This is a genomic window from Myxococcus eversor, from assembly GCF_010894455.1.
GTDB lineage: Bacteria > Myxococcota > Myxococcia > Myxococcales > Myxococcaceae > Myxococcus > Myxococcus eversor.
This window is the reverse complement of record NZ_JAAIXY010000007.1, coordinates 341,338-456,158: the sequence shown is the minus strand read 5'-3', so window position 1 is coordinate 456,158 and position 114,821 is coordinate 341,338. Positions and strand designations below refer to the sequence as shown.

General features: G+C 69.1%; 96 protein-coding genes and 1 tRNA gene (2 of these 97 only partly in view). 36 read left to right on the top strand and 61 right to left on the bottom strand.

Features of this window, described 5'->3' with window-relative positions:
• From G4D83_RS17310 to G4D83_RS17240, 15 genes are all read right to left on the bottom strand, one after another.
• Positions 1-1,511: the beginning of a type VI secretion IcmF C-terminal domain-containing protein gene (locus G4D83_RS17310; RefSeq protein ID WP_163865858.1), read on the bottom strand. Its footprint begins 2,374 nt before the window's first position; only the first 1,511 of its 3,885 coding nucleotides appear in the window; the start codon lies at positions 1,509-1,511; the stop codon falls past the left edge of the window.
• 3 nt (positions 1,512-1,514) lie between these two features.
• The gene (locus G4D83_RS17305) at positions 1,515-1,826 is read right to left on the bottom strand and encodes a hypothetical protein (RefSeq protein WP_240356374.1); all 312 of its coding nucleotides are present in this window, start codon (positions 1,824-1,826) and stop codon (positions 1,515-1,517) included.
• 10 nt (positions 1,827-1,836) lie between these two features.
• On the bottom strand, positions 1,837-2,475 hold the full coding sequence (locus G4D83_RS17300) for a DotU family type IV/VI secretion system protein (protein ID WP_163865857.1): 639 nt from the start codon (positions 2,473-2,475) through the stop codon (positions 1,837-1,839).
• A gap of 1 nt (position 2,476) precedes the next feature.
• A complete protein-coding gene (locus tag G4D83_RS17295; protein ID WP_163865856.1) occupies positions 2,477-4,123 on the bottom strand; it encodes a type VI secretion system baseplate subunit TssF in 1,647 nt (548 codons plus the stop codon).
• A 13-nt stretch (positions 4,124-4,136) separates the two neighbouring features.
• A complete protein-coding gene (locus G4D83_RS17290; RefSeq protein WP_163865855.1) occupies positions 4,137-4,739 on the bottom strand; it encodes a hypothetical protein in 603 nt (200 codons plus the stop codon).
• A 26-nt stretch (positions 4,740-4,765) separates the two neighbouring features.
• Complete coding sequence (locus G4D83_RS17285) at positions 4,766-6,415, bottom strand: hypothetical protein (RefSeq protein ID WP_163865854.1); 1,650 nt, start codon at positions 6,413-6,415, stop codon at positions 4,766-4,768.
• A complete protein-coding gene (locus G4D83_RS17280) occupies positions 6,412-6,810 on the bottom strand; it encodes a GPW/gp25 family protein (protein WP_163865853.1) in 399 nt (132 codons plus the stop codon). The genes G4D83_RS17285 and G4D83_RS17280 overlap by 4 nt, the downstream gene beginning before the upstream one ends.
• A 1-nt stretch (position 6,811) precedes the next feature.
• Positions 6,812-8,062 carry a type VI secretion system baseplate subunit TssK gene (tssK, locus tag G4D83_RS17275; RefSeq protein WP_163865852.1) on the bottom strand — a complete coding sequence of 417 codons (1,251 nt, stop codon included), beginning with the start codon at positions 8,060-8,062 and terminating at the stop codon, positions 6,812-6,814.
• A gap of 25 nt (positions 8,063-8,087) precedes the next feature.
• On the bottom strand, positions 8,088-8,666 hold the full coding sequence (locus tag G4D83_RS17270) for a hypothetical protein (protein WP_163865851.1): 579 nt from the start codon (positions 8,664-8,666) through the stop codon (positions 8,088-8,090).
• A 46-nt stretch (positions 8,667-8,712) separates the two neighbouring features.
• Positions 8,713-10,203 (bottom strand): type VI secretion system contractile sheath large subunit, encoded by a 1,491-nt coding sequence (gene tssC / locus G4D83_RS17265; RefSeq protein ID WP_163865850.1) that lies wholly within the window; start codon positions 10,201-10,203, stop codon positions 8,713-8,715.
• A gap of 40 nt (positions 10,204-10,243) precedes the next feature.
• Positions 10,244-10,855: a type VI secretion system contractile sheath small subunit gene (gene tssB / locus G4D83_RS17260; protein ID WP_163865849.1), complete on the bottom strand. Its 612-nt coding sequence runs from the start codon at positions 10,853-10,855 to the stop codon at positions 10,244-10,246.
• A 65-nt stretch (positions 10,856-10,920) separates the two neighbouring features.
• Positions 10,921-11,823 carry a type VI secretion system baseplate subunit TssG gene (locus G4D83_RS17255; protein WP_163865848.1) on the bottom strand — a complete coding sequence of 301 codons (903 nt, stop codon included), beginning with the start codon at positions 11,821-11,823 and terminating at the stop codon, positions 10,921-10,923.
• Between the two features lie 4 nt (positions 11,824-11,827).
• Positions 11,828-12,850, bottom strand: a complete 1,023-nt coding sequence (locus G4D83_RS17250; protein ID WP_163865847.1) for a type VI secretion system protein IglI family protein — start codon at positions 12,848-12,850, stop codon at positions 11,828-11,830.
• On the bottom strand, positions 12,843-13,229 hold the full coding sequence (locus G4D83_RS17245) for a DUF4280 domain-containing protein (protein ID WP_163865846.1): 387 nt from the start codon (positions 13,227-13,229) through the stop codon (positions 12,843-12,845). Before G4D83_RS17245 ends, G4D83_RS17250 begins: the two co-directional genes overlap by 8 nt.
• A 182-nt stretch (positions 13,230-13,411) precedes the next feature.
• Positions 13,412-15,133 (bottom strand): AMP-binding protein, encoded by a 1,722-nt coding sequence (locus G4D83_RS17240; RefSeq protein WP_163865845.1) that lies wholly within the window; start codon positions 15,131-15,133, stop codon positions 13,412-13,414.
• Between the two features lie 283 nt (positions 15,134-15,416).
• On the opposite strand from G4D83_RS17240, the gene G4D83_RS17235 reads away from it, so the two are divergent.
• From G4D83_RS17235 to G4D83_RS17210, 6 genes are all read left to right on the top strand, one after another.
• On the top strand, positions 15,417-16,583 hold the full coding sequence (locus G4D83_RS17235; protein WP_240356373.1) for a Re/Si-specific NAD(P)(+) transhydrogenase subunit alpha: 1,167 nt from the start codon (positions 15,417-15,419) through the stop codon (positions 16,581-16,583).
• Between the two features lies 1 nt (position 16,584).
• Complete coding sequence (locus G4D83_RS17230; protein ID WP_141646315.1) at positions 16,585-16,878, top strand: NAD(P) transhydrogenase subunit alpha part 2; 294 nt, start codon at positions 16,585-16,587, stop codon at positions 16,876-16,878.
• On the top strand, positions 16,875-18,290 hold the full coding sequence (locus G4D83_RS17225) for an NAD(P)(+) transhydrogenase (Re/Si-specific) subunit beta (protein ID WP_163865844.1): 1,416 nt from the start codon (positions 16,875-16,877) through the stop codon (positions 18,288-18,290). Before G4D83_RS17230 ends, G4D83_RS17225 begins: the two co-directional genes overlap by 4 nt.
• A gap of 231 nt (positions 18,291-18,521) precedes the next feature.
• Complete coding sequence (locus tag G4D83_RS17220; protein ID WP_163865843.1) at positions 18,522-20,216, top strand: GYF domain-containing protein; 1,695 nt, start codon at positions 18,522-18,524, stop codon at positions 20,214-20,216.
• A 19-nt stretch (positions 20,217-20,235) separates the two neighbouring features.
• A complete protein-coding gene (locus tag G4D83_RS17215) occupies positions 20,236-20,583 on the top strand; it encodes a DUF1330 domain-containing protein (protein ID WP_163865842.1) in 348 nt (115 codons plus the stop codon).
• 127 nt (positions 20,584-20,710) lie between these two features.
• A complete protein-coding gene (locus G4D83_RS17210; RefSeq protein WP_163865841.1) occupies positions 20,711-22,123 on the top strand; it encodes a S28 family serine protease in 1,413 nt (470 codons plus the stop codon).
• Here G4D83_RS17210 and G4D83_RS17205 read toward each other — a convergent pair.
• From G4D83_RS17205 to polX, 5 genes are all read right to left on the bottom strand, one after another.
• A complete protein-coding gene (locus G4D83_RS17205) occupies positions 22,120-24,225 on the bottom strand; it encodes a M4 family metallopeptidase (RefSeq protein WP_163865840.1) in 2,106 nt (701 codons plus the stop codon). The two genes, G4D83_RS17210 and G4D83_RS17205, sit on opposite strands and share 4 nt — an antisense overlap.
• Before the next feature lie 308 nt (positions 24,226-24,533).
• Positions 24,534-25,172 (bottom strand): RDD family protein, encoded by a 639-nt coding sequence (locus tag G4D83_RS17200; protein ID WP_205522651.1) that lies wholly within the window; start codon positions 25,170-25,172, stop codon positions 24,534-24,536.
• An 18-nt stretch (positions 25,173-25,190) separates the two neighbouring features.
• Positions 25,191-25,916, bottom strand: coding sequence for a myxosortase MrtX (mrtX, locus tag G4D83_RS17195; protein WP_163865839.1), 726 nt, complete (start codon positions 25,914-25,916; stop codon positions 25,191-25,193).
• A complete protein-coding gene (locus tag G4D83_RS17190) occupies positions 25,913-26,536 on the bottom strand; it encodes an MXAN_2756 family trypsin-like serine endoprotease (protein ID WP_163865838.1) in 624 nt (207 codons plus the stop codon). The genes mrtX and G4D83_RS17190 overlap by 4 nt, the downstream gene beginning before the upstream one ends.
• A 19-nt stretch (positions 26,537-26,555) precedes the next feature.
• Positions 26,556-28,298: a DNA polymerase/3'-5' exonuclease PolX gene (gene polX, locus G4D83_RS17185; RefSeq protein WP_163865837.1), complete on the bottom strand. Its 1,743-nt coding sequence runs from the start codon at positions 28,296-28,298 to the stop codon at positions 26,556-26,558.
• A 78-nt stretch (positions 28,299-28,376) separates the two neighbouring features.
• On the opposite strand from polX, the gene G4D83_RS17180 reads away from it, so the two are divergent.
• The 7 genes from G4D83_RS17180 (at position 28,377) to eutB (ending at position 38,429) form a co-directional block, all read left to right on the top strand.
• A complete protein-coding gene (locus tag G4D83_RS17180; protein ID WP_163865836.1) occupies positions 28,377-28,694 on the top strand; it encodes a Rieske (2Fe-2S) protein in 318 nt (105 codons plus the stop codon).
• Positions 28,695-29,161: 467 nt separating this feature from the next.
• Positions 29,162-29,608, top strand: coding sequence for a MogA/MoaB family molybdenum cofactor biosynthesis protein (locus G4D83_RS17175; protein WP_163865835.1), 447 nt, complete (start codon positions 29,162-29,164; stop codon positions 29,606-29,608).
• 177 nt (positions 29,609-29,785) lie between these two features.
• Complete coding sequence (locus G4D83_RS17170) at positions 29,786-31,798, top strand: M20/M25/M40 family metallo-hydrolase (protein WP_163865834.1); 2,013 nt, start codon at positions 29,786-29,788, stop codon at positions 31,796-31,798.
• Positions 31,799-31,918: 120 nt separating this feature from the next.
• Complete coding sequence (locus G4D83_RS17165; protein ID WP_240356372.1) at positions 31,919-32,899, top strand: TIGR02757 family protein; 981 nt, start codon at positions 31,919-31,921, stop codon at positions 32,897-32,899.
• Between the two features lie 94 nt (positions 32,900-32,993).
• Complete coding sequence (locus tag G4D83_RS17160; RefSeq protein ID WP_205522650.1) at positions 32,994-34,886, top strand: hybrid sensor histidine kinase/response regulator; 1,893 nt, start codon at positions 32,994-32,996, stop codon at positions 34,884-34,886.
• Positions 34,883-36,037: a dienelactone hydrolase family protein gene (locus tag G4D83_RS17155; protein ID WP_163865833.1), complete on the top strand. Its 1,155-nt coding sequence runs from the start codon at positions 34,883-34,885 to the stop codon at positions 36,035-36,037. The genes G4D83_RS17160 and G4D83_RS17155 overlap by 4 nt, the downstream gene beginning before the upstream one ends.
• 112 nt (positions 36,038-36,149) lie before the next feature.
• Positions 36,150-38,429, top strand: a complete 2,280-nt coding sequence (gene eutB, locus G4D83_RS17150; protein WP_163865832.1) for an ethanolamine ammonia-lyase subunit EutB — start codon at positions 36,150-36,152, stop codon at positions 38,427-38,429.
• An 81-nt stretch (positions 38,430-38,510) separates the two neighbouring features.
• Here eutB and G4D83_RS17145 read toward each other — a convergent pair whose 3' ends face one another.
• Positions 38,511-39,998, bottom strand: coding sequence for a phytoene desaturase family protein (locus tag G4D83_RS17145; RefSeq protein ID WP_163865831.1), 1,488 nt, complete (start codon positions 39,996-39,998; stop codon positions 38,511-38,513).
• 181 nt (positions 39,999-40,179) lie between these two features.
• Complete coding sequence (locus G4D83_RS17140; protein ID WP_240356371.1) at positions 40,180-41,019, bottom strand: zinc metalloprotease; 840 nt, start codon at positions 41,017-41,019, stop codon at positions 40,180-40,182.
• 207 nt (positions 41,020-41,226) lie between these two features.
• Between G4D83_RS17140 and G4D83_RS17135 the strand changes: the two genes are divergently transcribed.
• Positions 41,227-42,345, top strand: a complete 1,119-nt coding sequence (locus G4D83_RS17135) for a tetratricopeptide repeat protein (RefSeq protein ID WP_163865829.1) — start codon at positions 41,227-41,229, stop codon at positions 42,343-42,345.
• Positions 42,346-42,366: 21 nt separating this feature from the next.
• On the opposite strand, the gene G4D83_RS17130 is transcribed toward G4D83_RS17135, so the two are convergent.
• From G4D83_RS17130 to G4D83_RS17120, 3 genes are all read right to left on the bottom strand, one after another.
• The gene (locus G4D83_RS17130; protein WP_163865828.1) at positions 42,367-43,116 is read right to left on the bottom strand and encodes an energy transducer TonB; all 750 of its coding nucleotides are present in this window, start codon (positions 43,114-43,116) and stop codon (positions 42,367-42,369) included.
• 165 nt (positions 43,117-43,281) lie between these two features.
• Positions 43,282-43,998 carry a response regulator transcription factor gene (locus G4D83_RS17125; protein ID WP_163865827.1) on the bottom strand — a complete coding sequence of 239 codons (717 nt, stop codon included), beginning with the start codon at positions 43,996-43,998 and terminating at the stop codon, positions 43,282-43,284.
• A complete protein-coding gene (locus G4D83_RS17120; protein ID WP_163865826.1) occupies positions 43,995-45,824 on the bottom strand; it encodes a sensor histidine kinase in 1,830 nt (609 codons plus the stop codon). Before G4D83_RS17120 ends, G4D83_RS17125 begins: the two co-directional genes overlap by 4 nt.
• A gap of 223 nt (positions 45,825-46,047) precedes the next feature.
• Between G4D83_RS17120 and G4D83_RS17115 the strand changes: the two genes are divergently transcribed.
• Both G4D83_RS17115 and G4D83_RS17110 read left to right on the top strand, forming a co-directional pair.
• Positions 46,048-46,788: a hypothetical protein gene (locus G4D83_RS17115; protein ID WP_205522649.1), complete on the top strand. Its 741-nt coding sequence runs from the start codon at positions 46,048-46,050 to the stop codon at positions 46,786-46,788.
• A 223-nt stretch (positions 46,789-47,011) separates the two neighbouring features.
• A complete protein-coding gene (locus G4D83_RS17110; RefSeq protein WP_163865824.1) occupies positions 47,012-51,949 on the top strand; it encodes a myxosortase-dependent M36 family metallopeptidase in 4,938 nt (1,645 codons plus the stop codon).
• A 933-nt stretch (positions 51,950-52,882) separates the two neighbouring features.
• On the opposite strand, the gene G4D83_RS17105 is transcribed toward G4D83_RS17110, so the two are convergent.
• The 5 genes from G4D83_RS17105 to G4D83_RS17085 form a co-directional block, all read right to left on the bottom strand.
• On the bottom strand, positions 52,883-53,020 hold the full coding sequence (locus G4D83_RS17105; protein WP_163865823.1) for a hypothetical protein: 138 nt from the start codon (positions 53,018-53,020) through the stop codon (positions 52,883-52,885).
• Positions 53,021-53,633: 613 nt separating this feature from the next.
• Positions 53,634-54,191 carry a hypothetical protein gene (locus G4D83_RS17100; protein WP_163865822.1) on the bottom strand — a complete coding sequence of 186 codons (558 nt, stop codon included), beginning with the start codon at positions 54,189-54,191 and terminating at the stop codon, positions 53,634-53,636.
• 63 nt (positions 54,192-54,254) lie between these two features.
• A complete protein-coding gene (locus tag G4D83_RS17095; protein ID WP_163865821.1) occupies positions 54,255-55,010 on the bottom strand; it encodes a hypothetical protein in 756 nt (251 codons plus the stop codon).
• Between the two features lie 133 nt (positions 55,011-55,143).
• Complete coding sequence (locus tag G4D83_RS17090) at positions 55,144-55,347, bottom strand: hypothetical protein (protein ID WP_163865820.1); 204 nt, start codon at positions 55,345-55,347, stop codon at positions 55,144-55,146.
• An 85-nt stretch (positions 55,348-55,432) separates the two neighbouring features.
• Positions 55,433-56,875 carry a C39 family peptidase gene (locus G4D83_RS17085; RefSeq protein ID WP_163865819.1) on the bottom strand — a complete coding sequence of 481 codons (1,443 nt, stop codon included), beginning with the start codon at positions 56,873-56,875 and terminating at the stop codon, positions 55,433-55,435.
• Between the two features lie 165 nt (positions 56,876-57,040).
• On the opposite strand from G4D83_RS17085, the gene G4D83_RS17080 reads away from it, so the two are divergent.
• Positions 57,041-58,033, top strand: a complete 993-nt coding sequence (locus G4D83_RS17080; protein ID WP_163865818.1) for a hypothetical protein — start codon at positions 57,041-57,043, stop codon at positions 58,031-58,033.
• A gap of 53 nt (positions 58,034-58,086) precedes the next feature.
• On the opposite strand, the gene nadE is transcribed toward G4D83_RS17080, so the two are convergent.
• From nadE to G4D83_RS17030, 10 genes are all read right to left on the bottom strand, one after another.
• Positions 58,087-59,082, bottom strand: a complete 996-nt coding sequence (nadE, locus tag G4D83_RS17075) for an NAD(+) synthase (protein WP_163865817.1) — start codon at positions 59,080-59,082, stop codon at positions 58,087-58,089.
• A gap of 22 nt (positions 59,083-59,104) precedes the next feature.
• The gene (locus tag G4D83_RS17070; RefSeq protein ID WP_163865816.1) at positions 59,105-60,679 is read right to left on the bottom strand and encodes a class I adenylate-forming enzyme family protein; all 1,575 of its coding nucleotides are present in this window, start codon (positions 60,677-60,679) and stop codon (positions 59,105-59,107) included.
• Complete coding sequence (gene asnB, locus G4D83_RS17065; protein ID WP_163865815.1) at positions 60,676-62,652, bottom strand: asparagine synthase (glutamine-hydrolyzing); 1,977 nt, start codon at positions 62,650-62,652, stop codon at positions 60,676-60,678. The genes G4D83_RS17070 and asnB overlap by 4 nt, the downstream gene beginning before the upstream one ends.
• 13 nt (positions 62,653-62,665) lie before the next feature.
• The gene (locus G4D83_RS17060) at positions 62,666-62,920 is read right to left on the bottom strand and encodes an acyl carrier protein (protein WP_163865814.1); all 255 of its coding nucleotides are present in this window, start codon (positions 62,918-62,920) and stop codon (positions 62,666-62,668) included.
• 90 nt (positions 62,921-63,010) lie between these two features.
• Positions 63,011-63,601, bottom strand: coding sequence for an acyltransferase (locus tag G4D83_RS17055; protein ID WP_163865813.1), 591 nt, complete (start codon positions 63,599-63,601; stop codon positions 63,011-63,013).
• Entirely contained in the window at positions 63,598-64,146 is a 549-nt protein-coding gene (locus G4D83_RS17050; RefSeq protein ID WP_163865812.1) for an acyltransferase, read from the bottom strand. The genes G4D83_RS17055 and G4D83_RS17050 overlap by 4 nt, the downstream gene beginning before the upstream one ends.
• Position 64,147: 1 nt before the next feature.
• A complete protein-coding gene (locus G4D83_RS17045; protein WP_163865811.1) occupies positions 64,148-65,011 on the bottom strand; it encodes a hypothetical protein in 864 nt (287 codons plus the stop codon).
• Between the two features lie 204 nt (positions 65,012-65,215).
• Positions 65,216-67,618, bottom strand: a complete 2,403-nt coding sequence (locus G4D83_RS17040) for an ABC transporter permease (RefSeq protein ID WP_176434880.1) — start codon at positions 67,616-67,618, stop codon at positions 65,216-65,218.
• A 171-nt stretch (positions 67,619-67,789) separates the two neighbouring features.
• Entirely contained in the window at positions 67,790-68,470 is a 681-nt protein-coding gene (locus G4D83_RS17035; RefSeq protein WP_163865809.1) for a hypothetical protein, read from the bottom strand.
• 167 nt (positions 68,471-68,637) lie between these two features.
• Positions 68,638-70,131, bottom strand: a complete 1,494-nt coding sequence (locus G4D83_RS17030) for a mechanosensitive ion channel family protein (RefSeq protein WP_240356370.1) — start codon at positions 70,129-70,131, stop codon at positions 68,638-68,640.
• An 82-nt stretch (positions 70,132-70,213) separates the two neighbouring features.
• On the opposite strand from G4D83_RS17030, the gene holB reads away from it, so the two are divergent.
• The 4 genes from holB (at position 70,214) to G4D83_RS17010 (ending at position 73,761) form a co-directional block, all read left to right on the top strand.
• Positions 70,214-71,248, top strand: a complete 1,035-nt coding sequence (gene holB / locus G4D83_RS17025) for a DNA polymerase III subunit delta' (protein WP_163865807.1) — start codon at positions 70,214-70,216, stop codon at positions 71,246-71,248.
• Positions 71,245-72,564, top strand: coding sequence for a DNA polymerase III subunit delta (gene holA / locus G4D83_RS17020; protein WP_163865806.1), 1,320 nt, complete (start codon positions 71,245-71,247; stop codon positions 72,562-72,564). The genes holB and holA overlap by 4 nt, the downstream gene beginning before the upstream one ends.
• Positions 72,565-72,624: 60 nt before the next feature.
• Positions 72,625-73,089: a hypothetical protein gene (locus G4D83_RS17015; protein WP_163865805.1), complete on the top strand. Its 465-nt coding sequence runs from the start codon at positions 72,625-72,627 to the stop codon at positions 73,087-73,089.
• A 114-nt stretch (positions 73,090-73,203) separates the two neighbouring features.
• The gene (locus G4D83_RS17010; protein ID WP_163865804.1) at positions 73,204-73,761 is read left to right on the top strand and encodes an AraC family ligand binding domain-containing protein; all 558 of its coding nucleotides are present in this window, start codon (positions 73,204-73,206) and stop codon (positions 73,759-73,761) included.
• Here G4D83_RS17010 and G4D83_RS17005 read toward each other — a convergent pair.
• The gene (locus G4D83_RS17005) at positions 73,724-74,530 is read right to left on the bottom strand and encodes an NRDE family protein (RefSeq protein WP_163865803.1); all 807 of its coding nucleotides are present in this window, start codon (positions 74,528-74,530) and stop codon (positions 73,724-73,726) included. The genes G4D83_RS17010 and G4D83_RS17005 overlap by 38 nt on opposite strands.
• Positions 74,531-74,645: 115 nt before the next feature.
• Between G4D83_RS17005 and metG the strand changes: the two genes are divergently transcribed.
• The 3 genes from metG to G4D83_RS16990 all read left to right on the top strand — a co-directional run bounded on the left by metG (position 74,646) and on the right by G4D83_RS16990 (position 78,632).
• A complete protein-coding gene (metG, locus tag G4D83_RS17000) occupies positions 74,646-76,778 on the top strand; it encodes a methionine--tRNA ligase (RefSeq protein WP_163865802.1) in 2,133 nt (710 codons plus the stop codon).
• A gap of 106 nt (positions 76,779-76,884) precedes the next feature.
• Positions 76,885-77,859 (top strand): HEAT repeat domain-containing protein, encoded by a 975-nt coding sequence (locus tag G4D83_RS16995; protein WP_163865801.1) that lies wholly within the window; start codon positions 76,885-76,887, stop codon positions 77,857-77,859.
• Entirely contained in the window at positions 77,856-78,632 is a 777-nt protein-coding gene (locus tag G4D83_RS16990; protein ID WP_163865800.1) for a TatD family hydrolase, read from the top strand. Before G4D83_RS16995 ends, G4D83_RS16990 begins: the two co-directional genes overlap by 4 nt.
• On the opposite strand, the gene G4D83_RS16985 is transcribed toward G4D83_RS16990, so the two are convergent.
• From G4D83_RS16985 to G4D83_RS16965, 5 genes are all read right to left on the bottom strand, one after another.
• Positions 78,619-80,571 (bottom strand): HD domain-containing phosphohydrolase, encoded by a 1,953-nt coding sequence (locus G4D83_RS16985; RefSeq protein WP_163865799.1) that lies wholly within the window; start codon positions 80,569-80,571, stop codon positions 78,619-78,621. The two genes, G4D83_RS16990 and G4D83_RS16985, sit on opposite strands and share 14 nt — an antisense overlap.
• A 6-nt stretch (positions 80,572-80,577) precedes the next feature.
• Positions 80,578-82,128, bottom strand: coding sequence for a 3'-5' exoribonuclease YhaM family protein (locus G4D83_RS16980; RefSeq protein ID WP_205522648.1), 1,551 nt, complete (start codon positions 82,126-82,128; stop codon positions 80,578-80,580).
• Positions 82,129-82,176: 48 nt separating this feature from the next.
• Complete coding sequence (locus tag G4D83_RS16975; RefSeq protein WP_176435348.1) at positions 82,177-83,316, bottom strand: class I SAM-dependent rRNA methyltransferase; 1,140 nt, start codon at positions 83,314-83,316, stop codon at positions 82,177-82,179.
• A gap of 137 nt (positions 83,317-83,453) precedes the next feature.
• Complete coding sequence (locus G4D83_RS16970; protein WP_163865796.1) at positions 83,454-83,822, bottom strand: hypothetical protein; 369 nt, start codon at positions 83,820-83,822, stop codon at positions 83,454-83,456.
• A 34-nt stretch (positions 83,823-83,856) separates the two neighbouring features.
• The gene (locus G4D83_RS16965) at positions 83,857-85,452 is read right to left on the bottom strand and encodes an NAD(P)/FAD-dependent oxidoreductase (RefSeq protein WP_163865795.1); all 1,596 of its coding nucleotides are present in this window, start codon (positions 85,450-85,452) and stop codon (positions 83,857-83,859) included.
• Between the two features lie 326 nt (positions 85,453-85,778).
• On the opposite strand from G4D83_RS16965, the gene G4D83_RS16960 reads away from it, so the two are divergent.
• Positions 85,779-85,985 (top strand): hypothetical protein, encoded by a 207-nt coding sequence (locus G4D83_RS16960; RefSeq protein ID WP_240356369.1) that lies wholly within the window; start codon positions 85,779-85,781, stop codon positions 85,983-85,985.
• Positions 85,986-86,092: 107 nt separating this feature from the next.
• Here G4D83_RS16960 and G4D83_RS16955 read toward each other — a convergent pair whose 3' ends face one another.
• Entirely contained in the window at positions 86,093-86,776 is a 684-nt protein-coding gene (locus tag G4D83_RS16955; protein ID WP_163865793.1) for a diacylglycerol kinase family protein, read from the bottom strand.
• A 78-nt stretch (positions 86,777-86,854) separates the two neighbouring features.
• Here G4D83_RS16955 and G4D83_RS16950 point away from each other — a divergent pair, with 78 nt between their 5' ends.
• The 8 genes from G4D83_RS16950 (at position 86,855) to G4D83_RS16915 (ending at position 95,568) form a co-directional block, all read left to right on the top strand.
• The gene (locus G4D83_RS16950; protein WP_163865792.1) at positions 86,855-89,725 is read left to right on the top strand and encodes a golvesin C-terminal-like domain-containing protein; all 2,871 of its coding nucleotides are present in this window, start codon (positions 86,855-86,857) and stop codon (positions 89,723-89,725) included.
• A gap of 99 nt (positions 89,726-89,824) precedes the next feature.
• The gene (gene gap / locus G4D83_RS16945; RefSeq protein ID WP_163865791.1) at positions 89,825-90,835 is read left to right on the top strand and encodes a type I glyceraldehyde-3-phosphate dehydrogenase; all 1,011 of its coding nucleotides are present in this window, start codon (positions 89,825-89,827) and stop codon (positions 90,833-90,835) included.
• Between the two features lie 27 nt (positions 90,836-90,862).
• Positions 90,863-92,050, top strand: coding sequence for a phosphoglycerate kinase (locus G4D83_RS16940; RefSeq protein WP_163865790.1), 1,188 nt, complete (start codon positions 90,863-90,865; stop codon positions 92,048-92,050).
• 48 nt (positions 92,051-92,098) lie between these two features.
• Positions 92,099-92,872, top strand: coding sequence for a triose-phosphate isomerase (gene tpiA, locus G4D83_RS16935; protein WP_163865789.1), 774 nt, complete (start codon positions 92,099-92,101; stop codon positions 92,870-92,872).
• 93 nt (positions 92,873-92,965) lie between these two features.
• Entirely contained in the window at positions 92,966-93,391 is a 426-nt protein-coding gene (gene secG, locus G4D83_RS16930; RefSeq protein WP_163865788.1) for a preprotein translocase subunit SecG, read from the top strand.
• A gap of 87 nt (positions 93,392-93,478) precedes the next feature.
• A tRNA-Leu gene (locus tag G4D83_RS16925) sits at positions 93,479-93,560 on the top strand.
• 793 nt (positions 93,561-94,353) lie between these two features.
• Positions 94,354-95,055 carry a DUF6585 family protein gene (locus G4D83_RS16920; protein WP_240356368.1) on the top strand — a complete coding sequence of 234 codons (702 nt, stop codon included), beginning with the start codon at positions 94,354-94,356 and terminating at the stop codon, positions 95,053-95,055.
• Between the two features lie 33 nt (positions 95,056-95,088).
• On the top strand, positions 95,089-95,568 hold the full coding sequence (locus G4D83_RS16915; protein WP_163865787.1) for a hypothetical protein: 480 nt from the start codon (positions 95,089-95,091) through the stop codon (positions 95,566-95,568).
• A gap of 298 nt (positions 95,569-95,866) precedes the next feature.
• Here G4D83_RS16915 and G4D83_RS16910 read toward each other — a convergent pair whose 3' ends face one another.
• A complete protein-coding gene (locus tag G4D83_RS16910) occupies positions 95,867-97,624 on the bottom strand; it encodes an FG-GAP-like repeat-containing protein (protein ID WP_205522647.1) in 1,758 nt (585 codons plus the stop codon).
• 232 nt (positions 97,625-97,856) lie between these two features.
• On the opposite strand from G4D83_RS16910, the gene G4D83_RS16905 reads away from it, so the two are divergent.
• From G4D83_RS16905 to G4D83_RS16895, 3 genes are read left to right on the top strand one after another with little or no spacing between them, the layout of a single operon-like run.
• Positions 97,857-98,480 carry a TetR/AcrR family transcriptional regulator gene (locus G4D83_RS16905; RefSeq protein WP_163865785.1) on the top strand — a complete coding sequence of 208 codons (624 nt, stop codon included), beginning with the start codon at positions 97,857-97,859 and terminating at the stop codon, positions 98,478-98,480.
• A gap of 5 nt (positions 98,481-98,485) precedes the next feature.
• A complete protein-coding gene (locus G4D83_RS16900; RefSeq protein WP_163865784.1) occupies positions 98,486-100,084 on the top strand; it encodes a DHA2 family efflux MFS transporter permease subunit in 1,599 nt (532 codons plus the stop codon).
• 3 nt (positions 100,085-100,087) lie between these two features.
• Positions 100,088-101,320: an HlyD family secretion protein gene (locus tag G4D83_RS16895; RefSeq protein ID WP_163865783.1), complete on the top strand. Its 1,233-nt coding sequence runs from the start codon at positions 100,088-100,090 to the stop codon at positions 101,318-101,320.
• An 82-nt stretch (positions 101,321-101,402) separates the two neighbouring features.
• On the opposite strand, the gene G4D83_RS16890 is transcribed toward G4D83_RS16895, so the two are convergent.
• The 13 genes from G4D83_RS16890 to G4D83_RS16830 form a co-directional block, all read right to left on the bottom strand.
• Positions 101,403-103,178 carry a serine/threonine-protein kinase gene (locus G4D83_RS16890; RefSeq protein ID WP_163865782.1) on the bottom strand — a complete coding sequence of 592 codons (1,776 nt, stop codon included), beginning with the start codon at positions 103,176-103,178 and terminating at the stop codon, positions 101,403-101,405.
• 179 nt (positions 103,179-103,357) lie between these two features.
• Positions 103,358-103,801: an excinuclease ATPase subunit gene (locus tag G4D83_RS16885; RefSeq protein ID WP_163865781.1), complete on the bottom strand. Its 444-nt coding sequence runs from the start codon at positions 103,799-103,801 to the stop codon at positions 103,358-103,360.
• Positions 103,802-103,812: 11 nt separating this feature from the next.
• Positions 103,813-105,051 (bottom strand): beta-ketoacyl-ACP synthase, encoded by a 1,239-nt coding sequence (locus G4D83_RS16880; protein WP_163865780.1) that lies wholly within the window; start codon positions 105,049-105,051, stop codon positions 103,813-103,815.
• Positions 105,048-105,779: a 3-oxoacyl-ACP reductase FabG gene (fabG, locus tag G4D83_RS16875; protein ID WP_163865779.1), complete on the bottom strand. Its 732-nt coding sequence runs from the start codon at positions 105,777-105,779 to the stop codon at positions 105,048-105,050. Before fabG ends, G4D83_RS16880 begins: the two co-directional genes overlap by 4 nt.
• Positions 105,772-106,236, bottom strand: coding sequence for a hotdog family protein (locus G4D83_RS16870; protein ID WP_163865778.1), 465 nt, complete (start codon positions 106,234-106,236; stop codon positions 105,772-105,774). Before G4D83_RS16870 ends, fabG begins: the two co-directional genes overlap by 8 nt.
• Positions 106,236-107,417: a beta-ketoacyl-ACP synthase gene (locus G4D83_RS16865; protein ID WP_163865777.1), complete on the bottom strand. Its 1,182-nt coding sequence runs from the start codon at positions 107,415-107,417 to the stop codon at positions 106,236-106,238. Before G4D83_RS16865 ends, G4D83_RS16870 begins: the two co-directional genes overlap by 1 nt.
• Positions 107,418-107,421: 4 nt before the next feature.
• Positions 107,422-107,988: a DUF3261 domain-containing protein gene (locus tag G4D83_RS16860; RefSeq protein ID WP_163865776.1), complete on the bottom strand. Its 567-nt coding sequence runs from the start codon at positions 107,986-107,988 to the stop codon at positions 107,422-107,424.
• Positions 107,976-109,208: an NAD(P)/FAD-dependent oxidoreductase gene (locus tag G4D83_RS16855; protein ID WP_163865775.1), complete on the bottom strand. Its 1,233-nt coding sequence runs from the start codon at positions 109,206-109,208 to the stop codon at positions 107,976-107,978. Before G4D83_RS16855 ends, G4D83_RS16860 begins: the two co-directional genes overlap by 13 nt.
• On the bottom strand, positions 109,205-111,502 hold the full coding sequence (locus G4D83_RS16850; protein ID WP_163865774.1) for an MMPL family transporter: 2,298 nt from the start codon (positions 111,500-111,502) through the stop codon (positions 109,205-109,207). The genes G4D83_RS16855 and G4D83_RS16850 overlap by 4 nt, the downstream gene beginning before the upstream one ends.
• Positions 111,492-112,103 carry a LolA family protein gene (locus G4D83_RS16845; RefSeq protein ID WP_163865773.1) on the bottom strand — a complete coding sequence of 204 codons (612 nt, stop codon included), beginning with the start codon at positions 112,101-112,103 and terminating at the stop codon, positions 111,492-111,494. The genes G4D83_RS16850 and G4D83_RS16845 overlap by 11 nt, the downstream gene beginning before the upstream one ends.
• Positions 112,100-112,519, bottom strand: a complete 420-nt coding sequence (locus G4D83_RS16840; protein WP_163865772.1) for an acyl-CoA thioesterase — start codon at positions 112,517-112,519, stop codon at positions 112,100-112,102. Before G4D83_RS16840 ends, G4D83_RS16845 begins: the two co-directional genes overlap by 4 nt.
• On the bottom strand, positions 112,509-114,065 hold the full coding sequence (locus G4D83_RS16835; RefSeq protein WP_163865771.1) for an HAL/PAL/TAL family ammonia-lyase: 1,557 nt from the start codon (positions 114,063-114,065) through the stop codon (positions 112,509-112,511). Before G4D83_RS16835 ends, G4D83_RS16840 begins: the two co-directional genes overlap by 11 nt.
• A protein-coding gene (locus G4D83_RS16830; RefSeq protein ID WP_163865770.1) for an LpxL/LpxP family acyltransferase crosses the window boundary here: on the bottom strand, positions 114,040-114,821 show its 3' portion. Its footprint extends 163 nt past the window's final position; 782 of the gene's 945 nt are visible here — the last part of the coding sequence; the start codon falls outside the window, past its right edge; its stop codon occupies positions 114,040-114,042. Before G4D83_RS16830 ends, G4D83_RS16835 begins: the two co-directional genes overlap by 26 nt.

The window sequence follows — 114,821 nt, the reverse complement described above, 5'->3', positions numbered from 1 at the left end:
CGCTCGCAGCGCTCGTCCGCGTGCGTCGGCGCCCAGCGCGAGCGGTTGCCCACCAGCTCCGCCGGCGCGCAGCCAGGGATGAGCGTGCCGCAGCGCTGGCACTGCTCCTGGCAGCTCTCCAGGAGCGGCTTGAGGTACGACAGCCGGACGGTGTTGGCGAGCTGGTTCCTGAGCACCTCCTGCTCGTCGAGGAAGCTGTGGCTCAAGAGCGGGAAGTAGCGCGCCGCGGCCAGCAGCGTGTCCATGGACTGCATCGCGCCCTGGCCCTTGTCCACCACCACTTCGCCCGAGGCCGTCAGGTGCTGCTGCCCCAGCCGCTGCACCGTCGCGTCGAAGTCCGCCATGTGCCGCTGGGCTTCTTCGAGCTTCTTGTAGAAGTTCCCGTAGGCCGCGAGGACGGGCAGACAGCCCACCGCGAGCAGCAGCGCGCAGCGGCTCAGGTGCTTGCCCCGGTAGCGCGCGCGCAGCTCGATGTTCCGCTTCTCCGGGGCGATGGCGAACACGCCCGTGGAGCGCGCCTCCGGCATGGGCGACGACAGGTATACCCGCGACAGCTCCGGGCGGTACGACAGCGTGCCGCCTTCCCACAGCCCGGTGACGAAGCGCGAGAGCGCCGCGAAGGACTCGCCACCGCGCGCGTAGAACTCCTCCAGCCGGCTGAAGGCCTCCACCGACAGCGACACGAGGCCGAGCGCGAAGTACTGCTCCATCGGCTGGAGCCCCGCGGCCAGCTTCGCCTCCTCACCCGGCGGCGGCACGTCCCAGTGCAGCGGGATGCCGTGGTCTCTCAGGAGCTTGGCGAAGTCCGGGAAGCCCACCATCGCGTCCATGTGCGTCAGGCACAGCCGCGTCTCCACGGAGCCCTTGCACACCTCGGAGAGCAGGTTGATCTTCCCGCGAATCAACTGGATGACCCGGCGCACTTCGTCCGGCGGCGTCTCCGCCAGCCAGCGTGCGTCGAGCGCGATGGCCACCCGGCCCTTCTGCCTCCGGAAGCTCGACTCCCACAGGCGGCGCAGCGCGCGGCGCGCCTCCTGGGTGTCATCCTCCAGCAGGGACGCGGACACCTCCTGCACGATTTTGTCGGGCCCGAGGAAGATCTGGAGCAGCGGGTCCGAGGTGAAGCTGGGCATGAACTGCCGCTCCTGCCTCCGCCAGTCCACCTCCAGGTCGATGAGCGTCGTCTTGCCAGCGCCCGCCGGGCCGAACACCACCACCGTGGGGAAGTCCATCACCGCCACGCGGTAGCGCCACGGCAGCGCGCTCAGGAACTGCTTGCGGATGCGCACCAGCGCGTTCGCGTCCAGCTTCCTGCGCGGCTCCACCTGCGGCGCGGCGCGGCGCCGCTTGCGCCACCACCACACCAGGCCCACGACGAGGGCCACGGCGAGCAGCACCGCCAGCCCTATCAACACCCATGTCAGATAGGGCTTCGCTGCTTCCACTGTCGCTGGACTCGCGTTCGCGGCCGCGCTCGCGGCCGTTGCGACAGGGGTCTTCTCGCCCGCCATGACTCAATCCCTCTTCCCGCCCGCTTTCGCGCGGGCCGCGAGCTGGAGTCCTTCGAGGACATCCTCCAGTCGCTCCAATGTCGCCTCCAGTTGCACACCCCATGCCTCCCGCTCCTTCGGGGAGAGCCGGGCGCCGCCGGGACCGGGTTCCAGGGCTTTTGCCCCCTCACGAAGCACGTCCAGCAGGGGGCGGGTGCCCTCCGCGAGGCTTCCCAGGGACGAGGTGACGACCTGCTCCAGCCGCTCCACCAACTCGGCCATGGCCTTCCGGGACGCGCTCGCGTCCATTCGCGACGCGGGGGGCGGCGGATTCACGGGGCGGGCCTCAGTTGGACAGGTGCCACAGCAGCACGGGGACCACGACGATGATGGACATCGTCACGGCATAGTAGCGCCAGGGGAAGTCGTAGAGGGTGGGCGGGGGGCCCAGGTCCTCGGCGGTGACCTCCGGCGCCACGGCCTCCGGCCGGGGAATGCGGGCCACCAGCTGCTCGCGGTAGTCGCGCAGCCGGGCGGGGTGCCCCACGTGCCGGCCCACGAAGCCCGCGGTGAGGCAGAAGTGCAGCATCTCGAAGAGCAGGGACGGCGTGTCCTGCTTGCGCAGGCCCGCGTCGGCCAGGTCGAAGAAGAGGTCGCCGCCGGAGTCCACGCCGAAGGCCTTGAGCTGCAACAGCGGCCAGTGCTGCGCGTCATCGTTCGCCAGCCTGCCGAGCACCTTCTCGTCCACGAGGAAGGCGAAGGGCTGGAGCACCTGCTCCACGTCGTCGGAGCGCAGCGCCTCTCCCAGGTGGATGCGCAACTGCTCCAACTCGAAGAGCAGGCCGCGCGACATGGAATCCATGGCGCCCGGGGACAGCCGCTCGCGCAGCGCGGAGTCCAGGCCCGGCGAGCCCAGCTCGCGCTCGAGCAGCTCTTCCACGTGTCGATAGGCCAGGAGGATGGCTTTCCAGTGCGACATCTTCATGTCAGGAGGCTCCCGGAAGGACGAGGGGACCGGCTCCGGCGATGGTCGCTCGCAGCTCCACCGTCGCTTCGTTGTTCCACACGTCCAGCAATTCCCGTACCCGCGTCAGGAAGCACACCACCAGGGGCTCGTAGCCTTCCTCGAAGGGCTCCAGCACCACCTCGTACACGTGGCGCAGGCCCGAGCCCTGCCGGGCGCTGTCCGGCACGCGCGACACGCTCAGCTCCCGGAGGAGCGGCAGGACGCGGCGGAAGGGGCCCTCGCCCGGCGTGCCCAGGTGCTCCAGCACCGCGCGCAGCTCCTCCAGCCCCAGCGTGGGCTGGGCCTTCCAGGCCAACAGCTGGGTGAGGGCGGTCAGGTCATCGCGCAGCGGGCTTTCCTTGTCCGGCTGGAGCTGGCCCACCAGCCGCCAGTCCAGGCCTTCGATATGGCGCCCCGGGATGCCCACGGTGAGCCGGCCCAGGGCCTCCGAGGCGAAGCGCGGCTGATGCCACAGCGCCTCCACCAGCAGCTTGCGGGGCGAGGAGAAGGCCTCCGGCATGCGCAGCACCAGGTGCGGCGAGGGCCCGTGCTGGGTGGGGACCTCCTCCACCTCGTAGCCGGGCCCCTTGCCGGGCAGGTGGGCGGGCCTGAGCGGGGCCAGGCCCGACTTCGTCATCTCGTACACGCCCGTCACCGAGTGCAGCGCCAGCTCCCGCGCCGCGCTCATGTTGCGGATGGGGTGCTCGGAGCGCGTCCCGTCCGTGGTGATGACCTGGGCGGGCTCCGCGCGCAGGTTCTCCACCGGCACCGCGAAGGGAATCAGGAAGTCCGGCCGCAGCGAGCGGCCCACGGTCCACTCCTGGGCCAGGTCGAAGCAGAGGCTGAAGCGCCGCCAGGCGCCGCGCGTGGGGGGCACCGCGACGTGGAGGAACAGCTCCGTCTCCGGGAAGAGGAAGAACGAGCGCAGCCGCTGGAGCGGGTGGGCGAAGGTCGCCGAGTCATCCGGCGCCGGCGGCTCCCGGTCGAACGACACCTCGCACTTCGCGCCCGTGGAGTGCTCGTCCGCCAGCTCGCCATACACCACGCTGACGTCGCGCAGGTGCTTGCGCAGCGAGTGGAACACCGCCAGGGACGGCAGGTACTCGTCCAGGTGGCGCACGTGCAGGCTCAACGTCTCCACCGCGTCCGCGCGCTCGTGGCGCGACTCGAAGTGGAGGATGAGCCGGTGGCCGCCGCGCACCAGGGGGCGCACCTGCGTGGACTCCAGGGTGACGGGCAGCACGCGCAAGTCGCGCTGAAGCCGGAAGACGCCGGGCTCTCCCTCGGTGGGCGACAGGCGCAGCTCCGTGCCGCGCGGCAGGAGCACCGGCTCGCCCATCTTCCCCGCGGGCATCGCCTGGACGACGGCGCGCGTGGGCAGCGGCTCCAGCAGGAAGTCGAAGAAGCCCGCGAACAGGCGCCGCCACGTGGAGCGCAGGTTGTGCAGCGTCGCCTGCCGCGTCTGCACGGAGAAGAACGCCATCGCCTCGATGAGGCGGCGCACGTCCGGGTCCTCGCGCTCCAGCGGGGCGGCGGGGTAGCGCTCGTGGAAGCGCTGACGGAAGCGCTCCAGCGAGGCCATCTCCTCGAGGAAGTCCTGGTGCAGCCGGTCCTTGGTGCCGCTCATCGGGTGTACTCCCTCAACCCAGCTTCACCAGCGCGCCGGACACGCTGGTGATTCCGGAGGCCTTGAGGTTGGCCATGCCCTGGGCTTCCAGGTCAAGCGCGGCCTGGCCCGACACCTTCACGTTCAGCCCGCTCATGGACGCGTCCGTCGCCCCCGACAGCTTCAGCGTGAGGCCGTCCACCTTGGCCTCGCCGCCGGTCGCCTGCATGGACGCCGTCATGCCCTTCATCGCCAGCGCCTGCGTGGCCTCCACGTTGATCTTCGCGGAGGAGGACAGGCTGGCGTCCTGCGTGGCGCTCTGCGTGAGCTTCGCCGACGAGGTGAAGGTCATGTCCTTCGTGCTCTCCACCGTCAACGTGTCCTGGCTCTTCCAGTCGGACGTCTTGGAGGACAGGAGGGTGATGGTCTCCGCGTCCACCTTGAAGTCCTTGACGGTGACGACGATGCTGTCCGCCTTCTGGACGATGGTGCTGGTGTCCGTCTGGCCCGCCACCTTGAGGGTGATGCTGGTGCCGTCCATGGTCACCGTCTGGACGATCTGCCCTTCGGCATTGTCCACCGTGACGGTGATGCCCTTCTGCTTGTCCAGCTCGATGGTGCAGACCAGCGTTCCCATGGTTCCTTCACGCCTCCGAAGCGCGCCTACGCGGGCTCTTCCTTCACCCGGATGGTCAGCGTCCCCTCCTTGATTTCGATGCGGGCCGTGTCCTTGGCGTTGGTCCTCTGCAAGAGGAAGACCGGCTTGCCCTCCGCATAGGAGTGCCGCATGGAGGTGCCGTTTTCGGGCGTCTTGCCCACCAGCAGATGCGTGCCCTGGCCGTCCGCGGGCATACGCGCCGTGTCACGCCAGTCCAGGAAGCGCTTGAGCCAGGCCTTCTGGAAGTCCAACCCCACCAGCACCCGCTCCCCCTTGTAGGCCGGGAAGTAGAAGTGCCCGGGCAGGAGGTTCGGGTTGAAGGGGAGGGTGACGATTTGATTCGCCCAGAGGGGAATCTTGACCTTGTAGCCGTCCTGCGACGTGGCCGAGTCGGTGTACGCCTGCCACGTCTCGTGCGGCTCGTCGCCCGCTTCGCTGACGATGAGGCCCTCCACGTAGCGGGGCCAGGTGGGCGGGGCGTACGCGGGCAGCTCCACCCAGGTCTCCGCCTGGGGCTCCAGCACGGTGTGCATGGAGAAGTCGAAGCCGGTGTTCTTGGCCAGGTGCTCCGCGTCCGGTGAGGACGCGAGCGCGTCCCCTCGCAACGCGATGGAGCGCACCCGGAACGTCTGCCCCGCGCCCAGCCCCGCCGCGGCCCAGGCCTGCGTCGTGGGCAGCTTCACCAGCATCCCCGGCGTCAGCGCGGTGGCGGGGAAGCGCTTCCACGTCAGGTCGACCTCCATGCCGCGAAGCTTGAGCCGGGCGGTCTCCAGCGTCACCCGCGCGTCCACATCCGTGGTGATGGGCGTGCGCACGAGCACGTCCTGGCGGATGCCGGTGACGGCGCGCTCCTGGGTGATGGGCCTCGTGGCGGGCCCTTCCGCCACCGCGTTGAGCACATTCACGTCGTGGCGCGCCACCTCGGGGAAGCGCAGCGCCACCCGGTCCATCTCCGGACCCACCAGTTGCACGGGCGTGCCCGTCGCCGCCTTGGCCGCGGACAGCGCGTACTTCGCCGCCGCGTAGTCGTACGCCAGCACGCCGTTGCGCGTGTCCACGTACCAGACGAGGAAGTCGTAGAAGCTGACGCCCTCCTCCGGCGTGAGGCCCAGGAACAGCTGCGGGCACGCGGTGTCCAGGCCCGCGCTCCAGTCGTAGTTGAAGGTGATGTGCGAGCCCTTGTGGGCGTCCAGCACGTCCTTCATCGACTTCTGCGTGTACAGGATGCAGGGGAAGTGCTGGCTCCAGAGAAGCTGCGCGGCGTCCTGGAACGTCACCCCGTAGCGGCGGTGGAGCAGGGGCGAGCCGGGCTCGGGCGCGGAGGCCATCTCCACCAGGGAGCGGTCGGAGACCAGGCCCTTCACCTTGAGAGACGTGAGCGCCGGCTGCTTCGCCGTATCGGTGTACGTGCCCTTGATTTCGAGCTGGACCTCCATCAGGTCCTGCTCCAGGAACGCGGCCTTGAGCGGGTCCGTCTCCAGGCCTCCCGCGGACGTGTTGTCCGCGAGGTCGAACTCCACGCGGCCCTCGAAGCCCCAGGGCCGCAGCTCCAGCGCGAAGGACTTCACGTCGCCCGCGGGGATGGCGTGCGCGGTGCCACCCGCCGTCAGGGTGACGGACACCACCAGCCTGTCGTTGAAGCCGCTGGACTTCATGGCTCCTCCTCCACGCGCACATGGGCACTGAGGGTGTCGAAGCGCAGCTTCAGCTTGCGGCGCTCGCCGGCCACGATTCCCGTGAGGCCGAAGTGCAGCCACAGCCCCGCGTCGCGCCCGCGCAGCGTCAACTCCACGTCCGACAGGCGCGGCTCGTACCGGGCAATCTCGTCGCGCAGCTCGCCGGTGAGCGACTCCACCAGCTCGCGCGTGCCGTACTTCTCCGTGTACTCGCCCAGGCCGAAGTCGCGGCGGAAGAATCCATACCCGGCCTTGGTGTTCAGCACGGCCTCCAGGTTGCGCAGCACGTGCTCCAGCTCATTGGAGCCCTTGCGGCTCGGGGCGCGGCTGTCGCCACGGACGGCGAACTTGTCCAGGAACGATGCGCGGCCCATGTCAGGACCTGCGCCAGAAGAGGGACACCTGGGCGCCCTGGAGCGCCGGGGTGGCGTAGAAGGCCAGGCCGTCCTCGCGCAGCGCGAACTGCCACTCCTCGCCCTGGGCCAGCTTGTACCAGTCAATCTCCGGGCCCAGCGCGTGCGGGAAGGACGGGTGGGCCACGTACTCGAAGGTGATGCCCTTGAGGGCCATGCGGCGCACCGTGGCCAGGCGCGAGGGCCCCGCCAGCTTCACGCCGTCCATCGGCAGCGGCTCGCCGGCCAGGCGGCGCTGGACGAGCAGGTACAATTCGCCGCTCTCCCGGACCTCGGGCGGCAGCGGGGTGAAGATGAACTGGCCATCGCGCGCATCGAAGGCGCGGTGCGTGGCGCGGGTGGCCTCCGGCTGGAGCGCGCGCGTGAGCAGCTCCACCCAGCGGCCGAACCCCTTGCCCGGGGCCTCGTGCTGGTAGGTGGGCAGCGACTTGTCGGGCATCAGCTCAAGATAGCAGCACGCCTCGAAGTACAGGCGGCGCAGCGAATCGAAGAAGACATACGGGTGCGGGGAGACATGGCGGTGCATGTCCTCCAACAGGGCTTGCAGCCGCTGCACCTCGCACAGCGCGCGCCGGGCATTGCTGAGCCGGTCCGTGCGCAGGTAGCTGTCGGAGAGCCGGGCGATGAGCTGCAGCCGCGACTGCTCCAGGAGCGCCTCCAGCCGCTCCAAGAGGGCCCCGAGGAACGGGTGGGGGCCGACCAGCAGCAGCGGAGGAACCAGGTCCTCCGCCAGCCGCCACACGCCCTCGGTGTCCCTTCGGAAGACGGCCAGGGGGAGCGTGTCCTTCGCTCCGTCCAGGACCGGCTCCGCGGAGAGGCGAAGCCGACGCATCACCCGCTCCACCACCGGCGGGTCCTCCGCGTACAGCCTCACGCTCTGCGCGTTCGTCGTGTCCCCCATGACGTGCAGGTAGACGGTGGCCTCCGCGCGGCCCGTGCCCTCCAGCGAGAAGGGCGGCAGGACCGCGTTGCCGGGCACGTCCACCACGAAGCCAGCCGGGGTCACCGCCGTCATCGTCGAGACGGACAGGCTTCCACCGGCCAGCAACGGCTCGCTCCAGGCCATGGCCGCCACGCCGTAACCCGGCGTGCCAGACAGCGAGGCATGGAGGCGGACCTGTGCCTCCAGCGACTCATCCTGGGCCTCGAAATGCTCCGGAAGCAGCGTCTGGCCGACGTGCCACCGGACCCGTGCGAGCTTGAAGGGGGGCATGTTGTGCTCGTGTGGCGGCGGGGGCCTACGCCGTCTCCGTGACGCCCCACTTCTTGACGATGTTCTTCGAGGACGCCGCCGCGACGTTGATGGACTGCTCAATCGTCTTGGGCTTCACGCCAATCTGGAACGTGAAGTTCTTGGGAGACTGCACCTCGCGCGACTCGTTGTCAGCCACCGCGATGTTCAGCCGGTCCCCGTTCTTCTCCAGGAGGCCGTTGAGGTCCGCGTCCACGAAGTTGGACTTGAAGTACTTCTTCGCGATGGGGTCGTACTCGTAGATGACGTACTTCATCACCACTTCGATGTTGGAGAAAGTCCCCAGGAGCATCGAGGCGATGGACTGCTTGTTCGTCGTGGAGATCTGCGCGGAGAGGTACAGCGCGTCGGTGGCGCCCGTCTCCCACAGGTAGCTGCTCAGCACGCCCACGCACTTGGAGGCCAGGACCTTGTCCGGCTGCTCCGGGTCATAGATGGTCTCCTGGTCCGCCGCCAGGGCGATGCCGCCCACGGTGATGGAGGTGATGAAGCCCACGGGGGTCTGCTTGTCCTTCTTGAAGTTGAAGCCCTGGTAGACGTCCAGGTCACGTGCGAATGAAGGCATGACTCACTCCTGAGATGGTTGGGGGTTTGAGTACAGCGAAGCGGAACTAGCCGAGCCGGGACTCGAGCATCAGCTCCACGTTGAGGCCTTCGAACTGGATGTGCGGCAGGACGGCGACCTTGCAGTCGTACCAGCCGATTTCCCCAGTGCGCTGCTCCACCACCACGCTGGTGGCCTTGAACGGGAACCGGCGGACCGTGAGGTCATCCGGGCTGGCCACCGTCGTGACGTAGCCCGCCAGCCACGCGTCGAGCTGACGCTGGATGTAGGGCGCATCGGCGGTGCTGCCGATGTTGTCGCGCATGATGCACTTCACGTAGTGCGCCAGGCGGGTGATGGAGAACGTGTAGGCCAGGTTGGTGACGAGCTGCGAGTTCTCGGAGTCCTTCGGGTCCTTGAAGCGCTTGGCGACCTTCGCGGACTGGGTGCTGAAGAACGTCGCCTCGCTGGAGCCCTTCTTGTACACGAGCGGCATGAAGCCGCACCGGGCGAACTCGTACTCGCGGAAGTCCGGGATGGCGATCTCCACGGGCGCCTTGAGCTCCTCCTGGCCGCGCAGGAAGAACGTGTCCACCGGCAGGCCGGTGAGCAGACCGCCGCCCTTGGGGCCGCGGATGGACTGGCACCAGCCGGAGTTCTCGAACGCCTTCACCATGTTGCGGGCGAAGAGGATGGACGAGTTGCCCCAGAGGTACTTGTTGGAGTCACCCTGCGAATCCTCCGTGAAGTGGAGGTCGTCGCACGGGTTCTTGTCCGGATGCCAGGGCAGGCGCAGCACGTAGCGCGGGAACGTCAGGCCCAGGTACGCGGCCTCCTCGCTGTTGCGCAGCTCGTTCCACTTGCCGTAGCGCGGGTGGGCGAGCGCGCCCTCCAGGTCCTTGATGGCCTCCATCTCCTCGACCTTGTCGCAGCCGAAGAACTTGGGGCTGACGGCGGCGATGAAGGGGCAGTGCGACGCGTTGGCCACCTTGCCCATCTGCGTCAGCCACTTGATGTCGCCCGGCGTGGAGGAGAAGTCGTACAGGCCAATCATGGCGCCGAAGGGCTGGCCGCCGTACTGGTCGTACTCCTGGATGTAGACCTTGTTGAACAGCGACCCGGCGAACACGTCCGCGGAGTTGTTCTCGAAGTCCTGGGCCAGCTCGTCCTGCGCGGCGTCCAGCAGGTCGATGGCGATGTTCGCCTTGAAGTTGGTGTTGGAGACCAGGTCCTCCAGGCCCCGCCACGCCGACTCCATCTTCTGGAAGCGCTCGTGGTGGAGGATTTCGTTCATCTGGTCGTTGATCATCGCGTCGATGCGGTCGACGACGGCCAGCACCTGGCCCTTGTCGAAGCGCAGCGCGTCGCCCGAGTCCGTCGTCGCCGGCGGCACGTTCTGAACGAGCGCGGCGAGCGAGGACATGAAGCGCGCCTCGATGGTGACTTCCTTCTCATCGAGGGCGGGGACGAACTTCTCGGAGATCATCGGCTTGGCGTCCACGGGACGCTCCAGCCGCACGCTCTTGAACAACCCGGGCAGAATAGAGGTTTCAGCCATGACGGTTACCTTTGTGGAAATGGTGTGGACGAAAGCGGGCTTATGAGGTCACGGTCGCGTTCGCGGGGACGGTGGCCGGCGCGGTGGCGGGAGCGGTGGTCGCCGCGGCGCCCGGAGTCGCGGGCGAGGCGTTCGCGGGAATCGCCTTGGGCAGCTTCAGCGACTCGTAGTCCTTGAGCTCCGCGAGGACGGCCTTGAGGGCCTCCTTGTTGGAGAACAGCTCGTAGACCATGTTGCGCAGCGCCTTCTGGTTGTCGATGCTGGACTGCATCTCCAGCAGCAGCTTCTTGAGCAGCCGCAGCGCCTTGAGCTTGGGGACGTGGTTGACGATTTCGTCCGGGTGGAACGACTTCATCTTGGTGATGGGCAGCTCGACGTTGAGGTCGGCTTCCACGTCCGGGTTGATGCGGTTGGGCACCTGGAAGTTCACGGACATCTTCATGTCCGCCATCAGCTCGTTCAGGTTGCGGCCGTTGACCGAGCGCAGCTTGCGCGCGTCGAGGTCCACCTTCCGGTCCTCGGAGGAGCCGAGCGAGAAGTCTCCCAGCATCAGCATGCGCAGCGGCAGGTCGACCGCCTCCTGCTCGCCATTGATGGTGGTCCGGTACGTGAGCGTGATGCGCGACTTGGGCAGTTGTTCCTGGATTGACATGGCTACGTTACTCCCTCGGGTGGAAGGCCTTTCTGCGACCCGGCGGGACGCGCCGGGGTCCTGCGTCACTGCGGAGGCGGTGAGGTCGGCGTGGTGTCACCGGAGAACAGGACCACCTGCCGCGACTGCTCGGGTCCGCCGATGATGGGCTCGTAGCCCAGGTGACTGGAGTCCTCGACGCGGGCGTGGCCGTGCTGGTCCCTGATGACCAGCACCACGGTGAGGAACACCGGTGTATCGATGAGGTGGGGCAACACGCGCGAGCGCAGCCGGCGTCGCGCTTCAATGGCCCATGCAGTGCCGGTGCCACTGAAGGACTCGCTCATGTGCAGCCAGGCCTCCAGGCCGCCGGTGGGCACGGTGGCGAAGCCGCCCATGGAGGTGCCGTCGCCCAGGGCCGCGCCGCCCAGTTGGATTCCGCGCGTGTCGATGCGCTGGCGGCGGGTGGCGCGACGCACGCGGACCTCCGCCTCCGGGTACGCGTGGGAGAACAGCCAGTGCAGCGTGGAGGGGCAGGCGGGGCGCAAGAGGCGCAGGCGGTGCGCGGCGGAGCCCTCCCAGCCCGGCAACAGCGAGCCGTCGCGCTCCGGGAAGAGGCCGGCGAAGCGGGCGCGCAGGAGCAGGTGGTCGAAGTAGCCCAGGAAGCTCTCCATCGTGTCGTGGTCCAGCGACTCCATCGCCTTGAGGAAGAAGGAGGGCAGGGGCGACTGGACGCTGAGCAGTCCCAGGTTGACGGTGATGATGGCGCGGCGCGGGTCGCGGGCGAACTCGACGGAGTGGACGAGCTGGGGGGCGTGGACGGTGCCCCGGTGGCTGCGCAGCTCCAGGTCATCCGGGCCGTAGCCCTCCTTGGAGAGCAGCTCCAGCAGCGCGGGGATGTCGAACTCGTGGGCGCGCTCGGCGATGCGCGCTTCGATGGAGGGCGCTCCGAGGGCCGGGGTGGAGGAGGTGGGCGTGAGGTCGTGCATGGCGTCAGTCCTCCTCTCCGGAGTTCAGCGGGGGCTGGCCGAGGAACGCGTCCAGGTCCACCCGGTAGAGCTGCTCCAGCGCGCGCATGGGCAGCGAGTCAGCCTCTTGCAGGAATGGCTCCAGGCCGCGCGCGTGTCCGCTCAGGCCGGCGTAGAAGCGGGTGAAGAGCGAGGGCAGGTACACGCGCGGGTCGAACCGCTCCACCGTGGCCAGCACGTCCGCGGCAATCACGCCCGCCTTGGTCATCTCTCCTTGCGCGAGCAGCGCGTCGAAGGCCTCCAGCTTGCGCAGCAGCAGCGCGAGCGGCGGGGAGACGGGCACGACGGGCCCCACGGGCGCGGCCGGCTCGGCGCGGGGCGCGGGCTTGTGCGCGGGCGCGTTGTCGCGAGCGGGCGCGGTCTCCGCCACCGGCTCGGGCGCGAGCGCGAGCGCGGGCGGCGCGGGCGGGGGAAGGACATCCAGGTGACGCCTCAGCCAGAGGCCGAGGTTGCGCATGGGCTCCTCGCAGCCGTTCTTGGGCAGGGAGGGCAGCGCGGTGAGGATGGGCTCGGAGAGCAGCAGGGCTTCTTCGATGGGCGCGCGGTTGTCGGCCTCGCACCAGCGCCGCCACGTGGCGTCCTGCTTCTTCTCGTTGTGCGCCAGGTGCTTGTTCATCGAGCGGAGCAACCAACGCAGCCCGCTCTCCAGGAAGATGTCGCGCTTGGCCTCCGGGCCGAACGCGGCGCGGCTGGTGGTGAGGACCAGGAGGATGGAGCGGAAGAGGCCCGGCATCGCGAGCAGGCCCTGCTCCTGGAAGGCACCGAAGAGGTAGGCGCCGACGAGCCGCGTGTCGCGCTGGCCCTCGCGCAGCAGGACCTCCGCGCCGCGAGCCGCGGTGGCGTAGTCGCCGCTGGCGACGGCCTCCGTGACGGCCTCCACGCGGGTGTCGGGCTCTTCGGCTGTCGCCGGGAGGGGAGGCTCGCCCTCGAGGGGCTTCTCCAGGAAGGTGCCGTCGAAGGGCGGCAGGTTGAGGGCCGCGTCAGCCATCGATGACCTTCATCTGTCCGGGGGAGACGATCTGGATGACGCCGCCGTACGAGCACATCAGCTTGGAGTTGCTCTCCAGCGCGGGCGCGTTGCCGAGCATCAGCTTGGGGCAGCCGGGCACCCAGGGCGCCGCGGTGGCGGGGATGCAGGGCATGGGGGTGAGGACACCGAGCGCCGCCGCCGTGGCCGCGGCCACCATGGGGTTGGAGAGCGACTGGCACATCCCGAAGGGGGGGATGTTCACCAGGGGCTTGTTGTCGAGGACGTTCGCCGCGGGCGTCGGGCCCATCACCTTGTTGGTGGGCAGCACGACCAGCGACGAGGGGGCGACGCCGAAACTGCACTGCAGCATCGCTCCCATGACGACCTGGGCTCCCATGCGAGCACCTCGTGGGCGTCGTGGGTTCCGGGATGGAACGTCTGACGCTGGACCCGGCCATTGCGTGGCGCGTGCCAGCGTTCAATTCCACCCGCTTCCCCCTGGAGCGGGTCGAGGGAGGGGGGCCGGGTCGGCCAGGACGCGTCGCCAGGGAACGCGGGCGCGTCCGCCGCGTACGCGGGCTAACGCGAGCCCGAGCGCTCGTCGTCGCCGGGGCCCCGGACGCTCTCGCGGGCGCGGCCTCTCAGCGCGGTAAGCGCCTGGAACACCGGATCCGAGGACTTCTGGTGAAGCGCGCCGGTGAGGTACTGGGAGCGGCACCAGGCCTCATTGACCTGTCCGTCCTTCGTCCGGTGGGGAAGGAGCGGGAACAGTTCGATTCGGTCCGGGAGGTGCTCGGCGCCCAGGCGCAGTTCCAGCCGGCGGCGTATCTCCAGGCGACGGTTGCCCGCTTCCTGGGTGAAGCGCTCCGCGTCCTCGGCTCCGGTGAAGACGAGCAGGACGTGAGGTGTGTGCTGCGCGCTGCCGCCCGACGCGGCGGTGCTGATGCAGGCTCCCTGGCAGAAGGGCAGGTCGGCGAGCGCGTCGACGACTTCGGCCGCGGGGTAGATGCGGCCGTCGCGGCGCACGTCGCGCGTTCCCGCATACAGGAATTGCTCGCGCTGGCGCGTGAGGATGATGTGGCCGGGGGGCCGGTCCTTGTCCGGCAGTTGCGTGAAGACGCCCACGTCGCCCGCGGCCTCCTGCCCGCTCAGGTTGAGGTCCTTCAGCGTCCAGGCGCGTCCCGGCGCGGGGGCGATGGCCGCGTTCAGCTCGCCGACGCGGCGGGGCGACGCGAGCACCACGCCGCCCTCCGAGGCGTCGATGAGCACCAGGGAGTGGGGCACCTTGGTCAGCTCCGACTGCCGCACCCACTCCCGCCAGGCCTCCCAGTCATGGAGGGCATCGACGGAGCGGAACCAGTGCCCCACGCTCTTGAGCGACCCGCCGCGGACGCGCGTCAGCACTTCACGGAGGGCGGGAGAGACGCCGAGCGCTCGTGGAGGATGCTCGAGGAGCAGGCCGGGGGCGCGCTCCAGGTCCGCGGGCTCCAGGTGGACGAAGGTGGCGCCCCGCAGCAGCGACGCGAAGAGGAGCGCGGGCTGGTGCTGGAGGAAGTGGAGGCCGGGCGCGGCGAGCACGTCGCCCGAGGCCAGGCCGTAGGCGAGCAGTCCGTCGCACAGCGCGCCGGTCCACGCGCGCTCGGCGCTGAGGGGCACGGGAGAATCCGGCGGGTCGACGCGCGGCGAGAAGAGCAGGGCCACCGTGTCGGCGGGGCGGTACGTGTGGGAGGCGAACGACGGCGCCGCGTCTCCCCGGGAGCGCAGCAGGAGCGGCTCGAAGCCCTTGATGAGCGGCGCCTGGTGGGCCTCCGCGGAGATGTGCTGGGGCTCCAGCTTGGAGAGCCTGCGCGACAGGAAGAGGGGCCCGGTGGGCGGCAGGACGCTGATGCACGCGCCCAGCTTCAGCGAGGCCATGAGCGAGACGAGCAGCTCCTGCCCCAGCGGATGGACGAGAGCGACCTTCGCGCCCGGCTTGACGCCCTGGGCGGCCCACTCCGTGGCGCGGCGTGACGCACGGTCGGCCAGCTCGCGGTAGCCCAGGGCCTGCCAGCCTCGCGTGGCGTCCCAGGCGCGGAAGGCGGGCGCGGTGGAGTCGGCGTGGCGGACGACCAGATCATGGAAGAAGTCGTGGTGCTGGCCCAGGCGGCTCTTCGGCGCGGGGCCGCCGCGTCCCGCGTGGTGGGTGGCGAGCGCGGCGATGAAGCCCTCGGAGTCACTCCAGCTCTCCCGCAGCCAGGTGGGGAGCCCTCCGTCGGAGGTGGCGTCGGTGGGGCGGAGGATTTCCCGGAGGTCGAAGGGCATGGTGGCTTTCTCCCGCTGAGTCTATCCGACGGGGGGACGGGTGCGTCCGCCTCCGACAGCAAGAGTCGGGCCGGTAGGAGCCCGGACGCTCGTGGGCCAGCCGGGTGGGACGATGTCGGGGCTCCGGGCTCAAGGCTCAAAAACCCCGGGCTCGAGGCTCGGGGATAACCACTACGTCGACGCCAATCCCTTGCACGGTCAACACTCATGACGCGGGTGTGCTTGACACGGATTGCAAAGGCTTTCGTTGGCTGGGATTGAATTGAGTGAAGGGGATGGGCCTATGCTGCCCCGCATGATCATCGCCATTCCCCGTGAAACGGTGCCGGGCGAAAGGCGGATCGCGCTCGTGGCGGAGAGCGTGAAACGCCTCGTCGGCAAGAAGCACGAAGTGGTGGTCGAAAGCGGTGCGGGCCAGGGCGCGGAGTGTTCCGACGACGAGCTGCGGGCAGCGGGTGCCCGCGTCGAGTCGAGCGTCGAGGCCCTCTACGCCGCCGCCGACCTGCTGCTCAAGATTCAGCCGCCGGACGAGGCGGAGCTGGGTCGGCTCAAGGCGGACTCGGTGCTGGTGAGCCTGGCGTATCCGCTGGCGAATCCGGCGCTGGCGCGAGAGCTGGCGAAGCGGCGGGTGACGCTCCTGGCCACGGACATGATTCCGCGCACGACGCTGGCGCAGATGATGGATGTGCTCAGCTCGCAGGCGACGATTGCCGGCTATCGCGCGGTGTTGCTGGCGGCGGAGGCGCTGCCCCGACTGTTCCCGATGTTGATGACGGCGGCTGGCACCATTCCTCCCGCGAAGGTGCTGGTGCTGGGCGCGGGCGTGGCGGGCCTGCAGGCCATCGCCACGGCGCGGCGGCTGGGCGCGGTGGTGGAGGCGTACGACGTGCGCAAGGTGGTGAAGGAACAGGTGGAGAGCCTGGGCGCGCGCTTCGTCAACATCGACATCGCGGACGCGGCGGGCTCCGGCGGCTACGCGAAGGAGCTGGGCGAGGAGGCCAGGCGCAAGCAGGCGGAGGTGCTGGCGACGCACGTGGCGAAGTCGGACGTCGTCATCACCACGGCGCTGGTGCCGGGGCGACGCGCGCCGGTGCTCCTGCCCGCGGAGATGGTGCGGCGGATGAAGAGCGGCTCGGTGGTGGTGGACATCGCGGCGGAGCAGGGCGGCAACTGCGAGCTGACGCGCGCGGGGGAGCGCTACCGCACGGAGACGGGGGTCACCGTCATCGGCGAGCGCAACCTGCCCAGTCAAGTGTCGGTGCACGCCAGCGCCATGTACTCCCGCAACATGGAGAAGCTGCTCGCGCACGTCACCGACAAGGACGGCGTGCTCAAGCTGGATGTCGCGGATGAAATCGTGAAGGGGATGCTCATCACCCGGGGCGGGGATGTGGTGCACCCGGCCGTCGCGGACATGGCCATGGCGGACCTGGCCAGGAGAGAGGGCTGACATGTCACTGACGCTCATTTTCGGCCTCTACGTCTTCTTCCTGGCGGCCTTCACGGGCTACCAGGTCATCTCCAAGGTGCCGCACCTCTTGCACACGCCGCTGATGGCCTTCACCAACGCCATCTCTGGAATCTCCCTGGTGGGCTCGCTGCTCGCGGCGGGTGGGCACTACGGGACAGTGTCCACGATGCTCGGCGCGGTGGCGGTGCTGGCGGCCACCATCAACGTCGTGGGCGGCTTCCTCATCACCGACCGCATGCTTCGGATGTTCAAGAAGAAGGGCGGCGCGCGATGACCCTCTCCCTCACCGAGACGTTCGTCCAGTTGCTGTACCTGGGCGCCTCCATCCTCTTCGTGCTCGGCCTGAAGGATTTGGGCGACGCGCAGACGGCCCGGCGGGGCGTGCTGCTCGCGGAGATCGGCATGGTGGCCGCCGTCGCGGGCACGCTGCTGTACGGCGTGGGCGTGACGCAGGTCATCGTGCGGTGGGAGTGGATTGTCGTCGCGCTGCTCATCGGCTCCGCGGTGGGCACGGGCATGGGCTTGTGGATTCCCATGACGAAGATGCCCGAGCGCATCGCGCTCTCGCATGCCTTCGGTGGCCTGGCGGTGGGGCTCGTCGGCGTCGTCGAGTACCTGCAGCACGGCGGCCCCCACATGACGACGCTGCAGATCACCGCCACGGGCCTGGAGGTCGCGCTCGGCGCGTTGACCTTCACCGGAAGCATCATGGCCTTCGGCAAGCTCCAGGGCTTCATCACCGGCCGGCCCGTCACGTACCCGGGGCAGAACCTCTCCAACATGCTGATGATTGTCGGCACGCTGGGGTTGATTGGGCTGCTCGTCTATTCGCCCGACGCGTCGTGGGCCTTCTATTCCGTCGCGGCGCTGGGCGTGCTGCTCGGGGTGTTGCTGGTGCTGCCCATCGGCGGCGCGGACATGCCGGTGGTCATCTGTCTGCTCAACTCGTATGCGGGCCTGGCGGCGGCGGCCACGGGCTTCGCGCTGGGCAACAACGTCCTCATCATCTGCGGCGCGCTGGACGGCTTCTCCGGCTTCCTCCTGGGCATGATGATGTCCAAGGCGATGAACCGCTCGTTCGCCAACGTGCTCTTCGGCGCGTTCGGCGCGGCGCCGGAGGCCAAGGCCGTCACGGAGGGCGCGGCGCCTTCGGGTCCCGCTCCCAACGTGGGCAGCGTGGAGGAGGCCGCCGAGGTGCTGCGCGCGGCCCGCTCCGTCATCGTCGTTCCGGGCTACGGCATGGCCGTGTCGCAGGCGCAGCACGCGGTGCGGGATTTGGCCAATGTCCTCCAGGCCAACGGCTGCGACGTGCGCTACGCCATCCATCCGGTGGCCGGACGGATGCCGGGGCACATGAACGTGCTGCTGGCCGAAGCGAACGTCCCGTATGACCACCTGTTTGATTTGGACGTCATCAACGACGACTTCACCGCCACGGACGTCGCGCTGGTGGTGGGCGCCAACGACGTCGTCAATCCGGCGGCGCGCTCCAACCAGAGCAGCCCCATCTACGGCATGCCCATCCTCTCCGCGGACATGGCGAAGACGTGCGTGGTGCTCAAGCGCTCGCTCAACCCGGGCTTCGCCGGCATCGAGAACGAGCTCTTCGTTCGCTCCAACACAATGATGGTGCTGGGGGACGCGAAGAAGACGCTGATGCAGTTCACCGCCGCCTTGAGGGAATAGAGCGACTCTGACCCAGGCGCGGTTGAAGGCATTTCACCGCACCCGTGTGCTGATGTGCGGAGGTGTGCCGATTCATCCGGAATGGGGATGGAGAATTCCATCCAGCATCCTCATTGAGTGTGGATCCTGGCCACCTTCGCGCAGAGACTCTCCGTTGACGAAATCGCGCATCGGCATTCCATTGAGGGATTCACATGGAGCCGGGGCGGGGCGGAATCAAGGAGCTGGCGAATGGTCGGCGACTCACGGGAAGGAAAGGGCCTGCCGGAGGATGTTCCGGGAGGCACGACGGAGCCTGAAGGCGGAGGCACCCCCGTGTTCGGTGGCGTGTCCGAGGCGGAGCTGGACGTCTTCGTCAGCAAGCTGCGTACGGACAAGAACCCACGGGTGCCGAAGGCGGCGTCGCGCGCTCGCGGCGACGTGCATGGAGAGCGGCTGCACAAGGGCGTGCGTCGCTCGCTCGTGTCGTCCGTGGTGGAAGAGGAGCCCGCACCGACGCCGGTCCCCACCGAGAAGCACGCATGGTTCATCGTGCTGGGCGCCAAGCCCGTGGGGCCCTTTGACGCGGAGGCCCTCAAGGCGCCCTGGGAGCGAGGTGAGCTGGGGCCCGACTCGCTGTGCTGGCGCGTGGGCTTCGAGGCGTGGCTGCCGGTGGGACAGGTTCCGGAGCTGATCCAATCGCTGTCGCCGCTCCCCCTGGCGTTGGAGCTCAGCGCCGCCGTGGACGAGGCGCTGTCGGCCGCCTTCGCCGAGGGGCCCCAGCTGCCCGCGGCCATGACGGCGACCGCGGCGGAGTCCTCGGGCATCCCCGCATGGGCCGTCGAGGCGTCACCTCGGACGGCGTCCAGTGCGCCCGCGGACGTCGTGGGAAAGCACGCGGTGCTCTCGGACGTCACCGGAGTCTCGGAGCAGGTGGAGGCCCGCACTCGCGTGGGTGGCTGGTGGTTCACGCTCGCCGGCGGTGTCGCGGGTGGCGTGACGGTCGCGCTCGTCATGGGTTTGTTCGGCCGCTGGGATGGCGCCTCGGCGCTGCTCGCCCGGATGAATGTCGCGGAGCTCTTCAAGCCCGCGCCGACGGAAGTGGTGGCCGCGCCCGTCGTGGCCGCCGTGAACACGCCTCCTGTCGAAGCCGTGGTCGCCGCGCCCGTGTCCGCCGAGGCCGTGGCGGCGACTTCCGCGCCGCTGGGTGGCGCCGTCGCTCCCGTGACGGTGACGGCGGCTCCACTCCTGCCGACGCCACCGGTGGTCGCCCAGGCCCGTCCTTCGCTCGCGGGTGTCGCCGCGGTGGGGAGGGGTGGAGCGGTACCGGTGCTGGCCGTGGCGGGCGGAGGGCTCGCGACGTCCGTGAGGGCGAGCGCGTCTTCGTCCAGCCAGGACCGGGACGTCGATGCCGCGCCGGGTGTCGGCGCAGTGGTGCCCCGCGTGCCGGAGGTCAAGCTCGCTTCCGGAGCGCGGCCCGTGGCGCCGCCGCCCGTGCCCGCCGTGGAGCCCGCTCGCGCCGTTCCCGCGCCGGCTGGCTCGGATGACGACCTGGGGCTCGACGAGGACTTCGCGCGGGAGCTGTCGGGGCCCGCTGCGGGCTCGCGTTCGCGGGACGAGGCGCCGTCCGTCTACATCCCGCCCGTGGCACCCATCCAGAATCCGCGCGTGTCGCTGGCGCAGTCGGATGTGTTCGAGGTGGTGCTCGCCAACAAGGGTGCGGTCACCGCGTGCGCCGATGTGAAGCCGCGTCCGGTGGACCTGGGGACTCGCGTGGTGGTGCGCTGGTCCATCCTCCCGAGCGGAGAGGTGTCCGAAGTCGTGACCGAGACGGGCTCGTTGCGCGGCACGCCGTTCGCGCGCTGCATCGAGGCCAAGGTCGGCGCCTGGGTCTTCCCCAAGCACCAGGAGCAGGGGGGGCCCGTGCGCTTCCCGTTCGTGTTCTGAGTCCACGTCAGGAGCGCTCATGCCTGCCTACGTCGTCGTCGAAGTCTCGGTGCATGACGTGCAGACCTACGAGCGCTACAAACAACTCGCGCCGCCCTCCATTGCCCACTACGGAGGGCGCTATCTGGTCCGGGGTGGGGCGACCGAAGCGCTGGAGGGCTCGTGGCAGCCGCCGCGCTTCGTCCTGCTGGAGTTCCCCTCCGTCGAGCAGGCTCGCGCGTGGTGGTCCTCTCCCGAGTACGCCGCCGCCAAGGCGCTGCGTCACGTGAGCGCTCACACGATGATGTTGTTGATGGACGGGGTGCCACAGGATGACCGGCGCCCGGTCGCCACGGTGGTCACCACCGTCGAGTCCGTGGCGCCCTGAGCGCGCCTCGAGCGCCCGCCGGGCTCGCACCGAGGTGTCGCGCGAATCGGAGTAGCCTCGCCGCCACGCGCCGGGCTCCCGTGCTCGCATGCCGCGGGCGGTGGTGCCCGGCCGGAACGGGAGCGCCATGTCTTTCGCCGAGCCCCTCTCGCGTCGCGGGCGGTTCGCCTGCGTGCTGCTGTTGTGTCTCCTGACGGCCTGTGACGACGGGGACTCCCCGCCGACGGAGGAGGACGTCCTCGTGCGACTGGCCGCCATTCCGGGCCTCACGGTGCGCGAGGAGCCGGCGGGCACGGAGCTGCCGGGCCATCGCTTCTTCGTCATGGACTTCGAGCAGCCGGTGGACCATGCGCGGCCGGACGGCCAGCGCTTCCGCCAGCGACTGACGCTGCTGCACGTCTCGCACGCGAGTCCCATGGTGCTCTACTCGGGCGGCTACTTCGTCTCCACGGAGCCCTCGCGGCGAGAGCCCACCCAACTGCTCGACGCCAACCAGCTCTCCGTGGAGCACCGCTACTTCGGCCCGAGCCGTCCCGTGCCCACCGACTGGAGCCAGCTCACCATCCGGCAGTCCGCGGACGACTTCCACCGCATCGTCGAGGCCTTCAAGCCGCTGTACCCCACCCGCTGGCTCTCCACCGGTGCGAGCAAGGGCGGCGAGACGATGGTGTTCTTCCGCCGCTTCCATCCCCAGGACGTGGACGCGACGGTGGCCTACGTGGCGCCGCTCGCCCGCTTCGACGATGAGCGGTTCATCACCTTCCAGGAGGCCGTGGGCGAGGCGTCCTGCCGGGAGCGGCTGAAGGCCTTCCAGCGCGAGGCCCTGTCGCGGCGCGAGGCCCTGCTGCCCCTGATGGATGCGAGGGCCCTCCAGCGCGGCCTCACCTTCGAACACCTGGGCCGGGAGCGCGCCTTCGAGCACGCCGTCATCGAGCACTACTTCTACTTCTGGCAGTACGAGGGCCTCTCCCGCTGCGGCACCGTGCCCGCGCCTTCCGTCAGCGACGCCGCGCTCATGGATGAGCTGGACGGGCGCGTGGGGCTCGACTTCTTCTCCGACTCGGACGTGGAGGACTACGGCCCGTATCACTACCAGGCCGCGGTGGAGCTGGGCTTCCCCCGTCCCTTCGAGAGCCACCTGGCGGACCTGCTCCAGTACCCGGGCACCGACGTGCCGGCGCAATACGTCCCGAGCGGGGTGAGCACCGTCTTCCGTCCGGAGGCGATGCCGGACATCCAGCGCTGGGTCGCCACGGAAGGCGAGCGGCTGATGTTCATCTACGGCGGCCATGACCCGTGGACCGCGGCGGCGTTCGAGCTGGGCAATGCTCGCGAGGCCGTGAGCTACACGGTGGCGGGCGGCAATCACGGCGCGCGGATATCCCAGCTGCCGGAGGCCGAACGCAACGAGGCCCGGGAGCTCTTGCGCCAGTGGGTTGGCGTGAGTTCCCGGGCCTCGGGACTGCAATCACAGTCGTGGCGGCTGGAGCCGGAGGGCGAGGAGTTCGGTCCCCGCCCTCGGCACAGCCATCAGCGCTAGTTCACGCCGACGGCGGTCCAGCTCTCCTTGACCTTCGCCACCTCGGCGGAGTCCGCGCCGTACAGGTCCGTGGCCGCGGTGATGGTCGCTGCGCGGGCCTGGGCGAACGTGGTGTTCGGCGTCATGTAGTGGGCCAGGGCGCGGTAGTAGATCTTCAGGCCCTTGTCCATGCCGATGCCGTCCTTCACCTCGAGCTTGGACGTGCTGTTCGTTCCGCCGTTCGCCAGCAGGTAGAAGGCGTTGTTGGCGATGCCGCTGGAGCCGTGGACTTCCGTCTGCTTCGGGTAGTCCTTGTAGTTGTCGATGGAGTACCCGTCCTTCTTCGGGTCGTTCATGTAGCGGAGGCCGTCCTCGCTGTCGCCGTTCGTCGGCGTCCAGGCCGTCTCGCCCACCGTCCAGTTGAACTTCACGTCCGGGTTCTTCGTGGACGCGTACCACTCCACGCCCGCGCCCATGATGTCGCTGAACGCCTCGTTCAGACCACCGGACTCGTTGCGGTAGATGAGGCCGGCGGTGCGCTCCGTCAGGCCGTGGGTGATTTCGTGGCCGGCGATGTCCAGCGCGGTGAGCGGGCCGGACGTCTTGCCGTCGCCGTCGCCGTAGCTCATCTTCGTGCCGTCCCAGAACGCGTTGACGTAGTTGGTGCGCACGTGGACGAAGGAGTTGAGCGCCTCACCCGCGCCGTCGATGGAGTCGCGACCCAGGATGTCCTTGTAGAAGTCGTAGGTCATCTCGGCGCCGTAGTGCGCGTCCACGGCCGCCTTGGTGCGCGGACCGTCGGAGGCCTCGCCCCAGACGTTGTTGTCGTCGGTGAGCTGCGTCTTGCCCGACGCCGTCGTCTTGTTCATCGCGTCGTAGGTGTTCACGCCCTTGCCGCGCGTGCTGTCCTCGAGCGTGTACTTGCCGTCCGCGCCCTTCGTGGTCTCCAGCGCCACCTTGCCGCTGTACAGCGAGGTGTCGTCCACCGTCTTGTTCGTGGGCTCCTCGACGGGGGGCTTGGTCTCCGTCGGGGTGACGCTCACGCTCCACCCGTTCAGGGTGCCCTTGTCCAGCCGGGCCTTGTCCTCGACGGTCAGCGTCCACTCGCCCTTGGCGCTCTCACCGGCGAACGCGCTCAGGTCGAACGAGCCCTTGATGTCGTCCGTGCTGCCGCCCTTGCGGTCGTGCACCACGGCGCTCGTGCCGGAGGGGCTGGTCAGCGTGACCTTCAGGTCGCCCTTGAACGTGTGGGCGATGTCCAGGTCCAGCTTCAGCTTGTCGATGGTCGCGTCCTTGTCGAAGGCGATCTTCGACGTGACGGTGCCCTGGTCGACGATCTCCGCCTTCGTGGTGGACGTCGCGGTGATGGGCTCCGGCGCCGCCGCGCCCTTGGGGGCCGCGCGGTTCGAGCCGTAGAACCCGCCAATCTCGTTGAAGGACTCGAAGATCTTCCCGGTGTTCGCATCCACCAGGTAGTTCATCTTCTGGGGGCGGTCCTGGCCTTCGATCGCCTGCATCTGCACGCGGTACGCGGAGTGGTACTGGCCGGCCTTGTCCTGGTAGATGACCCGCTCGGCGTTCGGCTGCTTATCCGGCTTCAGGCCGAACTCCTTGCGCGCGATGTCGATGGCGGACTGCGTGTTCAGCTTGGGCAGCTCGCGGCCCAGGCCGGCCGGCACCGTGGACTGCTCGCCGGTGACGCCCGTCACCTGGCCGTCCTTGTTCAGGTGGGAGATGATCTGCTCACCGAAGACCTTCACGCCCTCGTGAACGCGGTCCAGGCGGACGTGCGTCATGCCGAGCGCATCGCGCTCGACGTTGGCGGGAACGAACGTGGTGGGCTGGGGCAGCAGCGTCTGCGCGCCCTTCAGGGGGTTGATGTGGTTCAGCGAGGCCTGCACGGCCTGCTGCGCCTCGGGGCTGGTCAGCGCGATGCGGCCAGGACCCGCGGGGGCCTGGGTCAGCGTCTTCTCCGCACGCGCCAGGTCCGTAGGACGCACCGAGGGGCCGAAGCCGTCCTTGGTGGTCAGCGGGGTGGCCGCCTTCGCCGTGTTCTTCGGCTGGGTCTCGGTGGTTGCGGGACGGACGCTGACAGGCTTGGTGTCGACTCGACGGATGGTCATTCGAAGCTCATTGACAGCGGGGGATGCGAGGATTGTCGCGCGGGCGTCACACGGAGTTTCCGATCTGCCTGCTGCGACGCGCCATCCCCGCTTTCTCCGCTAATTTTTGCCAGTGTTTCAGTGATTCCGGCCCTTTTGTGGGACTGGACGTGTGTTTCATTCCTCTGTGGGTGGAACTGTAGCGGGCCGAGGCGGGAGTCCAGGCCGACTCCCTGTCGCGGCGGACGAGAATTATCGGTGAATTATCCCGGCATTTTTCCACCCCTTCAGGGGAGAGGAATGACGGGTTTCCGGGGAGCTGGGGTGGATCAACCCCGGTAGGACGGGGTGTCGGCGCGCTCGTGCTCGGGGACCTGGATGACCTCGGTGTCGGCCAGGTAGTCGTGGATGCAGCGCCGGTCGTCCCGGAAGATGCAGAGCGCGTCGGCAAGGCCAAACACGCACAGCACCTGGTTCAGGAAGCTGGGGAGCAGGTTGCGCAAGAAGATGATGCGCGCGAGTGAAACATGGCTCCCGTCCATCCTCACCACGCGGATGTGGCGCCAGCGCTTGCCCAGGCTCTGTCCGTTCTGCCCGGAGAGGTAGAGCTGCACGAGGCACAGCACGAGGGAGCCGAGGAGTCCGAACAGCACGAAGCCGAACGAGGCGAACTCCTCGTCCGTCGGCTCGGCTGTGAGCGCGAACATGACGAGCCCCGCGACGAAGGGGACGAAGACGACGATGGAGTCCACCAGGTTGGCGAGGAAGCGGTCTTCCCGGGAGGCCTGGGGCGCGGGGGCTCGCACCGCGCAGGCGCCGCAGTAGCGCCGCCCGTCGCGCGCCCACTGCAGGCAGAGGTGGCACGCGAAGGTGCCGCAGCGCTGGCAGGCGGCGCTGGCCACGGTGTCGGGGTGCAGGGCACAGCGGGCGTCGAGCGACGCGCTCGTGGCGGGGTCCAACGAAGACATGGCGACTCCAGGCGGGGCTCAGGGGCCGCCGAAGAACGACACCTCTAGCACTCGGATGAAGAGGTTGCAGGCCGCGTGGAACAGCGCGGCGCCCACGACGGTGCCGGTGCGCTCGCGCATCCATCCGAACAGCAGGGCGGGGAAGAACACGGACAGCCGCCACGCCTGGAAGATGGCCAGGTGGCCCAGGGCGAAGAGCACCGCCGTCACCCAGAAGGCGGGCCCCAGCCGCGCGCCCAGGAACCTGCGGCCCTGGGGCCAGGCGTCACGCAGGCGCGTCTGGAGATAGCCCCGGTAGAAGAACTCCTCGGGCAGCGCCACGACGAAGAGCTGGTCCACCACCCACTCGCCGAAGCGCGGCGGCAGCCGGAGGCGGAAGTGGACCTCGCCTCCCAGTGGCGTGAGGTATCGCGTGAGCGTCTCCGGCAGGTGTGGCAGCAGCTCCGCGAAGCCGGCGAACGCCAGGAAGAAGAGCGGGCCCACCACGGCGGAGAGCACGAGGAACAGGCGCACGTCCTCGCGCCAGGCGCGCATGGACAGGCCGTAGTCGCGGTAGTCCTCGTCGCGCCAGCGCATGGGGATGAGCGGCAGGTAGAGGAAGCCCACCGTCGCCACGAGCTTGGGGACGCTGGTGCCGCCGAAGATGAGGAACGCGGCGATGATGCCCGCGAAGCCCAGGGCCCACAGGCCCATGGCTTCCTGCACGGCGTTGGGACGCCAGGGGGTCGCCACCGTTTGAGTCATGGTTCGTTCGCGGAGGCGAGGGTGAGCTTCACCTCGCCCAGGGGGAGCACCCTGCAGCCGCGCCGGGTGCGCTGCACCACCACCGCCACCACCCGCCCATCCGAGTCGAACAGGGGGCTGCCGGGGGGCAGGGCGAGGGGGACGTCATAGAAGGGGGCCGGCGCGCGCGTGGCCTGGGCGGCCTCCGGCTTCGCGGGACGGTTCCGGGCGCCGGGCACCACGCCCACCACCCAGCGCCCCTCCAGGCTGTCGCCTTCCTTGAGGAGCCGCACGGGCACCGCGGGGTAGGTGCCGTCCGGCGCGGCGACGACGGCGACCTTCAGCGCCACGTTGGCCACGAGCACGCGCGCGGGGAGGGCCTGCCCTTCGTGCTCCACGGTGGCGACGTTGAGGCCCACGTACTCCTGGCCCACGGACTCCATGGAGGTGAGCACCTGTCCGGCGGAGCCCACGAAGACGCCCGGGCCGGCGCTGCGGGGGCCATTGACCGTCACCACCGAGCGGCTGTGCTGCTCCATCACCCGCTGGAGGTCGGCGCGCGAGGGCTTGCCCGGGTCCGCGGAGGAGGCGGGCAGGGTGACGAGGCACAGTGCGAGGGCGAGCGGTGACAGGCGGGACATCGGCGCGCGCCGAACCCTATCACCGCCCGGCGCGCAGCGCGGCGAGGAAGCGTTCCGCCGGCAGGGTGTTCAGCACGTCCTGCTTTCGCGCCCAGCCGCGCCGGGCGGTGGCCACGGCATAGGACAGGTTGCCCAGGTCCTCCTGGCGATGCGCGTCGCAGCTCACCACCAGCTTCACGCCGAGCTGCGTGGCCTTCCGGACGTACTCGGCCTTGATGTCCAGCCGTGCGGGCTTGCCGTTGATCTCCACCGCCACCCCGCGCTTCGCGGCGTGCTCCAGGACGTCCTCCATCCGGAGCGGGTAGGGCTCGCGGCTCTGGAGGAGGCGGCCGGTGGGGTGTCCGAGGATGTGCAGGTGCGGATTGTCCAGCGCGGTGAGCACCCGGCGCGTCATCTGCTCCTCGTCCATGCTGTGCCGCACGTGGATGGAGGCGATGACGACCTCCAACTGCTCCAGCACCTGGTCGTCATAGTCGAGCGCGCCGGACTCCAGGATGTCCACCTCGATGCCCTTGAGCAGCCGCATGCCGGGCACCGCCTCGTTGACGCGGTCGATCTCCTCCCACTGGCGCTTGAGCGCGTCCACCTTGAGCCCGCCCGCGTAGATGGCCGCTTCGCTGTGCTCGGTGATGGTGAGGTACTTCAGCCCCATCGCCTTCGCGGCGCGCGCCATCTCCTCCAGGGAGTTGCGTCCGTCGGACCAGGTGGTGTGCGCATGGACGGCGCCCTGGACGTCCTCCATGGTGACGAGGTCCGTGGGCAGCGTGCCGGCGCGGGCGGCCTCCACCTCGCCGTTGTCCTCGCGCAGCTCCGGCGGCACGAACTGCATGTCGAGCAGCGCGTAGAGCGCCGCCTCGTCCTTCACCGGGAGCTTGGTGCCGTCGTCGCGGTGCACGCCCCACTCGGAGATCTTCATGCCCCGCTCGTGGCCCAGGTTGCGCAGGCGGATGTGGTGGGCCTTGGAGCCGGTGAAGTGGTGGAGGGCGGTGGCGAAGTCCTCGTCCGGCAGCACGCGCAGGTCCACCTGGAGGTCTCCGGCCTCCATGCGCACGGAGCACTTGCTGTCGCCCTTGCCCAGCACGGTGGCCACGCCGGGGGAGGTGGCCAGCGCGTCCAGCACGGGCCCCGCGTCGGGGGCCGAGGCGATGATGTCCACGTCCGACACCGTCTCCGCGCGGCGGCGCACGCTGCCCCCCAGGCTGGCGCGCACCACGCCGGGCGAGGCGCGCACGCGCTCCAGCAGGGCCTCGGCGAGGGGGAGCACGTCCCCCAGGAGCTTGCGCTCGCCGCGAGCGCGCCGGAACAGGGCGATGCCCTCCAGTATCTTCGCCTCGCTCTTCGCCCCGAAGCCCTTGAGCTCGCGCACGCGGCCCTCGCGGCAGGCGGCTTCCAGCTCCTCGACGGAGCCGATGCCCAGCTCCTTCCAGAGCGCGGCCACCTTGCGGGGGCCGATGTCCGGCAGCTTCATCAGCTCCAGCAGGCCCGGGGGGAACTTCGCGCGCAGGTCCTCGAAGTAGGTCATCCGTCCGGTGGTCACCAGCTCGGTGATCTTCTCGGCGAGCGCGGGGCCGATGCCCGGGAGGCTCTCCAGGCGTCCTTCCGAGACGATGGCGCCCAGGTCCTGGGTGAGGCCCAGGATGCGGTCGGCCCCCATGTCGTAGGCGCGGGAGCGGAAGCCATTCTCGCCCTGGAGCTGGAGCAGCAGGGAGATGTCCCGGAGGACCTGGGCAACGGTGGCTTTGTCGACGATGGGAGCGGTCACGGCTGGAGTCACGCGGAGGAAGGTAATGCCCGGGGAACGGGGATGCAGGCCGCTCCTCGTTGTGGGAAAAGGACGGCGATGACGAAGATCAAGCTCGGACCGGCGGACTTCGCCGAAAAGGAAATGCGCGGCTACGAAGTGGGCAAGCGCAACGTCTGCATCGCGAAGATTCACGGCCGATACAAGGGCCTTGATGATTGGTGCAACCACGCGGGCTGCCTGCTGTCCGGAGGTCGCATCGAGGACAACCTCGTCGTCTGCCCGTGTCATGAGGTCGGCTTCGACATGGACACGGGCCGCAACGAGACCTCCCCTGGGGTCTGTGACGACCAGCCGACAGTGACGGTCGAGGTGCAGGATGGCGCCCTCGTCGTCGACCTCCCCGACAATTCCTGAAGCGCCAGGCGCAACGGAGTCCTGACATGGCACACGACGGACACGACCATGACCCCCGTCATGGCGACGGCCACGGGCACGACCACGGCCACGAGCATGACCACGGCCAAGGCGAAGTGCGCACTCATGCACACAAGCACGAGCACGGGCACAGCCATCCTCATGAGCACGAGGACGGGCATACCCACGCGCACGCGCACACCCATGCGCACGAGCACCCCCACACGCACGAGCACGGCCACACGCACGAGCACGGGGGCCATGACCACGGCCACGAGCACGACGGCCACGAGCACGAGCACGGAGGCCACTCGCACGGCCACACGCACGCGCACGGGGGCCATGACCATGCCCACGGGCCTGGCCCATCACCCTCGCATTCTCACGGCCACTCACATGGGGCCACCGAGGGGAACGTTCCTCAGGAGCACAAGTCGCGCGCGCCCGTTCACGTCAGTGCCTTCGTCGTGACGTGCTCGGACAGTCGTGACGCCACGCGTGATGCGAGCGGCAAGGTCCTCCGCGAGGGACTGGAGGCCGCGGGCCACGGCATCGCCGGCTACCTCGTCGTGAAGGACGACCCGGAGGCCATCCGCGCCGCGGTGGCGGAGGCCCGGGCCGCGGGCGCTCGAGCCATCCTCTTCACGGGAGGCACCGGCATCGGCCGGCGCGATACCACCGTGGAGACGCTGCGAGCTTTGTTTGAGAAGGAACTGCCCGGCTTCGGAGAGCTGTTCCGCATGCTGTCATTCCGCCAGATTGGCAGCCCCGCGATGATGTCCCGGGCGACCGCAGGCACGTATCAAGGAATGATAATTTTCGCGCTCCCGGGTTCCCCGCAGGCCGTGCGACTGGCGCTGGACGCGCTCATCCTCCCGGAACTCGGGCACGCGGTGCGGGAACTCACTCGATAATCAACATCCGGGAATTCAGCCGTTTGGCCGTTGATACGGCTTTTCTGTATTGGGGCTGGTTTGAGGATTGACCCGCAGGCAACGTTTACGCAGAGTAGTCAACATTCGCTGCTCTGTCGCGAATAGGTTTGCAGGTCGTCCCCCACAAAGCAGACCTCCCGAAAGAGGAGGAGCCCCATGCACATGAAGCGATTGGCTTCGTTGGTGTTGATGCTCGGTTGTGTCTCGGCGTTCGCGAAGGCGTCGGAGCGAGAGGTGTGGATCACCCTCGGCGCTGACGCCCTGTCGGAGGTGAACGCCGCGTTCATCGTCGCGGGCGCGAAGGTTCCCTCCCTTGCGGGGCAGAAGGGTGACGTCGTCGCCCTCAAGCTGCCCGAGTCGGAAATCGACCGGGTCTCCCGGGTGATGCACGACAAGCTCAACCGCTGCGGCGGCTTCGTCTACCACGACACGGAGGCGGAGGCCCTGGCGGCGGTCGCCGGTGGCGGACAGACGCAGCTCAGCCCGCTGGCGGTGACGTACACGCTGGACAACGGCCCGGTCGTCAACACGCTCCTGGCGAGCATGGCCGAGCCGAACATCCTGGCGAACATCACCCACCTGTCCAGCTACACCACGCGCTACTACACGTCGACCACGGGCGTGCAGGCGGCCAACTGGCTGAAGACGTTGTGGGAAGGTTACGCGGGTCCGCGCGCGCAGGCGGGCGGTGACGTCACCGTCCAGTTGTTCACCCACGCGGCGTGGGCGCAGCCGTCCGTCATCATGACCATCACCGGCACGGTGACGCCGTCGGAGATCGTCGTCCTGGGCGGCCATCTGGACTCCACCAGTTCCTCCAGCGCGGCCCCTGGCGCCGACGACGACGCGTCCGGCATCGCCACCATCTCCGAGGTCATCCGCGTGGCCATGGCCAACGGCTACCAGCCGGCGAAGACGGTGAAGTTCATGGCGTACGCCGCCGAGGAAGTGGGCCTGCGTGGCTCCAAGGAGATCGCCGACTCGCACAAGAACCAGGGCGCCAACGTCATCGGCGCGCTGCAGCTCGACATGACGAACTTCAAGGGCTCCACCATCGACGTCGCGCTGATGACGGACTTCACGAACGCGGCGCAGAACACGTTCATCACCAGCCTCATCTCCACCTACGTGCCGGGCATCCAGGCGGCGAACTCCACGTGCGGCTACGCGTGCTCGGACCACGCCTCGTGGACGAACGCGGGCTTCGCGGCGTCGATTCCCTTCGAGGCGCTGATGGGGCAGCACAACAACCTCATCCACACCTCGGGTGACACGCTGGTGAAGAGCGGCAACAACGCGAACCACGCGCTGAAGTTCGCGAAGGTCGCGGGTGCGTACATGGCGGAGCTGGCCAAGGGCACCGCGTCGGTCTCCGACAGCATTCCCCCCACCGTGGCCGTCACGGCTCCCACCGCCGGTGCCAGCGTCTCCGGCTCCGTCACGCTCTCCGCCAACGCCACGGACAACGTCGGTATCGGCCGCGTGGAGTTCCTGGTGGACGGCAACCTCGTGGGCACCGCCACCACGTCGCCGTACTCGGCCACGTGGAACTCCGCCGCGGTCGCCAACGGCAGCCACGCGGTGACGGCGAGGGCGTACGACCTCATCGGCAACACCACCACCAGCGCCGCCGTCACCGTCACCAGCGCCAACGCCTCCAGCAACGCCATCTACGACACGGTGCTGCGTGTTCCGCGCTGCTCCAACGTGGGCAACGTGTGTGACTCCACCACGCTGCTCAACGGCCGCGCCGGCCTGGGGCCCGAGGCCAACGCCCCCAACACCATCAACAACTCCTGCGCGGACGGCGTCTCCGGCGCGTACCACTCCGACGAGTCGAACGACCGCATCCGCGTGTCCACCGTCAGTGGCAACCCCTTCGCCCCCGGCGAGACGGTTCGTATCGAGGCCACCGCGTGGGTCTTCTCCATCCGTCCGGACAAGCTGGACCTGTACTACACCGCGACCGCCAACAGCCCGGTGTGGACGAAGATCGCCACCATCTCTCCCGTGGCGACGGGGCAGCAGACGCTGACGGCCACGTACACGCTGCCCGCGGGCACGCTGCAGGCCGTGCGCGCTCGCTTCCGTTACAACGGCAGCGCGGCCCCCTGCGGCACCTCGTCGTACGACGACCACGACGACATCGTGTTCGCCGTCAGCCCGTAGTTCCGTAGGATGCCCCCATGCCCCCTTGCCCGTATGGAAGGGGGCGTGGACTCCCGGGACGACGAATCCGGGAAGCGTGGGCGGCGGGCCGCCGTTCCAGGAACATTTGGGAGCCCCGACGTGACACGCCGCGCGAAGTCGAACCCCGGTCTGAGCCCCCGGGCGGCCGAGCACCTGCGCCCCCGGCTCGACGCCTTCCTTGCCTCCACGGATGCCCGGGCCCGCATCGGGTTCGACCCGGTGGAGTTCCCCCACCGTTACACGGACGCTCGCGATATCGAGGTGAGCGCGCTGCTCGCCTGTGCGCTGGCCTATGGGCGCGCGGACCTGTTCCGCCCCAAGGTGGACTCGCTGCTCCAGCGCATGGGCCCATCGCCCGCCGCCTTCGTCCGCGCGCTCGACATCCCTGGTGCGAAGGCGCTGCTGGACGGGTTCGTCTATCGCTTCAACGTGGGGACTGATGTCGCCGTGTTGCTGTTGGGCATGGGGCGCGCCCTGCGGGAGCACGGAGATCTGGAGTCCCTCTTCGTCCAGGGGCTCGCCGCCGAGGGCAGCCTGCACGGCGCGCTGGGGGCCTTCACCACCGCGCTGCGGCGTGTGCCCCTGGAGCCCCTGCGCGCCGCGATGGGACCCGAGCGGGGATTGCACCACCTGTTGCCCTCTCCGCTGGGGCCGGGCGCGGCCAAGCGCTTGAATCTCTTCCTGCGGTGGATGGTGCGGGGCCCGGACGCGGTCGACTTCGGCATCTGGAAGCGGGTGTCGCCCTCGGTCCTGATGATTCCGTTGGACACGCACATCGGCCGCATCGCCGGCCACCTGGGTCTTACGCGCCGGAAGGATTTGACGTGGCGGACCGCGGAAGAGGTGACGGCTTCGTTGCGGGCCTTGGACGCGGAGGACCCGGTCCGCTACGACTTCGCGCTCTGCCACTATGGGATGAGTGGCGCGTGTCCCGCGCAGCCGGTGCCGGAGAACTGCGAGCGCTGTCCGTTGCTGGCGGCCTGCCTCGTGGGGCCGCGTGTGGTGGCGACGGCGACCCGTCGGGTCTCCAGTGCCTCGCGAGCGCGAGGTTCCTCGGTGTCGGGTGGGGAACGGCGTTGACCCTGGGGCGCCGGAGCGCTGCAATCCGGCGGGATGTCTCCGCGTCTTCTCCAGGGTGACATCAAGGCCTCCCCGGGCCGAGGAGTGTGAAGCGGTGCTCGCGACACTGGTGGCGGTGCCCCCGGCGGTGGCGGCTGCGGTGGAGCGCGGCGTGCGCGCGTCGGGCGCGGGACAGTCCTGCCACGTGTTGTGCGTGACGGGAGCCGACGTGATTGCCACGCCGGTCGATGAAGGGCTGCTGGTGACGTTTGACTCCGGTGGCCCGCTGGAGGACGTGCTCGCGGGCGTGCGTCGACTCCACGCGCTCCGGGTCTCCTCGCGCACGCACCTGGTGGTGCTGACGACTCGCGAGGACGTGGAGACCGAGGCGTTGGCGGAGGCTGGCGCCGACGAGTGTGCCGCGTCTCCCGACCGGGGCTGGGGCGCGCGACTGGTGATGCTGCGTCGGCGCCTGGAGACGGAGACGGGCGAGCGGGACCTCCAGGCGCTGCGCCGCACCTGTGAGTTCCTCCGCAGCGCGCTGGACGCGGTGCCGGAGCCGCTCTTCGTGAAGGACCGGCGGCACCGCTGGGTGGCGCTCAACAGCGCCTTCTGCCGCTTCATGGGTCACCCCGCGGAGGCCTTGCTGGGCCGCTCCGACCACGAGTTCGTCCCCGCTCACGAGGCGGACGGCTACTGGCGCGGCGACGAGCAGGTGTTCCACTCCGGTGTCTCCGAAGAGAGCGAGGAGACGCACACGGACCGCACGGGGCTGTCCCGGGTGCTGGTGACGAAGAAGGCCACGTTCAATGGCGCCGGGGAGACGTTCCTGGTGGCCATCATCCGTGACGTCACCGACCGCAAGCGCCTGGAGTCGCAACTGCTGCTCGCGGAGCGGATGGCGTCGGTGGGCACGCTGGCGGCGGGCGTGGCGCACGAAATCAACAACCCCCTGGCCTATGTCAGCTCCAACCTCACGTACGTGAAGGACTTGCTGGCGCAGCCGACGCTGTCCGCGGAGCACTTGCCGGAGCTGCGCGAGGTGGTGGCGGATGCGATTGATGGCGCGGGACGCGTCAATGCCATCGTCCGGGACTTGCGCACCTTCGCTCGCGGGGACGAGGAGCGCCACGGCCCGGTGGATGTGCTGCGCGCGGTGGAGGGCGCGCTGCGGTTGGTGCGCAACGAGCTGACGCATCGGGCCCGAGTGGTGTGCACCCTGGAGCAGGTGCCGCCCATTCATGGCAACGAGGTGCGGCTGGGGCAGGTGGTGCTGAACCTGCTGGTGAACGCGCTCCAGGCGCTGCCCGCGCGCCCCGCCGAGGAGAACCGCGTGCGCGTCAGCCTGCGCACCGGGCGCGCGGGACAGGTGGAGCTGGAGGTCGCCGACAACGGGCTGGGCATGGCGCCGGAGGTGCAGCGCCGCATCTTCGACCCGTTCTTCACCACGCGCTCCGTGGGGGAGGGGACGGGGCTGGGCCTTTCCATCTGTCTGTCGCTGGTGCAGGCGATGGGGGGCCGCATCGAGGTGACCAGCGTGCAGGACTGGGGGAGCACCTTCCGCGTGGTGCTGCCGGCCCTCTCGGTGGGCACGGTCGCCGCGCCCGAGGCGCCGGTGCTCGGCGTGGTGGTGCCGCTGGCGGTGCGCCGCAGGCTGCTGCTCATCGACGACGAGCTGTCCGTGGGCAACTCGGTGAGCCGGCTGGTGCGCGACGTGTATGACGTGCACGCGGTGCAGGACGCGCGCGAGGCGCTGCGACGCCTGTCCACGGGCGAGCGATTCGATGCCATCCTGTGTGACCTGATGATGCCGGGAATGAGCGGAATGGACTTCGTGGTGGAGCTGGAACGACTGGCGCCCGAGCTGGTGCCGCGCACCGGGCTGATGACGGGTGGGGCCTTCACCGCTCAGGCGCGGGAGTTCGTGGGCCGTCACTCGCGGGGGCTCCTGGAGAAGCCCTTCGAGCGCGAGCGGCTGTGCACGTTCGTGGAGCACCTCTTCCCGTGAGGCGAGCCACCTGGCGGAACCTGGGCCTGGGCCTGGCCGTGGTGCTGGTGGGCGTGGTGCTGCTGGGGCTGCACTGGCTGCCAGGCCTGTCGTTTGTCGTCCGAGCCGCGGGGATGGAGGGCTCGGTGCCCGAGGTGGTGGCCCGGTGGCGCAATGGGCCCTATGACGTCAGCGACCTGCGGGTGCCCACCCGGCACGGCGAGGTGCGCGCGCGCCTGTACCGGCCTCACGAGGTGCGAGGGCGCACGGTGGTGCTGACCTCGGGTGTCCATGCCGAGGGCATCGACGAGCCCCGGCTGGTGAAGCTGGCCAAGGACCTGGCGACGGGCGGGCAGACGGTGCTCACGCCCGAGCCGCCGGACCTCCTGCGCTACGAATTCACTCCACGGCTCCCCGACGTCATCGAGGACGCGGCGCTGTGGACCGCTTCGCGCGAGGACCTGGCGCCCGGCGGGAAGGTGGACCTGTTCGGCATCAGCTTCTCGGGAGGGCTCTCCATCGTCGCGGCGGGACGGCCCGCGCTTCGAGACAAGGTCGCCGCCACGCTCTCCTTCGGAGGGCATGGAGACCTGCCCCGGGTGTTGGCCTTCCTGTGCAGTGGGGTGTTGCCGGATGGCTCGCGCCTGGCGCCGCATGACTACGGCGTGGTCATCATCCTGCTCAACGTGGCGGACCGGCTGGTTCCACCCGAGCAGGTGGAGCCGCTGCGCGAGGGCATCCGGACCTTCCTGCGCGCGTCGCACCAGACTCAGAAGGACGGCAAACTGGCGGAGGAGACGTTCGCCCATGCACGGGTGCTGCAGACCCGCATGCCCGAGCCGGCCTCGAAGCTGATGGGGTATGTGAACACGCGGGACGTGGCGGCGCTGGGGCCGCTGCTCCTGCCACTGGTCCAGGGGTTCGCCGCGGACCCGTCGATGTCGCCGGACCGGTCTCCCGCGCCAGCCGCGCCCGTGTATCTGCTCCATGGCGCCGGGGACACGGTGATTCCAGCCATGGAGTCCGTGTTGCTGGCGGAGGCATTGCGCCCCTACACGGAGGTACACCAGCTCTCCACGCCCCTCATCAGCCATGCGGAGGTGGACAAGAAGGCGGGGGCGGCGGACGTGGTCCGGATGGTGGGCTTCTGGTCGGGCCTGCTGGCCGAGTGAACCGGCCCCAGGCCCCGTCCGACTGGGGAGCGAGCCCTCAGGCGTCCTCCACCGGACAGCGCGGTGCGGGCATGGCTACCGGAATGGAACGCCGGATACATTGTCCCGCGTCATGAGCGTCAGTCTCCGTGACGTCCTCACCGGTGAGGACGTGTTCGGCTACATCCATCGGGTTCAGGGTTCCTTCGACTCGCGTCTCTTCCAGCGGATTCTCGGCGCCGCCAATGCGTTCAAGGAGGGCGACGAGGCCCTCGGTATCGCCGCCGCCGACGAGGACTCCCGGGCCAATGCCCGCGCGTTGCTGGCTCGCACGCGGTTGGGCGAGCTGCATTCGCACCCTCCCTTCGAGGACCGGCTCCACGCCTTCATGATGGAAGCGTTGGACGTGGAGCTGCTCCAGCGGCTGGGTGACTGGACGCTGGGACAGCTCAAGTCGTACCTGCTCACGGCCGACGAGGCGGACGTGAAGTCCATCCTGGGCGGCCTGGGCAGCGACGTCATCGCGTGTGTCGTGAAGCTGATGAGCGACGCGGAGCTGAAGGCGGTGGGCTCGCGCATCTTCCATCCGCTGCCGGGCAGCAATCTGGGGGCGAAGGGATATCTGGGCGCGCGGCTCCAGCCGAACTCGCCCACGGACCACCCGGAGGACATCCGCTGGCAGGTGTTCAACGGCTGGTCCTTCGCGGTGGGCGACGTGGTGCTCGGGACGAATCCGGTGTCGTCCGCGCCGGAGTCCGTGGCCGCGGTGGAGTCCGCGCTGCACGACATCCTCGTCACCTTCGGGCTCACGGAGGTGATGCCTCACTGCGTGCTCTCGCACATCGACGTGCAGGCGAAGGTGGAGGCCCTGCGGCCCGGCTCCACGGGCATCTGGTTCCAGAGCCTGGCGGGCAACGAGGCGGCGAACCGCACCTTCGACCTCACGCTCGAGAAGATGTCGGCGCACGCGGCGAGCCGGACGGGGCGCTACGGGCTCTACTTCGAGACGGGGCAGGGCGCGGACGCGACGAACGGGCACCACTTCGGTTGCGACATGCTGGTGCACGAGTCACGCAAGTACGGCTTCGCCCGGGCGTTGAAGGCGCGCGTGGCCCTGGCTCAGCTCGGGGCGGGGCGGACGCAGGCGCCGTGGGTGCATGTGAATGACGTGGCGGGGTTCATCGGTCCGGAGGTGTTCCGCACCCGGGAGCAGCTGGTGCGCTGCTGCCTGGAGGACATCGTCATGGGCAAGCTGCACGGGCTGATGATTGGCCTGGACGTGTGCTCGACGCTGCACATGGACGTGTCGCTGGATGACCTGACCTGGTGTCAGGAGCAGGTGGTGGAGGCCGCGCCGGGCTATCTGATGGCGCTGCCCACGCGCAATGACCCGATGCTCAGCTACCTGACGACGAGCTTCCAGGACCACGTGCGGCTGCGAGAGACGAAGGGGCTGAAGGTCGATGACCGGATGTGGGCCTTCTTCCAGTCGCTCGGCGTCATCGACGAAGCGGGGCGGCCCACCGAGCATTTCGGAGACCCGGCCTGGGTCTATCTGCAGTATCGCCGTCGCAAGGGGGACGTTCGCTCGGACGCGAGCATCCTGGACGAGGCGCGCTCCGAGATGGCGGCGGTGCGTGAGCGGAGCGTGCCGCTGGCCGTGGGGCATGGCGAGACGCCGTGGGAGCTGGAGCCGTCGCTGGAGCGGGAGCTGCGCGCCTTGTACGAGGACGCGAAGGTGGGGCTCTGGTCGGAGCTGACGGACGCGGCGGTGGCTGGGATTCCCGAGGCGGTGATGCTGCGCACGTGCGCGGAGGACCGTCGCGACTACATCCTGCATCCACCGGCGGGGGAGCGGCTGGACGGGGCTTCCGAGCTGGCGGTGCGGATGCTGCGGCTGCGGCACGAGGGGCGCTGGAACGCGCAGATTCTCGTCTCGGACGGCTTGGATGCGCGCTCGCTGATGGACGAGGGGCACCTGTCCCCATTCCTGACGGAGCTGCGGCGTGAGCTGGAGGCGGGAGGGTGGAAGGTGGCGCCGGAGCACCTGGTGCTGAAGCACGGACGCGTGAGGGCCGGCTATCAGGTGGGTGAGCTGTTGTTCGGTGAAGCGGAGGACAGCACGCCGCGAGCGCTCATCCACGTCATCGGCGAGCGCCCGGGCTCCGGGCACCATGCCTTCTCCGCGTATCTCACTGCGCCTGCCGCGAGCACGTGGTGGCGACAGGGCAGGGCGGACCACGACATCACCCGGCTCATCGCGGGCATCTCCAACACGAGCGTGCGTCCGGAGTCAGCGGCGCGAGAAGCGGTAGGCATCCTCGCGGAGCTGACCGCCACGACGCGGCTGCCGCTGCCTTCCAAGGGCGGAGTGACGGAGCTGCGAGCGGTGCCGGAGCTGGCTCATCGCTGATTCGCGATGCTCGCCGCGAGGTGACCGGCCACGACACGCGGCGGCGCGGAGGAGCGGAGCCTTTCGCATGACTGAGCTGGCTCATCGCTGATTCGCGATGCTCGCCGCGGTGCGCACGCCGCCCACGGCGGTGGCCAGCGTGCTCTGACCTGGAAACACCGAGTCACCCACCAGCCACAGTCCCTCCATGACGCGCAGGGGGCCCAGGTGCTGGTAGTGGCTCCATCCCGCGCGCCGGGGAACGCCCCCCACCGCGCCGCCCTCCCGCTGCGTGAAACGCTGAAACGTGCGCGGCGAGCCCGTCAGCTCATGGGCGACTCCGGTCATCCACTCGGGTGCCAGTCGCTCCAGCCCCTCGCGCATGCGCGACTGGATGGCCGCGATGTAGCGCGCCTGTTCCTCCGGAGTCCCTGCGCGCAGCGTCTTCAGCGGGACGTGCGTCGACGCCGTCACCGTGCGGAGCCCCTCGGGCGCGCGGCCGGTGTCCGTGTCGCCGCTGATGGACATGAAGACGTGGTTGCCTTCGATGAAGGGCGCCCGAGGGTCCTGCACCAGCTCCAGATGGCTCGCTTCGGCGGCACCGACGCCAGGCGCTGTCACCACTCGATAGAGCATGGCCGCGCCCCAGCCCTCCGCGACACGCTCGGACAAGTCCCTCAGTCGGGGAACGCGCTCGGGTGACAGGCCCGCGAGCTTCATCACCCCGCTCGGCAACAGGTTGGCCACGACGTGTCGTGCGTGCAGTTCACCTCGCCGCGTCCGCACCCGCCAGCCTCCGTCCCGAGGCTCGATGGCCTTCACCCTGTTCGCCAGGAGCACTGTCCCCCCGCGCTCCTCCACCGCATGCGCCAGCGCCTTCGCCAGCACTCCGATTCCACCTCTCACGTGGCCCGTGCCGCGCCAGTAGTAGTCCATGGCCGCGAGCGCGAACGGCGCCTCCGCTTCCCCAGCCGAGCACTGAACGGTGATTTGACAGAGCGCATCCAGATATGTGCGAAGCGGCGTGAAGCGAGAGAGCCCCAGGTGCTCCAGCACGGCCCCCAGCGGTCTCCCCATCCATCGCGCGAGCGGCGCGTACCGGTGAATCCGTCCCGCGTGTCGAAGCAGCGCCTTGAGGTTCAGGGGCGGCAGCAGGTCCGGGTCATCGAACAAGGGCCAGAGCGCTCCCGCCACCTGAGCCTGAAGGTCGAACAGCCGTCGCACCGAAGAGGCTGGCGCACCGGGCAGCGCGCACAGCGAATCGATGAACCGGGCGCGATTCCGCGACACGGGCAACCGCAGCTCCGGCGTGCGCAGCTCCACCACCGGCTCCAGCCAGTCCACAGTCACGTCCAGCCGGTGCTCGCGAATCCAGCGGCCGAAGAGCTGGTGGGGCTCGAAGCCGGAGAACAGCGTGGCACCCGCCTCGAAGGCGTACCCGTCTCGCTGGAACGTGCTGGCGCAGCCACCCGGGTAGCTCAGCGTCTCGCAGAGCGCCACCCGAGCGCCCCGCCGCGTCAGCTCCAGGGCGGTGGCCAGCCCACCAAAGCCCGCGCCCACCACCACCACGTCGTAATCGAGAGTCGACATCGTCCGGGTCGGCGTCAACGGGACGAGGAGTCGAGGTCCCAAGTGGCTCGGACCCGCGCACCGGGCCCGAGCTGCTCCTAATGAAATCGCGCGCCGCTCGCGAGTCTTTCCCGCCGAACGTGGGCCGCTCGACACTGCCCACCGCACGGAAGCCCGTGCGGTGAACGTCCGCGCGCTTGTGTCAGCGATACATGAGCGCCATCGAGTCCATGCGAACCGACTGGCCCGGGGTGAACTCGGTCATGCACGCATCATCGGCGTAGCCCATGTAGTTGTGGATCGGGTCGGGCCCCGGGTCGGCCGGACACGAGTCCACCGCCACCGCGCACGTGTATGAGGGCTGGGCCCGAGGCGTGTCGCTCACGCCGTCGTCCGTCGCGCAGCCCGTCATGACGTGCATCAGGCCCAGCCAGTGCCCCACCTCGTGCACCGCCGTCTTCCCCAGGTTGTACGGCGCCGCGGTACCACCCGGCAACGTGGCATTCAGCAACACCACGCCGTCGTTGATCTGTGCTCCGGCGACGGTCCACGGAAACGTCGCCCACGCGATGAGCCCGGACCCGGGATTCGCCAGGTACAGATTCAGGGCGTCCTTGCCGCCCTGGCGCAACGCGGTCTTCGCCGCCAGTTCCGCCGCGCTGCCGGGCGCCATCCCGTACCACGTCGCGTTCGTCGTCCGAGTCACCGTCTTCAGGTCGAACACGAAGGGCGTGGCACTGTAGGCCGCGCGCAGCACGTCGAGCTGCGCGTTGATCGCCGCCAGCGGGACATCCCCATTCGCCGCCCCGGTGCCCCGGCGGATGACATGCACATAGGTCGGTATTCGCACCGAGCCCGGCGGCCGAACCACGCTCGCGCTCCGAGTCGACTCCCGCGCCACGCGAGTCAGCGTCTGCTCCGTGGGGTGCTCCGTCCCGCACTGTGAAGCGGTGACGTCGGGCTCCATCGGTTCGAGCCCTCCACCACACCCCCAGGCCAGCAGGCTCACCAAGACGAATGCCCTCGCGTTGCTTCGCTCCATGACCTGCCTCCAGTTTCGTGGGCGTGGCGGATGCGTCATCGCAGTGGCTCGAACTCAGGCACAGTCCGACATCATTGTAAAACGCGTCGGCCCGCGTCAGGGGCGGGAGCGCCTCCAGGGAGGATGAGCTTCAATCGTTCGCGAGCGGGCAAGCCCGAGGCGAGGGAGGCGTAGACTGGGAGAGAACGTTCACCGAAAGGGCTTCCCGTGCGCCGCCCCCTCGTCCTCCTCTGCTTCGTGCTCGTGGCCGGCTGCGCTTCTACGGGGAAACCCGTGCCCACTCCGGCGCCGGAGGTGGAGTCGGAGGCGCCGTCGAAGCCGCCCTTCCTCAATCCCGCGGAGATAGTGAAGCGGCTGGAGGCCTCCCAGGTCGCGTACAACATCGAGGGGAAGGACTCGCCTCCGGGGGGCTGGGCGGACCAGCTCTGGCCGCAGCGCGTGGCGCCGCGCGAGGCCCCACGCGTGGTGAAGGAGAACGGCGAGCTCGTCATCCTCGACTGGCCCGAGAACCCGAAGGCGCGGGCCCTGCTCGACGCGGCGGAGCCTCACTTCCAGGCGAAGCGCTACGAGGAGGCGGCGAAGCTGTACGAGCAGGCCACGAAGGTGTGCCCGGACTGCTATCTCGCGTGGAACTTCCGGGGAGACGCGGCGTACTTCGCGGGCGACGGAGCCACCGCGCTGGAGCACTACAAGATCGCGACGCGCATCAACCCGAATGACCACCGCTCGTGGTTCTTCCTGGGCAACGCGTACGCGCGGCTGGGCCGGTTCGATGAGGCGCTGGACTCCTGGGCGTGGTGCCTGGTCCTGAACCCGCGCTATCCCATCATCCGTCAGTTCTTCCGCACCAACTCCGGCCTGGGGCTCGTCGTCCGCGAGGATGCCATCGTCCCGCGGGGCTACGCGGAGCGGGCGGGCCAGGGTGTCACCATCCAGTTCGACCCGGACCATGACCCCGCCTGGCTCGCCTTCGCCAACTGCAAGGGGCTGTGGCTGGGCGAGCCGTCGCACCGCGAGGAGATGACGGGCACCATGAAGGAGCACTACACGACGGTGGAGGAGATGGAGTGCCTGGGCTCGGCGCTCATCGTCCACGCGAGCCAGAAGCACGAAGGTGCGGTGGAGCGCTCGGACCCGACGCTGGACCGCCTGGCCGCCATCACCGACGACGGCATGTTGATGCAGGCCGTGCTCTTCGAGGTGGGGGCCCGCATCCACCCCCAGGTCGTCCTCACGTTGGAGGACCCCGTTCGTCAGCGGCTCAAGGCGTATGTGCTCAAGCACGTCCTGGTGCCGGCGTCCGCCGTGGGAGGCTACGACTTGTGACGGACGCGCGGCGGGCCCAGGTCAGCGAGGCAGCTTGAAGCGGAGCGTGAACACGTAGGAGACGCTCTGCGGACGCCCCTGGAACGTCACGGGGCTGTATCGCCGGTGGTGCAGTGCATCCAGCACCTCCTCGTCCATGTGCGCCAGGCCCTTGAGGATGCGGCAGTCGCGCACGTCCCCCTCGCGAGACACGACGCACTTGGCGATGACCGTGCCCTCCACCCGGGCCATGAGGGCCCGGTCGGTGTACTCGAGCGGAGGGCCTCCCAGGAGCACCGGCTGCGTCATTCCCTGTCCGAACGGGAGCACCTCTTCGCCTGTGCTGTCGCCGCCGGGCCCCAGGTTGGGGATGTACGGCACGCCGACGACGGTGCTGTTCGGATCGCCCCTCGGGTCGCCACCCGGGATGCCGTCACCCGGAGGCACCGTCTCGTCGGTGTCAGACGCATTCGCCACCGGCTCCGGCTCGACGGGCTGCGGGTCGGCGGGAAGCGGGTTGATCTGCGTGGGCATCGTGGTGCGCTTGGGCCTGCGCGGCTTCGGCGGAGTGGCCTGCTTCGGCTGGGCCGGCGCCGCGTACCCCTTGGCCACCTGCTGACGGCCCTGGTACAGGGTCAGGACGTGCTCCTTCTCCGGCTCCTCGGGCAGCTCCGCGGGCCGTGAGGAGATGACGAGGACCGCGCCGAACAACCCCGCGTGGACCGCGACGGACCACCACAACCCCATGCCCAACCGCCCTGCACGCTGCCGCTCGATGACCGACTTGAACACGGAAGGCCTCCTCCCACCGACAGGCGCTCCCGGAGTCCACCGCACCACGCGGCGATTCTCCGACGTGGGCAGTTGGCTTGGAGCGCCCCGTCCACGCACCACTCAAACTACGGAGTCGGTGACGTGGAATGGCCGGAGGCAGTCCATCTGTTGGTCATGGTTTTGTCATGAGGCGGAGACCTCCATCCGGTAGCCCACCCCGCGAAGGGTGTGGATGGTGAATCCCGAGGCGCTCGTCCAGCCGAGCTTCTTCTTCAGGTTGGAGACGAAGTTGTCCACCGTGCGCGGGTCCACCACCACGTCCCGGCCCCACACCGCGTCCAGGATTTCTCCTCGGGGCAGCGCGCGCTCGCGGTGGCGAAGCAGATAGGCCAGCAGGTCGAACTCCGTGCGCGTCAGCTCCACGCCCGCGCCATCCGGCTTCGTCACGGTGCGGCGCCCCATGTCCAGCGAGTAGCCGCCGAATGTCGTCACCTGAGCGGGCGCCGTGCCCGCCCGGCGGACGAGGGCGCCCACGCGCGCGAGCAGCTCCCGCAGGCGGTAGGGCTTGGTGAGGTAGTCCTGCGCCCCGGCGTCGAAGCCCCGGACGATGTCGTCCTCGAGCGAGCGCGCGGTGAGCATCATCACCAGGCTCTTCACGCCCTGCGCGCGCAGGCGGCGGCAGAAGCTGTAGCCGTCCTCGCCGGGGAGCATCACGTCGAGGATGAGCAGGTCGAACTCGCGCTGGAGCAGGAGCGGCTCCGCGTCGCGGGCGCTCGGGGCCTCGGAGACGATGTAGCCCTCGTCCAGCAGGTTGTCCCGGAGCCCGACGCGCAGGTGCGCATCATCCTCGACGATGAGGATGGAGGGACGGGTGGAGGAGGGCGGGGTGGAGGTGGTCATCGACGCGGCTCGTGGAAGGTCAGCGCGAACGTGGTCCCCTCGGGTGTGGAGGAGGCCACCTGGATGTCGCCATGGTGCAGCTTCATGATTTTCCGGCACAGCGCCAGGCCTAGCCCGCTGCCGTGAACCTCCTGTCCGGGAGGCGTCAAACGATAGAAGTCCTGGAAGACGTTCTCCCATTCGGACTCGGGGATGCCCACGCCGTTGTCGCGGAAGAGCATGGTGCAGCCATGCCCCTCGAACACCCGGGCGCTCACGGAGATGCGCACGGGGCTGCGCTGGTTGTATGCGCACGCGTTGCGGCCCAGGTTGGAGAAGAGCAGCCGCAACAGGGACGGGTCCGCCTCCAGCTCAGCGTCGTCCATGTCCGTGGTGAGCTCCACCGGCACGAAGGTGGCCGAGGCCAGGTCGTCCCGCAGCGGGTTGACCAGCTCCTCCAGGCGCACGCGCGAGGAGCGCAGCGTCCAGCGCCCCTTGTCGATGCGGTTGAACGACAGGATGTTCTCCACCAGGAAGTGGAGCCCGTCGGCGGCCTGGACGATGCGGGCCGGGTAGTCGCGGACCTCGGGCGTATGGGCCAGCTTGCGCTCCAGCGTCTCGCCGAGCAGGCGGATGGAGGCCAGCGGCGTGCGCAGCTCGTGGGAGACGGTGGCCACGAAGTCGCTCTTGAGCTCCAGGAAGCGGTACTTGCGCTGCTGCGACACCAGCGCCAGCGCGACGATGGCCGCGGCGAGCGCGCCGCACACGGCCACCAGCAGCGTCTTCAGGCCATAGCGCGCTTCGATGTCCACCTCCGCGCGAGCCCACTCGGGCAGCTCCACGAGCAGCGGAAGCTCCCGCGCCGGTATCGCCGGGCGGTCCCCCACCAGGCGCACCTTTCCGTCCGCGCCGAAGAGCCCTCGCGTGCGCATGTCCTGGGTGATGGGGACGAGCAGCGCGGGGATGTCCACGGCGATGCCGTACAGCACCTCCCCGCGAGGCTCCACGTACCACTGCTCTCCCAACAGGGTGGGCTCCACCAGGCTCTCGGGCATCACGAGCATGCCCGCGCCCGCCTCGCGCGAGCGCTCCAGGAAGTCGCGCGTGGGCTCGCCCAGCGCGGCGCTCAGCCGGAGGATCCGCGACTGGAGGAAATCGAAGTCCGCCTGGGAGAAGCGGGAGCGCGCGCGCAGCAAATCCCGCTGCAACCCCGCGCCCCGGCCGATGCCGCCGAACTCCTCCGGGAGTCCCTCTCGCAAGAGGGCGCGGATGAGCGGCGTGGTGTGGGGGCCGCGCTGCAGGTGCTCCACCGCGAGCAGCAGGAACGGCAGCTCCTGCTCGGCGGGAAGCGTCTGGCGGGTGTGGTGCCGCAGCAGCTCCTCCACCAGCGCGGTGGCTCGCGACGACTCTCCGGCGACCATGGCGGCCTCGGCCGCGCGCAGTCGTGCGAGCCGGGGCTCCCAGCCCTCCGTGTGGACGCTGCCCCGGAGGTGGTCGGAGAGCATCTCGTAGAGGGCGCGCGCGGGCATGTCCTCGCCCGGCAGGGGATGGGTGAGGCGCGGGAGGAACTGCTGGCCGCGGAACTGGAGATAGAAGCCCTCGCCGGGGGCGAGCGGGTTGTCCACGGCGGCGTGGAGGGCGGAGACCTGCTCCTCCAGGTGGCGGGCGAGGACCTGGCGCAGGGACTCGGTGGCCGCGTGGGCCAGTGCGTCACGGCGGGAGCGGACCTGGGCGTGCGCGTCCTCGCGCTCGCGCGTGAAGATACGTTGGAGGCTCACCAGCCCCCATCCGAGGGCGAGGAGCCCGCAACCCAGGGCGATGAGCGTCGGAAGGAGCCTGCGCAACATGCGATTCGCTGAGGGTGACTATCGCACAGGACGCTGCCCTCGGAGACCTTTCGCATCGCCCCCCAGGGCTGGCGAGTGTCCCGGGCCAGCGGACGGTCGGCCTCGCGGTCCACGGGGCGACAGCGGAAGGGGAGGGGGACTGGCCGCCAGGGCAAGACGGTGCCGAGCTTCAGCCGTGGGCCCGAGGTGTCCACGCGGGCCTCAACCGAAGGGAGGTCCGCTGATGCACTTTCCCCTGTCACGGCTGTCCCCCGATGGGCCGTTGGTGCTGTGGGGAGGAGAGCTTCCCTCCGGCGGGCTCAAGTATCTGACGTTCTCACGCTACCTGGAGACGATGCCCGAGGGCGCCTGCGGCCTGGTGGAGCTGTCGGGCTCCTCGTCGTCGCTCGCGCTGGATGCGTTGGGCAAGGAGCGCGGGCTGCCGGTGCTCGCGCTCACGGACACGGCGGGTGCCGCCTACCTGCGAGGGCAGGGGTTCGGCGGTGAGGTGCGAACCGTGCGCCGGTTGTCCGAGGCCTGGGAGGTGGCACTGGGCTACGAGCGTCAAGGATGGTGCTGGCCTCGTCAGCTCTCCAACGGCGCGCTGGTGGGGTGCGTGGAGGGCTGGGCCAGTGAGCTGCGCGACGTCGTGCGCGAGTCATTCCCCACGGTGAGGCTGGTGGTGAGCGGCTTCGGCACGGGCGCGACGGTGGTGGGGCTGCACCGCGCCTTCACTCCGGAAGGCTATGACGTGGTGGGCCTGCAGCCGTCACTGGGCGCGCCGCTGCCGGGCTGGCGCCGGTGGATGGAGCAGAACCTGGGCGAGGCCGACCTCTTCCATCCGCACCGCGAGGAAGTGGTGCTGGAGACCGCCGGGCCCAAGCACTCGGATGGCCTGGCCGCGCTCCTCACGTATGCGCGCGCGGAGGCCCGGCCCGAGGAAGTGCTGGTCATCGCCCACAACGCCCGCCCTCCATTTGGCTGAGGCACGGCCTCGCAGTGAACGCAACTGTGTGGCAAATAGTCTGCCTTCTCCGAATTGCCAGCCAGGAATCGTGGCAATTCTCGGTATTCTTGCGCGGGGGGCAGGCGAGTTGCGGGGGGCTATTGTGTTGGAAACGCAATAATCAATAACCTCTGGACGCCCTTGCCGAGCAGGCGTCCGACGGCGTGGGGCTCTCAACACCACCCGAGAGAGGTCGTCGTTCATGAAGCGTCTTTGGATGGGCACGGTGAGCGCTGTGCTCGCAGTGCTGATGTGGTCCCCGCAGGCACACGCGAGGCAGGCCGCGGTTGATGCCTTTCTCCTCTCGCCGGCGGATCGCTCCCTGCCCCAGTCCGCGGCCACCGCGTCCCAGCGTGGCCTGCGCATCAACAGCGTAGAAGGTCGTCTCGGCGTACCCACGTTCGTATTCAGTGAGCGTTCCCTGAGCGCGGGTCCGCAGCAGTCGAAGGCCGCGCGTCCGCTGACGCAGGCCAGCGCGAACACCGCGGCGCGTGAGCACCTGCGGGGAGCCGCGGACCTGTACCGTCTGAGCGCCTCCGAGGTGAACAGCGCGGAGCTGCGCTCGGTGCATCTGCCGAAGGACGGCGCGGGCGCGGTGGTCGCGACCTACGGCCGTCGGGTCAACGGCATCGAGGTGTTCCGCAACGAGGTCAAGGTCGTCATGGACGCCAGCCAGCAGCTGGTGGCCATCTCCGGCTACCTGCAGCCGCGCCAGCAGGACGACGAGCGCAACGCCCAGGCGTCGGCCTTCCGCGTCTCGGCTCCGCAGGCCATCTCCCGCGCGTTCCAGGACATGACGGGCAGTCCGCTGGACGCCCGGGCCCTGGTGCCCGCGGGCGCGAAGGGCGACTACAGCCACTACACGGTGGATGCGAACCTGATGTCGACGCACGGCATGGGTGAGGCGCCGCGCTCGAAGCAGGTCCTCTTCCCGATGCCGGACGGGCTGGTGCCGGCGTACTACGTGGAGGTCAACGCGGGCCCGGCGTCCAACCCGGACGCCTCGTACACCGCCTACGTCATCGACGCGCGCGACGGCTCGCTGCTGCTCAAGCACAGCCTGGTCCAGTCCGAGCAGTTCACCTACCGCGTGTGGGCGGACCCGGTGAACCTGCTGCCCCACGACGGTCCTCAGGGCACCGAGGCCACGCCGCACCCCACGGGCGTCCCGGATGGCTACCAGGCGCCGCTGAACGTCCCGTCCAACCTGGTGACGCTGCAGAACTTCCCGTTCAGCCGCAATGACCCGTGGCTGCCGGCGAACGCGACGACGACGACGGGCAACAACGTCGACGCGTACGCGGACCTGGGGGGTGGCGACGGCTTCCAGCCGGGCTTCGACCTGCGCGCGCCGCTGAGCGACGTGGCGGGCCGTGGGTTCGACTACACCTACGACCTGACCCGGTCGCCCGCGGCGAACGAGACGCAGCGCCTGGCCTCCGTGGTGAACCTGTTCTACATCACCAACTTCCTGCACGACTGGTTCTACGACGCGGGCTTCGACGAGGCCTCCGGCAACGCCCAGATGAGCAACTACGGGCGCGGTGGCCTGGAGGGCGACAGCCTCCGCGTGGAGGCTCAGGACTCCGGCGGCCGTAACAACGCCAACATGGCGACCCCGGCCGACGGCGCCCGTCCTCGCATGCAGCAGTACATCTTCGACGGCGTGGCGGAGCTCACGGTGAGCGACCCGGCGCCGCTGGCGCGCAGCTACCTCTCGTACACCGCGTCCTTCGGGCCGACGGTGTTCAACCTGGAGGGCCAGTTCGCGCTGCCTCCCACCGGCTCCACCGAGGCGCAGACGCTGGCCTACCGGATTGGCTGCGCGGATGCCAACGGAGCTGACCCGTACGGTGGCACGAAGCCCTTCACCGGAAAGATCGCGCTCATCGAGCGAGGCTCCTGCTCCTTCGCCTTCAAGGTCCTCAACGCCCAGAACGCGGGCGCGGTGGCCGTCTTCATCACCAACAGCGCCGCGGGTGCGCTGGGAGCGATGGGTGCGAGCGGGAACGTCGCTGTCGACCGCGCCATCACCATCCCTTCGCTGTTGGTGTCCAAGCCGGACGGTGATGCCTGGCGGACGGCGCTGGCCACGGCGCCCATCACGGGCCGCATGCGCCGCAACTCCGACCTCGACCGCGACGGCACGCTCGACAACGAGATCGTCGCGCACGAGTGGGGGCACTACATCTCCAACCGCCTCGTCGGCAACGGCTCGGGTCTGACGAACAACCAGGGCGGCTCCATGGGCGAGGGCTGGGGCGACTTCCACGCCATGCTGCTGTCGGTGCGCGCGGAAGACGTGACCAAGCCTGGCAACAATCAGTGGCAGGGCACCTACGGCATGGCCGGCTACACCCAGAGCGGTGGTCGCAACCAGGGCTACTACTTCGGCATCCGCCGCGTTCCCTACAGCACGGACATGTCCAAGAACGGCCTGACGCTGCGCCACATGGCGGACGGCACGGCCATTCCCACCACTCACCCGACCAGCGGGGGTGGCAACAACGCCGAGGTCCACAACTCGGGCGAGGTCTGGGCCACGATGCTGTGGGAGTGCTACGCGAGCCTGCTGAACGCCCATCCGTTCGCGGAGGCACAGGACCGGATGAAGCGCTACCTGGTGACGGCCTACAAGGCGACGCCGGTCAGCCCCACGTTCCTGGAGGCGCGTGACGCCGTGCTGGCGTCCGCCGCCGCGAACGATCCCGCGGACTACCAGCGCTTCCTGGCCGCCTTCGCCAAGCGCGGCGCCGGCTTCGGTGCGCGCGTCGCGGACCGCAACAGCGCCGACCACATCGGCGTGGTGGAGAGCTACCAGACCGGCGACACGCTCGAGGTCGTCAGCATCAGCCTGGATGACACGGCCACGGGCTGTGACAAGGACGGCGTGCTGGACGCGGGTGAGACGGGCCGGTTCAACGTGACGGTGCGCAACGTGGGCGCCAACGCGGTCAGCGGCCTGACGGCCACCGCGGCCTTCGCGGGTTCCAGCGAGGGTGTCGAGGCGGCGTTCTCCAGCGGAGGCACGCTCAACTTCGGCAACATCGCGCGGGGTGCGACCGCGACTGCTTCCGTGACGGTCTCGCTGACGGCGGCTCCGGCTCCGGCGGCGGGTGGCCTGGCGACGCTGGGCTTCAACGTGACGTTCCCGAACACCCTGGTGGAAGGCTCCACCAGTCGTGCGTTCCAGACCGCGGTCAACTACGACGAGCGCGCCAACTCGTCCAACACGGACACGGTCTCCACGCAGAGCACGCCGTGGGTGGCGTCGACGTTCAACTACCGGCCGTTGTGGGACAACGGGCGGCCGGGTGCTCAGTACTGGCACGCCTCCAACGAGGCGACGGCCATGGACAAGCGGCTGACCTCGCCCTTGTTCAGCGTCGCGACCGGGCAGAACTTCGTGCTGTCCTTCCGCCACCGCTTCAGCTTCGAGTCCGCGTACCTCAGTGGTGCGTGGGTGCACTTCGATGGTGGTGCCGTCGAGTTCTCCGTGAATGAAGGCCCGTGGATCAACTGGTACGACCTCGACTGGTTCGCGGGTACGACGGAGACCGGCGCCAACATCAACCTCATCGATACCGGGAACGAGTATCTGGGTGGGTTCCCTGCCTTCGTGCAGCTGAGCGCGGGCTACCCCGCGTTCAACGCGGTGACCTACAACTTCGGTCAGCAGTTCGCCGGTCGTCAGGTCCGCGTGCGGTTCCGTCAGGCCTCTGACGGCGGCGTGGGCGCCTATGGCTGGGATGTCGACGACATCCGCGTCACGGGCATCACCAACACGACGCCGTTCACCTCGCGCGTCGCGGAGACGTATACCGGCACGGGCACGGCTCCCGCCTGCAACGTGGCGCCGGTGGCCGAGGCGGGTCTTTCCCAGACGGTGGCGGAGGTCATCGTGGGTGCTGGTGGTGTGCGGACCCCGACGGTCATCACGCTCAACGGCACGGGGAGCGTGGATCCGGATGGCTCCTCGTCGAGCCCGCTGACGTATGCGTGGACCCAGGTGGGTGGCCCCGCGGTGACGCTCAACGGCGCCACCACGGCCACGCCGAGCTTCAGCGCGTCTGTTTCCGCGAACACCATCTTCACGTTCCAGCTCGTGGTCAGCGATGGCACGGACTCCAGCCAGCCCAGGGTGGTGCAGGTCCTGGTGACGAACGTGAACAACCTCCCGGTCGCGGTGGCCCGCGTGCAGGATGGCGGCCCCACGACGGTGGACGAGCGTTCCGGCAGCGTCACGCTCGACGCGTCGGGTTCGACGGACGCGGACGGTGAGACGCTCCGCTTCACGTGGACCCAGACGGCGGGTCCGGCGGTGGAGCTGGATTCCACGACCATCGCCACTCCGACGTTCACGCCTCCGGAGGTGACGGCGGACACGGCCTTCACGTTCCGCCTGGTGGCGAATGACGGCATCAGCTCGAGTGCCCCCGCGACGGTCACCATCACCGTTCGTCAGGTGGATCGCGCGCCGGTGGCGAACGCGGGTACGGACCAGGAAGTCAGCTCGCGCTCCGCGGTGACGCTGTCGGGCAGCGCCGAGGATGCGGACGGCGAGGACATCACCTACGCCTGGACGCAGACCGAGGGTCCGACGGTGGCGCTCACGGGGGCGGACACGGCCACCGCGAGCTTCACGGCGCCGGATGTGACGACGGCGTCGGCGGTGCTGCGCTTCAGCCTCGTGGCGACGGCCAATGGTCAGGCCAGCGCGGCGAGCACGGTGACCGTCACGGTGACGCGCGACAACCGCAAGCCGGTGGTCACCGCGAACAACAGCTACACGGTGCACGAGGGCTCGGGCGTGAAGATGCGCGCCACGGGCACGGATGCCGACGGTGATGAGCTGACGTACACGTGGTCGCAGATCGCGGGTCCGTCCGTGCAGATCCAGAATGCGGACAAGGCGGAGGCCTCCTTCGTGGCCCCCGACGTGTCGGAGACGTCCGTGCTGCTCTTCCGTGTCCGCGCCAGCGATGGCGTGAGCACGAGCGACGCCGTCGAAGTGTCGGTGACGGTGCGGAACCTGGCGGACGAGGGTGGTTGCAACGCCGCGGGTGGCAGTGCCACCAGCGCGTTGGTGCCGGCCCTGGCCATGCTGGCGCTCGCGCTGCGCCGTCGTCGCAGGAGCTAGTGAATCGCCCGGCCTCGGCCTGAGGTCGGAGCGGAAGGTGTGAGGGGCGGTCCCGGGAGGTCTCCGGGGCCGCCCCTTGTTTTTGAGAGGGCCGCCGCGTGTTGAGCGGAAGGCCCGGGACACACGGAGGACGGCGATGTTCGTGAAGTCGAGTCAGCGCCCGCGTCGGGCACGATGGATGGTGGCGGGGGTGTTGCTGGTGGGGCTGGGGTGCCGGGGGCCTGGGGACGAGCTGAAGCGCGAGGTCGCTCCGCCGCCACCTCCGGACGCATCGAGTGAGGTGATGGTCCGGCCCGAATTGAAACAGGAGGACGCCGGCGCCCCGGTGTGCCCTCCAGGGCACTTTCAGTGCTGTGACGGGAGCTGCTCGGAGAATAAGCGATGCCCGGGGATTGCCTGCGACCCCCGTCCGGTGCCGCCAACGTTCAAGGAGTAGGAATCGCCCGGCTCGACGGGGTGCCTTGCCGAGCGCAGGGGGAGGGTGCGAGGGCTCGAGGCGGCGGTTCCGCTCAGGGGCTGTTCAGGCCCCAATGCCTGTTCACACACTGGATCTTGTTCGGGCCCGGCGGAGGAGTTGGGAAGTCTGAGGCCGCGGGCAGGTCCTTCCCAGTGTATTCGAATCGCAATTCAATGAATTTTACCGCCCCATGCTTGCGGATGACGAGCGGTGTACCCGCGAGCAGGCCTCCGGCACGGGAACCTGGGCAGGTGGTTCCCTCGGGGTTCCCATAGCCCAATTCAATGTCTTGGTTGAGAATGGCGACTTGGGCGGGCCCAAACCACGAGTCCAGGGCCAATCCGTGAGCGGGGATGGCTGCGATTGTCCCCGCGACAAAGCTCGCGATGGCGATGAGGCAGGCGGCTGTTTTCGACATCGGCGGACTCCAAATCCACAAGAGCTACCTGGCACCCCAGCTCATCGAAGCCGCCACATCAGTAGGTGCCACAGCTCGCGGGCTGCGCGGACAGCAGGTCATCGATGAGCCCCTTCGTATCCCTGAGTTTCTTCAAGTCCGGGTCGTTCTTGATCTCTTGGGGGTCCTGCAGCCCCGCGTGCCAAGCTTGCCGCACCAGGGCTGCGGCCTCGGCGAGGTCGTCGTTCTGCGTCCGAATCGTAAGCGTTCAGGGGGGATGGGCGGCTGCTGCTTCTCGTCGCTCAAGACGTTGCCCATTCCCCGGGCGGACTCCACGTCCTACCCGCGCGTCAACGTCTCGGCCCTCCCCTTTGGCCGGTTTTCAGGGGACCTTCATTGGCCGGTTTTGGGTGACCACTGAGGCCACCAGGTGCTCGTGGACCAGTCGTTCAATCTTCGATTCCAGCGTCGCAGTGGGTTTTGTTTGCATCCGCCACGGGTTGCAAACCGCGACGACGGCCTCAACACCACCCCTGAACGGTTACCTTCACAGGAGGCTGCGCAGTAATCTCATGACCTCACTGTCTCACCTGCGTTGACAGGTTCCGTCCGCGCTCGACTACGAGTCACCCGCTGGTTACGAGAAGAAACACCGCGCTACCGCTTGAGAGCGAAAGCGCGGAACGCTCTGCGGAACCGGGGTAACTTCACCCAGCACGTGCCCCGGCGGACGCTCACCCGGACCTGGGCGCTGGAGCACAACCCTAACCCCATTCAGGCAGCCTGAGCCCCGAGGGAGAAGGTGGATGGGGCCAACGTTGAGGTTGTGCTCATCGGCTGGGGCCTGACGGTACAGCCGTCACGACCGCGAGCATCCGCTTCAGGTTCTCCTGAGTGAGGGCATCAGTGGTGTTCATCGACTCACGTGCCAGCGCGATCATCCGCTTCGCCTCAGGAAGATCCTTTGAGGAAACAGCGGCAGCCCACTTCCAGTACTCGGCCGCTACGAACGTGTAGCGGTTCACGCCCAGCGGATGCTTCAACAAGCTACGGAGAGCGTTCTGGACGATCCTCCGGTTCCTCTTCCAGTGGGTCGCGCAGAAGAACGCATCTTCTGCGAGCGAGCGCCGGAGAGAGGCATCCGGCACGCGCCCGTTGTACTCCCGCTCCAGGTGCCGGAGACCTTGCCGGTAGCGCACCCAGTTCTCCCCTGCCAATGCGCTGTTCGCCTCTTTGGAAAGGTTGAAGGACCGCCAGTTCGAATCATGGAGGGTTGGATCCTGCGGACCCTCAACTATCCGGGGCATGGCATTCTTCTCCCGTTCCAAGAGTAGATCGCCGCCGGCCAGAAGCCTTCCGATGTGCAGTAATTGAGGCAAGATCCGCATCGAGATTCGCCATCCACGCGACCATGCATAACTCCGCCGCCTTTTGCTTGGCACCTTCCCAGACTACGGGTCCTGAGACCGACCTTCACGAGGACCCCGGGGCCGGGAGTTCATCTGCTCCTCGCGCCGCATGATGTTGTACTTCGCCCGCTGTTCCTCATCGAGCAGGGCCTTCATCGCCTGGTCCGTCTCGTCGCGCTGCGTCCGCAACGCCTGACGAATGTCACGCGGGTTCTTCGCGCCGGTGCGCACCTCCTCGAACAGGGTGTTGCGCGTCGTCTCCTCGGCCTCCAGCCGGCGCGTCAGCTCCTGCTCCTGCGAGTAGTTCAGCTTCGCCTCGGACACGAGCCGTTTGATTCGCTCCGTGCGCTGCTCCGTCGAGCGGACCTGCGCCTGCATCCACTCCTCCTGCCGCGAGCGGAACTGCTCGGTGCGCATCTCCTCCTGCACCGAACGCATCGCGTCCTTCAGCGCCTCGCGGCCTCCCTCGGTGCTCAAGGTCTCACCGGTCATCAGTCCCCGGACCTCGTTACGGAGCTGATCCAACTCCGCCGTCAGCGCCGGCGCCGCGCCACCTCCGTCGCCTCCCGTCCCCGCCGGCCGCCGCTCCAGCTCCATCAGGCGCCGGGACAGGCTCAGCGTGGTGTCCTCCAGCGCCTGGATGCGCCGCTCCAGCCCTTCCTGGCTGGCGGGCGCGGCGGCCACGGCCTCGGGCCGCTCGGAGGTGGAAGGCGCCTCGGTACGCCCCGGGGCCCAGAGGGCCACCGCGAGCGCGGCCGAGGCGAGGACGAAGGACACAGGGCCAAGGAGCTTGTTCATGACTTCTCCGACGGGGGCAGGGACGCCGTATTCCATACCCCGCCCGCCGCCCTGGCTCCACCCCGGTGTAGGCCCCAGGCCACCCACCGGTACGGGCCCTCGCGCGGCTCCTCGCCCCGCGCGAGGGCTCGTCTCAGCCCTGCTGCGCGGCTCCGGCGGGCTCGTCCATGTCGATGGGGCCCTGGTCAGGTCCCATCTTCAGGGCGCATGCATCGCACATCCAGAAGCGGACGATCATCCCGTTCTCGCCCGTGGACGTGTAGGTGGAGCCAATCACCTCGCCCCCCTCGGTCTTCTTGCAGGAGAGGCAGGTGTGCGTCGGATTGCTCTGCGTCATCACGAAACCTCGGGGTGTGGAAACGCAACGGACCGGCACCCAGGGAGTGTCGGTCCGCGCTTGAGCCTACTTCACTCCGGCCAGCTCAGCCGATGGCCATCTGATAGCCACCGTTGGGGTTGGAGCTCAGGAAGTGCCGCATCTGCTCCGGCGTGATCGTCTTCACATTGGCGTCGGCCGGGTCCCGGACGATGAAGTTGCCCTTCGAGTCCATGCCCGCCACCGTGACGTAGTGGCCAGACGTGCGGCCCTCGTTCTGGTGCGGAGGCATGGCGTGGTAGTCGCCGTTGGCCACCACCAGCTTGCCCGCCTTGAGCTGCTCCGTAATCCACTCCACGTTGGCGCCGGGGCCCTTCGTCACCGCGTTCTTGCCCATCGCCTTCGCCATGGACGCGATGCCGTTGACGCCCGTGCCGTTGGACGACGTGCCGCCAATCCTGCCCAGGTGGTTGATGAGCTGCGCGTCCGTCATGTCCTTCCCGTAGCCGACGGCGCGCGCAATCTGCGCCATCGACGTGGGGCCGCAGTTCGCGGGGCCGTTCGTGTACGCGCCATTCTTCCCAGCCGGGTTGTACTGGCTGATCTGCGGAACCTTGCTCGGGTCCACGCGGCCGTCACCCGTGACAGGCGCGGCGCCGTCCGTGGCCTGCGGTCCCGTGGGCTTGGGATTGAGGTCCACTGGCCCCGGCTTGTTCGTGCCCGGCGTGTACGAGCTCTGGTCCTTGCCCGCGACGCCCGGCAGCTTCAGCGAGTCACCCGCGAGGATGAGATTGGGGTCGGTGATCTTCGGGTTCAGCTCGCGAATCTGGTTGATGATATCCCAGTGCGACCCCTCCATGCCCTGGCTCTTGAGCTTCGAGGCGATGCCCCAGAGCGTGTCACCCTTCTTGATTTGATAATCCGACTCACCCACCGGCTTGCGCGGGTCCACCTGGTTCGGCGCCACACCCGGCTTGTTGCCCGGCGTGTTGTTGTTGCCGCCCGTCACCGTGCTGTCGGGCACGTTGGCGTTCGTCCCGCTCGGCGTCTTGCCGCCGGGGAACAGCCTGCTCATGTGGTTTTGAATCTTGCTCTGGTAGTCGTAACCCCGAGCGTCGTTCATGTTGCCCGCGCCCCGGTGCCACTCGCGCGCGGCGGCCAGGCTGCTGCCGTGCTTCTTCGTCAGGTCGCCAATCGTCTTGGCGAGGAACTCCATCTGCTTCTCGGGCGGAATCGTCTTCGCGCTCGCCCCGCGGCCCACCTGCATGCCGGACCACTTCTCGAACGAGGGCAACAGGCCGTTGTCATCCAGACCGATGAGCCCGTGGCCCGTGCCGTCCTGATGCACGCCGTGGTTCTTGAACGACGACTCCTGGGCGACGATGCCCGCGAGGACCTTCGGGTCCGCGCCGTACTTCTGCGCGTACTTCTCGATGTACGGCCAGAGCTGCTGGAGGTTCAGCTGAGCGTCTCGGCCCTGAGGCAAGCCCGCGGCTTGCGTCGAGGTGGGCGAGTACGTCTGCTGGCGACCTTCAATGCGGGGGGACATGGGCACTCCGCGATTGGAAACAGGGGTGTGGGAACAACAGATGTCCGGATTGTCGGCGGCTGAGAAAAAGAGTTGCGGCGACCCCAGTCGGTTTGGCCTGACTTCCGGGTTCGGAGAGAGATAGACGTGGAGCCTGTCTGGGTGAATCCACACAAGGAGTCGCGAATGAATGCACTGCGTTACGGACTCGTGACTGGCGCGTCATTGTGTCTGTGGGCGGGCCTCGCAGCCGCGCAGCAACCGCCACTCACGGGTGTCTATGCCAAGGAGGGCGCCACCCTCGTGGTGCTGGAGGGGGATGGGCAGACCTATGTTCAATACGACTCGAATTTTCCGAGCGGAAAGGGGACGGACGCCTGTGACTGCACCTTCGCTGTGGAGAAGAAGACCTCCCCGAAGTCATGGGACCTGACGACCTACATCCATCGTGAGAGCAAATGGACGCTGGGACTGGAAGCCGACAGGCTTGTCTTGAAGGGGCAGGGGCCGGGCTGTTGTGGCGCGGGGTGGTCCGGGCAGGACAGCTTCTCGCGGGCCTCCCTCCAGGCGTTGTCGACGTGCACGCTGAAGGCGAAGGAGGCCCTCCTGCGGCCGCTGGATGGGACGCGGCAGGGGCCCACCCTGGTGGCCGGGGACAAGGTGGAGATGCACGCCTCGTTGCCGATGCCGTACAACGTCCCCGTGCGCGTGGTGAAGGGGCCGCAGGTCGCCACGGGGCTCCTGTCGGCCAACGAACTGGAGTGCAGCGGGCTGCAGGGTGGCCTCGAGGCCGCGTCCGCCGAGGCGATGCGCGCCCTGGCCGGCAAGTGGGTGCAGGTGCGGCGCAAGGGCAAGGGCTACCTCATCGAGGAGTGGTGCGGGTCGAACACGCCCTCGGTGACGCTGGAGGCGTCCGGGTCGATACTCATCGACTACGGCCAGGATGACCTGCTGGGCCAGGTGCGGCGCGTGAATGCCGAGGCACGTGGCGGCTCGACGTTGCTGGTGGCCTACCAGCGCGGAGCCAGCGAGACGCTGAAGTGGACGGTGACGGACACGAAGCGGAACGTCATCCGTCTGCAGGGTGGGAAGGACTTCTTCCGCGAAGGCGTGCTCTACGTGCGCGACGACGCGCGCAAGGGCATCCCGGTAAAGGCCGAGGCCTGCGAGGAAGAGTAGTCCCCGCTGGCGAGGGACGGGAGGCGAGGGTGCCTCCCGTCCACCCTTCATCTTCAGCCGAGCTTGTACGGCTCCAGCTCCGGCACCTTCTCCAGCAGCAGCGGCGGCGAGTGGAGGTAGGCGGTGCTGCGGCGCTTCTGGTCGATGTCGTCGTAGACGCGCTGAACCTGCGTGGGCGTCAGGCCCATCACCTGCGCGGCCTCGTCCGTGGACACCGCGTGGTTCTTGGCCCACATCAGCAAGTCCAACTGCGAGTAGTGCACGGAGAAGTAGAAGTCCTCCTGCGACTGGGGAAGGCTGAACGTGTCGGTGGTGGGCTCGCCGCTGGTGATTTCGTCGATGACGCCCAGGTGCTTGGCCAGCTTGTATGTCTGGGTTTTGTAGAGGCCGGCGATGGGCTTCACGTCCGCGGCGCCGTCGCCCAGCTTCACGAAGAAGCCCTGGTCATACTCCAGACGGTTGGGCGTGCCCGCCACCGCGAAGTTCAGCCGGTCCGCGTGGAAGTAATCCATCATCTTCCGCGTGCGCTGCTTGAAGTTCGTCGCGGCGACAATCTGGGTATAGGCCTGGGGAGACAGCCGGAAGCGGCGCTCCTCGCCATTCACTTGCACCACGACGTAGAAGAAGTTCACCGCGTCCGTGTTCAGCCGGTCGCCGTGCATGACGATCTTCCACTTCATGTCGGGCGTGAACTCCGGGAAGACGGACTGCACCGCCTCGTCGCGCTGCCGGTAGCAGCCGGCGGCCTCGAGGATGGGGGCGATGTCGTGGAGCTGGTACTTGATTCCCAGCTTCTCGCAGAGCTTGCGGCCCAGCTGCGAGCTCCACCCGCTGGAGTCCTTCTCCGGCAGGAGGATGCCGAAGACGCGCTCGGGCCCCAGCGCCCGCACGGCCAGCGCCGCGACGCACGCGGAGTCGATGCCGCCGGAGACGGCCACCACGAGGCCGCGCTTGCGCAGCTTCTTCGTCACCGTCTCGCGCAGCCCTTCGGACAGCTCGGCGGCTTTCGCCTCCCAATCCAGTTCCAGCACCTGCTTGGAGAATTTCATTTGTGGACCCCTCTCAAACCCTTCACGAAGAACCGACCGACGAATATTGAGTGCGCAGCTCCGCCTTGAGCACCTTTCCACTGGGCCCGCGCGGCAGCGCCTCCACGAACACCACGTGCCGAGGCACCTTGTGCGCCGGCAGCGACTCCCTGCAGAAGCGCCGCAGGTCGTCCTCCTTCACCGCGACGCCTTCCTGGAGCGCCACCACGGCGCACGCCGCCTCGCCACCCAGGGCATCCGGCACGCCCACCACCGCGACTTCGCGCACGGCGGGGTGCCGCGCGAGCTGATGCTCCATCTCCGCGGGGCTCACCCGGTGGCCACCCACCTTGAGGATTTCCTTGGCGCGGCCCACGAGGAAGATGAATCCGTCCGCGTCCTTCCACGCCAGGTCGCCGGTCCAAAGCCATCCATCCTTGAGGATGGCCGCGGTCTCCTCGGCGTCCTTCAAGTAGCCCGGTGTCACGTTGGCGCCGCGCGCGACCAGGTGGCCTGTCTCGCCTGTCGGCAGCGCCTTGCCATCCTCGCCCGCGACGCGCAGCTCGACGCCGGGAATCGCCACGCCGATGGAGCCGGCCTTCTCCGTGGCTCGCGTGGGCGGCAGGTAGCTCAGTCGCGCGGTGGCCTCTGTCTGGCCATACATGACGTACAGCTCGGCGGGGTAGAGCGCGTCGCGCGTCCACTGAGTCGTCTCAGGGGACATGCCTCCGCCGGCCTGCGTCGCATAGCGCAGCCGCAGCTTCGACAGCGCCTCCGCGCCGGCTTGTCTGCGCAAGAGCTCGAAGGTGAGCGGCACGCCCGCGAAGCCGGTGCTCTTCTCGGCGGCCATCGCCTCCAGCACCACCTGCGGATACATGAAGCGCGGGTCCAGGAACACCGAGCCGCCCACGAGCAGGTGCGTCTGAAGCACGCTCTTGCCGTAGCAATAGTGCAGGGGGAGCACCAGGTGCGCCCGGTCACGCGAGGTCAATCCCAGGTACTCGACGATGGAGCGTGTGTTCGCGGCGATGTTGCCGAAGGTCTGGATGACGCCTCGAGGCGTGCCCGTGCTGCCCGACGTGTAGACGATGGATGCGTGGGCCTGGGCGGACGTCGAGGGCAGCACGTCCAGCGGCGTCACCTTCACGTCCGCGTCGAGCGCTCCGTCCTCCTGCACCCACGTGCACGTGGCGGGGGACAGCGCCTGGAGCATCCGCTCTGGAGGGCGCGCGGAGTGGACCACGTACAGGTGTCCGAGGCCCTTGCCGGTCCACTTGCGTGTGTCCTGTCCGAAGATGAAGGCATGACGTGCGCCCGTCTGCGTGAGGATGGCGTCGACAGACGTCGCTCCGGTCTCCCGGTCCAGCTCCACCGCGCAGGCGCCCAGGGCCTGCACCGCGAGCGCGGCCACGGCGCCCGCCGAGCCCAGGGGCAGGGCGATGAGGACCTTGTCTCCAGGCACCACACCCGACGCGTGCAGATGCCCCGCGAGGGAGCGCATCCGCTCGGAGAGCTGTCGATATGTGAGCCGCGTCCACGGTGAGTCCACCGCCGAGGCGTCCGGTGTGCGCTCCGCGTGGCCAAGCACCCACGAGGGTGCGGAGTCCGTCGCGCTCATGCGGCCTCCACCACCACGGCGTCCAGGTCGGCCTGGGGCAGTGGCCGAGGCGTGAGGAAATGCTGCGCGAGCAACTGCGTGGACGCGATGGCGAACAGGGCCATGGTGTCGGCCTCGCTCTCCGTCGAGTTGGGCGCACGCAGCTTGGCCACCAGCCGCTCCGCCTTGCGCGCGTCGAAGACACCCACCTTAGCGACGGCCTCGGGCGCGAGCAGCTCCTTGGCCCACGCTGGCGCCTCCGGTCCCACCAGCGCTCCAGCGATGGGCGCACGGTATGGGAACTTGCTGCGCTCCAGGATGGACTCGGGAACGCGACCCTTCGCGAAGCGCTTGAGGACGTGCTTCTCGTCCAGGCCCTTGAGCCGCACCCGCTCGGGGATTCTCGCCGCCAGCTCCATCACCGAGGTGTCCAGGAACGGGAAGCGTCCCTCCACCGCGTTGCCCAGGAGCATGCGGTCGCCCTGCGCCGACAGGAGGTACCCGGACAGGAGTGTCTTCGCCTCCAGGTACTGCGCGCGCGCCAGGGGCCGCCACATGGCCACGTGCTTCGGCACCGTCGCGAGCACCGAGGCCATCGGGTCCTCGTCCACCACGCTCGCCGCGAACTCCGGCGCGAGGAAGCGGAGGATTCGACCGCTGTTGGACCAACGCACCAGATGCGAGAAGCCCAGGCTCCCCGGGTCCTCCAGCCCCATGCCGAAGAACTCGCGCAAGAGCTCCACGTTCTGCTGGCTCACCGACAGGGTGGGGTAGAGCTTTCGCAACAGCAGGGGCCGCCACTTCGACGTCGGCTGCCGCGCCCAGAACTGCCGGACCTTGGTCTCCTTGAAGAGGTCGTAGCCGAGGAACATCTCGTCCGAGCCCTCCCCGGTGAGCACCACCCGGATGCCATTCTCCCGCACCCACTCGCTCAGCCGCAGGAAGGGCGCGGGCGCCGAGCGCATCATCGCCTGCTCCGCGTGGAAGATGACGCCGGGCACCAACGTGCCGATGTCGCCATCCCGCATCTCCACCACGCGGTGCTCCGTGCGCAGCGCCTCCGCCACCGTGGCCTGGTGCTGACGCTCGTCGAAGCGCGCGCGCTCGAAGCCCACGGAGTACGTCCGCAGCGTTCCGCCCAACTGTCCCTGCGCCAGCGCGCACAGGAGGCTGGAGTCCAGTCCCCCCGACAGGTACGCCGCCACCGGCACGTCCGCGCGCAGCCGCAGCCGCACGGCGCGCTCCAGCGCCTCGCCCAGCTCCTCCTGGATGCGCTCGCCGCTCGCGGTGCTCGGCTCCACGCCGAAGTCCAGGTCCCAGTACCGGAACGTCTCCAACGTCCCAGCGCGGAACCTCGCCGAGTGCGCCGGGGGCAACAGCCGGACGCCCTCGAACGAGGTGCGCGGCGCCACCGGCGACCAGAGCTGGAAGGTCTGCTTGAGCCCTCTCGCGTCCAGCGACGGCGTCACCAGGCCGCTGGCGAACAGGGCCTTCGCCTCCGAGCCGAACGCCAGGTGTCCGCCGGGCAGCTCCGCGTAGAACAGCGGGCAGATGCCCACCCTGTCTCGCGACAGCCACAGCGTGGCGTCACGCGGGTCCCACAGCGCGAAGGCCCACTGGCCCTCGAAGCGGCGCACGCAGTCGATGCCCCACGCCAGGAACGCCGCGAGGATGACCTCCGTGTCCGAGCGCGTGCGGAAGGCGTACTGACTCGCGAGCTGCTCGCGCAGCTCCACGTGGTTGAAAATCTCTCCGTTGAAGACGACGGTGAGCCCCGTCGCCGCGTCCCGCATGGGCTGGTGTCCGCCCTCCAGGTCGACAATGGACAACCGCGTGTGGCCCAGCGCCACGCCGTCCAGCAGCAGGGCCCGCTGCGCGTCGGGGCCCCGGTGGCGGATGCTGGCCGTCATCCGGCGCAGCCGCTCGGCGGATTCCGCCCGCGCGGCCCCGGCGCTCCCTCCCGCCGGGTAGGTGAAGCCAGCGATTCCACACATGGCGCGCTCGCTCTCAGCCCGCTTGCGGCAGGCGCTGCTGCTGCTTGCGCTCGACGAAGGCGGCGACGCGCGTGAGCGAGTCCAGGTTCTCCGGCACCAGCTCCTTGTCCTCCAGCTTGATGCCGAAGTCCTGCTCCACGAACGCCACCAGCTCCATCATCCCCGTGGAGTCGATGAGGCCCTTGCGCAGGAAGGAGTCGTCGTCGCCGAACTCGTCCACGAAGAACGTGTCGACGATGAAGGTGCGGATGCGTTCACGAATGCTCACGGTAGGAAGTCCTGTCTGGAAAAACGGTGGATGGGTTCGGAAACAATCCAGGCGTGAAGAAGACGCACCCGGGAAAAAGGCTTGAGGCGCTCAGCTGCCTGTGTCGCGAGCAACCAGCTCCAGGCTCATGTTGCGTGCGGGATTGCCCATGGCCAGCGTGTCGGGCGGCACGTCCTGGGTGACGATGCTGCCGGCGGCGACCACCGAGCGCGTCCCCACGCGGACCCCGGGCATGATGATGGCCCCATGGGCCACCCACACGTCGTCCTCGATGACGATGGGCGCGGTGTGGTGTCCGTCCCGGTCTCCGAGCCGCACGAACGACGCGAACATGCACCGGGCTCCCACGCTCACCGACTTCCACGCCTCCAGCGAGACGCCATAGTTGAACTGGGTCTCCTCGCCGATGGTGAGCAGCGCGCCCGCATGGCACACGAGCGAGCTGGGCAGCATCCCGCCCACGAAGGTGAGCCTGTCTCCCAGCACCATCTCCCCCGCGTTGTGCACGGAGAGCGGGCCGTAGGCGGCCACGTTGTGTCCCAGCGACTGGACGTCGCGGAACAACCACCGGGCGCGCACCATGGCCACCGCGCGCTGGGCGCGGGGCTCCACCGTCTTGCGCAGCGCTTCCAGTTGGGCCAGCACGGCGGGCACCCGGACGAACGGCATTCGCGACGTCATCCCGTCACCTCCCTGCGCAACACCCGGGCAGGCGCGCCACCCACCGTCACTCCGGCGGGAATCTTGCGCGAGATGACGGTGCCCGGCGCCACGGTGCAGCCCTTCTGGAGCTGCGCGCCCGGCAGGAGGATGGCGCGGCTGCCCACCGTCACCCCCTCCGCGATGACCATCGGCACCGACGCGGGCCGCTCGTGGCGGTTGCCCCGGAGCGGATGGTGCTGGTTGTCCATCGCCTTGATGAAGGCCCCCAGCCTCGCGCCCGGGCCCACGGTGATGGAGCTCAGCGCTTCCAGGGAGGCACCACCTTCGATGGCGACGTCGTCCCCCAGGATGATGAGGCTGTCGCTGGACATGGCATGCAGCTCGATGGGCGCCAGCCGTCCATCCAGCACCACCCGGGAGCCCACGTGCACGCGGCCCGCGCCATGAATCCACACGCGGCCCAGCACCGTGGGCGAGTCCCCCACCTCCTGACAGCGCCTCAACTTCAGGCGGGACAGGAGGCCCCCAAGCTCGCGTGACAGTGATTGGCGTAACGGCGTCATGTCACGGCGTGGCTTGGACGGCGGGGATGGGAGGCTGGACGGCGGGCGCGGGCAGGCTCGCGAGGAAGTTGAGCAGCTCCTTCGCCAGGCGCGCCTGTGCCGTCGCGTTCAAGTGTCCACCATCGTCCGAGTAGCCCGGCACCATCGCCGGCCACGTCTGCCCGTTCAGCTCGTAGGTCTCCCGCGTGCCGTCGGGCGCCGTGGACTCCAGCCGGGCCAGGTCGAAGAGGGGCTCCTTGCCGCCGTACGCCTTGCGCATCAGCTCGTTGAACATCTCGCGCCGCACGTTCTCGGCGATGCCCCACACCGGACGGCCGAGCAGCTCCTTCAGCCACGCCTTGGCGCCCCGCTGCACCGTGGTGAGCGGCGCGGTGACGTGGACGAACGTGGTGCCCGGGTGGCGCGCCTTCAGGCCTTCCAGCGAGACGCGGTACTTCTCGAACAGCGCGCGCGAGTCCGTGGCGCCGTTGAAGTCGATGTAGCAGAACTTGAAGAAGGCCACGTCCGTCGACTTCGCGAGCCCCGCGTCCATCATCCGCTCGAAGTCGGCGATCTTGGACTCGGGCTTCTCGTTCTGTCCCACCAGGGCGTGCGCCAGGGTGCCGGGCGCCAGCGACTCCGTGGGGTTCTTCACCTCCACGATGCGCGGCGCCAATCCCTGGGAGGACGCGGGAATCTGCTTCACCCCGTCGAGGAGGTTGCCGCCCACCGACTGGTGCCCGAAGAAGATGCGGCGGCTGGCCAGCTTCTCCAGCGGGGCGCTCGTCTCCGCGGCTTTCGCCGTCGCGCCATGCAGAACCATGAGCAGCATGGCGGGCAACACCAGCGCGCTCACGCGAACCAGAAAGGTCCAGTCGAAGTGCATGCGGACTCTTAAACCCTTCCATCGCCAAGCGTCAAAGGGCCAACCGTCCGGGACGTCCGCTGGTTTGCTCCGCGCCGCCCTACCTGGGGCTGGGGTGAAGTCACCCCATGGCCCGTGAGGGTCCGGAGGCCTGGCGCCCGGAGCTTGACTCAGGGGGGAGGGCGTTCCGAGCCGCCCACCTCCCGTCCGAGCAGGAGGGTGCGGTTACTCCGCGCGCAGCGACACGGACGGCGACACCCGGCTGGCACGCAATGCGGGGAACCACGTGGCCAACAGCGACACGGCCGCCAGTGCCACGGCAACACCCAGGAAGACGCCCGGCTCGTTGGCATTCACACCGTACAGCAGGGTGGCCAGCAGTCTCATGCAGCCGAAGGCGGCCAGCAGGCCCACGCCCACGCCCACCGCGGTGAGCTGGAGGCCCTGGCGCATCACCAGCCCGAGCACCTGGCGGGGATGAGCGCCCAGTGCGAGGCGGATGCCCAGCTCCCGGGTGCGCTGTCCCACCGCGTAGGCCATGACGCCGTAGACCCCCACGCCGGCCAGGATGACGGCGAGCAGCGCGAAGGCGGCGAGCAGGCGCGCGGTGGCCAAGGGACGCGAGAGCTGGCGATCCAGGCGGCTGGCGAAGGGGGCCAGGTCATAGATGGGTTGTTCGGCGTCCACGGCCTTCAGCTCCTGGCGCACCGACGCCACCAGCGTCGACGGCTCGCGGCGCGTCCTCATCAGGACGGACATGGTCTGCAGGGGGAACTGCTCGTAGGGCAGGTACACCTCCGGCGTGGAGGGCTCCGTCAGCCGCGAGTGGCGCACGTCCGCCACCACGCCAACGATTTCGCGAAAGGGCTCGGAGTCGCTCCAGCCCAGTCGCACCCTGCGCCCGAGGGCGTCGCCGCCCTCCAGGAACGTGCGCACGAAGGCCTCATTGACGATGAGGGTGGGTGCGCCCTTCTCGGAATCCTGGGGGCCGAACGCCCGGCCCTGACGCACGGCGATGCGCAGGGCGCGGAAGTAGTCGGGAGAGGCCACGCGGTACTCGGCGAGGTAGCGGTCCGTGTCCTGGTCGGACGCGCCCTCCAGGGTGAAGCCTCCGTTGGAGTTGGTTCCTCCCAGTGGCGCGTCGTTGACCAGCCCCACCGCTTCCGTGTCGGGCAGCGCGCGCAGGCGCTCCAGCAACTCGCCGTAGAAGCCTCGCAGCCGGTCGGGTGTGGCGTACTTCACGTCGGGCAGTGACAGCCGCGCTGTCAGTACGCCTTCCGCGTCGAACCCCGGGTCCACCGCCTGCACGTTGCGCAGCGTCTGCACCATCAGCACCGTGCCCACCAGCAGCACCAGCGCCAGCGCCAGCTGCACCGCCACCAGCGTGTTGCGCAGGGGGTGGTTGGCGCGAGCGCCCACCGCGCTCCCGGACTGCTTCAAGAGCGGCAGCACATCCATGCCGGCGGTGTGCAGCGCGGGCGCGAGGCCGAAGAGGATGCCGGCGCCCACGGAGAGGGCGAGGCTGAACAGCAGCGCCGGAACACTCAGCTCCACGGGCGCCATGCGCAACATCGACTGGGGCAACAGCGCGCGCACCAGCTCCATGCCCCACATCACCAACAGCAGTCCCAGGGCGCCGCCGAAGAGGCCCAGGAGCACGCTCTCCGCCAGCGCCTGCTGCATCCGGCGGCCCCGACTGGCGCCGAGCGCGGCGCGGATGGCCCCGTCCCGCTGCCGCGCCAGGGCGCGTACCAGGAGCAGGTTGGCCACGTTCGCGCAGGCGATGAGGAGCACGAAGCCCACCGCGGCCCAAAGCGTCCACAGCACCGGGCGGCTGCTGGACGTGAGGTGCTGCTGCCACATCGCCGTCGTCACCTTGTGCGGCTTCTCACCCGGTTCCGTCCGGGCGATGGCCAGGGCCACCCGCAGCAGGTCCTCCGTCGCCGCTTCCAGCGTGACGCCCGGCGCCAGCCGCCCCACCACCTGCATGAAATGGTTGCCGTGGGCCTCCGGGTCCAGCCAGTGGGGCTGCCAGACGTCCGCGTCCTCGGCGAACTCCGGGAAGGTGAATCCCTCCGGCAGGATGCCCACCACCGTGTGGGTGCGCCCGTCCAACTGCAACGATGCCCCCACTGCGTCGGCCGCGCCACCGAGCGACTTTCGCCAGAAGCCATGGCTCACCACCACCACGCTCGAGGTGTTGCGAGGCTGCGCGTCCTCGTCCAGGAAGTCCCGCCCCTGGGCGGGGATGACGCCCAGCAGCTTGAAGAAATTGGGGGTGACGCGGCCGGCGCGGACCCGCTCGGGAGTGTCGCCACCCGTGCGGCTCAAGTCCTGCCGGGTGAAGCCCGCGAGCGCGGTGAAGCCGCGGCCGTGCTCCCGCCAACCGAGCAGCTCCGGGGGCGACAGGGAGGCGGTGCTGATGACCTCCTGCTTGCACCACAGCCGCACCAACCGCTCCGACTCCTGGAAGGGCAGGGGCCGCAGCAGCATGGCGTGGATGGCGCTGAAGAGGACGGTGTTCGCGCCGATGGCCAGTGCGAGCGTCACCACGGCGGCCAGGGTGAAGCCGGGGGTGTGCCTCAACGTGCGCAGCGCGTAGCGGAAATCCTGGCGGAGCGAGTCCATGGCGGCCCTCAAAGCGAAGGCCGTGCCAGCTTCACCCGCGAGGAAACCCCTTGGCTTCCCAGGGGGGGGACAGGGGGTTCCCCCCAATGCGTTCGCGGATGCGGGAAGTCGCGTCCCGGAAATGAACACCGGCCCCGCGCCGATGCGGGCACGGGCGGGGCCGGCGGTCCGTCAGTTCCGGTTCCAGCAGCCGGCGATCTCCTCGCAGGCGAGGAGGACGTCGTTGAGCCGGCGCTGCTGCGACTTGGGCGCCATGAAGAGGCGGCCGGCGAACACGTCGAACACGCCCACGAGCCGAGGGTCCACGGGGCCGCGCTGCTCCAGGCGCTCCTCGGCGAAGCGGTGGAGCACGGTGGCGATGTACTGGCCGGCGCGCTCATCCAGTGGCGCGTGCTTGGAGAAGTAGAGCTTCAGCACGCCCGAGCGCATCTGCCCGCGCGCATCGACGCCGCGCAGCAGCACCTCGGGCCGGACCTTGACGGCGACGCCAGCGACTTCCAGGGGCGCGGGGTCCCCGTCCGCGGGACTGGCGATGGCGCACGTGGCCAGGTCGTCCGCGGCGAGGAGGCAGTGCTGGAGGGCCTCGGCGCACAGGGCGAGCCGGTGCGCGTCGAAGTCCGAGTCCGGCTGGGCGTTGAGCAGCCGCCGCTGGTGGTAGCGGAGGATGACCTCGTCACGGCCCTCGCAGAGGTACTCGGTGATGGCCTGGGCGGCTGCGGGGTAGCGCAGGTACCGCGGGTCCACCGGGTTGCGCTGCCCGTGGATGATGCGCTTGCGGAGGGACGGCGTTCCGGTGAGGTACTGGCCCAGCTGATTGACGGAAACGCACGGGGTCTCACGAAGGGTGGTCATGTCGACTTCCTTTCCGGTAGCGGGAATGAAGAGATACTACCGGAGGGGTCTGACATTCCCTCTGACGGGGAGGGCCTCGCGAGCGCCTTGAAATGGACCCCCTGGTGGGTAGGGCAGGCGGGCCCAACCGGGGCGGAAATGGCCCCTTGGGGCGAGAGACTCAGGGGCTATTCGTGCGACGCGCTGAGCCCGAAGATCTGGCGCAGCCGACCCAGGATTCGTCCCACTTCGGCGGGGATGGGGTCCGAGCTGGCGCCGCTGGCCTGCGCGACGGCCCGGAGCTGGGTGCGCCGTTGCGCGAGGATGGCGGAGAGCTGGCGGGCCAGGCCCGGGTGTTCGGCGAACAGCCGCGCGAAGGTCGGCCGGTCCACCTCGAGCAGCAGCGAGTCTTCCAGGGCGACGATGGTGGCCGCGCGCTTCTCTCCGGTGAGCAGCGACATCTCTCCGAAGTAGTCGCCCCGACCCAGTTGGGCGACCTCCGCCTGCGTCTTGCCCGCGCGCACGCTCACCTTGCCCGAGGCCACCAGGTAGAAGGTGCGGCCGTCGTCTCCCTCCTGGATGACGTGCTCGTCCCGGCCGAAGCGCCTCACGTGGACCTCCTGGCCCAGTCGCTCCAGGTCGGCGTCCGCCAGCGGCTGGAAGAGGTCCACCGCGCGCAGCAGGCTCAGCACCGTGTGCGCGGGCAACTCCGGCTTGGGCACGTCCTCGCGGATGCGCAGCACGCGGTGGGGCACGGGCGCCTCCACGCCGTCGCGTCGCAGCCGGTACCACAGTCGGGTGTGGACCTCCGCCGTCACCGCGTCCGCGAGCGAGAAGTCGTTCACGAAGAAGCGGAGCATGTAGCGGACGGACGCCTCGTCGAACGCGAGCGTGCGGGCGAAGGGCGCGGGGTCCACCAGGACTTGAGGAATCGCGCGCGCCACGTCCAGCAGGGCCGCCTTCATCACGTTGGGCGGCGTGTCGTAGGAGGCCCGCACCTGCGTGTCCACGCCCACCGGCTCCCGGTCCTGGGAGAACGTCTTGAGCTGCTCCTTGGCCACCATCGAGTTGGGCAGCGTCACCAGCTCGCGGCGGAACGTCATGATTCGGATGGAGCGCCAGTTCACCTGCGCCACGCGCCCGGTGTGCTCGCCGATGCGGATGAAGTCGCCCACCTCGAAGGGCTTGTCGAGCTGGAGCGACAGTCCCGCGAAGAGGTTGCCCAGCGTCTCCTGGAGCGCGAGGCCGATGACGACCGACAGCACCGCGGACGTGGCGACGAGCCCCGTCAGGTCCAGGTCCAACTGCGTCTGGAAGATGGGGACGGCGGCCAGCGTGTAGAGCAGGAAGTCGATGACGTTGCGAAGAATCTTCGGCGTCACCACGGACGATGAGCGCAGCCGGACGAGCTTCAGGCCGAAGCCCACGCTCGCGCGGATGACGCCGAAGGCGAACGTCAGCATCCACGCCACCTGGAGCGCCTTGAGCGGCCCCGGGGGCGTCGTGTGCGGCAGGGCCCAGGCGGTGACCCGGAGCATCAGGAACATCACCAGGAGCCGCAGGGCGCCGGTCAAGTCCCGCTTCAAGTCCGGGTCCTGGCTCGTCGCCCGCGTCCCGAGGAGGACCAGGACCAGCAGCGCACCCGCGGCCAGCGACAGATTGCTCTGGAGAAAAGGCAGCAAGGGCCCCCGACTCTGACCCGCGCTCGCCCGAGGGGTCAAGGCAGCGGTTGACGCGTGGCGCGCAAGCAGGGATACACGCGCCATGACGCTCGCATCGGTGCTGGGACAGCCCCGCGCGATTGATTCACTTCAGGCGGCACTTCGCGGTGGTGCGGTGCACCATGCGTATCTCTTCGCTGGGCCGGAGGGGGTGGGCAAGGAGCTGGCGGCCGTGGGGCTCGCCCAGGCACTGACCTGCCCCGAGCAGCCGGACGTGGGCTGTGGCGCCTGCGCCAGCTGCGTGCGGGTGGCCAAGGGCCTCCATCCCGACGTCACCTGGGTGATGCCGGACGATGAACGCGTGTCTCGCGGACTGGCGGGACGCTCGGACTTCACGGGGACGCCGAGTCGTGAGTTGCGCGTGGAGCAGATCCGCAACCTCCAGGAGCGGCTGGCCCTGCGCGGCCTGGAGTCCCGCCGCAAGGTGGCCATCATCATCTCCGCGCAGGCGATGAACGTGCAGGCGCAGAACGCGTTCCTCAAGACGCTGGAGGAGCCGCCTTCGGAGACCACGCTGGTGCTGGTGGCCAACGCGGTGGACAAGCTGCTGCCCACCATTCGCAGCCGGTGCAGCAAGGTGCACTTCGGCCCGCTCTCCGTGGAGCTGGTCGCCGAGCGCGTGCGCACCGTGCGAAAGCTGGACGCGGACACCGCCCAGCTCGCGGCCATCATGGCCGGTGGCAGCCTGGGCCGCGCGCTGGCGCTGGACGTGGAGGCGCTGGCGCGGCGCAAGGACGTCGTCACCGCCTTCGAGTCCCTGCGAGGCGAGGACGCGGTGGGCCTGTTGCGCTTCGCCGACGAGCACGGCGGCTCGCGCGAGGACGCGGAGGCGACGCTGGAGTTGCTCGTGCTGTGGACGCGCGACGTGGCGCTGGTGAGGGCCGGCCGCGAGGACTCGCTGGCGAACCGGGACTTGCGCGCGCTGGCGGTGGACGTGGCCTCGCGCATCTCCGATGCGTGGCTGCATCGGCGTCACTCGCTGCTGGAGGCGGCTCGCGCGGCGGTGGCGCGCAATGGCGCACCCCGGCTGCAACTGGAGCGCATGCTCATCGACCTGTTCACGGAGACCGTGCGATGAGCAAGGACCTGCTGGAGGACGTGCTCGCGGGCGTGAAGGCCGGGAAGGTCTCTCCGCTCTACCTGCTGTGGGGCGAGGAGTACCTGGTCCGCAAGGGCGCCGACGAGCTGGTCAAGCTGCTGGTCCCCGACGCCGCGGTGGGGCTCAACCTGGTGATGCTGGACGCGGGCAGCCCGCGCGAGGTGGCGCAGGAGCTGGCCACCATGCCGCTGTTCCCCGGGCGCAAGGTCGTCGTGGTGAGGGACCCGGAGTTCCTCGCGCCCAAGAAGGGCCGGGGAGATCCACTGGCCAAGGCTCGCGAGGCGTGGAAGGCGGGCAAGCGCAAGGAAGGCGCCCGGCGATTGCTGGCGCTGGCCGCGCGCGCGGGGTGGGGCGTGGACAAGTTGGACCCGTCCGCGTCGGGTGCACCGTCGGTGGAGCAGTGGAAGGAAGAGCTGAACGTCGACCTGGCCGAGGCGGACGTCGCCTTCCTCAAGGAGGCCGCCGCCTTCTGCAAGGAGGAGCGCATCACCGCGCCGGAGGGTGACGCCACGGTGCTGATGGACCTCATCCAGAAGGGCGTCCCCGCGGGACACTCGCTGGTGATGGCGGCCACGGAAGTGGACGCGAAGAATCCGCTGGTGAAGCTGGCGCAGGACAAGGGCCACGTCGTCGAGCGCAAGGTGGCCGCGCGCCACAAGGACCTGGACCTCTCCGCCATCTCCACGGAGTTCCTGGCGCCCTTCAAGAAGAAGCTCGGGCCCGGCGCGCTGGAGGAACTCAAGGAGCGCGTCGGCGGCAACATCCGCCTCTTGCAGTCGGAGCTGGAGAAGCTGGCCACGTACTCGGAGGGGCCGGCCATCGCGCGCTCCGACGTCGTGTCGCTGGTGCACCACGCTCGCGAGGAGGAGTTCTTCGAGCTGTCCGAGGCGCTCCAGAAGCGGGACTTCCGTGGCGCGCTCACCTACGCCGAGGACGCGATGGGGCAGGGCACGCATGCGCTCCAGTTGCTGGGCGCGGTGGCCTCCATCGTGCGCGGCCTGCTGGAGGCCCACGAGTGGATGTTCCGCTACGCGGGGGGCACTCCGCCGCGCTCCGCGAAGGACGTGGAGGCCCGGGTGTTCCCCAAGCTGGAGGTGGAGCTGAAGGGCACGCGGCGCAAGATGCCCAACGCCTGGGCGCTCACCTTCAGCATGAAGGCCGCCGCGGGCTATGAGCGCAAGGAGCTGTTGGGCTCGCTGGTGGCGTGCGCGGAGGCGGACCTGTCCCTCAAGTCCTCCGGCAACGGTCGGCTCGTCATCGAGCGGCTGCTGGCCACGGTGTGCCTCGGCGTCTGAGGGGCAGGCGGGCGACGGGGACGTGCACTTGGAGTCCGGCTCGGGTAGAGGAGGCCGCGTATGGCGGACAAGCGTCGTTTCGACCTCTTCGCGGACTTCATCGTGTCGCGCTTCGTGGCCCCTCGCGTCTTCGACGTCGCGGGCGGGCAGGGGCGTCTCAACGAGGCGCTGACCCGGCGCGGCCGGGCCGTCACCACCTTCGACCTGCGCCACAAGCACCTGCCGGTGACGTACGCCCAGCGCATCTTCACGCTGGAGGAGCCGTGCGACGCGGAGCTGGTGGTGGGCATGCACCCCGACGGGGCCACGCGCATCATCATCGAGTACGCGGCCCGGCATGGCCTGCCCTTCGCCGTGGTGCCCTGCTGCTCCGACAACGGCATGCCCTACAACCCGTGGATGCGGCACCTGGCCGAACTGGCGCGTGGCACGGGGGGCTTCACCACGGTGGAAGAGGTGACACTCACCATGGACGGCCGTGCACGCGTCCTGGTGGGCGAGCCCGCGCCCGTCGCGCCGCGCTGAGGCGACACTGCCCGCGAGCGGACATCGACCCATGACCTCGCGGCCACGTGTGAGGGGCCTTCGTCGCGTCTAGCTTTCGTGTCACCCGTGCGTGACGGGGCGGGAGCAGGGCACATGGTGACGGAGTGGGAGGGATATGCGACGGCGCAGGTCTGGCGCCCGGCGGCGTATCCAGGGCTGGTGCTGTACCGGGTGAGCGGTCGAGCGACCTCGCAGGCACTGCACGTCCATGACGAGCTTCAGCTCACCCTGGATGCCGGACATGTCCAGCAGGTGTCATGTGGGGGCGCGAATCTGGTGGCGCCGCCCGGGAGCCTGGTCGTCATTCCTCCGGGCGAGATTCACGCGCTGCGCGGCGAGGGCGGGCGGCCCGGGGTGTCCTGCGGAATGCTGGTGCCGGTCGCCTACCTGAAGGGCACTGCCCCCTCGGGCCAGGCGGTGCAGGAGGTGGAAGGCGAGCCTCCCGCGGAGGAGCTGCTGCTCGGGGGCGGCGCGGTGCTCGACGACCCGGAGGTGGCGCGGGACTTCGTGGCGCTGCACCGCTCGCTGCGGGCTCCCGGGCTCTTGAAGGAGCCCCGGTTGTGGGCCCTGTTGTCCGCCCTGCTGTCGCGACTGGAGACGGGACAGGCGGGGTTCAGGCGGGGGGACGCGGCGTCTCAAGCATCGCAGTGACGTCCTGCCAGGGGCCCTCACAGGGGCGCGTCTCCGACGTCAGGTAGTGCCCCACGCGCCCGGGGGCGAGGGCGACGATGGCCGAGGAGCGCGTGCCATAGGCCGGCGTGTGGATGCACAGCGCCTGGAGCCGCTGGCGGAAGTCCGGTGGGAACGACTCGCCTGAGAGCTGTGCGGGCAAGGACTCCAGGGGAGGAAGCGCCTCGTCCGCCAGCAGGGCCTTCAGGCCTTCCTCGAACCGGGGCCAGGGCTGGAGCACGAGTTTCGTGGCGAGCGTCTTCGCGCGCTGGACCTTGGGCAGCTCCGTCGAGTCGAGCACGTCGTTGGGCAGGACATGGATGCCCGGCGGGACATCCTCGCGTCGAAGCCCTGACTGTCCGGGCCGGCCATAGGCCACCCGAAGTGTCCGGGCGTCGCCATACAGGAGGTTGAAGGGGAGGAAGTCCTTGCCCGAGAGGGTGTCGAGGTAGCGCTCGACGCCCTCGACGGTGCCGGCGGCGAGGGCCTGGAGCACCACCTCTCCCCTCGAGCGGGGAGCCGGGCCTCCTGCTTGCCCGCCACGCTGGTTCGTCAGGCCCACGAAGAGGCCCTCGTTAGTAACCCCCATCCACGTCCCGCCGCGCTCCACATCACGTCCCCCCACGGTCCGGGGAGACTCGAGCAGGACTTGTGGGCCCGTCGCGGGACGAGCGAGGAGTTCGTCCCGGTTGGCCGCGAGCACCAGCGGCCACTCAGGATGGACCTGGCGAAGGATGATGATGGTGCACATGCGTTTCGGGTCGATAACATTCCCGGCACCGCGTTGCATTCGTGCTCGCGGCCCCCACGCCGTCGATGACCTCGGCCCACCGAGCGGCTAATGTCCGCCGCCCCCAGGAGAGTCCATGGCGGAGAGAATCCTCGTCACCAGTGCACTTCCGTACGCGAACGGCCCCCTCCACATCGGGCACGCCGTCGAGTACATCCAGACCGATATCTACGTCCGTTTCCTCCGCTCCAGCGGCAAGGACGTCGTCTACTTCTGTGCTGACGACACGCACGGCACACCCATCGAACTCAACGCGGCGAAGCAGGGCCTCAAGCCCGAGGACTTCATCGCCCGGTTCCAGGATGAGCATCAGAAGGACTTCCAGGACCTGGATGTCCGCTTCGACTACTTCCACTCCACCAACTCGCCGGAGAACCGTCAGTACGCGGAGCTCATCTACGGGCGGTTGAAGGAGAAGGGCGACATCGAGCGCAAGGACGTCGAACAGGCGTACTGCGAGAAGGACCGTCGCTTCCTGCCGGACCGCTTCATCAAGGGCACCTGTCCCAACTGCAAGTCGCCGGACCAGTACGGCGACGCCTGCGAGAAGTGTGGCAAGGCGTACAGCCCCACGGACCTCATCGACCCGCGCTGTTCCCTGTGTGGAACCCCGCCGGTGCGCAAATCGTCCGAGCACCTGTTCTTCAAGCTCTCCCGCCACGCCGACTTCCTGCAGGAGCTGCTGCGCAAGCCCGGCTTCATCCACCCCGGCCTCGCCGCTCAGTTGCAAGGCTTCTTCGAGAAGGGGCTGGCGGACTGGGACATCAGCCGCGACGGCCCGTACTTCGGCTTCGCGATTCCGGGCGAGACGGACAAGTACTTCTACGTCTGGCTGGATGCGCCCATCGGCTACATCGCCACGACGGAGAAGTGGGCGAAGGAGACGGGCAAGGCGAAGAGCGCGCTGGACTACTGGGCCAAGGACAGCGGCGCACGCATCGTCCACTTCATCGGCAAGGACATCGTCTACTTCCACGCGCTCTTCTGGCCCGCGGTGCTGGACGTGGCGGGGCTGCACATCCCGAGCGAAATCAAGGTCCACGGCCACCTCACGGTGAACGGGGAGAAGATGTCGAAGAGCCGCGGCACCATGGTGCCGGTGCGCGACTACCTCAACCAACTGGACCCCAGCTACCTGCGCTACTTCTACGCGGCCAACCTGGGCGCGGGCGTGGAGGACCTGGACCTCAACCTCAAGGACTTCCGTCTTCGGGTGAATGGGGAGCTGGTGAACAACGTGGGCAACCTGGCCAACCGCGCGCTGTCGCTGCTGGCCGGGCCGCTGGGCGGAAAGCTGGCGCCGGGTCGGTCCGAGGGTCCGGGCCGCGCGCTGGTGGAGTCCGTGCTCGCCCGCATCCCCGAGGTTCGCGAGGCCTTCGAGAAGCTGGAGTACCGCAACGCCATCCGCGTCATCACGGACATCGCCTCCGCGGCGAATGCCTTCGTGCAGACGTCGGCGCCGTGGGCCCAGGTGAAGAAGGACGCGGAGGTCGCGCGTGCGGACCTGTCCGACGCCGCCGACGTGGTGTACCTGCTGGGCGCGCTGCTGGCGCCGGTGACGCCTCGGTTGTCGGAGAAGCTGTTCGCGCAGCTCGGCGCCGAGCCGCTCACCTTCAAGGCGCTGGAGGGGGCGAAGTACCCGCTGTTGGATCGCAGCCGCCCCATCGGCACCCCGGAGCCGCTGTTGCCCCGACTCGAAGAGGACCGCGTCAACGCCATCATCGTGGAGCCGCCGGGGGCCGTCGCCGCCGTGCCGGCTCCCGAGGCGAAGAAGGCCGAAGGCGCGAGCAAGGAGAAGAAGGCCGAGAAGAAGCCGGCCGAGCCCGCGCCTGTCACGCAGGCGACCTCGGGTGCGGGGGCCACGGAGGCCGCCGGCTCGGGGGAGATTGAGTACGCGGACTTCGCCAAGGTGGTGCTCAAGTCGGGCAAGGTGCTGGCGGCGGAGAAGGTCGCCAAGGCGGACAAACTGCTCAAGCTCACGGTCGACGTGGGTGAGGCGAGCGGTCCGCGCACCATCGTCTCCGGAATCGCCGAGGCGTTCGCTCCCGAGTCGCTCGTCGGTCGCAACGTGGTGGTCGTCGCGAACCTGAAGCCGCGCAGCCTGAAGGGCATCGAGTCGAAGGGGATGCTCCTGACGGCGGGCCCCGGCGGCAAGGACCTGTCGTTGTTGGACCCTGGCAACGTCCCGCCGGGCAGCGACGTGAAGTGATGGGGTGGTGGGCGGAGCGCCTGTGCTCCGCCCACGAGCGGTGTCTGGGGCCATTGCCCATTCACGCGTCCGGGGCCGAGGCCGCCGGGCAGCGAGGTGACTGGACGTGACGGATTGGCGTGCGGAGCGGGACCGGGCCTTGCTGGCCCTGGAGCGCGAGAAGCGTCCGGCGTTCCGGGCGGAGGCCGCGCAACAGCTCCACCACCTCGCGCTGGAGGCCCCCTCGCCAGCCGAGGACTTCGCGGAGGTGGTGCCCCGGTTGCTGTCGGATGCCCAGCCGGAGGTGAAGCGCTCGGGTGTGGCGCTCGCGACGGTGGTTCTTCCTCCCGAGGAGTTGCCCGCGCTGCTCATCTTCTACCTGCGGGACGCGGAGTCGGTGGTGCGCCTGGAGGCCACCGGTCGACTGGCGGACCTGTACCGGCCGGAGTTGCGCGGGGCCCTGGCGGGCATGTTGGAGGACTCCGTCCCGGAGGTTCGCTTCGAGGCAGCGCGAGGTATCGCCGCGCTCAAGCATCCCGCGGGGCTGGAGGTGCTGATTGAGGCGCTGGATGCGGACCTGCTCCGCTTCCGCTCCCTGGGCGCCATGGCCGAGCTGGAGGACGCGCGAGCCCTGCCCGCCGTGAAGCGCCTGTTCGGCCGCTGGCTCCTGCCCGCCTTCGACCGGACGCAGGCGGCGGGGGTGCTGGCGAAGCTGGGAGACCCCGCGGGCGCGGCGCACCTGCTTCAGCGCTCGCGCAAGAAGTGGAGTCAGGACCGCGCGCTCGCGGTGGAGCTGCTGGGCGAGGTGAAGGCCCCCGGTGCGCTGGAGCGACTCAAGGAGATCCTCGACGACGCGAAGGACTCCTGCCGTGGCGCCGCCGCGCGAGGCCTGGGCCGTCTGGGGGACATGCGGGCGCTGCCCTGGCTGCTCGCGCTGCTCCAGGACTCGAGTGCTGACGAAGAAGACCGGTTGGATGCGGCGGATGGGGTGTGGCGCCTGGGGGATGCGGACGGCCGCGAGCGTGTTCGCGCCTCGGTGAGCACCTTCACTTCACCCGAGGCCCGGCAGGAACTGGACGACTTGTTTCAGGAGGGGACATGAGACTGGTGGATGCGCACTGCCACCTGGAAGTGAAGGACTTCGCGGACGTGGCCCCCGTGCTGGAGCGGGCCCGTGCCGTGGGCATCGTCCACGCCATTGTCGTGGGGCAGTTCCACGGCCCCGGCGAGTGGGGCAATGCGCTGGAGCTGGCCGCCGCGCATCCGGAGTTCCTGTCGCCCACGCTCGGCATCCACCCGCACGAGGCCGCGCGGGCCACGGACGAGGACCTGGCTACGCTGGAGCGCACCTGCGCCCGGCCAGAGGTCCGCGCCGTGGGCGAGGCGGGCCTGGACTATTACTACGACCACTCGCCCCGAGAGGTGCAGGCCCGCATCTTCCGGCACCAGTGCGTCCTCGCGGTGAAGCTGGGCAAGCCGCTGGTGGTGCACGTGCGTGACGCGCACGAGGACTGCGACGCGATTCTCGGAGAAGCGGGCGTCTCCAAGGGCGTCATCCACTGCTTCACCGGCGACACGGCCGCCGCGCGGCGCTACCTGGACCGGGGCTTCTTCCTCTCGCTGTCCGGCGTCATCACCTACAAGAAGACGGAGGCGCTCCAGGACGCGGTGCGCTTCGCGCCCCTGGACAGGCTGATGGTGGAGACGGACAGCCCGTTCCTCGCGCCCGTGCCGCACCGGGGCCGGAAGAACGAGCCCTCGCACGTGGTGGAGACGGCGCGGAAGCTGGCGGAGCTGAAGGGCGTGGCACTGGAGACGGTGACGGAGGTCACCACCGCCAACGCCGCCGCCCTCTTCAACCTCAACCTGCGGTGATGGCGTTGGCCAGGGCCTGGAGGTCCTGGTCCATCTGCGGCACGTCGAGCAGCAGCGCGTCCGGGTCGTACTGGAAGTCGGCCTGCTTCATCTTCAGCAGGGCCTGGAGCGCGGGTTCCCCGGTGTGGCCGCCGAAGGCGGCGAAGACGACGCGGCCTCCCTCCAGGTGCAGTGAGCCCTCCAGCGTGTGCTGACGCAGCTGGAGCTTGCCGCTCTTCTTCCCGCCGCCCAGCGTGCGCAACAGCTCACGCGGAGGCAGCTCGTCGAAGCTGCCACGCACCACGCGGCCCGGGCCGTTGTGCAACACCCGGTCCTCGAGCAGCGCGCGCACCGCCTTGGCCACCAGCGACTTGTCTCCCGGGAGCAGCAGCTCCGTCGCGCCGCCCATCATCAGGCGCTCGCGCGTGGCCGCGTCCGGCTCGCCCACCACTGCGATGGGAAGGCCCGCGGTCTCCGGCGTGGAGCGCGCCTGCTGGAGCAAGTCGAGCACTTCCTGCTGTCCCAGGCGCAGGCTCACCACCAGCACGTCGCAGTCTTGCCGGGCCAGTCCGTCGTGCGCGCCTTCCGGAGTGGACAGCGCGTGGGCGACGAGGCCCTGCTTGAGCACCGCCTCCAGCAGCTCGCCCCGGGCCGTCTCGTCCGGTTCCACCACGAGCACCTGACGGCCCTCGCTCTCCAGCCGGTGGCGCAGGAGCTCACCGCTCTGGAGCTGGATGACGATGTCCGCCACCACGGGGTCGTAGAGCACGCCCGAGTTCGTCCTCAGGTGCTCCAGCGCCTGCTCCTTGGTCATCGCCTTGCCCAGCGCGTTGCCAGGGTTCTTCGTCAGCTCCAGGAAGCTGTCCACCGCGGCGAGGATGCGCGCGCCCAGGGTGATTTCCTCGCCCTTGGCGCCCTGCGGAGTGCCGGAGCCATCCCAGGCTTCATAGAGCTGCGCGAGGATGGTGTTGACCTGCGTGGGCAGGTGCACCGTCTCGAACAGCTTGGTGGGCGCGCGACAGGCCGCGCGGGCCTGCGCCTTCCACTCGGAGTTGACGGCGTTGCTCGCGAGCGAGAAGTGCCGCTCGGAGGGCTTGCCCAAATCATGGAGGTACGCGGAGATGGACAGCGCGGCCAGCTCCTTGTGGGGCATGCCCATGCGCTGGCCGACGATGCCCGCCTGTCGCGCGAGCTGCGCGGAGTGTCCCCGGTGGCGCTGGCGGTCCTGCTCCAGCAGGCCCACGAGGATGCCCAGCGTCTCCACGTAGTCGATGTCGCTGACCAGCCCGCGAGGGCCGCCCGGCTCGCGCCGCTGCGTGGAGGAGGGGCGCCCCGCCACCTGCGTGCCGCTGGGGCGCTGCAGCCGCATGCGCGCGTCTGTCTCCATCCGGAAGGAGAGGCTGCTGCGGTTGCTGGTGGAGGTGCGGTTGTGCTCCGCCGCCCCCGTGCGCGACGTCGACTCCGTCGGGTTCGAGTGCGCGCTCGCCGACTCCAGCAGCGCGGCGAACGCCGTGGGGTCTCCGTAGTAGTGCTTGCGGATGGCCGCGGCGATGGCGCCGCGCAGGCCCACGTACGCGTAGACCTCCGACATGCCCGTCACCAGGGCAATCTCGTCCATCAGCGCCTTGTTCTGCGGCTCGGCGGCGACCACGGACAACAGCTTCCGGTCCGGGTCCACCGCGAGCGGCAGCACGTTCTGCGCCTCGGCCAGACGCACCGGAAGCCTGTCCAGCACCTCGGTGGGAATCTTCGCCTTGGCCAGCTTGTCCGCGCTCACGAAGCGCGTCTGGAACTCCGCGGCCAGGAAGCGCAGCAACGCCGCTTCCTGGAGGAGCCCCAGCTCCACCAGACAGTCCCCCAGCTTGTGGCCGGTGATCTTCTGGTGCTCCAGGGCCTGCTCCACGGCCCCGGCGTTGACGAGTCCCGCCTCGATGAGGCGCTCACCCAGCTTTTTCGCCATGACGACTCAGCTTTCCGAGGAGCCCTCTCCATTCTTCGATGAGGACTCGGAGGCGGGGGGCAGCGTGGTGAGCGCGCTGAAGGGCTTGAACGTCAGCTCCTTGGGCAGCCCGCTCGGGTCCCTCGGCGGACGGTCCTCGCGCGGCGGGCGGGGCGGACGGTCCTCACGGGGCGGACGGTCCTCGCGGGGCGGACGCTGCTCGTCCCGGGCGCGCTCCTCGCGGGGCGGACGCTCCTTGCGCGGAGGACGCTGATGCTCCTCGCGAGGCGGACGCGGCGACTCCTCGCGCGCGACGGCGGGGGCGGTGCCCTCGGCCGGAGGAGTGCCCTGGTTCGGGGCCTTCTCACCCCGGGCCTTGCGCTTCTCCTCGCGCGACTTGCGACGGCCGCCACCACCCGCGCCGCCACCCTCCACCGGAGTGCGGCCCCGGGTGGTGGGCGAGGGGCCCTTCCACAGCTGACGGTCGTAGTGGCGCAGCACGTCCGTCCACTTGTCGTTGGGGTCGCGCTGCATGGCCTCCAGCCACGAGGCGATGCGCGAGTCCAGCGAGTCCAGCGCGTGGACGATGTGCGCCTCCAGCGTCATCGGCACCTTGGGGCTGCCGTAGTCGAGCTGCCCGTGGTGGGAGATGGCCAGGTGCGTGAGGTGCTGCTCCAGGAGCGGCGGGAAGCCGGGGATGGCCAGCGTCTTCTCGCGGATCTTCTGGGCCGTCATCACCAGGTGACCCACGAGCTTGCCCTCGTCCGTGTAGTCGAAGCCCTTGTCCGGCGAGATCTCCGCCACCTTCATCACGTCGTGCAGCATCGCGCCGGCCAGCAGCAGGTCGCGGTCCGCCATGGGGTAGTGGTCCGCCACCCGCAGCGTCAGCCGCATCACCGACAGCAGGTGCTCGGCCAGGCCGCCGCGCCACGCGTGGTGCATGCCCTTGGCCGCTGGCGACACCGGCAGCCCCGCGGCCACCTGCGGATCATCCAGGAACGCGATGAGCAACTGCTTCACGTACGGGTCGCTGATCCGCTCGTTGACGATTTCGCGGATGAGGCCCGCGGCGCGCGCGCCACCGCCGCCTTCCTGACGGCCCTCGCCCTTGTCCGTCCGCTCGAGCTTGTCGCTCTTCTCGGCCTTCTCCGCGCGGGGCTCGGAAGCGGGCTTCGCCTCGGCGGCGGGCTTGGCTTCCTGGGGCGGGGCGGGGGGCGGCTCGAACTCCTTGGGGTCGAGGGGCTCGGGGTCCAGGCGCTCCACGGCCTCCACGACAATCTGGGTGCGGCCGTGGAACTGGATGACGCCGCCCTGGACGAGCACGAAGTCGCCCGACTGGAAGGAGGGTTCGAGCGCGTCCACCTTGTCGAAGACGCGCGCGTCCACCTCGCCGCTCTTGTCGGCGAGCGTCATGGCCAGGAACACCTTGCCGCTCCGGGCCGTCACCTTCTCCTTCTTGGTGACACGGAAGACGGTGTTGACGCGGTCCTTCTCTCGCAGGTCGGCCGCATACACCTTGCGGACGGTCTCGACGGAACCTTCCGGGGTCGCGGTCTCTGGGACGTTTTCGTTGGTCATCGCGGGCGCGGACACTAGCACCCCGGAAGGCGGCGCGGGGGACTCGCGTCAGGTGACTTCGAGTGCCACCGCGTCGAGGTACTCCGCCCCGGGAGAGCCCACGAGTGTGGGGTGGTCCGGAGGCAGTCCCGGGCGAGACAGCCGTGTAGCGATGCGCGCCTCCGCCTCGCAGGCGGTGGCCACCAGCTCATCGAAGCCGCCCAGCGCCAGTGGTGGGTGGTAGCCGACCACGAGCACCCGTCCCCCATGGCGGGTGCGCCTGAGCGCGTAGCGGACCTGCTCCACGAACTCCTCCTCGGACCCCACCCGGGGTGTGTCCAGCAACACCAGGTCGAACGTCTCCCGGACTGCCCTGAGGGCCTGGATGGCGGTGCCCTTCTCCACCATCACCCGCCCGAGCAGTCCGTTGGCCTCCGCGTTCTCCCGCGCCAGGTCTCCCGCATCCCCGTCCGAGTCGAAGGCGAGGATGTGTCGCGCACCATGCAGTCCCGCGTGGACGAAGAGGCCGCCCACGTTGCAGCTCGCGTCCAGCACCCGGCCGTCCCAGGCCATGCGCCCCACGACACGCCGCAGCTCGCGCTGGTCATACGCGTACCCCGTGCCCTGGCCGTAGGTGAGGTCCACCGTGAAGCGGGCCCCCAGCTCCAACAGCCGGCACCAGCGGGGTGGGGTGCCATAGAGGACATGGGGCCGCTGCGTGGGCAGCCCCAGGGCCTGACGGCGCGCGGAATCATTGCGCAACAGCACGGAGGCGGCGCCCGTCACCTCCACCAGCGCGCGGGTGATTTCCTGCTGCCGCGCGTCCATGGAGCGGGTGAGGGTCTGCACGACGAAGTGCGTGTCGTACCGGTCCACGATGAGGCCGGGCAGGCCGTCCCCGTCATCATTGACCACCCGGCAGAAGCGCGGGTCATCCACCAGCCGGCCCCGGCGCTCGAAGGCGTGGCGGAGGTGGCGCGGAATCAGGCCCTCCACCGCCTCGTCCTGCAGGCCCAGGCGGCGCACGGCGCGCGACGCCTCCAGGTCCACGTCGCCCAGGCCCAGCACCGCGCCGTCCTCGTCCCGGAGCTGCACGGGCTCACCGGGTTGGGGCGTTCCCTCCATGGAGACGATGTCCTCCCGGGAGAGCCAGGGAGCGCCATGCTTCAGGCGACGGGCGGCATCTCGGGACAGAAAGGTGCTGAGCAAGGTGCGTCCTCCCTCTCGCGTGGAGCCACCGGCACCCAAGCCCGTGGCATGCATCCAGCGGACAACATGGGCCGTGCGCTTGCCGATGTCGGCCTGCGCCTGGCCCCCGCGCTGGAGGGCAGGGGAGGGAGCGGGCCTCAGACCTGGGGCGGAGGCCGCTTGAACGCCTTGAACGTCACCCGCGTGAGCAGGGAGCTGACGACGAGCGCCAGGACGATGCCCAGGATTCGCAGGTGCCAGGAGTCTCGCAGTATCAGCGCCAGGGCGAGCGCGCCCACCAGCACCGCGCCCGCCACCGTCAGCCACTGCCCCCGGGCGGCCAGCCCCGAGGAGGGATGTCGGGCCTGGGCGAGCACCGGGATGCTGCCGGCCTTGCGCCACATGCTGGCGCCCTCTTCCCGTACCTCGTCATCCGGGTCCACCAACCCCTGGGTGTACGCGCGCTCCACGTCACCCATGCTCGGATAGGTCAGCTCTCCGTCCGGAGTGCGCACGACGTAACGCATGGCGGGTCTCCTTTCGTGAGGCACCGCCCTCGCCTCACGACAGCTCGGTGGCAATCTGCTCCGCGATTCGCAGGCCATCAATGGCCGACGAGACGATGCCGCCCGCGTAGCCGCAGCCCTCGCCCGCGGGGTACAGGCCCTTCATGGACACCGACTGGAGCAATTCGTTCCGGGTGACGCGCACCGGAGACGAGGTGCGGCTCTCGATTCCAATCAGCTTGCCCTCCTCGCTGATGAAGCCGCGCATCTTCCGGTCGAACGTCTTCAGCGCCTGCTTGAGCGACGTGGTGAGCCGCTCCGGGAACAGACGATTGAGGTCCACGTGCGCCAGCCCCGGACGGTAGCTGGTGCCGCCCGGGTCCTTCTTCACGCGGCCGGCCAGGTAGTCCGGAATCGTCTGCGCGGGCGCGAAGAAGCGTCCACCACCCAACTCGAACGCCTTCGCTTCCCAGTGCCGCTGGAACTCCAGGCCCGCCAGAGGGCCTCGGAAGCCCTCGCGCTCGAAGTCCGCCACGGAGACGGAGACGACGATGCCGGCGTTGGCGTAGCGCGCGTTGCGGCGCGAGTTGCTCATGCCATTGGTGCACTGGAGCCCGTCCTGGGTGGGCGTGGGCACCACGATTCCGCCCGGGCACATGCAGAACGAGTAGACGCCCCGCACCTCGCCGTCCACGTCCAAGTTCTCCGCCAGCTTGTAGTCGGCGGGGGGCAGCTTCGGGTTCTTCGCGGCGCTGCCGTACTGGATGCCGTTGATGAGCGCCTGGGGGTGCTCGGCGCGGAAGCCCAGCGCGAAGGGCTTGGCCTCCACGAGGACGCGGCCGTCGGCGGCGAAGCGCTCGTACAGCTCCCGCGCGGAGTTGCCCGGCGCGAGGATGACGCGGTTGCTCTCCAGCGTGCGCCCGTCGGCCAGCTTCACGCCCGCCACGGTGCCGTCGCGGTAGACGAGGTCGTCCACGCGCTGCTCGAAGTGCACCTGGCAGCCGCCCGCGATGAGCTCCTCGCGCAGCTTCGCCACCGCGCCGGGCAAGAGGTCCGAGCCGATGTGCGGCTTGCCCTCGATGAGGATGTGGTCCGGCGCGCCGTAGCGGGCGAAGGCCTCGATGACCTTGCGCACCATGGGGTGGTTGATGCGCGTGGACAGCTTGCCGTCCGTGTACGCGCCCGCGCCGCCCTCCCCGAAGTTCATGTTGCTCTCGGGGTCCAGCGTGCCGTCGCGCATCAGCTTCGCCACGTCCTTGCGGCGCGCCACGACTTCACGGCCGCGCTCAATCAGGATGCTGCGCACGCCGCGCTCCAGGAGGCCCAGGGCGCAGAACAGCCCCGCGGGGCCGGTGCCGACGATGATGGGCCACTGGTCCGGCGCCTTCACGGGGGGCAGCACTTCCGGCGGCGGAGGCGCTTCGCCCACGTCCGGAGGGATGTGGGCTGGCTTGCGGCCCGGGGCCATCTCCACCTCCAACGTGTAGATGTAGCGGGGGCTGCCCTTCTTGCGGGCGTCCAGCACCGAGCGCACCACCCGCACGGAGGCGAGGTCGGAGCGGGTGACGCCCAGCTTCTCCGCGGCCCGCTGACCGAGCAGCTCCTCCGGCTCGTCCAGCCACAGCCCGATGTTGTTCACCCGATACGCCATTGCCGTTCGCTCCTGGTGGGGGCGCGTATCTGCTTCACCCCGGTGAAAGATTGCAAGCACTTGAAACCACTTGAGGGCCACGGCCTCATCCGGGTGCGTATCCCGTGATGCACCCCGCCATCCACTTCCCCCGGGGGGCCCCCTGGGTGCGTAGGTGGCTTCGCACCCCTCGCGGGGCCATGCCGAGCCTCATTTCCCTTCAACCCATGGGAACTGCTGGGGAATCCATTTGGAAGAGAACAACTGGCACGGGGGTTGAAGAACAGGGCTCGCGTGATTACTCGGCGGCCCCCCTCAATTCGCCGCCCCATTTGGAGGCATTCACTGTGAGCACCGATCAAAAGGGCACCCGGATCCTGGCGCGCACCTTCTTCAACCAACTGCGCGCGAGCGGCTACACCCCGCACCAGGTCATCGGCATCGCCACGGAGTTGCTTGATCTGGTGACGTCGGACCTGAAGGAAGGCGACAAGGGTGTCGCGGTTCCGGCCACCCCGGAGCAGCAGGGCTCCGAGTGGCGCCAGCGCGCCTGAGCGTGCGAGACTTCCAGGCATGACCCTCGGCGGGTGAGCGGGCTCCGGACTGGTTTTCGGGGCTCCCGCCCACGAGGTGGCAGGTGGACCGGCGTCAGCCGGTTTTTTTATGTCCGCTTGATTGAAGAATCGCCCGGTGGCTGCCCTGCGGAGCGCGCTTCGCGTCGGCGGGTGTAGGCCGCCGAGCCGGCGACGAAGAGCAGCCCCGCCGTCATCGCGCTGAACACCATGCTGGCCGAGCGCGTCGCGAGGATGGCCAGCAGCACACCGCCGCCAAGGAACGCGAGCAGATCCACCCAGAGTGGGCGGCGCTGGGGTAGCACGAGCACGAGGACACAGGCCGACAGGGGCACGCCGAAGGCCACCTGACGGATGATGGCATCCGTGCTGGTGCGCACCGTCTCCCAGTTGTGCACGAGGATGGCGGCGAAGATGACCACCGTGCCCAGCGCGAGCACCAGCACGCCCGCGGCGGCGGCGTCCTTGGTGAGCCGGGCCTTCTCGTCGAACTGCTGCACGGCCAGGTCGACCAGGTGCTCCAGCGCGCTGTTGAGAATCTCCGCGAAGAAGATGAGCAGCACGCAGAAGATGAGCGTCACCTTCTCCGCGAGTCCCAGCGGGATTCCACTGCCCACCAGTCCCACCAGCATGGCGGAGATGAGGTGCACGCGCATGTTGCGCTGGTGGACGACGGTGTGGATGAGGCCCGCCCACGCGTGGCCGAACGAGGCGAAGAGCCCCGTGCCGCGACGAGGAGGGAAGTGGGGAGGTGGCCGGGCAGGTACGGTCATCGGAACCTGAAGGGGCGGGCAGGCTAGCACCCACGGGTTCGATTGCCGTGGAGATGTGAATAGGTAAGGTCGGTCGCCATGAGCACCAACTTGTTCCGGGCGCGTCAAAGTGGCGTGCTGCTGGCCCTCCTGTTGTCGTCGTCCCTCGCGGAGGCCCAGGTCTCCGACGCCGTTCACGAAGAAGAAGCGGGGGCCTGTGGGCTGGAGCCCCCTGGCGTGGTGTACCTCCCGGCCCCGGCCCCGCGCGTGCACGAGACGCGCAAGCTGAGCGCCACCGAGGCGCCCGTCGTCAGGAGGGAGGCCCGGGATGGGACGGCGGGCAAGTCGCTCGCGGGAGTGCCCCAGACGCGGACCCGGACCGGCGCGCTGTCCGGGAAGGTCATCTACCTGAGCCCCGGCCACGGCTTCTACCGGGCCGCGCCCCTGTCCCGCTGGGCCACGCAGCGCCCCAACACGTGGGCGGTGGTGGAGGACCTCATCTCCGCCGAAGTCGTCAACCAGTACCTGCTGCCCATGTTGATGGGCGCGGGCGCCACGGTGGTGCCGGTGCGTGAGGCGGACCTCAACCCGCGCATGGTCATCGTCGACGAGGGGGCCGCGGGTTACTCCGAGGCGGGCGACGCGGGCCTGTTCCGGCCTACCACTCAGAAGGGCTGGGCTACGCCCCCAATGCCCATGGGCAACGCGGTGGAGCCCTTCACCTTGGGGGCGACGCGCGAGCTCCTCACCACGAGCGCCGCCACGGCCACGGCGACGGCCACCTGGGCGCCGGTGGTTCCGGCGGACGGTCACTACAACGTCTATGTCTCCTACGGAGCGGACCCCGCGCGGACGACGAACGCGCACTACGTGGTGCGCCACTCGGGAGGAGAGAGCCACTTCCGCGTCAACCAGCGCCGCCATGGTGGGACGTGGGTGCTGCTGGGCCGCTTCTTCTTCAAGGCGGGCGCGGGGCCGGAGGCGGCCTCGGTCGTCCTCATGAACGACGCGGAGGAGGGGAGCACGGTGTCGGTGGACGCGGTGCGCTTCGGCGGCGGCAGTGGCGTCATCGGTGACGCGCAGATGGCCGCGCTGCCTCGGCCCCGCTACGAGGAGGCGGCGCGCTACCACGTGCAATTCAGTGGCGCCCCCGCGTCCGTGTACGCGCCCACGGGAGCCAACGCGCTGGCCAACGAGCGCAACGCGGACGTGACGGCGCGCGCGCGCTTCGCGGCGTGGCTGCACGAGGAGGGCGAGGACGCGGTGTACGTGGCCTGGCACACCAACGCGTCCACGACGGGCAACGTGGTGGGCACCGAGGGCTACGTGTACGGGCCGAACCCGGTGGACGGCACGCTCAACTTCACGGGCGTGCCCGGCAGCGATGTGCTGGCGAGGGCGCTGCTGGACGAGTTGGGGCGCGACCTCCGCCGCGAAGTCGACTCGACGTGGCGCGTGCGGAACCTGCGCTCCGCGAACCTGGGCGAGGTGAACCCCACGCACAACCCGGAGATGCCGTCCGTGCTGTTGGAGATCGCGTACCACGACGCCATCGCCGACTCGAACCGCCTCAAGGAGCCGGCCTTCCGCCGCGTCGCCGCGCGCGCCATCCTCCAGGGCCTCATCAAGTATTACGCGACCCGCGACGGTGTGGCGGTGCAGCTTCCCCCCGAGGCGCCTTCGGCGGTGGCGGCGCGCAACATCTCCGCTGGGACGGTGGAGGTCCGCTGGGCCGCGCCCGTGGCGAACCCGGACGAGGAGGGGCATGACGCGCCCACCGCGTACCGCGTCTACCAGAGCGTGGAGGGTCAGGGCTGGGACGACGGCACCGAGGTGACGGGGACGACCTTCTCCCTGCCGCTGGCGGCGGGCGCGGTGCGCTACTTCCGAGTCGCCGCGGTGAGCGCGGGCGGCGAGGGCTTCCCGTCCGCCATCGTCGGCGTTCGCTCGGGCGAGGCGCCTCCCGCGCTGGTGGTCAACGCGTTCGAGCGGCTGGACTCGGCGCTGGCGTGTGGCGAGGCGCTGGACGTCTATGACCTGCAGGCTCCGTTGCGCGTGCTGCTGGAGGCGATGAACGACGGCACCTACGTGCGTCGCCATGGTGATGCGATGAGCCAGTCCGGGCTCGCCTTCGACAGCGCGACGAGCGACGCGGTGGCGGCGGGGCTGGTGTCCGTGGGAGCGGGGTACCGGGTGGTGGACTGGTTCACCGGCCGGGGAGGCGAGGAGGGGGCGCGGCCGACGCGGGCGGAGCAGGACGCGCTGCGCGCCTTCGTGACAGGGGGCGGCCACCTGTTGTTGTCCGGTGGTCAGTTGACCTCCGCGCTGTCGGTGGGAGACGCGGACGACAAGGCGTTCCTCGCGGACATCCTCCGGGCCTCGCCTGGCACGGGCACTCCTCCCTTGCGCGTGGAGGGTGTGCCGGGAGACTTCCTCTCGGAGCTCACGGGGCTGACCCTGGACGATGGCACCCGGGGCGCCTACCCGGTGGGCATGACGGACGTGCTCACTCCGGCATCGGGGGGCTCGGCGGTGCTGCGCTACGCGGGGACGAACCTGTCGGCCGGTGTGTTCTCCATGCCGGGGGGACAGGTGCTCCTGTTGGGGGTTCCCTTCGAGTCGGTGGTGGACCGGGCGGCTCGGGCGCGGCTGTTGTCCGCGTTCCTGGTGCGCGCGGGCTTCCCCGCGCCGGGCACGCCGCCTGTCGGGGACTCGGGCGATGCGGGCCCCGGCCTGCTGACGGGATGCGTGGCGCCTCGCGGGGTGGATCCGCATCCTCCTGAGGAGCCCGAGCCCCCGGAGCCTCCGGCCCCCATCGTCCTGGACGTGCTGCCGCAGTTCTATCCGCTCGGTGACTCCGGCTGCGGCTGTGGGGCTGGCGCGGGAACGGGCTCCGGGCTCTGGCTGTTGCTCGGGGTGATTGTTCAGCTTCGGCGCGCGCGTCGTCGCGCGAGCGACGTGAAGCGTTGACTCGGCGGGGCCGCGTGCCTACGGTCGGCGGCCCTGATTTTCTGACGTGAAGACCCGCGGGCGCCCCTTGGCGCCCCCTGCTCCCAAGGAGACACGCACATGGCCACTCGCATCGCCATCAACGGCTTCGGTCGCATCGGTCGCTGCATCCTGCGCGCCGCCCTCAGCCGCAAGGAAGACCTCGAGATTGTCGCCATCAACGACCTCGACAAGCCGGCGGCGCTGGCGCACCTGTTCAAGTACGACTCCGTGCACCGCACCTGGCCGGGCGAGGTGTCGGCGACGGACAAGGGCATCGTGGTGAACGGCAAGGAGATCACCGTCACCGCGGAGAAGGACCCCACGGTGCTGCCGTGGAAGAGCATGAACGTGGACGTGGTGCTGGAGTGCACCGGCCGCTTCACCGGCCGCGAGGGCGCGGAGAAGCACCTGAAGGCGGGCGCCAAGAAGGTCCTCATCTCCGCGCCTGCCAAGGGCCCGGACCTGACCATCGCCTACGGCATCAACCACACCGAGTACGACGCGGCCAGGCACCACATCATCTCGAACGCGTCGTGCACCACCAACTGCCTGGCGCCCGTCGCCAAGGTGCTGCTGGACACGTTCGGCATCGAGAAGGGCTTGATGACGACCATCCACAGCTACACCAACGACCAGCGCATCCTGGACCTCACCCACGATGACATGCGTCGCGCCCGCGCCGCCGCGCTGTCCATGATTCCCACCAGCACCGGCGCCGCGAAGGCCATCGGCGAGGTGCTGCCGCAGCTCAAGGGCAAGATGCACGGCATGTCGGTGCGCGTGCCCACCCCGAACGTGTCGCTGGTGGACCTGACGGTGAACACCACGAAGAAGGCGACCGCCGAGGAGGTCATCAAGGCGTTCCGCGAGGCCGCCGCCGGCTCGCTCAAGGGGATTCTTGAGTTCAGCGACGCGCAGACGGTGTCGGTGGACTACAACGGCAACCCGAGCTCGGCCATCTTCGACTCGACGAACTGCTTCGTGATGGGCGACAACCTGGTCAAGGTCATGGCCTGGTACGACAACGAGTGGGGCTTCTCCAACCGCATGGTGGACACGGCGAAGTTCCTCGTGTCCAAGGGCGTTTAGTCCCCGTCAGGGGCGAGGGGAGAGCCAATGATCCGCTACATCGACGAGCTGCAGCTCACCGGCAAGCGCACCTTCATCCGCGTGGACTTCAACGTCCCGCTGGAGGGCAGGCGCGTGACGGACGACACCCGCATCCGAGAGGCGCTGCCCACCATCCGGCGCGCGCTGGAACTCGGCGGGAAGGTCATCCTGGCCTCCCACCTGGGCCGCCCCAAGGGCCCGGACCCCAAGCTTTCCCTCGAGCCGGTCGCCGCGCGACTGGCCGACCTGCTCGGCCCCAAGCACGAGGTCATCCTCACGGATGACTGCATCGGGGACGGCGTGAAGAAGCAGGTGAAGGACCTGAAGGAAGGCCAGGTCATCGTCCTGGAGAACCTCCGCTTCCATAAGGAAGAGGAGGCCAACGACGAGACGTTCTCCCGCGAGCTGGCGTCGCTGGCCGACGTCTACGTCAACGACGCCTTCGGCACCGCGCACCGCGCCCATGCCTCCACGGCGGGCATGGTGCCCTTCGTGAAGGAGAAGGCGGCGGGCCTGCTGATGAAGAAGGAGATCGAGTACCTGGGTCGCGTGCTGAAGAACCCGGAGAAGCCCTTCGTGGCCATCCTCGGGGGCTCCAAGGTCAGCGATAAAATCAAGGTCATCGAGAACCTGCTGCCCAAGGTGGACGCGCTGCTCATCGGCGGCGCCATGGCCTACACCTTCCTCAAGGCGCAGGGCGTGGAGGTCGGCAAGTCCCGCGTCGAGGGGGACAAGCTGTCGCTGGCCACGCGCCTCCTGGAGGCGGCGGCTCGGCTGAAGACGCCCATCGTCCTGCCGGTGGACCACATCGTCGGCACGGAGCTGACGGACAAGAGCATCGCGCTGGAGACGCCGGACAACGTGGTTCCCGTGGGAATGATGGGCCTGGATATCGGCCCGAAGACGCGGGCCATCTTCACCCAGCACATCCGCGACGCGCGCACCGTCGTCTGGAACGGGCCCATGGGCCTTTTCGAGGTGGCGAAGTTCGCCGAGGGCACCCGCTCGGTGGCCACGGCCATGGCGAACAACAAGCAGGCGGTCACCGTCATCGGCGGCGGCGACAGCGCGGCGGCAGTGGAGCAGATGGGCGTGGCGAAGGAGCTCAGCCATGTGTCCACTGGCGGAGGCGCCTCTCTGGAGTTCCTGGAAGGTCAGGAGCTGCCGGGCATCAAGGCGCTGGAAACGCGGTAGTCTCCCGCGCCGCGGAGCAACACCACCACACCTCTGGGGGAGACATTCATGGCCGTCTCGGCTCGTCGTCGGAAGATCGTCGCCGGCAACTGGAAGATGAACAAGACGGTGCCGGAGGCGCTGGCACTGGTGCGCGAGCTGCGGGGGACCGTGGCTTCCGTCGGAGACGTGGTGGAGGTGGTGGTGGCGCCGACGTTCCTGGCGCTGCAGCCGCTGCACGTCGCATTGGAAGGGGCGCCGCTGCAGTTGGCCGCGCAGAACTGCCACTGGGAGGCGTCAGGTGCCTTCACCGGTGAGGTGTCCGCGCCGATGCTGGCGGAGCTGGGGTGTGCCTACGTCATCGTGGGGCACTCCGAGCGCCGCCAGCTCTTCGGCGAGACGGACGAGTCGGTGAACAAGAAGGCCAAGGCCGTCGTGGCGGCGGGCATGAAGCCCATCATCTGCGTGGGCGAGACGCTGGCCGAGCGCGAGGCGAACCAGACGCTGGACGTGGTGGAGCGTCAGATCCGTGGGGCGCTTTCGGGCTTCGAGGCGAAGGACGTGGCGACCTTCGTCCTGGCGTACGAGCCGGTGTGGGCGATTGGGACGGGGCGGAACGCGACGTCCGCGCAGGCGCAGGAGGTCCACGCGGCGATCCGCGGGCTCGTCGGTCGGCTGTACGACGGGGAGACGGCCGGGCAGGTGCGGATCCAGTACGGTGGGAGCGTCAAGCCGGACAACGCCGCGGAATTGCTGGGTCAGCCGGACATCGACGGGGCGCTGGTCGGTGGGGCGAGCCTCAAGGCGGGCGATTTCGCGGCCATCATCAAGGCGGCCACCTAGAGTAGGATCACTGGCGGGCGGAAGAAGTTGTCACCCATTCGGCAGTTTGTGTAGGGTGCGCCTCCTTTTCACGGAACGTTCGAAAGACCTCTCATGCTGACCTTCGTCACGATCGTGCACGTCCTCGTTTGCGTGTTCATGATCTTCGTCATCCTGCTGCAGCCGGGTAAGGACGCTGGCATGGGCTCGGCCCTCGGCGGCGGCGCGGCCACGAGCGCCTTTGGTGGCCGTGGTGCCGTGACGTTCCTGAGCAAGCTCACGGGCGTCTGCGCCGCGATGTTCTTCTTCACCTCGCTCGGCCTGTCCTTCGTGGGGCTTCGCTCCTCGGTGGCGGCGGGTGGCTCGGTGGCCGCGCCTCCTCCGGCGGCTTCGGCTCCCGCGACTCCGGGCGCGGCGGCTCCGGCGGGCGAGCAGTCGGCGCCTGGCGCGGTCGAGCAGCCTCGTGGTGAGGCTCCGGCGGCTCCGGCGGAGGGCCAGTCGGCCCCTGCCCAGCCGGCGGCGCCGACTCCGGCTCCGTAAGAGCCCGTCGAATAAATCTGGAGCACGCAGCGGTTAGAAACTCGTTGCGTGATCCGGTGCGGTCCTGTAGATGGTCCGCGCAGAAACGCCCAGGTGGTGGAACTGGTAGACACACCATCTTGAGGGGGTGGCGCCGAAAGGTGTGCGGGTTCGAATCCCGCCCTGGGCACTCCGATAGAAGCCTCCGAGTCGAAAGACTCGGGGGCTTTTGTCGTTTCTGGGGTCGGGGTTGCCGTGGGACGGGCTGGTGCCTGTGCGCGAGGTGCGGACGTCCCTGGTTCTTCCGCCTGTCGCGGGAGCAGGCGCGGCGCTGTTCAGGGACGGCACGAGTGCCACGGGAGCGGGGGCGAGTCAGAGGCTCCGCCTGGCGCGGGCCAAGGCAGGCGCAGCGGGGTACCCCACCTGTTGCGAGAGCGCTGCTTCGAGTCACCGCGCCATTCAACTGAGTCCGACCGTCACTTCACTCGCGCCCGGAGCACGAAGCGGACCTGCTCGCACTTGCATGAACGGCTCGGGCTTGATCGCGTGGTGGTGGGCACTGTCGTTCGCTTCGTGGCCTGTCGATGAGGATACGTATGAGCAACTCGGGACCACTGGCCTGGGCAGGCGAGCGTCAGCTCCAGCCTCCGCGAAAGCGGTGAGTGCTCCGCGCCCATCCATCGAGCTGGCTTTCGCGAAACATCGTGGAATGGAAAACACGAAACGGGTGAAGACACACTCAAAGTGCTCTCGGCGGATGAGAGGCTGGAAGTGTTTCACGTGTTGTTTTGACTGGGATTCCTTGGCTTGCCAGGGAATGCGTGACTTCGCTGGCTGACTGCGGGCGCTTGCCTCTTTGGTTGTCGAAATGGCGACTGTCTTTGTCTATAGAGGAGTGAACGAACATTCATTCACCGGGACTCGTGGCCCTCGGTGAGCCCATCCGGCCCGTTGGGAGCTGTCCCCTGAAGCGCGTACACACCTTGGTCTTCCCCACTCCGGCCGTCTACTGGCTCGTGGTGGGGTTCATCCTCATCTACGTGGTGATGGCGGCGGTGCTCGCGCCCCTGTCCATCCACCTGCTGCCGCTGTCGATGGTTCACGCGCTGTTGCGGAGCTACTTCGGGTTCTTCATCCTTCTGCTGGGCATCCCCTGTGGCATCTACGTGATTGGGTGGCGCGCGAGCGACCTGTTCGTCTGGTTGCGTGCCCCTGAAACACTGACGGTGGATTCGCTGCGGCTCACCTCGGGTGACACGACGCTGGCGTGGCGGGACGTGGGCGGCATCGTCCGCCAGCACAATCATGATCGCCTCGTGCTTCGCCACGCCGGTGGCAAGTACCGGCTGCGGCTGAACCTGTGGAGCGACTCGGACGAGCTCGAAGTCGAGGTGACGGACCGTGTCGTCGACGCGCTGCTGGACAAGGTGCGCCGCCAGGTCGCCGCGGGTCGGTCCGTGGACTTCGGCCCGCTGACGCTCAGCTCCGAGGGGCTGACGCACAAGCGGCAGCTCATCCGCTGGGACGACATCGAGAGCATCCGCTTCCAGGACGGGCACGACCAGGGCGTGTCGACCCGCGAGCTGGTCATCACGGTGAACGGCAGGTTCCGGAAGATCGACGAGGAGAAGATCGTCAACGCCCCGGTGCTCCTGGCCTACCTGACGGACCGTCTCGCGCAGTGACTTTTTCCCCCAACCCCCAACAGGCATCACCTCATGGAAATCTATAGCTCTGCCAAGACGAAGGCGAAGTCGGACCAGCCGGTCGCGTTCTACTACTCGCGCACGAAGCTCATCGTGGGCGCTGTCATCTGGACGCTGTCCACGGCCTTCTTCGGCGCGCTCACCTACCGCTCCATCGGGGAGACGGGCGTCATGGCCTTCTGCGGCTTCATCACCGCGACGTCCATCTGGATGATCTTCAACTGCATCAAGCCGCTGGGCAGCCTGGACACGCCCGTGCTGACCATCGGCCGGGACGGCATCCTCTTCCCGGATGGCGTGCTGATTGCCTGGGACGACATGAAGGAGAACACCTACGTCGACCAGTCATACATGGGCATCCCCATCGGGAAGTCGGTGGTCGTGAAGACCACGCTGAAGAAGCCCAAGGTCAAGCAGTTGCGCGTCGCCGCGGTCCAGATGTCGAGCGACGAGTACCTGGCGGAGTGCGACCGCTACAGCCAGGCCGCGTGAGTCACTGCTGAGCCACTCCAGCGTCGGGCCCTGATGGGCACGGCGCGGGAGGTCTCCTCCCGGTGTCGCGAAGTCACCGTGACACCGGGAGGAGACAGATGAACGAGTATCGCGCGGACGTGGTCCGAGGTGGCCCCCGCGATAGACTCCTGAGCTCCATGCCGGCAAGCGAGGCCTGGTCGGAATCAACCAGGAGAGGCATGTGGCGCCACGACTGAGCTCGGGGGAGGGATGGATCTACTCCATGAGACCGCGACCCGAGCCGTAGCATGACGCCGCTTCAGCCCGGGCCACCGGCTCAGTACGTCCCGATGTCGTACACGGTCGACAGCCAGTTGCCGCAATTCCAGCCAGTCCCCGTCGACAGACACACCGGGTAGCGCATCCAGGAGCGGTGGACCTGGACGACGTCGGTGCGGCCATCGCCGTTGACGTCCGCCGTCATGAACCGCTGCTCGGAGGACCCCGAGTTGTAGATGGTCGCCGGCGAGTTGCTGCAGTTCCAGCCCGAGCCCGTGGAGTAGCACGTGGGGATGCTCCCCCAGCCACGGTAGGTCTGGATGATGTCCGTGCGCCCGTCCCCGTTGAAGTCGCCCGTCAGCATCTGCTGCTCATGCGAGCCCGAGTTGTAGAACGTGCCCGACGGGATGTTGCAGGACCAGGTCGGAGAGGCCATGCCGTAGCACAGCGGCATGGCATTCCATCCGCGATAGGACTGGAGGATGTCGTCCCGCCCGTCGCCGTTGAAGTCGCCGGTGAGGAAGTCCTGCTCGGCATTTCCCGCGTCGTACATGGCTACGCTGAGGTTGCTGCAGGACCAGGCCGTGCCCGTCGACAGACACAAGGGCTGCGTCACCCAGCGCCGATACGCCTGCGCGATGTCATCCCGCCCATCGCCATTGAAGTCTCCGGCGAGGTAGCGCACCTCGGGAGAGTCCGTCGTGCGGAGCGTGGCCGCCGGGTTGTTGCAAGACCAGCCGGTGCCGGTGGAGCGACACACGGGCAGCATCGACGAGTCGTGATACGCCTGCGCGATATCCGTCTTCCCATCACCACTGAAGTCGCCGGTGATGAATCGCTGGCTCCCCGTTCCCCAGTTGTAGATGTCCGCATACGTGTTGGAACAGGACCAGGCCCCCACGCCCGTGGAGTAACAGACCGGGTAGCTGGCCCAGAATCGATAGGTCTGCACCAGGTCCGTGCGCCCGTCGCCGTTGAAGTCACCCGTGACGTACCGCTGCTCCGGAGAACCCCAGTTGTAGACCGCCGCGGAAGGGTTGGTGCACGACCAGCCACTGCCCGTCGAGCGGCACATGGGAATCGAACCCCAGCCCCGGTACGTCTGGAGGATGTCCGCGCGGAAGTCGGAGTCCACCTTGGCCACGTGGAACTGCTGGTCCGCCCCGCGAGGCTGACCGTAGAACTGTCGCACGCCCTGGATGTCGGTGGTGCTGAGCTGCCCGGCGTTGTTCCACGTCGGATTGCAGTAGTTCATCACCGACATCAAATCCCACGCGCCCACGTGGGTGTCCCCATCGCTTCCCTGGGACGGCGTGGTGCAGGTGGACGGCGTGTCCCCCCGGTTGTGCTCATGTGCGAAGCCCAGGGCGTGGCCAAACTCGTGAACGCCGATGGCGCGGATGCAGTGCTCACGCTGCGCGGGGCTGGAGGCACAGGACTGGCTCCAGTTGGCGAAGGTGAAGTTGAGCACCATTCCTTCTTCCTCGTCCTCGATGGACGTGCCCAGTCCTTCCGTATGAGGCCCCTCGTCGCTGATGGTGATGCGGATGTCCGCGGAGCTGGGGCAGGCGCCCCAGCCGGAGAACACCAGGTTGCTCTCCTTCTCCCAGGTGTCGCGGATGGAGGTGCGCACCCATTCCTTCTCGGTGGCGAAGCCCGGCGTGTCCCAGCACACCGTCAGGTTGGGGCGCCCCCAGACCTCGTCCGAGTCGACATACAGCGACTGCTCCGTCGTGCCGATGGCCACGAGGGACGCGTCGGTGGTCGACGTGGGCTCCAGAGGCGCGCCACATGCGACCAGCAGCCCTGTGCCCATGGTGAAGAGGAGCCCGCGGGCTCCGGTATGCCCGATGCTTCGGTGCCTTGATGTCTCGATGAACATGACTTTCCCTTGGCGGACGCGAGGCGCCATCCAGAGGGACAGGGCCCCGCGCAGGAATCGAACGCGAGACTCCAGGAATCTTCGCGACTGCCCGGTTGCCCACGGCCTCGTGCTTCAGAGGGGGAGTTGACTCCCGAGGGCAGAAGGTGAAGGCTCCGTTCAGAAAATGAATCGGGATTCAAAATCTGAAGCCCCCGTCAAAAACCTCCGCTCCCGGCTGCGCGAGGCCACCGCCGACGCCATCCTGGTGGCGGCCGCCGATGTGTTCGCTCGAGAGGGCGTGCACGCCGCGAAGATGGAGTCCATCGCGGAGCAGGCGGGCGTGTCGGTGGGGACGCTCTACAACCACTTCAAGGACCGGGCGGCGCTCCTGGACGCGCTCCGTGCGAAGCGTCGCCAGGTGCTGCTCACCCGGCTGGATGCCGCGCTGGCTCCCGTGAAGGAGCAGCCCTCGTCCGTGCGACTCCGGACCTTCGTCACGGCCATCTTCGCCCACGTGGCGGAGAGAGACGCCTTCGTGCGGTTGTTGGTCCAGCTCCCCGAGGACCCGGCCCACAGTCAGAACAAGAGCCAGGTCCTGGCCGAGCTGAACCGACGGCTGGAGGTCATCATCGACCAGGGCATCCGGGCCAAGGAGCTTCGCGCGGAGGGCCGGGCCTTCTACCCCAGCCTCCTCATGGGCCTGGTCCGCGGCGCGTTGGACCGTCTGCGCGAGGACGGCCATCCCCATTCGCCGGCCGCCTGGGGGGAGGAGATCTCCCGCGTCTTCCTGAAGGGAATCGAGGTCTAGAGGCCATGGCACGGACTCCCGGGGCTCCGCCGAACAAGTGGCTCGTCACGCTGTCGGTGACGTTCGGCACGCTGATGGGCGCCATCGACGCGTCCATCGTCAACGTGGCCCTGCCGCAGATTCGGGGCGCGGTGGGCGCCACCGTGCAGGAAATCACCTGGGCCAGCACGGGCTTCGTCATCGCCACGGTGATGGTGATGCCCCTCACGGGCTTCCTGGGGCGCCTGTTCGGACAGAAGCGCGTCTACCTGTCCTGCCTGGTCCTCTTCGTCGCGGGCTCGTTCCTGTGTGGCCTCGCGTGGAACCTGCCGACGCTGGTGCTCTTCCGCTTCATCCAGGGACTGGGTGCCGGGGCGCTCCAACCCACCGAGCAGGCCATCCTCCGGCAGACCTTCTCACCCAAGGAGCAGGGCACGGCGATGGCCATCTTCGCGATGGCGGTCATGGTGGGCCCGGCCATCGGTCCGACGCTCGGGGGCGTCATCGTCGACAACTGGCACTGGTCCTGGATCTTCTTCATCAACGTGCCCGTGGGCATCCTCGGCTTCTTCATGGTGGCCCGCTTCGTCCAGGAGGACGAACAGTTGCGCGCCTCCGCCCGGGTGGAAGCCGAGCGCCAGCGCAAGCACATGGACTGGTCCGGCATCACCCTGTTGTGCATGGGGCTGGCCCTGCTCCAGTACTTCCTGGAGGAAGGGCAGGCGGACGACTGGTTCGAGTCTCCCCTCATCGTCGCCTGTGCGCTGATGGCCGCCACCTGTCTGGTGGCCTTCGTCATCCGCGAGCTGACCGCCGAGGCGCCCGCGGTGAATCTGCGCTTGTTCAAGGACCCGGTGTTCGCGTCGGGAACCCTGCTCAACGCGCTGGTGTTCTCCGTCCTCATGGCCAGCATGTTCCTGTTGCCGGTGTTCATGCAGGAGTTGCTCGGTTTCACGGCGACGCAGTCGGGGTTCGCGCTGATGCCTCGCACGCTGGTGATGATGTTGATGATGCCCATTGTCGGGCGGCTGTACGGCAAGGTGCCGTCGCGGCTGCTGGTGGGCCTGGGCATCGTGTTCGCGGGCTTCGGTGCGTTCGAGATGAGCCACTTCTCCCTCGCCACGGGCTCGGAGCACATCGTCCGCGCCATCATGTTGCAGGGGGTGGGCTTCAGCCTGATGTTCGTGCCGCTCAGCGCGACGGCGCTCGCGAACATCCCTCGCGAGCGCATGGCCGATGCCACGGGACTCAACTCGCTCTTGCGCCAGATTGGCGGCTCCATGGGGCTGGCCATCTTCACCACGCTGCTGTCGCGCTATTCGGTGCAGGCCAAGGCGTCCATCGCGGTGCACCTGAACCCGGAGCGACTGGAGGTCGCCGGCCGAATCGCCGCGACGGAGCAGGGGTTGATGCGGCGCGGCCTCGACCAGGCTGGCGCGCACCTCGCGAGTCTCCAGATGCTGGCGGGCTCGGCGACGCGCCAGGCGACGGTGCTCGCCTTCGACAAGCTGTTCGTCCTCGCGGCGCTGATGTTCGTGGTGGTGCTGCCGCTCGTCTATTTCCTCAAGGCCGCTCCCAGCGGCGGGGGCTCCCAAGAGAAGCCCCACCTCGACCTGGAGGTCTGAACCATGTCCTCGACCACTCCCGCTCCCCAGCTCGTCTCGCAACCCCTTCCAACGCCCGCCGCTTCGCCACCGCCGAAGCGAGGCAAGCGGGGCTTCTATCTCCTCGGCGCCGGGGTCACCGTCATCCTGCTCGCCATCGGTGGCTTCAAGCTGATGACCGTCGGGGAAGAGTCCACCGATGACGCGCAGGTGGAGGCGGACGTGGTGCCGCTGGCCGCGCGAGTCTCGGGCCCCGTGGTGAAGGTGGGCGTGAGCGACAACGCGATGGTGCACCAGGGGGATGTGCTCCTGCAGATCGACCCTCGCCCCTACGAGGTCCGGGTGAAGCAGGCGGAGGCGGAGCTGGAGTCCGCGCGCGCCCAGGCCGCCGCTGCGGATGCACAGGCGGCCGTGGCGACGGCGGGGGCGAAGGGTGGCCTGTCCTCGGCCAAGGCGCAGGTGACCTCCAGCAACTCGGCGGTGAGTGGTGCGCAGGCGCAGGTGGCCTCCGCTCGCGCGGCGCTGGCTCGGACCGAGGCGCAGGCCCGAAAGGCGACGTTGGACCTGGAGCGGACGCGGAGCCTGCGCGAGCAGAACGTGGTGGCGCAGAGCGCGCTCGATGACGCGCAGACGGGGAATGACACCGCGCAGGCCGCGCTGGAAGGGGCCCGCGCCCAGCTCCTCATGGCCGAGGAGAGCCGGCGCACCGCGGAGAGCAAGGTCGAAGAGGCGCGAGGTCAGCTCGACGTGAGCGCGCCCATCGACGAGAAGATCGCCGCGGCCCATGCGAACGCGTCACTGGCGCATGCCCGGGTGAAGGGCGCGGAGGCGGCGCTGGAGCAGGCCCGGCTCCAACTGGAGGACACGCGCCTGGTGGCGCCAGCGGATGGTCAGGTGTCCAAGCTGACCGTGCATCCCGGCCAGCTCCTCTCGCCGGGGCAGGCAGTGGCGGAGCTGGTGCCGCTCACCACGTACATCGTGGCCAACTTCAAGGAGACGCAGGTGGGCCACATGCGACCGGGCCAGCGCGTGGACGTGGCGGTGGATGCCTACTCGGGCGAGACGCTGGAGGGACAGGTGGAGAGCCTCTCCGGCGGAACCGGCTCGCGCTTCTCGCTGATGCCTCCCGACAATGCCTCGGGCAACTTCGTGAAGGTGGTTCAGCGTGTGCCCGTGCGCATCACCTGGCTGCATCCTCCTCAAGGGCTCGCCTTGCGAGTCGGCCTGTCCGCCGACGTCACGGTGCATACGCGGTAGCGACGCCGGCTCAGCGCGGGCTCCACGTGGCCGGAGCCGTCGGGCATCGGCAGGGGCGTGCATACGCGGTAGCGACGCCGGCTCAGCGCGGGCTCCGGAGGCGCCGGGTTGCCTCCTCCTGGGGTGTCTCCACCTTCTGCGCGACGAGCTGGGTGGGCGCCAGCTCCGCGGGCACGACAGCGGGAGCGCGGGACAAGAGGCCCTGCACCTCTTCGGGTGAAGGGTCGCTCATCTCGGACAGCTCGCGCTCATGCGACCAGCGCTCGGAGTAGTTCTCTCGCAACCAGCTCGCGAGGTCGACGGTGGGCAGCGCCTGTCGCACGGGCAGCAGGGCCTGCTCCAATTCCCTCGCATCCGAGAAGCGTCGCGCGGGCGTCGGATGGAGCGCCTTCTCCACGATTCCACGGAGCATCCGATTCACCTCGGGTGCCTCCGGGCCCTCCCACTGTGCTCGCTGCTGCAAGCTCAGTCCGATGCCCGGAAGGTCTCCCCAGAGCAGCTCATGGAGCACACAGCCGAGCGCGTAGATGTCACCCGACGTCGTCGCCTCCGCTCCCGCCCTGCGCTCCGGCGGCATGTATGCGATTTTGCCGATGACGTCGCCGTCCTGGGTGAGTCGACTCACGGAGGGCAGGGACGCCGTCGAGCGCGCGGCCAGGTGCTCCTGGGGACTGCCCACTCCGTGCGCGATGCCGAAGTCGACGACCTTCACCACTCCGTCGAACGTCACCACCAGGTTGTCCGCGCTGATGTCGCGGTGGATGACGCCTCGCTCGTGCGCGTAGGCCAACCCCTTCACGGACTGCAGGCAGATCTCCACCACGACTTCGAGCGGCACCACGCCCCCGCGCCGCACCATCCGCGCGAGCTTCAGTGCATTCACCCCGCTCAGGTACTCCATGACGATGAACCACGCGCCATCCACCTGACCCAGGTCATGCACGGACACGATGTTCGGATGGTGCAGTCGCGCGGCCGTGCGGGCCTCGCCGATGAACCGGTGGAGCCGGACGGCCGGGTCCTCGCTGTCTTCATCGACCATCCGCTTGAGCACCACCAGCCGGTTGAACCCGGCGCGCCCCGTGCGCACCGCCAGCCACACTTCGCCCATGCCTCCACGTCCCAGGCGCGCGAGCCGCCGGTAGCGATGGATGCCCGTGCCCAGGTCCGCGCCCCTCAATGACCGCGCGGTGAGGATGGCGAGCGAGGTGGACGCCAGCAGCAGGAACGGCAACCCCACGAGCGCGAACAGCGGTGGCCCCGTCATCCAGCCCGCGTCCACCGCCAGCTCACGCCCCAGGATGCCCAGCGCGAGCAGGGCGGCCACGAGCACCGCCGCCGCCATGGCCCCCCGGCGCTTCAGCGTCCACGCCGCCTCCAGGGCCCAGGTGCCACCCACCGTCACCGCCAGCAGCCAGAACATCGGCAGGCCCAGGCCTACAGTCGCGCGCGCCAGCTCCTCGGCCGTCATCCTCGGCCCCGACGTCGCCAGCACCGAGCCGAGCACGTCCGCGACGCGCATCGCTCCAAAGGCCACCGCCACGCCCAGCAGCACCCGCCGCGTGCGCGTCAGTGGCACGTCCAGCAAGGCCCAGAGGACTCGCAAGAGCGTGTAGGGCAGGGGAATGGAGCACAGCGCGCCGAGCAACAACCACGGACGCGTGTCCACGAACATCCAGCCGACCTCGTGGTGTGTTGCCCACGTAGACAGGCTGAGCGCGGCGAAGCCCAGGAAGCTCGTCGCGAGCCACAATTGCACCCGCTGCGAACGCACCGCGGCCCAGGTCGCGAAATGCACCAGCGCGAGCACGAAGAAAGCCCCCGCGAGCGCCAGATGCAGCATCGTGTAAGGCGTCACGGGTCAAACCCTAACCCAGACACCAGTTTGCTCGCGAATCGCAGCCTGTCCAGGATGACAAGACTGGTCGCGAGGCGCGTCAGGACTTGAAGCCCGGGGGCCCTGGGGAGGGCGCACCCCAGTGGACCGGGGATGACGCGAGGGGTTGCCCGCGTCACCGGCCCGGTGACAGCCTTTGGCTACTTCTTGCCCGCGACCTTCGCGTAGGTGCCCTTGAGCGTCACGCCGACGGCGAAGGTGCCGGCGTGGCACTCGATTTCGGTCGCGTTCTGCAGCTCGTTCTTCTTGTAGTAGCTCACGATGTTGACCACGGCGTTGGCGCCGCGCTTCTGGGCGCCTTCCTGGAGCGAAATCAGCGCGGAGAGGATGGCCCACTTGCAGCCCTCCTCGTCGGACTTGCCCACGCCGCTGGTCTTCTTGTTGGAGACGTCCTCGCCCAGCTCCTTGGTGACCTCGGGCGTCTTCGCTCCGGCCAGGTAGAACTTCACCGTGCCGTCCAGCTTCTGCTCGGCCTGCGGCATCGACAGCACGTCGGCGAGCCGAATCATCGTCACGGTGTCACGCGCCATCGCGGGGCCGGAGACGGTGAGCGCGAGCAGCGACAGCAGCATTGCCTTCTTCATGGGTTTCTCCGTCACTGCCACCGGCGGAAGATCAACGACGTGTTGATGCCGCCGAAGGCGAAGTTATTGGTCATGACGACCTCGGTCTGGATTCTTCGACCATCTCCGGTCAGATAGTCCAGCGCAGCGCAGCGCGGGTCCACCGAGGCCGCGTCCAGGTGCAGCGTGGGGGCGAACCAGCCCGAGCGCATCATCTCGATGGTCATCCACGCCTCCAGCGCCCCACAGGCCCCCAGGGTGTGGCCCATGTAGCTCTTGAGCGAGGAGATGGGCATCCGCTCTCCGAAGACCGCCTTCGTCGCCGTGGTCTCCGCGACGTCGCCCGTGTCCGTGGCTGTCCCGTGGGCATTCACGTACTCCACCACGCCCGGCTCCAGGCCCGCGTCCTCCAGCGACAGCCGCATGGCCTGGGCCATGGTCTCCGCGTGGGGCTGGGTGATGTGGCGCCCGTCGCTGTTCGTGCCGTAGCCCACCAGCTCCGCGTAGATGCGCGCGCCTCGGGCCCGGGCGTGCTCCAACTCCTCCAGCACCAGCGTGCAGGCACCCTCGCCGAGGACGAGGCCATCGCGCTGCGCGTGGAAGGGCCGGGGCGTCAGGTCGGGCGAGGCGTTGTTCTTCGTGCTGGTGGCGAACAGGGTGTCGAACACCGCGGCTCCGGTGGCATCCAGCTCCTCCGCGCCACCGGCGAGCATCGCCACCTGCCGGCCCATCTTGATGGCCTCGTACGCGTAGCCGATGCCCTGGCTCCCGGACGTGCATGCGCTCGACGTGGTGATGATGCGGCCCGTGAGGCCGAAGAAGACGCCGATGTTGACGGCGGCGGTATGGGACATGGACCGCACGTAGGACGTGGCGGTGATGCCCTCGGTGCTCTTGGCCACCAGCATCCGGCCGAAGTCGCCGATGCTCGGAGGCGAGCCCGTGGACGAGCCGTAGGACACGCCCATCTTCCCGCTCGACAGCAGCGGGTCTCCCAACAGCCCCGCATCCACGAGCGCCAGCTCACTGGCACGCGTGGCCAGCAGCGCCACCCGGCCCATGCCTCGCATCGTCTTGCGCGAGTAGGTCTGCGGCGGCAGCTCGAACGGCGCGGCGGGGGCTCCCACCTGGGTGTTGAGACCCTCGTACTGCTTCCAGTCCTCGATGACCTGCACCGCGTTGCGCAGCGACTTCAGCCGCGCCTCCACCTGCGGCCAGTCGTGGCCCAGGGGGCTGAGGGCTCCAAAGCCCGTGACGACGACGCGCCTCATCCGAACAACCCCCCGTTCACGGAGATGACCTGCCGCGTGACATAGGCCGCGTCCTCGCTCATCAGGTAGCTCACCGCCGCGGCGACCTCCTCCGGCTTGCCCAGGCGCCTGGCGGGAATCAGCTTCAACGCCTCCTCCACGATGTGCGGCTCCACCATCTCCGTGTCAATCAAACCGGGCGCCACGCAATTCACGGTGATGCCCCGGCTCGCCAGCTCCACCGCCAGCGCCTTCGTCGCCCCGATGATGCCCGCCTTCGCCGCGCTGTAGTTCACCTGGCCCCGGTTGCCGGTGAGCCCGGATACCGACGACAGCGTGACGATGCGCCCCGGCTTGCGCCTGCGGACCATCGGCATCGAGAGGGGGTTGAGCACGTTGTAGAAGGCGTCCAGGTTGGTGTGGATGACCGCGTCCCAGTCCTCGGGCGGCATGGCGGGGAAGGCGTTGTCCCGGGCGATGCCCGCGTTGCACACCACGCCGTAGTAGCAGCCGTGCTCTTCGATATCGGCGAGCAGCGCCTTCTCCGTCTCCGCGCGGTCCGCCACGTCGAAGCGCAGCATGCGGCAGGCCCGGCCCAGCTCGCGGACCTGGGTGGCCACGGCCTCGGCCTCCTCGACTTTCGCGCGGCAGTGCACCACGACATCGAACCCGTCGCGCGCCAGCCGCAGCGCCACGGCGCGGCCGATGCCACGGCTGGAGCCCGTCACCAGTACCGTCTTCTCACTCATCCGTGCCCACCTTCGTCACGTCCATCGAGGCCGGGGGCTGGAACACCGTCAGCGCGGCCGTGGCCACCGTCTCGCCCTCAATCCCGAGAGTACAGTCGAACTGGCTCATCCCGTTGTCCGTCCAGAACTGCCGGCGGACCTCGATGCGCAGGTGCTCGCCCACCTTGAACGAGGGGCGGCTGCACTCATACTTCCGCGTCCCCAGGAGGAAGCCCATGCGCTGGGTCTCGCCCTGCATCCGCTGCCGCCAGCCCGCGTAGGCGGCGATGGCCTGGGCCATGAACTCAATGCCCACCCAGCCGCCCACCGCGCCGGACTCCTGGAACAGGCAGTCCTCGCGCAGCGTCACCTCGGCCACCAGGCTCTCCTCGTCGCCCTCCACCGCGCGGTCAATCAGCCGCATGCGGTCCGCATGGGGGACAATCTCGGAGATGTCGAAGGCAATGGGCGTGCGCATCAGGCCCTTCCCAGGATGAGGGCGGCGTTGCTGCCGCCGAAGGCGAACGAGTTGCTCAGGACATAGCGCGGCGGGCGCCCCAGCGCCTCACCTGGCTTCACCAACGACAGGGCGGGCAGCGACGGGTCCGCCTCGCCATCCCACCAATGCGGAGGCAGGCGCCCGTAGGCGTCGTCCGTGAGGGTCAGCCAGCACAGCGCGGCCTCCAGCGCTCCCGCCGCGCCGAGCGTGTGGCCCGTGAGCGGCTTGGTGGAGCTGCACGGCACGTTGCCCCCGAGCAGCGCGCTCACCGCACGGCTCTCCATGGCGTCGTTCTGCGGCGTCGCGGTGCCGTGCAGGTTGACGTAGCCCACGTCGGCCGGGGTGATGCCCGCGCGCTCCAGGGCCGTGCGCATGGCGATGAGCGCGCCCCGGCCTCCGGGCTCGGGCGCGGAGAGGTGGTGCGCGTCCGAGGACTCGCCCCAGCCCGCGAGCCGCACCGGCCCCGGCTCGCGCGTCATCAGGAACAGCGCCGCGCCCTCGCCGATGTTGATGCCCCGGCGATGGACGCTCATCGGGTTGCAGCGCGCGTCGCTCACCGAGTCGAGCGACGTGAAGCCCGCAACGGTGAAGCGGCACAGCGCGTCCGCCCCGCCGGTGATGACGGCGTCCGCCGCGCCCGAGCGCAAGAGCCGCGCGGCCGTGGCCAGGGCCTTGGCGCTGGACGAGCACGCGGTGGAGATGACGAACGAGGGGCCCTGCACGCCCAGCACGTGGTTGAGCGCCAGGGCGGGTGAGCCCAACTCCTGCTGCCGGACATCGAAGTTCGGAGGGAGCTGGCCCGTCGACGCGCGGGCGACGATGGCGGCCTCGCTCTCGCCGATTCCGGAGGTGCTGGTGCCCAGGACGACGGCCACGCGCTCCGGGCCATAGCGGTGCAGGGCGTCGTCCACGGCGGGACGCACCTGGGCGAGCGCGGTGAGCAGGAGCGCGTTGTTCCGGCTGCGCAGCGGCACCGGCAAATCATCCACGGGGACGAGCGGCTTGGTGACGTAGCCCACGTGGAGCGGGCGGTCCGCGAAGTCGAAGCGCTCGGACACGCCCGTGGGCCTGTCGCCGAAGAGGGCGGTGGCCACCTCGAGCAGGCCCTGTCCCAGGGCGCACACCAGACCGAGCTGATTCAGGAACACCTGCGGAATCATGGGCTCAATCCTCCGAGAGGCGTGACTCGATGGTCAGCCGGTAGTGCTCCGCCAGGTTGACCAGCTCCGCGCGGCCCGCCCAGCGCGGCTCTCCAGCATAGCGCACCGTGAGCCAGTCCTTGCCCGCGTGGCGCAGCACGCGCAATCCCGGCGCATCCTCCAGCGTCCAGTCCGGCGGCAGGGCGGCGCGCACCGAGGCGGCCGGCCAGTAGACGAACTGGATGTCCCGCAGCACGGTGCGTGACTGGAACTGCTCGGGCACGCGCGCGTCCCGCTGCTCGTCCAGCTTCGCGCCGTCCCACTGCATGGTGAAGACGCGCTGGCCCAGGGCGAAGCCCGCGAGCTGGAGCGCCGCCGCGTCGATTTCGACGAGCGCCTCCAACGAGCGGGGACCGCCCGGGTCCGCGTCGTGCGCGAAGCTCAGGCGCTGCGCCAGGCTCACGCTGGCTCCGAATTCCGCTGGGGCCAGCGAGAGCATGGGCAGGGCCACCTCCGGCGCCACCCGTCGCGGAGGCGGCGTGGCGCAGGCGATGAGCCCCAACAGGGCGGCGATGGGAATCAGGTGGCGCACAGCTTCTCGAGCACGCCGAGCCGACGTCGGCTGTCGGCCACGAAGGGGTTCTCCTTGTCCCAGGCGTAGCCGGCCAGGATGGCGGAGATCATCCGACGCACCTCGGGGGACGCGTTGGGGTGGAAGATGATGTCCTGGAAGCCACCGGCGTACCAGGACTCGACGAAGGTGCGGAATGTGTCCACGCCGCCCTTGAGGGGCACCGCGTAGTCGCGCTCCCAGTCCACCGTCTCGCCCGCGAACACGCGGCCGATGCACTTCGCCGCCAGGCTCGCGGACTTCACGGCGATGGTGACGCCCGAGGAGAACACCGGGTCCAGGAACTCGCCCGCGTTGCCCAGGAGCGCGAACCCGTTGCCCCACAGCGACTTCACGTTCGCCGCATAGCCGGTGATGCTCCGCGCGGGCGTGTCCCAGACCGCGTTCTTCAGGAGGTTGGACAGGGACGGGTCCTCGCCGACGATGGCCTTGAGCCGCTCGGTCTCCGTGCCCTGGAACTGCTCCAGGTACTCGCGCTTGGCCACCACGCCCAGCGAGCAGCGCCCGTTGGAGAAGGGGATGGTCCAGTACCAGACGTGCACGTGCTTCGGGTGCACGGTGACGCGAATCTTGCTCCGGTCGAAGGTGACGCCGGGATCCACCCGGTCCTCCACGTGCGTGAAGAGGGCGCCACGCACGGGGAAGTTCGACGGCGTCTCCAGGTCGAGCAGCCGAGGCAGCACGCGGCCGAAGCCGCTGGCGTCGAGCAGGAAGCGCGCCTGGACGCGATACGCCTCACCCTCGGGCGAGCGCACCGTGATTTCAGGCTCCGCGCCGGTGACGTCCACGGACTCGACGGTGTGGCGGAAGCGCAGGGTGGCGCCCATGCGCTCGGCGGCGAGCGCCAGCACGTGGTCGAACGTTCCGCGCTGCACCTGGTACGTGGTGCCCCAGCCCTTGGAGAACTTGTCGCGGAAATCGAAGTCCGTGTACTTCTCTCCGCGCGCGAAGGCCGCTCCGTTCTTGTACTGGAAGCCCGCCTCGACGACGTCGCGAATCATCCCCGCTTCCTCGATGTACTCCATGCTCTGCGGCAGCAGGCTCTCTCCGATGGAGAAGCGAGGGAACTGCTCGCGCTCCAGGATGAGCACCTGACGACCCTGCTTGCGCAGAAGCCCCGCGGCAACAGAGCCGGAGGGGCCCGCACCAATGATGACGACTTCTGTTTTTTCCACCTTCACGACACGTCCTTGCCAGGAGGCAGTCTGCAACAGGGCGTGAGCAACCAGATGGTGACTTCGCCCAGCAGCATGGTGAGACCGAAGGAGCGCAGGGCCGGAGTGGCCGAGAGCCCCAGAAGACCGAAGGAGAGCAGGGTGCTCACGCCGGCGAGCGCCACCGCGAGCCATGCGGAGCCCTCTCCGGGGTGCTCCAACATGAAGATTCCGTAGTCCACGCCCATGCCCAGGAGCAGCATCAGGCCCAGCACGCTGAAGAGCTGGAGCGGCTCGCCCACCCAGCCGAACACGGCCAGCGTGACGAGCGTGCCCACCACCGTGGGCAGCCAGGCCCGCCACGCCTGTCGCCGGAAGCGCGCGACGAGCAGCAACAGCACCCCGAAGTAGCCCAGCAGGATGAGCCCGCCCATGAGGCGGCGGTAGCGCTCCAGGAGCTTGGAGATCTCCTGCGTCTTGTCCACCCACCGCACGCCCTCCAGCCCCTCGGCGGTGTCGGCGAGGCGCGGGAGCATCGACGGGTCTGTCAGCCCTCGCAGCATGACGATGCTGAAGTGCTTCTCGCCCAGGCGCCCCAGCCACTGCTGCCGGATGGCCGCCGAGGCGGGACTGGCGAGCAGCCGCTCCGGGGTGAGCACGTCGTCCGCGAAGCGCGCGCGGGTGGGGGCCTCGCCCGTGGCCTGGGCCACCGCGGCCACCGCCTGGGCCTCCGCGCTGGCGCTCAGCTTCGCGTCCGCGCGCTGCTGCTCCGCGCTAGGGAGCCAGTCCGACACCGCGCGGTAGCCCGCGAAGACATTGGCAGTCACGAGCGGGTCCAGTCGCGCCTTCAGCGCCGCCTCGCGCGCGAGCACCTGCTCCTCGTCCTGGCCTCCCACGAGGAAGAACTGGGCGGGGCTGGGCAGGCCCAACAGGCGCCCCAGCTCGCGCTGATCGGCGATGAGGTGGGCGGGCGCGCCCTGGAGCTGGCGAATGTCATCGCGCGTCTGGATGCGCCACAGCCCGCCGACGATGAACAGCACGAGCGCCGCCGTTCCACTCCACCACACGCGGTTGGACGTGAAGCGGGGCCAGCGTGCGAGCGAGGCGGCGAAGCGCCGGGCGAAGGCCGTCTCGGGCAGGGCGCCGGTGTCCAGCGTCGGGAACCAGCAGGCCACCGTCAGGAACGCGCCCACCAGCCCCGTGGCGGAGAACAGCGCCATCTGCCGCAGGCCAGGGAATGGCGCCACGCCCAACGCGAGGTACGCCACCACGCTGGTGAGCAGCGCCATCACCATGCCGGGTAGCAGGCTGCGCATCAGCGGCCCGCGCTCGGAGGGCGGCTTGCCCTGACGCGCGGCGAAGTAGTGGAAGCCGTAGTCCTCCGCCACGCCGACGAGGCTGGAGCCGAAGACGAGGGTGAGCAGGTGGACCCGCTCGAACACCAGCGCGGTGACGCTCATCGCCACCGCGCAGCCGATGCCCAGCGACACGCCCACCAGGACGATGGGGCGCATCGAGCGGAACGTCAGCCACACCAGGAGGAGCACCGCCACCAGCGAGCCGATGCCGATGGTGGACATCTCGTCGCTGGCCTGCGAGGCGGCGGCCTCCGCGTACAGCGGCACGCCCGCGGCCACCAGCCGGCCTCCAGGTACCTGGCTCGTCACCATGGCCCGCGCGCGGTCCACCACGGTGGTGATGTTTCCGTCGGCCCCCAGCGCGAAGGCGGACACCTGGCTGTGCCACGCGAGCAGCACCCACTCCCGGCCTTCTCCCGACAACCAGAGCCGGCCGTCACGCGGACGCGCCGTGCTCTCCGACGCGCGCGCCGCCCACCAGTCCGGCCACAGGCCCAGCGGGTCCGCTTCCCAGTCCGTCAGCCGGGGGCCCGCGGGCTGATACAGCTTCATCAGCGCCGTGCCACCCAGCTCCTCCGCCGTCGCCCGCGACAGCCACGTGCGCTGCGCGGGCGTCAGCAGCCTGTCCCGATACGGGCGGTACAGCTCCAGCGCCGCATCCAGCGAGGACGCGTCCAGGACGGAGGGCTTCAACAGCGAGGCGTCCTTGGACAGCTCCGCCGTGACGAGGTCCGCCGCGCGCTGGGCGGACTCCCAGTCCGGAGCGCCCACCAGCAGCACCAGCTCCCGACCCGCCTGGTCCGCGAGCTTGCGCGTGGCGGCATCGACCTCGGGGGCCTGCTCGTCTTCGGGCAGGAGCGCCAGGACATCGGTGTCCAGGCGCGCCGAGCGCCAGAACTGGACCTGGTGAGCCCCCACGGCCAGCACCACCAACAGCCAGAAGATGGCGGCCTTATTTCGCAAGGCGTTTTGCTTCCGTGTCACTAGGGGGAGGCGTCTGGCTCAGCTTGTCGAACTGGATGACGCTGGTATCGCCCCGCGCCTCGTCCAGCTTGACCTGCCGCACGTACGTGTCTCCCTCCAGGTGGATGCTCTTGAAGACACGAGAGAGGCCCGCGTCCGTGGGCGTGAGGGTCAGCTTCCAGCCCGCCGTGCCCACCAGCTCGCCCTCGACGCGGAAGCGCTTGGACAGCGCGGCCACGTCTCCGGACAGGAGCGCGAACATCACCTCGTTCACCGCCGCGAGCCCCGGCTCCTTGCTCGCGTCCAGGTGATAGGCCGCGGCTCCCGTGCCCTGCTCGGCGCTCAGCGACTTGCGCGTCAGCGTCAGCGTGGACGCGAAGGGCTCCCGTGTGTCCCACAGCACGCCCTGCTCCCGCGACAGCAGGAAGGCGCCGCGCGAGACGAGCGGCTTCTTGAAGCCGGACACCGTCTTCTTCTGCTCGAAGTCACCCCGCAGCAACGGCACGTCGGCGAGCCGGGCGCGGACGCCCGAAATGACGTCGTCACCGGCGCTGGCCGTCGAGCCCACCAGCAGCATCCCCAGCAAGAGCGCGCGCTTCATTCGGGCTTCACCCCCAGCCGCTGCCAGAGCACCGGCGGACAGATGTACTGGAGCTCCTTGGTGGCCATGGACACGGCGACCTGGACGGTGTGGGCCTGGTTCACCTTGCGGCCCGTGGACGCGTCCCGAATCACATAGTCGATGCGCAGCCGGTTCTCCCACTCGGTGATTTCGGCGCGAATCTTCAGCGTCTTCCCGTAGAGCGCCGGCTGCACGTACTTCAGCCGCATGTCCACGACGGGCCAGGCGAAGCCGGACGCGAGCATCTGCGGGTAGTCGTAGTCGAACTTCGCCAGCAGCGCGCAGCGCGCCAGCTCCAGGTACTTCACGTAGTGGCCATGCCAGACGACCTCCATCAGGTCGATGTCATGGAAGGGCGGCGACAGCTCGATTTCATGGCTGAGGTCAGGCTTCATAGAGCCCCCACTCGCGGGCGCGGATGGCGCCCAGCAGCCCTTGCAGCTCCTTGTCCAACGCTCGGTCCTCCACCACCAGCGGGATTCGCTGCTCCAGGTCGGCCTGCATCGACGCAAGAGACGGCGCCAGATTCATTTCTTGAGCAATCCGGCCCCGCAGCGCGATTCCCTGCCGCGCCGCGATGAGCATCGCCGCCACCACCTGCTCGGACAGCTCCAGCACCCGGAGACAGTCGCGCGCGGCGATGGTGCCCATGCTCACCTTGTCCTGGTTGTGGCACTCGGTGGAGCGGGAGAAGACGGACGCGGGCATCGTCTGCTTGAGGGCCTCCGCCGTCCACGCGGAGACGCTGATCTGCACCGCCTTGAGGCCATGGTTGATGGCCGCCCGCGGCCCCGTGGAGCCGGAGAGGTTGGAGGGCAGCCCGTGGTTGTAGCGGGTGTCCACCAGCAGCGCGAGCTGCCGGTCCAACAGGTCCGCCACGTTGGCCACGGCCGTCTTGAGCCCGTCCATGGCGAAGGCGATGTGACCGCCGTAGAAGTGCCCGCCGTGCAGCACCCGCTCGCTGTCGGGGTCGATGAGCGGGTTGTCGTTGGCGCTGTTCAGCTCGTTCTCGATTTGCGCCCGGAAGAAGGGCAGGGCGTCCTCGAGCACGCCAATCACGTGCGGCGCGCAGCGCAGGGAGTATCTGTCTTGAAGTCGCTGCTCGTTGCGGCTCGGCCGGTCCGTGGCCAGGTCCACGCGCAGGCGCGCGGCCACGCGCTGCTGGCCCACGTGCGGCTTGAGCGCGAACAGGGCCTCGTCGAAGTGGTGCGCGTTGCCGGCGCTGGCCACCACGTTGAACGCGGTGAGCCGCGTGGCCAGCCGTCCCAGGTACTCCGCGCGCTCCCACGCCAGGCACGCCAGGGCGGTCATCACCGCCGTGCCATTCATGATGGCCAGGCCCTCCTTGGGGCGCAGCTTCAAGGGCTTCAGGCCATGCTGCGCGAGCACCTCCGCGGCGGCGCGCCGCTCACCCCGGTACCAGACCTCACGCTCCCCGCAGAGCACCGCCGCCACGTAGGACAGCGGCGTGAGGTCTCCACTGGCGCCCACCGAGCCCTCGGCGGGGATGAGCGGGAGGATGTCGTGGCGCAAGAGCAGCTCCAACTGCGTGAGCAGTCCCAGCCCCACGCCCGACACGCCCTGGGCCAGCGAGGCCAGCCGCGCCGCCAGCACCGCGCGCGTCTCCTCGGGCGTCAGGAACCGTCCGGCGCCAATGCCGTGGTACGCGTAGAGGTGGTGTGGCAGCTCGGCGACCAGCTCGGGGGGAATGGAGACGGTGCACGAGTCGCCGTACCCCGTCGTCACGCCGTAGATGTTCCCATCCTCGGCGAGCAGCCGGTCCAGGAACTCCGCGCCCCGGGTGATTCTGCGCTGGAAGTCGGTGGACGTGCTCAGCTCGGCATCGCGCTCGCGGCGCGACAGCGAGGACACATCTTCAATGGCGAGCCGGCTCCCATCGAACCGGACCGCGCGGTCATTCTTGATTCCTGGCGGAGGCATTCGCCTGATCCCAAAAGGGAAAGAAGTTGAACCAATCGAACGGAGCGCGCTTCAGCAGCGCGGTCACCCGCTCGGCATAGTGTTGCGCGTGGCCCGTCAACGCGGCCGCGCGCTTGCCCCGGGGGAGCTCGACTCGCTCGGCCAGGCGCTCGAAATGGATGGTGTACCCACCGTTCTCGTGGATGCACCCCAGCAGGTAGAGCGGGCACTTGAACAGCGAGGCCAGCACGTAGGGGCCCACGGGAAACGCGGCCGGGTACCCCAGGAAGTCCACATCCACCGTCTGACTGGCCGTGACAGGCACCCTGTCGCCCGCAATCACCACGAACCCGCCCGCGGCCACGTACTTCTCCAGGGCGACGGCCGTCCCCGGGCCCATGTCCGTGACTTCCACCAGCTCGAAGGCGCTGTCCGGATTGAGCCGCTTGAGCAGGCGGTTGAACTGCTCGGCGTGACGGGTGTGCACCAGGATGTGGAGCCTCACCTCGCCGCGCTTCTCGGCCATGGCACGGCACAGCTCCAGGCAGCCCATGTGCGCGGTGACGATGACGCCGCCCTTGTTCGACTTCACGACTTCGTAGAACTGCTCGCGGCCCTCGGTGTGGACCTGCTCGAAGCGGTACCTGCCGCTGACGGCCAGGAGCTTGTCGAGCATCGTCTCCGCGAAGGCCACCATGTGGCGCAGGCTGTCCATGCGCCCGGGTTTCCGCCCGAGCGCGCCCGTGGCCTGCTCCACCCGCGTGAGGTACTGGAGCG

Coding starts and splice junctions, on each gene's coding strand:
- G4D83_RS17210 (WP_163865841.1), top strand. CDS start 20,711: ATGTCTTTCGCCGAGCCCCTCTCGCGTCGCGGGCGGTTCGCCTGCGTG.
- G4D83_RS17295 (WP_163865856.1), bottom strand. CDS start 4,123: ATGAGCGGCACCAAGGACCGGCTGCACCAGGACTTCCTCGAGGAGATG.
- holB (WP_163865807.1), top strand. CDS start 70,214: ATGACGCTCGCATCGGTGCTGGGACAGCCCCGCGCGATTGATTCACTT.
- G4D83_RS16910 (WP_205522647.1), bottom strand. CDS start 97,624: ATGGGCACAGGGCTGCTGGTCGCATGTGGCGCGCCTCTGGAGCCCACG.
- G4D83_RS17285 (WP_163865854.1), bottom strand. CDS start 6,415: ATGAAGTCCAGCGGCTTCAACGACAGGCTGGTGGTGTCCGTCACCCTG.
- G4D83_RS17115 (WP_205522649.1), top strand. CDS start 46,048: ATGCACTTTCCCCTGTCACGGCTGTCCCCCGATGGGCCGTTGGTGCTG.
- G4D83_RS16885 (WP_163865781.1), bottom strand. CDS start 103,801: ATGAAGAAGGCAATGCTGCTGTCGCTGCTCGCGCTCACCGTCTCCGGC.
- G4D83_RS17145 (WP_163865831.1), bottom strand. CDS start 39,998: ATGTCGACTCTCGATTACGACGTGGTGGTGGTGGGCGCGGGCTTTGGT.
- G4D83_RS17010 (WP_163865804.1), top strand. CDS start 73,204: ATGGTGACGGAGTGGGAGGGATATGCGACGGCGCAGGTCTGGCGCCCG.
- G4D83_RS17215 (WP_163865842.1), top strand. CDS start 20,236: ATGCCTGCCTACGTCGTCGTCGAAGTCTCGGTGCATGACGTGCAGACC.
- G4D83_RS17255 (WP_163865848.1), bottom strand. CDS start 11,823: ATGCACGACCTCACGCCCACCTCCTCCACCCCGGCCCTCGGAGCGCCC.
- G4D83_RS17205 (WP_163865840.1), bottom strand. CDS start 24,225: ATGACCATCCGTCGAGTCGACACCAAGCCTGTCAGCGTCCGTCCCGCA.
- G4D83_RS16900 (WP_163865784.1), top strand. CDS start 98,486: ATGGCACGGACTCCCGGGGCTCCGCCGAACAAGTGGCTCGTCACGCTG.
- G4D83_RS17040 (WP_176434880.1), bottom strand. CDS start 67,618: ATGGACTCGCTCCGCCAGGATTTCCGCTACGCGCTGCGCACGTTGAGG.
- G4D83_RS16880 (WP_163865780.1), bottom strand. CDS start 105,051: ATGAGGCGCGTCGTCGTCACGGGCTTTGGAGCCCTCAGCCCCCTGGGC.
- G4D83_RS17225 (WP_163865844.1), top strand. CDS start 16,875: ATGACCCTCTCCCTCACCGAGACGTTCGTCCAGTTGCTGTACCTGGGC.
- G4D83_RS17005 (WP_163865803.1), bottom strand. CDS start 74,530: ATGTGCACCATCATCATCCTTCGCCAGGTCCATCCTGAGTGGCCGCTG.
- G4D83_RS17080 (WP_163865818.1), top strand. CDS start 57,041: ATGAATGCACTGCGTTACGGACTCGTGACTGGCGCGTCATTGTGTCTG.
- G4D83_RS16940 (WP_163865790.1), top strand. CDS start 90,863: ATGATCCGCTACATCGACGAGCTGCAGCTCACCGGCAAGCGCACCTTC.
- G4D83_RS17045 (WP_163865811.1), bottom strand. CDS start 65,011: ATGCACTTCGACTGGACCTTTCTGGTTCGCGTGAGCGCGCTGGTGTTG.
- G4D83_RS17015 (WP_163865805.1), top strand. CDS start 72,625: ATGGCGGACAAGCGTCGTTTCGACCTCTTCGCGGACTTCATCGTGTCG.
- G4D83_RS17235 (WP_240356373.1), top strand. CDS start 15,417: ATGCTGCCCCGCATGATCATCGCCATTCCCCGTGAAACGGTGCCGGGC.
- G4D83_RS17055 (WP_163865813.1), bottom strand. CDS start 63,601: ATGACGTCGCGAATGCCGTTCGTCCGGGTGCCCGCCGTGCTGGCCCAA.
- gap (WP_163865791.1), top strand. CDS start 89,825: ATGGCCACTCGCATCGCCATCAACGGCTTCGGTCGCATCGGTCGCTGC.
- G4D83_RS17280 (WP_163865853.1), bottom strand. CDS start 6,810: ATGGGCCGCGCATCGTTCCTGGACAAGTTCGCCGTCCGTGGCGACAGC.
- G4D83_RS17240 (WP_163865845.1), bottom strand. CDS start 15,133: ATGCCCTTCGACCTCCGGGAAATCCTCCGCCCCACCGACGCCACCTCC.
- G4D83_RS16895 (WP_163865783.1), top strand. CDS start 100,088: ATGTCCTCGACCACTCCCGCTCCCCAGCTCGTCTCGCAACCCCTTCCA.
- G4D83_RS16835 (WP_163865771.1), bottom strand. CDS start 114,065: ATGCCTCCGCCAGGAATCAAGAATGACCGCGCGGTCCGGTTCGATGGG.
- G4D83_RS16870 (WP_163865778.1), bottom strand. CDS start 106,236: ATGCGCACGCCCATTGCCTTCGACATCTCCGAGATTGTCCCCCATGCG.
- G4D83_RS17180 (WP_163865836.1), top strand. CDS start 28,377: ATGACGAAGATCAAGCTCGGACCGGCGGACTTCGCCGAAAAGGAAATG.
- G4D83_RS16865 (WP_163865777.1), bottom strand. CDS start 107,417: ATGATTCCGCAGGTGTTCCTGAATCAGCTCGGTCTGGTGTGCGCCCTG.
- G4D83_RS17270 (WP_163865851.1), bottom strand. CDS start 8,666: ATGCCTTCATTCGCACGTGACCTGGACGTCTACCAGGGCTTCAACTTC.
- tssK (WP_163865852.1), bottom strand. CDS start 8,062: ATGCCCCCCTTCAAGCTCGCACGGGTCCGGTGGCACGTCGGCCAGACG.
- G4D83_RS17070 (WP_163865816.1), bottom strand. CDS start 60,679: ATGAGCGCGACGGACTCCGCACCCTCGTGGGTGCTTGGCCACGCGGAG.
- G4D83_RS17140 (WP_240356371.1), bottom strand. CDS start 41,019: ATGGAGCGAAGCAACGCGAGGGCATTCGTCTTGGTGAGCCTGCTGGCC.
- G4D83_RS17095 (WP_163865821.1), bottom strand. CDS start 55,010: ATGAACAAGCTCCTTGGCCCTGTGTCCTTCGTCCTCGCCTCGGCCGCG.
- G4D83_RS17170 (WP_163865834.1), top strand. CDS start 29,786: ATGCACATGAAGCGATTGGCTTCGTTGGTGTTGATGCTCGGTTGTGTC.
- tssC (WP_163865850.1), bottom strand. CDS start 10,203: ATGGCTGAAACCTCTATTCTGCCCGGGTTGTTCAAGAGCGTGCGGCTG.
- tssB (WP_163865849.1), bottom strand. CDS start 10,855: ATGTCAATCCAGGAACAACTGCCCAAGTCGCGCATCACGCTCACGTAC.
- G4D83_RS17220 (WP_163865843.1), top strand. CDS start 18,522: ATGGTCGGCGACTCACGGGAAGGAAAGGGCCTGCCGGAGGATGTTCCG.
- G4D83_RS17230 (WP_141646315.1), top strand. CDS start 16,585: ATGTCACTGACGCTCATTTTCGGCCTCTACGTCTTCTTCCTGGCGGCC.
- G4D83_RS17035 (WP_163865809.1), bottom strand. CDS start 68,470: ATGACCACCCTTCGTGAGACCCCGTGCGTTTCCGTCAATCAGCTGGGC.
- G4D83_RS16845 (WP_163865773.1), bottom strand. CDS start 112,103: ATGAAGCGCGCGCTCTTGCTGGGGATGCTGCTGGTGGGCTCGACGGCC.
- G4D83_RS17290 (WP_163865855.1), bottom strand. CDS start 4,739: ATGGGAACGCTGGTCTGCACCATCGAGCTGGACAAGCAGAAGGGCATC.
- G4D83_RS17250 (WP_163865847.1), bottom strand. CDS start 12,850: ATGGCTGACGCGGCCCTCAACCTGCCGCCCTTCGACGGCACCTTCCTG.
- G4D83_RS16950 (WP_163865792.1), top strand. CDS start 86,855: ATGAGCACCAACTTGTTCCGGGCGCGTCAAAGTGGCGTGCTGCTGGCC.
- G4D83_RS17125 (WP_163865827.1), bottom strand. CDS start 43,998: ATGACCACCTCCACCCCGCCCTCCTCCACCCGTCCCTCCATCCTCATC.
- G4D83_RS17050 (WP_163865812.1), bottom strand. CDS start 64,146: ATGACGCCGTTACGCCAATCACTGTCACGCGAGCTTGGGGGCCTCCTG.
- G4D83_RS16965 (WP_163865795.1), bottom strand. CDS start 85,452: ATGGCGTATCGGGTGAACAACATCGGGCTGTGGCTGGACGAGCCGGAG.
- G4D83_RS17190 (WP_163865838.1), bottom strand. CDS start 26,536: ATGTCCCGCCTGTCACCGCTCGCCCTCGCACTGTGCCTCGTCACCCTG.
- G4D83_RS17085 (WP_163865819.1), bottom strand. CDS start 56,875: ATGTCCCCCCGCATTGAAGGTCGCCAGCAGACGTACTCGCCCACCTCG.
- G4D83_RS17200 (WP_205522651.1), bottom strand. CDS start 25,172: ATGTCTTCGTTGGACCCCGCCACGAGCGCGTCGCTCGACGCCCGCTGT.
- G4D83_RS16980 (WP_205522648.1), bottom strand. CDS start 82,128: ATGACCAACGAAAACGTCCCAGAGACCGCGACCCCGGAAGGTTCCGTC.
- G4D83_RS17245 (WP_163865846.1), bottom strand. CDS start 13,229: ATGGGAGCCCAGGTCGTCATGGGAGCGATGCTGCAGTGCAGTTTCGGC.
- metG (WP_163865802.1), top strand. CDS start 74,646: ATGGCGGAGAGAATCCTCGTCACCAGTGCACTTCCGTACGCGAACGGC.
- G4D83_RS16955 (WP_163865793.1), bottom strand. CDS start 86,776: ATGACCGTACCTGCCCGGCCACCTCCCCACTTCCCTCCTCGTCGCGGC.
- nadE (WP_163865817.1), bottom strand. CDS start 59,082: ATGAAATTCTCCAAGCAGGTGCTGGAACTGGATTGGGAGGCGAAAGCC.
- G4D83_RS17300 (WP_163865857.1), bottom strand. CDS start 2,475: ATGAAGATGTCGCACTGGAAAGCCATCCTCCTGGCCTATCGACACGTG.
- mrtX (WP_163865839.1), bottom strand. CDS start 25,916: ATGACTCAAACGGTGGCGACCCCCTGGCGTCCCAACGCCGTGCAGGAA.
- G4D83_RS16990 (WP_163865800.1), top strand. CDS start 77,856: ATGAGACTGGTGGATGCGCACTGCCACCTGGAAGTGAAGGACTTCGCG.
- tpiA (WP_163865789.1), top strand. CDS start 92,099: ATGGCCGTCTCGGCTCGTCGTCGGAAGATCGTCGCCGGCAACTGGAAG.
- G4D83_RS16840 (WP_163865772.1), bottom strand. CDS start 112,519: ATGAAGCCTGACCTCAGCCATGAAATCGAGCTGTCGCCGCCCTTCCAT.
- G4D83_RS16915 (WP_163865787.1), top strand. CDS start 95,089: ATGGAAATCTATAGCTCTGCCAAGACGAAGGCGAAGTCGGACCAGCCG.
- G4D83_RS16985 (WP_163865799.1), bottom strand. CDS start 80,571: ATGGCGAAAAAGCTGGGTGAGCGCCTCATCGAGGCGGGACTCGTCAAC.
- G4D83_RS16905 (WP_163865785.1), top strand. CDS start 97,857: ATGAATCGGGATTCAAAATCTGAAGCCCCCGTCAAAAACCTCCGCTCC.
- G4D83_RS17120 (WP_163865826.1), bottom strand. CDS start 45,824: ATGTTGCGCAGGCTCCTTCCGACGCTCATCGCCCTGGGTTGCGGGCTC.
- asnB (WP_163865815.1), bottom strand. CDS start 62,652: ATGTGTGGAATCGCTGGCTTCACCTACCCGGCGGGAGGGAGCGCCGGG.
- G4D83_RS17090 (WP_163865820.1), bottom strand. CDS start 55,347: ATGACGCAGAGCAATCCGACGCACACCTGCCTCTCCTGCAAGAAGACC.
- secG (WP_163865788.1), top strand. CDS start 92,966: ATGCTGACCTTCGTCACGATCGTGCACGTCCTCGTTTGCGTGTTCATG.
- fabG (WP_163865779.1), bottom strand. CDS start 105,779: ATGAGTGAGAAGACGGTACTGGTGACGGGCTCCAGCCGTGGCATCGGC.
- eutB (WP_163865832.1), top strand. CDS start 36,150: ATGAGCGTCAGTCTCCGTGACGTCCTCACCGGTGAGGACGTGTTCGGC.
- holA (WP_163865806.1), top strand. CDS start 71,245: ATGAGCAAGGACCTGCTGGAGGACGTGCTCGCGGGCGTGAAGGCCGGG.
- G4D83_RS16970 (WP_163865796.1), bottom strand. CDS start 83,822: ATGCGTTACGTCGTGCGCACTCCGGACGGAGAGCTGACCTATCCGAGC.
- G4D83_RS17110 (WP_163865824.1), top strand. CDS start 47,012: ATGAAGCGTCTTTGGATGGGCACGGTGAGCGCTGTGCTCGCAGTGCTG.
- G4D83_RS17100 (WP_163865822.1), bottom strand. CDS start 54,191: ATGCGGATCTTGCCTCAATTACTGCACATCGGAAGGCTTCTGGCCGGC.